The following is a 113,141-nucleotide window of genomic DNA, read 5'->3' as shown; positions in this document are numbered from 1 at the left end:
GCCGACGATGCCGAGGTGGCCGCGGTGATCGCCCATGAGCTCGGGCACGTGGTCCAGCGCGATCACTTCGATGTGATCCGCAGGCAGCAGGTGCGCGAGGCCGGGAAGGACGTAGCGCTGTCGCAGGTCAGCGCGCCCGGCGCCGCGGCCCATGTGAAGGACTACGTCGACCGGCACGGTGCCGCGGTGCTGCTGACCGATCTCGACCGTGAGGCCGAGTATCGTGCCGACACGGCGGCCGGGGTCTATCTGCAACGCGCCGGTTTCGATCCGCTGGCGTTCTACTCGGTACTGCAGAAGATGGCTTCGTTCGGCAGCCGTCCGGCGCGCCTGGCCCAGCTTTACCGCACCCACCCGCCGCTCGACGAGCGCATGGACCGGCTGGACCGGGGTGCCGAACGCGGCGGCCGGCGCTGAGCGTCGGCAGGGGTCAGAGCAGGCGCAGCGTCAACGGGTAGCGATAGGCCTGCCCGTTCCATGCGCGGACGATCGCGATCACGCTGCAGACCAGCCACATGATCGCGATCGCGCAGTAGGCCAGCAGGAGCAGCAGTCCCGCGGGCAGGGTCACGATCGCACCCAGGCCCAGGGTCAGCACGGTGGCGCCGACCAGCACGATGCCGATCGCCGTGGCGACGCAGGCATAGATGAACATGCTCAGGTTGAAGTTCAGCGCTTCGCGGGCATGGGTGGCAACGAACTCCGACTCGCCGCGCTTGAACAGGTAGATCGCGCCCGCACCAAGCATGCCGGCCGCGCCTGCGATCCAGCCCGTGCACAGGGCCAGGACCAGCGCAGCCAGATGCGCCAATGCGGCCCACTGGCGCTCCGACGGCGTGCTGGTGACGAGAGGAAGTGGATTACCCATTGGTCCGGCTCCAGCCGGAAACAGTCCGGCCCGAGGCAATGATGGGGTCGCGGCGTGCGCAGGCAACCCAACTGATGGGCCAGGCCCGGCTGCGATGACGCCGCGGCTTCAGTCGCTGCCCGCGACCGTCATCCCGCCGACCAGGATCGAGCCGGTGCGGATGTGCGAGCGCGGATCGACGTCGCTGCCCACCGCTTCGATCGCCGTGAACATGTCGCGCAGGTTGCCGGCCACGGTGATGCCGTCGACCGGACGCACGATGGCTCCGTCCTCGACCAGGAAGCCTGACGCCCCGCGCGAATAGTCGCCGGTGATGGTGTTCACGCCCTGCCCCATCAGGCTGGTGACCACCAGGCCGCGGCCCATGCCGCGGACCAGCTCGTCGAAGCCGCCGGCGTTCGCCGCGACCTCGAGGTTGTGCACGCCGCCGGCGTTGGCGGTGGTCTCCAGGCCAAGCCGGCGCGCGGAGTAGCTGCCGAGCACGTAGCGCTGCAGCACGCCGGCGTCGACCAGGGCCGATTCACGCGTGGCCACGCCTTCGGCATCGAAAGAGGCGGAGCGCAGGCCGCGCGCCAGGAAGGGGCGCTCGCGGATCGCGAACCAGTCCGGGAACAGCTGCGTGCCGGCCGCATCGACCAGGAAGCTGGCACCGCGGTACAGCGCACCGCCGGACACCGCGCCCAGCAGGTGGCCGACCAGCGAACGTGCGACTTCGGCCGAAAACAGCACCGGGTAGCGGCCGGTGGGCAACGGCGCCGGGGCCAGGCGTGCGAGCGTGCGCTGCGCCGCTGCGCGGCCGATGGCGGCCGCGGGTTCGAGGTCGTCCGCGGCCAGGGCGTAGCTGTACCAGCCGTCGCGCTGCATGTCTTCACCGCGACCGGCGATCAAGGCGCAGGACACGCTGTGGTGGCTGCCGCGCTCGGCACCGATGAACCCGTGCGAGTTCGCGTACACGCTCAGCGAAGTACCGCTGCCGACGCCGGCGCCGTCGGAGTTGGTGATCCTGGCATCGGCGTCGCGACCGGCCTGCTCGGCCGCCAGCGCCAGCGCGACCGCGCCCTGCGCATCGATGTCCCACGGATGCCAGGCATCGAAGTCGCGCAAGTCGCGCGCCATCAGCGCAGCGTCGGCCAGGCCGGCGGCGGCGTCGTCTTCGGTGTGGCGCGCGATGGCACAGGCCTGTTCGACGGTCGCCGCCAGGCTCTCTTCGCGCAGGTCGGCGGTGCTGGCGCTGCCCTTGCGCTTGCCGAAGTACACGGTGACCGCGATGCCGCGGTCACGGGTGGATTCCACCGATTCCACTTCGCCCATGCGCACGTTGACGTTGAGGCCGCGGTCCTCGCTTGAAGAGACCTCGGCCTGGGTCGCTCCGGCATCGCGGCAGCGGTCGAGCAGCTGCCCGGCGATGGCCTCCAGCCGCGCCAGGCGCTCGCGGCTGTCGTCGTTCATGGGGCTGGCGTCGGTGATCGCGGTGGTCAATGCCTTATCCTTGGGTTTCTTGAAACGGTTCAACGGGCGGCTGGAACGACATGCGCGGCAAGGACGAAGACAGCGGCGAATTCCTCGGCCCCAGCCGCAGCGCGCAGCGCCGCGAGGCGCTGGACGTGCTGGAACTGGCCAAACAACTGGTCGACCTGGACCCGGGCAAGCTGGCGAAGCTGCCGCTGGGCGAGCACATGCTGCCGCATATCGCGCAGGCGCGGCGCATCAGCTCGCACATCGCGCGCAAGCGCGAGATCGCCTTCCTGGCCAAGCAACTGCGCCGCGAAGACGACGAGGCGCTGGACGCGCTGCATGACGCGCTCGACGTCGGCGGCGAGGCCGCGCGCCTGGATACCGCGCGCCTGCACCGCGCCGAGGAATGGCGCGAGCGGCTGCTTGGCGACGAAGGCGATGCCGCACTGGCGGCGCTCATCGACGAATTCCCCGGCGCCGACAGCCAGCGCCTGCGGCAACTGGTGCGCAACGCACTGGCCGAGCGCAAGGCGACCAAGCCGCCGCGCGCCTTCCGCGAGCTGTACCGCGAAATCCGCGCACTGCTAGACAGCCAGGCCGAAGCCGCTGGCGCGGACGACGCCGACGCCACCGCCACCGACTGACCCATTGGCGTGGCGGGCATCAGGCCCTGGTGCCGCCGACGGTGATGCCGTCGATCAGCAACGAGGGCTGGCCGACGCCGACCGGAACGCTCTGGCCGTCCTTGCCGCAGATGCCGACGCCGTCGTCAAGCGCCATGTCGTGGCCGACCATGCGCACCTTCTGCATTGTCTCCGGCCCGCTGCCGATCAGCGTCGCGCCCTTCACCGGCGCCGTCACCCTGCCGTCCTCGATCAGATAGGCCTCGGTGGCCGAGAACACGTATTTGCCGCTGGTGATGTCGACCTGGCCACCGCCGAAATTGACCGCGTACAGGCCCTTCTTCACCGAGCGGATCATGTCGGCCGGATCATCCTTCCCCGCCAGCATGTAGGTATTGGTCATGCGCGGCATCACCAGGTGCGCGAAGGATTCGCGGCGGCCGTTTCCGGTCGGCGCCACGCCCATCAGCCGCGCGTTGAGCGTGTCCTGCATGTAGCCGACCAGCACGCCGTCCTCGATCAGGGTCGTGCACTGCGTGGGCGTGCCTTCGTCATCGACGTTGAGCGATCCACGGCGCTTGTCGAGCGTCCCGTCGTCGACGATGGTCACGCCCGGTGCCGCCACGCGCTGGCCCATGCGCCCGGCATAGGTGCTGGTTCCCTTGCGGTTGAAGTCGCCTTCCAGGCCATGGCCGACGGCTTCGTGCAGCAGCACGCCGGGCCAGCCCGAACCGAGCACCACCGGCATCACGCCTGCGGGCGCGTCGATCGCCTCCAGGTTCACCAGCGCCTGGCGCAGCGCCTCGCGCGCGAACTTCTCCGGCTGCCCGTCGCCCAGCAGCTCGGCGTAGGAATAGCGCCCGCCGTAGCCGGCGTAGCCGCTTTCGCGGCGGCCACCCTGCTCCACGATCACCTGCACGTTGAGCCGCACGAGTGGCCGCACGTCGCCAGCCATCACGCCGTCCGAGCGCGCCACGAAAATGGTGTCCACGCCGCCCGACAGGCTCACCATCACCTGCTTCACCCGCGGGTCGGCGGCGCGCAGCAGGCGGTCGACCCGGCGCAGGGCCTCGACCTTGGCGTCATTGGCCATGCCGTCGACAGGGTCCTCGGGCGCATACAGCGCACGCGCGCCGGCCGGAACCAGTGCCTGCACGCGCTGCTCGGCGCCGCTGTGGGCAATCGCCCGCGCCGAGCCCGCCGCCGACAGCAGCGATTCGGCGTTGATGTCGTCGGCATAGGCGAAGCCGGTCTTCTCGCCGCTGATCGCGCGCACGCCCACGCCCTGTTCGATCGAATGCGCACCGTCCTTGACGATGCCGTCCTCGACCGTCCAGCTCTCGCGTCGCGCGTGCTGGAAATAGATGTCGCCGAAATCTATGCCCGGGCCCAGAAGGGTTCCGAAGGCGCGGTCCAGGCCGCCGCCGTCGAGGCCCGCGGGCAGCAGCAGGCGTGATTCGGCAATCGCTAGGGCTTGGCTCATGGTCGGGTCCGGCTCGGGGTCACGGGAAGTCATCACATAGACGTGCGGGCGCTGGCCCGCGGATCAAGGCCGCGGGTCATCGGCCGGCCCGGGCGCAGGCTCCGGCCCGGGCGCAGGCTCCGGCCCGGGCACGGGTGCATCCTCCGCTGGCGCCGGCATCTCCCGGCCCTCGACCACGACCTTCGGATCCTTCCAGGGCCCGGTGACGTGGTATCGGCGCGCGCCCATGCGGCCAAGCGGCTTTTCGAGCACGACGTTGGCCACGGCACCCACCGCGGCACCGACCGGGCCGGCGGTGATCGCGCCGACCGCGGTGAGCAGGCTGCCGGTGCGCGGGAACACGTCGATCACCTGGTCATAGGCCTGCGCGCGCAGGTCGGCGCTGCCGCCGATGCGGATCTCGGCGGCAGGCCCCTCGATCACCAGCTCGTCGCCGCGCGCCATTCCATCGGCGAACTCGACGCCGCCGCCGATGCGGTTGAAGGCGAAGCCGCGCGAGAAGAAGTCGCGGAAATCAAGCATCAGCCGCCGCGGCAACTCGGCAACGCTCAGCAGGCCCAGGACCCTGCCCGCACCGGGTTCGACCTCCACCAGGCGTCCATCCTTGATCGTGAGCGCAAGACGGCCTTCGAGCCCGCCTATCCTGAAGCCCGCCGGCGAACCGGACCAGGAACCCTCGAAGCGCGCCGTGCCGTTGCCGCCGTCCATGCGCCCGGCCAAGCCGAAGCCGTCAAGCAGGGCGCCGAAATCGCCGCTGTCCACGGCCACCTGCACCCGGGTCCACGCCTGGGCGCCGCGGCCGGTCCAGGCGCCTTCGATATCGATCGATTGTTCTGGTGCACGCAGCTGCAGCGACTCGACCTGCAGGCCGTTGGCGATCGGGCGCGTGCGCAGGTCCAGCTTGCCGAGCGATGCCTTCGCAACCCGCAGTTCGTCGATCACAAGCGCCAGTGGCGGGATGGTTGCAGGGTCGATGTCGGCATCTGCAGCAAGCGCGCCATCGGGATCCGCCGCGCCTGACCGCCGGTCGCGGGGCCCGGCGGTGCCTGCAGTCCGCTCCGCTCCGTCGGCGCTGCGCCAGTACAGCCGCTGCAGATGGCCCGACAGCACCGCGCCCTCGGCATGCGGGATGCGCAGGCTGCCGGCCAGTGCCTCGCCATCGAACCGGACCGCGGTGGCCCCGCGCTCCGGCCGCGCCACCACGCGGGTCTCCGGAAAGCTCGCGCCCAGCAGCTGCAGCCTGCCGGCGACCAGGTCGATCCCGCGCAGCGCGAGGCCATCGGTGCCGCCCTGGCCGCCGCCGCTGAACATCCCCGCCCATTCCATCGCATCAAGCATCGGCGTGCGGCCCTCGATCCGGATGCCCGAATCGGGCGGCGCCGCGTCGACGCGATCGCGGCCAAGCACCGCAAGTACGCCCGTGCGCCCGGCGCGGCTGCGCGCGCGCAGTGCGACACGGTCACCCAGCACTACGTCGATGTCGTCCTCGCCCATCGGCAGGGTCAGCTCGATGCGCGTGGCCAGCGGCCGGGTGGCCGGCTTGTCCAGCGGCCGGGGCAGCGTGAGCCGCGTCCCCACCAGGTCCGAGCGCAGCTGCAGCCTGCCGCCGGCGCCATCGCTGCCGGCGTCCCCGGGCAGGCCCAGGGCCACCGTCCACGAAGAGCGTCCGTCCATGTGCGCGCCCAGCCACGCCAGCTCCGGCGCGCGCGCGGCGAGTTCGGACGACGCCACGCTCGCCTCAAGCTCGGCCTCGAAGGCCATTGCATGGTCGCACACATGCGGCTGGCCCGCACGCAGCGACAGGCGGCCCGGCTGGCCCTCGCGACGCACCCGGAGGCCATCGGCAGCGAAGCCCGACTCATCGTAGCGGGCCTCGCCGTGGACATCGTCGAAGGCGATTTCCCATCGCGTTTCCGCGAGCTTCGCGCCGGCCAGTGCCACCCGGCCGGACACCTGCAATCCGTCCCCACCGTCGCCATCACCCAGTGGAAGCGTCATGGCGTAGGTGGCGCTCAGCGGCCCCGAAACATCAAGCGCGTCCAGCAGCTCCTCGCGCCCCTCGCGGAGCGGGCTGGCACGGAGCAGCGCCAGAACGGGTGCCGCGTCCGACGCGAATTCGGCCGACAGCCGCAGCGGCGCCTGTCCGAAATCGGCGATGCCGGCGCGCAGCGATTCCATGGGCACGCCCCCAAGCTCCGCGCTGCCTTCGAGCGTGAAGCCATTGGCGATGAAGTCCACGCGCCCCGCGAGCGCCTCCGCGGCTGGCCAGTCGGGATCGAAGCGGACCACGGCGTCCTCGAGCCTGCCCGATGCGTGGAACAGCCCGCGCCCGGCCAAGCCGTCCGCGGAGTCGAATGGCCAGTCATCAAGGTCGCCCGACACCACTGCGCGACCATCGAGCACGCGGCCGTCGACCAGGGCGGAGTCCAGCCAGTCCACCGCCGCCGCGGGCATGATGTGGCGGACCCAGAAGCGCTTGGCCACCGGTACGCGTGCAGCGTCGATGTCGGCGGCCAGGTCGATGCGCGGCCGGGTTCCATCACCTTCGAACGCCAGGCCTCCGCGGACGTCGGCGCCATAGCCCTGACCATCGATCCGCAGCGCGGCGGTGTGCACCTGCCACCCACCGTCGGCAGCCCAGGCCGCCACCTCGCCGCGCAGCCGGATCGCATGCGGCGGCGGACCAAAGCCCATCGGCCAGTCGACATGCACCGTCGCCTCCGGATCGGAAGTGAAGACCAGCCCGGCGGCATCGCCGCGGACGCTGCCGGCCAGCCCGGACACGCCGGGTGCGCCGCCGCGTGGCAGGAACCCGACCCCCTCGATGCGCGCGCTTGCGCGCAGCGCGCCGCCCGCCTCGCCGGCCACGTCCACCTCATGCAGGACGCCTGCCGGCCGCGCCTCGCGCAGCCAGTCCACGAGCGGGGACGGCATCGACGGCAGCAGCGGCGCCAACGACAGCAATGCCCCGGCATCGACGCGATCGGCGACCAGCGCGCGGCGCGCGCCGCCCGCCAGCAGCAGCCCGTCGAGCGTTTGCTCCTGCCCGCCTTTGCCCAGGCGCAGCCGCGGCGCATCGAGGCGCCAGCCGCCGTCCAGCGCGGTCCAGCGCGCGTCGATATCGAGCGGCCCGATGCCCACCTCGCGCCGCGGGTCGCCGGCATCGCCGCCACCATCCAGGCGCAGCCCCTCGAGCCCTGCGCGCAGCGTCAACGACTCCACGCGATAGCCGCGCAGGCGCGCCCAAGCCTGGATCCGGCCCGAGCCCGACACCGGACCAATGCCGCCGGCGCGCAGTTCCGACCATGCCGACAGGTCCGCACGGCGCAGCGCCATCCAGGCGCGTGCATCGCCGCTGTCGCGATCAAGCTCGGCGGTGATGTCCAGGGGCGATACCCCCGGGCGCATCCAGGCGCGCGCCGCAGCGCGCACACGGTTGCCGTCCACGCGCAGGCGCAGGTCGACCTCGCCCAGGCGCGATGCAATCCCCAGGCCCGGCGCCGACACCTCCAGCACCCCGTCCACCACCTGCAGTTCGCCCAGGCCTTCCAGGGCGGCAAACGGATCGCCGTCGGACTGCGCTTCGCCGGGCAGCCCACGCACCTGCCAGCGACCGTCGTCGCTGCGTTCCAGCCTGAGCTCGAGCCCGCGCAGGCGCAGCTCGGTGAACGAACGCCCGGGCAGCAGGCCGGCGTACTGCGCCACCAGCACTTCGGCCTCGCCGACCGGGATCGCGTCGGGCCCCTCGCCGATGCGCAGTCCGTCCAGGCGCAGCAGCGGGCCGCGCCGCGTCCACGCCGTCTCCAGGCCGTCGAATGACACCGGCCGCCCGGCACGCTTGCCAAGCCACTCCGCGATCCGGTCGGGATGGCGTTCGGCCAGCGGCAGCAGCTGGCTGGTGAGGCCGGCGCCCAGCGCCATCAGCACCAGGCCGACGGCGGACACATACCAGGCGCCGCGCCGCGCGCGACGCAGGCCGCGGCGGAGCCGGCCGGGCATCAGCGGCCTGCGCGCCGTGCGCGGGGCTCAGAGCAGCACGACATCGAACTGCTCCTGCAGGTACTGCTCGTCGGCCTGGAAGCGGATGCTCTTGCCGAGGAACTCCTCGAGCTCGGCCACCGCGGCCGACTCCTCTTCGGTGATCCGCACCACCACCTTGGGCGAGGCGATCACCAGCAGGCGCTCGGCGTCGAACTGGCGCACCGCGCGCACGATCTCGCGGAACACCTCGTAGGTGACCGTTTCCGCGGTTTTGAGCATCCCGCGGCCGCCGCACTCGTGGCAGGTCTCGCTGAGCTGGCGCTCCAGGCTTTCGACCGTGCGCTTGCGCGTCATTTCCACCAGGCCCAGCGGCGAAAAGTCGTAGACCGTGGTCCTGGCATGATCCGGCGCCAGCGACTTCTCCAGCGTGCGCAGCACCTGGCGGCGATGCTCGGGATCGGTCATGTCGATGAAGTCGATGATGATGATGCCGCCCAGGTTGCGCAGCCTGAGCTGGCGCGCCACCGCCTGCGCGGCCTCCAGGTTGGTGCGGTACACCGTCTCCTCGAGGTTGCGTTGGCCCAGGAACGAACCGGTGTTGACGTCCACCGTGGTCATCGCCTCGGTCTGGTCGATCACCAGGTAGCCACCGGACTTCAGCGGCACTTCGTTTTCCAGCGCGCGGCCGATCTCGTCTTCCACCCCGTACAGGTCGAACACCGGGCGGGCGCCGCTGTAATGCTCGATCTTCTCGGCCAGCTCCGGCATGTACTGCGCGGCGAAGGCCTTCAGCCGGTCGCAGGTCTCGCGCGAATCCACCTTCACCTTTTCCACGTCGCGGCGCATCAGGTCGCGCACCGCGCGCATCGGCAAGGTCAGGTCCTCGTAGACGCAGGCACCCACGCGGGCCCCGGCGACGCCGCGCTCGACCAGCGCCCAGGCACGCGCCAGGTAGGCGATGTCTTCGGCCAGCGCTTCGGCCGGCTGGCCTTCCGCGTTCGTGCGCACGATGTAGCCGTGGCCGTTCACGAGTGCGCGTTCACCGACCAGTGACTTCAAGCGCGCGCGTTCGGCTTCATCCTCGATCCGCGCCGAGACGCCGATCACCCGCGACTGCGGCAGCAACACCAGGTAGCGCGAAGGAATGCTGATCTGTGTGGTCAGGCGCGCACCCTTGCCGCCGATCGGATCCTTCACCACCTGCACCACGACTTCCTGGCCGTCGCGAAGCAGCTCGCTGATCGGCGGGGTGGCCTGCGGCGCCGGCTGCGCGGGACCCGGGCCGGGTTCTTCCACGGTGAGGCCCTCGGCGCGGCCGGGCCGCAGCACGTCGTTGGCATGCAGGAAGGCCGCGCGCTCCAGGCCGACGTCGACGAACGCCGCCTGCATGCCCGGCATCACCCGCTGCACGCGGCCCTTGTAGATGTTGCCGACCACCCCGCGGCTCCAGCCGCGCTCGATGTGCAGCTCCTGGAGCATTCCGTTCTCGACCACCGCCACTCGGGTCTCGCGCGGGGTCACGTTGACCAGGATCTCCTCGCTCATGTGCCGCCATCCGCGCGCGGCGTGCACGCGTGGATGCCGAATTCGCGCAGCAGCGCGGCGGTCTCGTGCAAGGGCAGGCCCATCACCCCGGAATAGCTGCCGGCCAGGCGGCTGACGAAGCGCTCGGCGCCGCCCTGGATGGCATAGGCACCGGCGCGGCCCATGGGCTCGCCGCTGGCGACGTAGTCGGCAATGTCATCGTCTGACAGCGGCGCGAAGGCGACCTCGCTGGCCACCATCACCCGTGCCTCGCGCCCGGCGGACACCACCGACACTGCAGTCAGCACCCGGTGCGTGCGGTCCGACAGGCGGCGCAGCATGGCCTCGGCCGTGGCTGCATCGGCAGGCTTGCCGAACACCTCGTCGTCGAGCACCACTTCGGTATCCGAGCCCAGCACCACCGCGCCAGGAACCGCGACCACGCGCAGCAGCCCGGCGCCGGCCTTGTCGCGGGCAACGCGCGCGACATAGCCTTCCGCCGATTCGCCGGGCGCACGCTCCTCCGGCACGTCGACGTCGAGCACGCCGAAGTCGAGTCCCAGGCGCGCCAGCAGTTCGCGTCGGCGGGGTGATTTGGAGGCAAGGTGGAGCATCCCGGAAGGATACCGTGCCGGGGATGCGGCCAGCCGGCGCGCCGCGGCCGCAACCCCGTTCCGGCTCACGACCCGTTCACTCCCACGCCTCGACCCTGTTTCCATCGCTTCCGGAGATCCACATGAGCCCAGCCATCCTGCGTACGGCATCCGCCGCCGCCCTTGCCACCGCCCTTGCCTTCGGGAGCCTTGCCATGACCGCGTCCGCGCAAGCCACCTACGCCGGAGCCAGCAGCGACGGCACCCTGCTCTCGGTTTCGGCCCGCGGCGAATCCAGCCGCGCGCCCGACATCGCCACTGCCTCGGCCGGCGTGGTCACCCAGGCCGCCGACGCCAATACGGCGATGCGCGAGAACGCCGCGCAGATGTCGCGGGTGATGGCTGCGATCCGCGCCGCGGGCGTGGCCGAAAAGGACATCCAGACCTCCGGCATCAACATCCATCCGAGCTACCGGCACGTCGAGAACGAAGAGCCGCGGATCTCCGGTTACAACGCCAGCAACACGGTGAACTTGACGGTGCGCGACATCGCCAAGCTTGGCGAAGTGCTTGATGCCCTGGTGGCCAGCGGCGCCAACAACGTCAACGGCCCCAGCTTCGGCATCGACCAGCCAGAGGTGGTCTACGACGAGGCGCGGCGCAAGGCGCTCGAACTCGCCCGCGCCCGTGCCGACATGTATGCCAAGGCGCTGGACCTGCGCGTGCGCCGCATCGTGAGCATCAGCGAAGGCGGCAGCATCCCGCAGCCGCGGCCGATGTATGCCATGCGCGCGAGGGTGGCCATGGACGCGGAGTCGACCCCGGTGGCGACGGGCGAGAACACCCTGGGAGTCAATCTGGAGGTAGTGTTCGAACTGGGGCGCTGACAACCCCGCGGCCGCCGGCCGCGCGTTGGCCCCCGTGCAACCGGCACCGTGCCGGTACAACGAGGAGGTGGTCCATGGTCCTGCAGCCCGAAGTCCGCAGTCCGTCGTCCGTCCCGCATGCGCGCCACGAGCCGCATGCCGCCAGCCGGCCCGATCCGGTGCGCATCGCCGGGGTGTCCGGCACGCTGCTGCTCAACGGTGCGCTGCTGTTGTTGATGCTGGTCCCGCTGTCCCGGCCCACCTCCGAACCCGCGGCGCCGCGCGGCCTCGAGACCGAGTGGTTCGAGGCCAGGCCGGTGCCGCCGCCCCCACCGCCGGAGATCGTGCCGGTGGAGCGTCCGGTCGTCCCATCCACGCCGACCGCTCCCGCGCAACGCGTGGTCGCGCCCGACCCGGCCCCGGTCGCGCCCCCGCTGGTCGATGGCGGAACCATCGCCGCCGATCCGGCCCCGCCGCTGGAGCACGGCGGTGCCGACATCGCACCGCCGGCGTCCGGCCCGCTGACCGGCATGCGCCTGGCCTATGCCGAGGCCAGCGCACCGCCCTACCCGCGCGAGGCGCTGCGCGCGGGGCTGCAGGGCACGGTGATGCTGCAGGTCCTGGTGGACATCGATGGCCGGCCGCTGCGGGTCGCAGTGCAGCAAGGCAGCGGCCATCGCCAGCTGGACGAGGCCGCGCGCCGCCACGTGCAGCGGCATTGGCGCTTCCAGCCGGCGATGCGCGACGGCCACGCAGTACAGGCGATCGGCCTGGTCCCCATCGACTTCAGGCTCGACCGCGGCTGAGCGCGACCCGGGCCTAGGCCCGGTGGTAGGGATGGTTGGCGAGCAGCGCCGCGGCGCGGTACAGCTGCTCGGCCAGCACCAGCCGCACCAGCATGTGCGGCAGGGTCAGCGGGCCCAGCGACCAGGATTCGTCGGCGCGGGCCAACACGTCGTCGGCGTGGCCTTCGGGCCCGCCGACCAGGAACGCGAGGTCGCGGCCCTGCCCGCGCCAGTGTTCCAGTCGCGTCGAAAGCGCTTCCGAATCCCAGGCGCGGCCGCGGCCATCCAGCGCGACCACGTGCACGTCACGCGGCAGCGCCGCCAGCACGCGCTGGCCTTCATCATGGGTGGCGCGCACGGCGTCGCGGCCCCTGCCGCGCAGGCCGGGGGCGACTTCCACGAGCTCAAGCGGCAGCCAGTGCGACAGCCGCTTGCGATATTCGGCGAAACCTTCCGCGACCCAGCCCGGCGGGCGTTCGCCCACGGCGACCAGGCGCGCCTTCACCGGCCTCAGCCGTCGTCGCGGCCGGGGTTGCGGCCCTGGCCGCGGAGATGGTCGAACTCGTCGCCATCATCGCCGCCACCCGGCGGCTCGTCGCCAACCGTCCACAGCCGCTCCAGCGCATAGAACTCGCGCACCCGCGGCAGCATGATGTGCGCCACGACGTCGCCGAGGTCGACCAGCACCCATTCGGCTTCGCGCTCGCCCTCCACGCCCAGCGGCTGGCAGCCGAGGCGCTTGGCGAACTTCACCACTTCATCTGCGATCGATTTCACATGGCGGGTCGACGTGCCGGAGGCGACCACCATGTAGTCGCACACGCTGGTCTTGCCGCGCACGTCGATCTCGGTGACATCCACCGCCTTCAGTTCGGCAACGGCCTCCAGGACCGTGGACAGCAGGACATCCACGGACGGCGGCGGGCTGGGGAGGCTGGTCTTGATGACTTGCGCTTGGCTGGACAAGGGACGGTGGCTCGTTGGCGGGGACGTGGATTATAGCGAAGGAGGCGTCGCGGCCCCGTATCCATACAGGCGGTGTTCGCGGATGAATCCGGCCACCGCCGGCGGCAACATAGGCTCCCAGTCCCCGTCATCGTCGATCAGCCGCCGCACGCCGGTCGAGGACTCGGGGCGCAGGCGGGGCAGTTCAAGCGTCGCGAAGCCACCCGCGGGGGATCGCGCCAGCGCCGCGACGGGCCTGCGCCGGAAGCCCAGCTGGCGCTCAACCGCAGGCGCGCGCGCGGCGATCTCGTCTTCGCCCAGCGGCGAGCCGGCGCGCGCGACCGCCAGCACGTGGCCGTGGGCGAAGATTTCCCGCCAGCGGTGCCAGCGGTCAAGCTGCAGCAGGGAGTCGCCACCCACCACCCAGGCGATCGGGCGATGCGGGCCCTGCTCCGCCCGCAGCAGGCGCAGGGTGTCGACGGTGTACGACGGGCCCTCGCGGTCAAGCTCGCGCCCATCCACGCGCAGCGCAGGCTTGCCGGCGATGGCCAGTTCGAGCATCCGCACGCGCTGGGCGGCCGTGGCGTGGGTCGCGTCCTTGTGCGGCGGATCAGCGGCCGGCACCAGCGCGACCTCGGCCCCGAGACCGTCACGCACCGCAAGCGCCACTGCGATATGGCCGAGATGGACCGGGTCGAAGCTGCCGCCGTAGCAGGCCAGCAGGTTCATGCCACCAGCAGCGGAACCGCGCGCGGATCGGCGACCGCAAGCAGCAGCCGTTCCAGCATCAGCCACTCGTCGCCGTCGCCGCGGCCCTTGGCGACCCGGTCCACTTCGCCCGCCATCGCGACGAAGCGCTCCCAGCGCGCGGCCGGGTGGCGATCCAGGGCGCGGCGGTAGGCGGCCTCCTTTGAATCCCAGATACGCTGGGCCTTGAACTCGGACCCCAGGTTGCCGCCGCGCGCCTTGACCCGCGCAAGCGCCGCCGCACGCTGCAGCTCCATCACCACCATGCCCATCAGCGCAGGCACGGCGGCGCCCTCGGCGCGCAGCCCGGCCAGCATGCGCAGCACGTGCACGCCCTCGCCGTTGAGCGCGGAATCGACCAGCCGGAACACGTCGTAGCGCGCGGCGTCGGCCACCAGGGCCTGCATCCGCGCCGCGTCCAGGGTGTCGTCGCCGGCAACCAGGGCCAGCTTGTCGATTTCCTGGGCGGCCGCAAGCAGGTTGCCTTCCACGCGTTCCAGCAGCAGTTGCACCGCTCCACGGTCGGCGCGCACGCCCTGACGGCGCAGGCGCGCTTCAAGCCAGCCCTGCAGTTCATGCGGCTTCACCGGCCAGGCCACCGCGACCGCGCCGGCCGCGGCGATCGCCTGGCTCCACTTGCCCCCGTGCTTGCCGCTCCACTCACCGCCGGTGACGAGCATGCAGGTGTCGGGCGGCGGCGCGGCGCAGTAGCCGGCGATCACGTCCGCGCCGCGCTTGCCCGGCTTCGCCGTCGGCAGGCGGACCTCGATCAGTCGACGCGACGAAAACAGGCTGGGCGCACGCAGGCTGGCCTCGAGACCGTCCCAGTCGATGTCGCGCGTCTCGACCTCGAACACTTCGCGCTCGGCATAGCCCTGCGCGCGAGCCTCGGCGCGGATCGCGTCGGCACACTCCAGCACGCGCAAGGGTTCTGCGCCGGCAACCAGGTACACGGGTGCCAATGGGCCGCGGGAAAGGCCACCGGCCAGCTGTTCGGGACTCAGGTCACGAGCCATTGCCGGGCGTGGCCGCTCAGCCGCCGGCCGGCGGCACCGGCATCGGCACCTGGTCCTGCTGCTGCGCGCGGTTCACCGCATCGATCCGGCGCAGCACGGCGGCCGCCATCTCGCGCTCCATCTCGCGCGACAGCATCTCGCGCTCGCTTTCCGAGCCCGAGGAATTCGCCGGAAGGGACACGTAGTCCCGCGACAGCTCGATCACCTGCTCCGGCACCAGTTCCTCACCGTCGCCATCCAGCAGACTGAACACGGCCGCATAGCGCAGGGTGAACTCTTGGGCGCGGCCGAACTGGTCGACGCTGATCGCCTGCGACTCCCAGCGCTCGGAATGGATCTGAAGCCGTGCAATACCCTCGCCCGCGCGCTCGGAGACATCGAAGCCGGCGCGCTCGAGCGTGCGCGTGAGCGACTGCCGCAGGGGGCTGTAGGGGTTGCGCGCCGTCACCTGCACGCCAGTGAGCTCCGGCGGCAACTGCAGCGGTTCGCGGAGATGGAAGCCGCAGGCCGGCAGCAGCAGGACCAGGGCGACGGCAAGCAACGTGCGGAGTCGTTTCATAGTGCCGCAGTGTGAACGACGCGGCGTCTGCTTATCAACAATCCCGGCGCCCCGGGCAGCCAGGCGTGCCACGGCGCGGCCGCCGGCATCGCTGATGGTCAACGGCCCGGGCAAGCCCATGGAGAGCTGGCGCCGGGCCACCACCCACGTGGGCGAAGCCGACACCGGCGCATGGGCGAGCGACGGGCTGACCGCCACCCTGGTGTCGAACGCGGGCAAGCCGCTGGCCCGGCGCACCTTGACCAGCGCGCCCTGCGACGGCGACTGAACTCAGCCGGCGACGATGTTCACGATCTTGCCCGGCACCACGATCACCTTGCGCACGGTGAGGCCCTCGAGCACCTTCACCACGCCCGGCTCGGCCAGTGCACGGGCCTCGATGGCATCGCGCGCGGCATCGGCGGCGACCTCGATCGTGCCGCGCAGCTTGCCGTTGACCTGCACCGCCAGCGTCATCGCGTCGCGCGCCAGTGCCTCCGGGTCGACGACCGGGAACGGGACAGCGTCAACCACCTGCTCGGCGTGGCCCAGCAGCTGCCACAGCGCGTGGCAGGTGTGTGGCGTCACCGGGTTCAGCATCAGCACCATCGCTTCAAGCACTTCGTGGCGAACAGCGCGGCCCGCCTCGCTGGCGTCGTTGAACTTCACCAGGTGGTTCAGCATTTCCATCAGCGCCGCGATGGCGGTGTTGAAGCTGTGGCGGCGGCCATAGTCGTCGCCCACCTTCTGGATGGTCTCGTGCAGGTGGCGGCGGAGGGTTTTCTGTTCGGAGGTGAGGTCGCCCGCGGACAGGGAAAGGGGGGGCGCGGCCGCGAGCGTTGCCGCATGCTCCTGGACCAGGCGCCAGACGCGCCGCAGGAAGCGCGACATGCCTTCGACGCCGGCCTCGTTCCACTCCAGCGACAGCGTCGGCGGCGAGGCGAACATCGAGAACAGGCGCACGGTGTCGGCACCGTATTTGTCGACCATCGACTGCGGGTCGACACCGTTGTTCTTCGACTTCGACATCTTCTCGATGCCGCCCACGCGCACCGGCTGGCCGTCAGCGGCGAGATGCGCGCCGCTGATGCGACCGCGCTCGTCGCGCTCGACGTCGACATCGGCGGGGTTGAACCACTCCCTGGCGCCGTTGGCGTCCTCGCGGTAGTAGGTGTCGGCCACCACCATGCCCTGGGTGAGCAGGTTCACCGCCGGTTCGTCGCTGTCCACCAGGCCCTGGTCGCGCAGCAGCTTGTGGTAGAAGCGGAAATACAGCAGGTGCAGGATCGCGTGCTCGACGCCGCCGATGTACTGGTCGACCGGCGTCCAGTACTTCGCGCGCGCGTCGACCATGTCGGCCGCGCCCGGTGATGTGTAGCGTGCGTAGTACCAGCTCGACTCCATGAAGGTGTCGAAGGTGTCGGTCTCGCGCTCGGCCTTGCCGCCGCACTCCGGGCACGTCGTTTTGCGCCACTCGGGATCGGCCTTGATCGGCGACTGCACGGTCCCGGATGCAAAGGCGTCCTCGACGTCTTCCGGCAGGATCACCGGCAGCTGGTCGTCGGGCACGGGCACCGCGCCACAGCCGTCGCAGTACACCACAGGGATCGGGCAGCCCCAGTATCGCTGGCGGCTCACGCCCCAGTCGCGCAGGCGGAAATTGACCCGGCGCCGGCCGTTGCCGTCGGCGTCGAAACGCGCGGCCAGCGCATCGAAGGCGGCGTCGAAATCCATGCCGCTGTACTCGCCCGAGGCAACCAGGATGCCGCGATCGGTGTACGCGCCCCCGCTGCGGATCGATTCGAAATAGTCGCGGACCACGGCTACCGCCGCCGAGGTGTCGTAGGCGTCGACCGTTCCGCCGGCCAGCGCCGCCTGGAAGGGATCGACATCGTGCGCGACGTCGCTGCTGACCTCGCGCAGCGCGTCGGCCACGCCCGGCGGCACGACCACCGGCCGCACCGGCAGCCCATGGATCTTGGCGAACTCCCAGTCGCGCTGGTCGTGCGCGGGCACCGCCATGACCGCGCCGGTGCCGTAGCCCATCAGCACGAAGTTGGCGACGTAGACCGGCACGTCCTCGCCGGTGAGCGGATGGATCGCCCACTGGCCGGTCGCCATGCCGCGCTTGTCCTGGGTCTCGACCTCGGCCTCGGAGACGCCGCCCTTGCGCAGCTCGTCGATGAAGGCCGCGAGCTCCGCGTTTTTGTCCGCCGCCTTGAGCGCCAGCGGATGTTCGGCCGCGATGCTGATGAAGGTCACGCCCATCAGCGTGTCCGGGCGCGTGGTGTAGACGGTCAGCGGCTCGTCTTCGCCATCGACCCTGAACTGGATTTCCAGGCCCTCGCTGCGGCCGATCCAGTTGCGCTGCATGGTCCTGACCGAGTCCGGCCAGCCGTCGAGCGTGTCCAGCCCGTCCAGCAGCTCCTGGGCATAGTCGGTGATGCGCAGGAACCACTGCGGGATCTCGCGCTTTTCCACCAGCGCGCCGGAGCGCCAGCCGCGGCCGTCGATCACCTGCTCGTTGGCAAGCACGGTCTGGTCGATCGGATCCCAGTTCACCACCGCATTGCGGCGGTAGGCGAGGCCCTTTTTCATCAGTCGGGTAAACATGCGCTGTTCGTGGACGTAGTAGTCCGGGCTGCAGGTGGCGAACTCGCGCGACCAGTCGATCGCGTAGCCCAGCATCTTCAGCTGCCCGCGCATGTGGTCGATGTTGGCGTAGGTCCACTTCGCCGGTGCGGTGCGGTTCCTGATCGCGGCGTTTTCAGCCGGCAGGCCGAAGGCGTCCCAGCCCATCGGCTGCAGCACGTTGAAGCCGCCCATGCGCTTGTGGCGGCTGATGACGTCGCTGATGGTGTAGTTGCGGACGTGCCCCATGTGCAGCGCGCCGGACGGGTACGGCAGCATCGCCAGGCAGAAATACTTCGGCCGGCCCGGGTCCTCGGTTGCTTCGAACGCGCGCGTACGCTCCCAGAAGCCCTGGGCCGCGCGTTCGACGTCGGCGGGACGGTAGGAGGTCGGGTCGGTCGCAGCGGGAGTTTCGGACACGTCGGGCGCCAGCAAAACAGGGCCGTCAAGCCTACCGCAGTGGACGATGCCACCGCCATGCGCCGCCGGATCCGGCAAGGCCGACGCAGGCGATCCATGCGAACCAGCAGGCGAACGCCGCGCGCTGCGCCAAGGGCGCCGGCACCAGGTCGGCGGCAAGCCACGCCAGGCTGAAAACGAGGGCGCCCGCGATGAAATGGCCGGCGGCCGCACGCCATCTGCACATCCGCAACGCCGCCATGGACAGCGCCGTCGCCGCCGCCGCGAATGCGATGCCCCACAGTCCCCAGGCCACGCCGTGCAGGCGGCCCCGGCCGGCATCGGGCGCGGAGCCATCAAGCGGCAACAGGCCCTGTGCCGCGAACGCCAGCGCTGCGAACAGCGCCATTGTCCAGCCCAGGCGCGCAGACAGCGGTGCCGAAGGCGGCAGCCCGCCGCGACGATGCAGGGCGACGAACGCCGCCAGCAACCCGGGAAACAGGAATCCAAGCAGGTTGAACGCGGTCGCACGCGGAACGCCGGCAGCTCCCAGCAGTGCCACCGGATAGTGCAGTTGCCCGTAGCCGGTGAGCGCGGCACCGAAGCCCGCGAGCGCCAGCGCGAAGCAGATGCCCGCGGCAAAGCCCGCCGCACATCGCGCCCTGGTCCCCGGTGCCCGGGATGCTTCCACTGCTTCGATCATGCGCACGCGGGCTCCTGGCAAGGCCCGGCATCCTCGCCTCCCGGGCTTGCAATCGGCAAGCGCTGGCACAATCTCCGGTTCATCGCATACCGGATCGCGCAATGTCCCCCGAACACGCCAAACCCCACGTCCTCGATGTCACCACCGACAACTTCGAAGCCGAAGTCCTCGATCGTTCGCTGCAGACGCCGGTCCTGATCGACTTCTGGGCGGAATGGTGTGGGCCGTGCAAGACCCTCGGTCCGGTGCTGGAAAAGCTCGCCGCCGACTACAACGGTGCCTTCCTGCTGGCCAAGGTCGACGTCGAGAGCGAGCAGCAGCTTGCCGGCGCGTTCCAGATCCGCTCGATCCCGACCATCATCCTGGTCAAGGACGGGCAGCCGGTCGACGGCTTCCCCGGCGCGCTGCCCGAAGGCGAGCTGCGCGAGTTCCTCGCCCGCCACGGCATCGTGCCCGCCGACGCCCCGGCGGATGCCGATGCCGCGGCCGATGCGGAACCCGTCGCGCCCGTCGACCCGCAGGCGGAAGTCCAGCGCCTGCGTCGCGAAGTCGAGGCCGCGCCGGACAATGACGGCCTCAAGCTCGACCTGGCCGTCGCCCTGCTTGCCACCGGCGCCACCGCCGAGGCCGGCCCGCTGCTCGACGGGCTGCCGGCCAACCTCGCCACCGACGACCGTGCCCTGCGCGCGCGTGCCGCGCTGGGCTTCGCCGCCCTGCTCCGCGACGCACCCCAGGCAGCCGTGCTCGAGGCCGCGCTCGCCGCCGATCCCGCGGACCTGCGCGCGCGCCACCTCCTTGGTGCCCATCACATGGTCGCCGGCCGCCACGATGCCGCGCTGGAGGAATTCATGGCCATGCTGCGCCACGACCGCGACTTCGACGACGGCCTGCCGCGCAAGGCGCTGATCGAAGCCTTCCGGGTGATCGACGACCCCGGGCTGGTCTCGCGCTACCGCAGGCAGATGTCGGCACTGCTGCTGTCCTGAGCGTGCGCGCATCGACCCTGCGCCGCGGCATGAACGCGTGGCCACCGTTCCTGTTCGCCGGCATCCGCATCACCGCGATCAGCGACGATTTCCGCCACGCCCACGTGGAGCTGCGCCAGCGCTGGTACAACCGCAACTACGTCGGCACCCACTTCGGCGGCAGCCTGTTCGCGATGACCGATCCGTTCTGGATGCTGCTGACCATGCGTTCGCTGGGGCGTGACTATTACGTCTGGGACCAGGCCGCCGAGATCCGCTTCCTCAAGCCCGGCCGCGGCACCGTGCATGCCGGCTTCGATCTCGGCGATGAGGTGCTCGACGCGATGCGCACCGCCACCGCGACCGGAGCCAAGTACCTGCACTGGTTCGACACCCAAGTGCGCGACGCGGACGGAGATGTCGTCGCCGCGGTGCGCAAGCAGGTCTACGTCCGCCGCAAGCCGGCCAGCCAACCCTCCGACGCAGGCCCGTGACCGGCGTCGCACCGGCGTTCATCACATCCCGACGCGGGGGCGCTATCCTCGTCCACGCCTGAAGGGGGCCGGGACATGCACGACAGGACACGCAGCGCGGACACGCCGTTGCCCGACATTGCCGGCTACCGGATCAACCGGGTAGTCGGCGCCGGCGGCATGTCGACGATCTATGTTGGCGAGCAACTTTCGCTCAACCGCGAGGTGGCGATCAAGGTGATGCTGCCCGAAGCGCTCGGCGATGAAGTCAGCCGGCGCCGCTTCGAGAACGAAGCCCGCACCATCGCCCGCCTCGACCATCCCAACATCGTCGGCATCCACGACGTCGGCCGCACCCGCGACGGGCTGCCTTATTACTCCATGCCCTACCTGGCCCGCGGCCACCTGGGCCAGCGCGACCTGCGCGGCGACGAAGCCGCGACGCGCGAGATCCTGCGCAGCCTGCTGTCGGCGCTGCAGTACGCGCACTCGCGCGGCATCGTGCACCGCGACGTCAAGGCCGAGAACGTTCTCTTCGACGACACCGGCCGGCCCCTCCTGGCCGACTTCGGCATCGCCCTGCGGCGCGGCTACGGCTCGCGCGTGACCACCGCCGGCCTGGCCGTGGGCAGCACCGCCTACATGCCGCCCGAACAGGCGCGCGGCGAAGGCGTGGATGCCCGCGCCGACCTCTACAGCGTCGGCGTGCTGGCCTGGGAGATGCTGCTCGGGGCCCTGCCCTACAACGCCGCCGACGCGCTGTCGATGGCGGTGATGCACGTGCAGGATCCGATCCCGCGCCTGCCGCGCGGATTGCGCCATTGGCAACCGTTCATCGACCGCGCGCTGGCCAAGTCGGCGGGACACCGGTTCTCCGACGCGGCACAGATGCTGGCCGCGCTGGATCGCGTTCCAGCCGCGGAGCGACGCGGTGCAGGCGGCCTGCTTCGCGATCTCGGCGCCCGGCTCGGCGCCCTGCCCGCCCGCGCATGGGCGGCTGCCGGCCTGCTGGCCGTGGGCAGCCTCGGCGCCGGGCTGTACTTCGAGCATCGCAGCGACTCGCCCGGCTTCTATCGCGCCAACGCGACCGGCGATGCCGCCACCGCCGGCAATCCGGTGCCGGCCCGCCGCCCGGCAACGCTGCTGGGCAATCCCGACGATGCACTCCTGCGCGCCGCACCCGCGTCCGAAGCCGAGCGCTTCCTGGTCCTTGCCGAGCGGCAGCTGCGCGCCGGCAAGCTGACGTCGCCCGCGGGCGACAACGCCTACACCAGCCTGCTCGATGCCTGGCAGGCCGACCCCAACCACCTCCGCCTGGCGCCGGCGATCGACGCCATGATCACCACCCTGGGCGAAAGGGCCGCACGCGACTTCGCATCAGGCCGCACCGACCCGGCCCGCACCAGCATCATGCAGGCGAGCCAGCTGGCGTCGCGGACCGCGCGCGCGGACGGTCCGGCCTTGCGCAAGGCCAAACAGGGCATGGACAAGGTGGTCGCTGCGCGGGTGGAGCACGCCGCGGCCGATTTCGATCGGGCCGCCGGCCTCGACGCGGTCGAAGCCGCGCGCCGCATGGGCCTGGAAGCCCCGGCGCTCGCTGCGCTGGAGAAGCGCGCACGAGCCATTCCCATCCCGGGCGAACGCCTGGGCGGGCCCGGTATCGACATGGTCCTGGTGCAACAGGGTGGCATCCGCGTGGGCGCGATGCGCCGCCTGGTCAGCCGCGATGAGTACGCGGCCTTCGCCGACGCAACGCGTCGAGAGCCCGCGCGCTGTCGCGAGCGGGCATCGCTTTTGCGCATGCTTGCGCCGCGCAACTGGCGCTCGCCCGGGTTCGACCAGCGCGGAGCCGACCCCGTGGTCTGCGTGTCGTGGGACGACGCCAGCGCCTATGCGGCGTGGCTCGGCAAGCGCGATGGCCTGGCGTATCGCCTGGCCACCGCATCGGAATGGAGCCGCCTGCCGACAACCGCTGGCGACCGCCGCATCTCGGAATGGAACATCGACTGCAGCGGCAGCTGCGCGCAGCGCGTGGTCAGCGGTGCCGGCTGGCGCAACGAAGGCGCCGCCGGCCCCGAGGCCCACGAAGCCGAGCGTGGCTTCGACGACCTCGGCTTCCGCCTGGTCCGCGACCTCGGCGGCGGTTAGCGCGCTCAGGCGCTGGAGCCGCTCCTGCTGCCGCCGTGGCCACGCCCGCCGCGTCCGCGGGTGCCCGGTGCCTTCGGCCCGGCGTGGGCATGCGCCATCGCCGGCTGCGCCTTGCCATGGCCACCCTGGCGGTAGCCGGGCTTGGCGCCCGGGGCCCGCGGGGGACGCTGGCCGCCGGGACGCGGCGCGCCCTGGCGCTGGCCGCGACCACCCTGAGGCGGCATCGGCGCATCCAGCCGGATCGGCCGGCTCGGCTCATAGCCGGGCACCACGTCCATCTGGATCTCGGCCTTGAGCATCTTCTGGATCTGGTTCAGCAGCCCGCCCTCCTCCGGCGACACCAGCGACAGCGCCTCGCCGGTCGCGCCGGCACGGCCGGTGCGGCCGATGCGGTGCACGTAGTCCTCGGCCACCATCGGCAGGTCGTGGTTGATCACCAGCGGCAGGTTGGGGATGTCCAGGCCGCGCGCGGCGACGTCGGTCGCGACCAGGATCCGGGCACGCCCGGCCTTGAACGCGTCCAGCGCCTTCTGCCGCTGCGCCTGGCTCTTGTTGCCGTGGATCGCGACGGCCGGCAGGCCGGCGGTCTCGAGCTGCTCGGCCAGGCGGTTGCAGCCGTGCTTGGTCTTGCCGAACACCAGCACCCGATCGGTGTGGCGGGCGGCGAGGATGTCGATCAGCAGGTCGCGCTTGCTCCCGGAATCGACCGGGTGCGCGCGATGCACGATGGTGTCGGCGATGCTGGTGCGGTTCGCCACTTCGACCTGCTTGGGCGACTGCATGTAGTCCAGCGCAAGCGCCTTGATGCGCGGCTCGAAGGTGGCCGAGAACAGCAGCGTCTGCCGCTGCTTGGGCACCCGCCCGATGATCCGCTTGATCGACGGCAGGAAGCCCATGTCGAGCATGCGGTCGGCCTCGTCAAGCACCAGCACCTCGACTGCGTCGAGCTTGGCGTGGCCATTCTCCATATGGTCGAGCAGGCGCCCCGGGCAGGCGACGAGGATGTCGACGCCGCGGCGCAGGTTGTCGATCTGCGGCTGCATGCCGGCACCGCCGAAGATGGTGGTGACGTTCAGGCGCAGGTGGCGGCCGTAGTCCTTGATGCTTTCGGCGACCTGCACCGCGAGCTCGCGGGTCGGCACCAGGATCAGCGCGCGCGGCTTGCGCGGGCCCTTGGGCGGGGTTTCCTTCGCCAGCCGCTGCAGCATCGGCAGGCCGAACGCGGCGGTCTTGCCGGTGCCGGTCTGGGCGGCGCCGAGCACGTCATGCCCGGCCAGCACGAGCGGGATGGCCTGCTCCTGGATCGGGGTGGGAATGGTGTAGCCGCTCGTATCGAGCGCGCGCAGCAGCGCGGACGAGAGCCCGAGGGTCTCGAAGGTCCGGGTATCGGACATGGATTTGAACTCCTGGTTCGCAGCTTGCCCGGCGCTTTCCGTGAACCGCGCGGCGGACAATAATTTTGACGGCCACCGGAGATGTCCGGGGCCGTGTCTGCGCGACGAGAGACGTGCGGGAGTTAAAGGGCCGGGCCGCCTGGGGCGACCGCGGCTGGGCAATGACCGGATAACGGACTGCCGTGCGCCAACCCCGCCATCATACGGCAGAAAGATGAATGTGGGAGGAGCATGATCGATGGCGGCAGCCATGCCCGCTATGACCCGCCATGACCTTCTGCACCCCCGACAACGGGAGTGCAGGCGTAAATTCAGGGGCCGGCCCGCTCGCGTGGCCGATCCATCCCATCACCCATGCCCACCAGGGCGGAGTTCGCCGTGAGCCATTTTTCCAAGTCCGCACCCAAGTTCCTGCTGTTGTCGCTGGCCGTTGCCACCGCGGTGGCCGGTTGCCAGCGCGACGCCGCGACCGAAACCGCGGCCGTCGACGCCCCGCCCGCCGCCACCGCCGCGTTCACCCTCGACGAATCCACGCTTCCCGGCGTCAACAGCTTCATGGCCAGCGACTTCGACCCCAATGGCAACGCCTGCACCGATTTCGGCGCGTACGTGAACGGTACGTGGCTCGCGGCCAACCCGGTCCCCGGCGACCGCACTTCATGGGGTGCCTTCGAGATGCTCGACGAGCGCTCGCAGGCGATCCAGCGCCAGCTGGCCGACCAGGCCGCGGCGGTTGAAGGCGCGACCGGCGTCAACAAGATCGTCGGCGACATCTGGTCGACCGGCCTCGACGCGGAGGCAATCAACGCCCAGGGCATCGCGCCGCTGGAATCCGAGCTTGCCGCCATCGCCGCGCTCGACGCCCCGGCGGCGATCGCCGACTACCTGCGCAGCAGCGCGGCCAAGGGCCAGTTCACCATCTTCGGTTTCGGCCCCGAGGCCGACTTCATGGATTCGTCCATGAACATCGCCTACGCCTTCCCGGGCGGCCTCGGGCTGCCCGACAAGACCTACTACTTCGACGCTGACAAGAAGGACAAGCTCGAGGCCTACCAGGCGCACGTCGCCAAGGTCCTGGAGCTCTCCGGCGTGCCCGCCGCCGAGGCCACGAGCCAGGCCGCGGACGTGGTCGCGTTCGAAACCCGCCTGGCCAAGGTGTCGAAGTCGAGCGAAGAGATGTCGCGCGATGTCGGCCTGTTCTACAACCCGGTCAGCCCGGCCGACGCCGACGCGCTCGCACCGGACTTCGCCTGGACCACGTTCTTCGAATCCCAGGGCCTGGAGATCCCGGAGAAGTTCTCGCTCGCGATCCCTGAGTTCCACTCCGAGGTCAGCAGCATGATCGCCGACGTCGACCCCGCGACCTGGCAGTCCTACCTGCGCTTCCATACCGTCGACGGCGCCTCGCCCTACCTCGCCGACGCTTTCGCCGAAGAGAACTTCAATTTCTACTCCGCCACCATGCGCGGGCAGAAGGAAATGAAGGAGCGCGGCAAGCGCGTGCTCGACACCATCGGCCAGCAGACAGGCGAGGCCCTGGGCCAGATGTACGTCGACGTCGCGTTCTCGCCTGAAGCCAAGGAGCGGATGGAATCCCTGGTCACCAACCTGAGCGAGGCGCTGAAGCTGCGCATCGAGAACCTCGACTGGATGTCCGACGAGACCAAGGCCAAGGCCATGGAGAAGTGGGCCAGCTTCACGCCCAAGATCGGCTACCCGGACAAGTGGCGCGACTGGTCGGGCCTGGAGACCTCGCGCGACAGCTACATCGGCAACGTGCTGGCCGCCAACGAGTTCAACTACAAGTGGATGCTGGGCAAGATCGGCAAGCCGGTCGACAAGACCGAATGGGCGATGCCGCCGCAGATGGTCAACGCCTACTACAACCCGCTGGCCAACGAGATCGTGTTCCCGGCCGCGATCCTGCAGCCGCCGTTCTTCGACGCCGAGGCCGACGATCCGCTCAACTACGGCGGCATCGGCGCGGTGATCGGGCATGAAATGACCCACGGCTACGACGACCAGGGCAGCCGCTTCGATGCCAGCGGCAAGTTCCAGAACTGGTGGACCGAGGCCGATGCCAAGGGCTTCCTGGGACGCACCGACAAGCTGATCGCCCAGTTCAACGACTACGAGGCCGCGCCCGGCCTGCACGTCAACGGCAAGCTGACGCTCGGCGAGAACATCGCCGACCTCGGCGGCCTGGCCACGGCCTACGACGCGATGAAGAAGGCCACCGCCGGCAGCGAGGACCCGATGATCGAGGGCCTGTCCCGCGACCAGCGCTTCTTCGCCAACTGGGCCACGGTGTGGCGCCGCAATTTCACCGACGAGGAGTTGAAGGTGCGCATCGCCACCGACCCGCACGCCCCGGCGAACTTCCGCGCGATCGGCGCGCCCTCGAACCTGCCGGCCTTCGCCGCTGCGTTCCAGTGCACCCCCGGCAGCGCCATGGTCCGCGAAGGCGAGTCCCAGGTCGTGATCTGGTAACGCAGCACACGCACTGCGAAAAAGGCCCGGCCCATGCCGGGCCTTTTTTTGTGGCGCTGATCCCGATTGCGTGGGGCTTGCGGTTGATTTCGGACAGGCCGGGGGAGCACACCCCCTGTGTGCGGGACGGGCAGCGCGGACCCCCGTCGCGGTTCGCCGCCCCGATTCCTGTTCGCGGCCGGGGTGGCTGTCTTTACGCGCGCGCCCACTTGCTAGACTGCCTCCGCCCTTTCGCCGGATCCAACGATGCCCAAGTACGCCCCGCTCGCCTTCGCGCTCACCGCCAGCCTCGTCATCGGCCTGGTGTCCCCGGATGCCGAAGCACAGCGCCGCGCCTCGCGCGCACCCGCAGGCCCCACCGCCTGCGGCGACTTCGACGCCTTCGCCAACCAGGCCTGGCTGGCCGCCAACCCGGTCCAGGACGCCGGCGCGGTATCCGCGCTGGGCCAACTGCAGGCGCGCGTGCTCGAGCAGCAACGCGAACTGCTGTCCACGGCGATGAACGCCCCGCAGGGCCCCGTGCAGACGCTGCTCGGCGACTTCTGGGCCAGCGGCCTTGACCAGGCCGCGGTCGAGGCCGACGGCGCCCGGCCCATCGCGCCCCTGCTCGACCGCATCAACGGAATCAAGCGCGCGAAGGACATCCCGCCGGCGATCGCCGCACTGCACCAGGTCGGGATCCCGGTGGTGTTCAACTTCAGCGCCGACCTCGACCTGGCCGACCTCGACCGCCACATCGGCTACTTCGCCCAGGGCGGAACGGGCCTGCCCGACCCCGCGTACTACACCCGCGAGGACGCGGATTCCCGCGCCGTGCTGGGCCTGTACAACAGCTACGTGCAGAAGATCCTGGCGCTGACCGGCACCGCCGAGGCCGACCTCGCGGCCGAGGCGCAGGCGGTCATCGACATCGAGACGCGCATCGCGCGCGCATCGCTGCCGGTGGCCTCGCTGCGCGACCCGCGCAGGAACTACGCGCTGGTGCCCACCGAAGGCCTGGACAAGGCGTACAAGCGCCTGCAGCTGTCCGAGTTCCTGGCCGCCCAGGGCGTCGCCGACGACAGCGTCTCGATCGCCAACCCCGAACTGTTCACCGCCCTCGACGGCATCGTCGGCAGCCTCAAGCCGGCGCAGTGGAAGACCTACCTGCGCTTCCACGTGGGCGACGCGATGGCGCCCTACCTGTCCAAGGGCTTCCGCGACGCCTCCTTCGACTTCCGCGGCCGCGTGCTGCGCGGCGAGGCCGCGCAGCCGTCGCGCGAACAGCTGGTCCTGCAGGCGATCAACCACGCCGCCGGGCAGATGCTCGCGCGCGAGTACGTCGCCCGCTACCTGCCGCCGGCCAGCCGCAGCCGCGCCGAAGCGGTGGCCGGGGACGTCCGCGACGCCCTCATGCGCGCGGTCGAACGCGCGCCGTGGATGGACGATGCCACCCGCGCCGAGGCGGTCGCCAAGGTCAAGGGCCTGGGCATCGAGATCGGCGCGCCGGTGCGCAACATCGACTACACCGTGCAGCCCATGGGCCGCGGCAGCTTCGGCGGCAACATGCTGATCGCCTCCACCTGGCACCACCGCGAGGAGATGCGGCGCATCGGCCGCGGCAATGCCCAGCGCCGTTGGCCGGTGCTGCCTCAGGAGCCGGCGCTGGCCTACGACGCCGCCCACAACCGCCTGCTGGTGTCGGCCGCGATGCTGCAGCCCCCGGTGCTGGACATGTCGCTGGACGGCGCCGCGCATTACGGCGCGTTCGGGGCCCTGGTCGCGCACGAACTCGGCCACGCCGTGGACGGCAAGGGCCGGCACGTCGATTCCCGCGGCGAGATCCGCGACTGGTGGACGCCGGGAACGGCGACGGCCTGGACCGACCGCCTCAACGCGCTCGCGGCGCAGTACGGGAACTACGACTATCCGGGGCTGTCCGGGCGCAAGCTCGACGGCACCAGGACCGCCGACGAGAACGCCGCCGACGTCGCCGCGGTCGAGATCGCCTGGGACGCCTTCAGCCACGCCATGCCCGAGGCCGGCGAGGACGGGAAGAAGGCCTTCTCCAACGCATGGGCCGGTGTGTGGAGCGAGCAGGTGTCACCCGCGGTCGCCGAGCAGCGCGCCGGCACCGCCGTGCAGGCGCCCGGCAAGTGGCGCATCAACGGCCCCCTGTCCAATCTGCCCGCGTTCGCCACGACCTGGGGCTGCAAGGCAGGCAACGCCATGGTCCGCAAAGAGGAAGACCGCGTCGGCGTCTGGCGCTGACGCCGGCCTGCCTCACGGCGCGCCGCGGCCCATGGGCGCGGCGCGGAGGTGGCTCAGAAACGCCGCGCCGGGGGCCTGCGGCGCGAGCCGCGGCCGAAGGGCGGCTGGCCGCGCCAGTAGCGGATCAGCAGCCAGCCGAACAGCATGCCGCCCAGGTGTGCGAAGTGGGCCACGTTCGGCTGCCGGCCGGTGATGCCCATCACCAGCGTGATCACGCCGAAGACGATGGCGAGCGTGCGCGCCTTCATCGGGATCGGCGGGATCAGCAGCATCACCCGCTGGTGCGGGAACAGCATGCCGTAGGCCAGGAGCAGGCCGAACACGCCGCCCGAGGCACCCAGCGTCGGGTAGGGCTGGCCGCCCTGGGCCAGCGTCCAGCTCACGATGCCGAGCTGGCACAGCCCCGCGCCGACCACGCAGACCAGGAAATAGGTGAGGAAGCGCCTGGGGCCCCAAGTGTATTCAAGCTGCGCCCCGAACATCACCAGCGCCAGCATGTTGAACAGCAGGTGCGCCAGGTCGCCGTGCAGGAAGCCGTAAGTGACCAGCTGCCACGGCCAGAAGCCCGGCACGCCGGCCATCCTCATGAACGCGTCCACCCCGGGCGGCCACAGCATCAGCGACGCGAAGGCCGCGCTTCCGAGCAGGCTCTGGAGCAGGAAGACGCCGGCGTTGGCGATCAGCAGGCCCTTGGTGACGGGCGGCAGGTTGGTGAGCATTCGGGGTCCTTGCGCGTGCACCGGCAATGATAGCGTTTACATCGCGCGGCCCGGCCGCCGGAAGCCGCTAGCCCGGCCCCCAGACCTGCGCGTCCAGCGAAGTCGCCCTGCGCGCGGACGCGCAGGCGCGCCCGGCGGTGACCGCCACGCCTTCGGCCCGCAGGCGCCGCACCTGCTCGTCCCACGCCGCCGAGCCCTGCGGGAACGCGATCCGCCCGTCGCTGCGCAGCACCCTGTGCCACGGCAGCGCGGGATCGTCGCTGCCGGCAAGGAGCTTCGCCACCCAGCGCGCACGCCCGGGAAGCCCTGCGCGGCGCGCGACCTCGCCGTAGCCGGCGACCTCGCCGCGCGGGATCGCGCGGACGGCGGCGAGGATGCGTTGGGCGGGGTCCGGAAGCGCCATTGCGCTAGGATAGCCATCCCGTCCGCCCCCGCGGGAGCCCGCATGCAGAACTTCGATCAGGTCCGCCGCCAGCTGGCAGTGGACGGCTTCCGGACCACCGTCGACGAAGCCTTCGTGATCGGCGTCGAACTCAGCCTCGACGATGGCCGCCGCCACCAGGCGATCTTCCTTTCCGAACTCCACGACGACGACCGGCGCTGCTACCTGCGCGTGAGCACGGCGGTGGCGCCGATCACCGGCGTCGACGCGCGGCGCGCGCTCGCGTTCAACTGGGACAGCCGCGTGGGCTACCTCGCCATCGGCAAGCTCGACGACGTGCCCTACCTTCAGCTGTGCGAGAACCGCCCCTACGAGGGCCTGGACGCGGCCGAACTCGGCCGGCTGGTGCTGGAGATCGGCGGCATGGGCGACCGCCTGGAACGCCTGCTCAGCGCCGACGGCGACCTGCTCTGAGCCCGGCTCACAGCCAGCCCAGCCAACCGAGCAGCCGATAGAGCCCGTAGGCGATGCCGCCCGACATCGGGATCGTCAGGATCCAGGCGCCGATCATCTTCTCGACCACGGTCCACTTGATGGCATTGAGCCGCTTGGCCGTGCCCACGCCCATGATCGCGGTCGAGATGTTGTGCGTCGTGGACACCGGGATGCCCAGCGACGAGGCCGCCAGGATTACCGACGCCGCGCTGGTTTCCGCCGCGAAGCCGTGGATCGGATGCAGCTTGACCAGCTTGTGGCCCAGGGTCTTGATGATCCGCCAGCCGCCGGCGGCGGTGCCCGCGGCCATCACCAGCGCGCAGGTGAACTTGATCCAGAGGTCGATGTCGCCCTCGGCCAGCGCGCCTTCGGACGGATGCAGGAAGGCCAGCCAGCCCGGAAGCGCGTCGAGCGTGCCCGCCGACTGCGCGCTCACCAGCGCCAGGGCAATGATGCCCATGGTCTTCTGCGCATCGTTCATGCCGTGGGCGAAGCCCATGCCGGCGGCGCTGACGATCTGCGCCTTGCCGAAGAAACCGTTCACCCAGCGCGGCCGCGCGATGCGCGCCAGCCAGCCGCCGCTGCGCGCCATCATCGAGATCACGAAAAACAGCACGCCCATCATCAGGAAGCCGGCGGCGAAGCCCAGCACCGGCGAACTGACCATCGGCACGACCACCTTCCACAGCACGCCGGCGCTCTGCCAGGCGGGCTCCGCGGGCTGCGACCAGATGATCGCGTCCCAGTTGTTGGACGTGGCCGCGAGCGCCGCGCCGATCAGGCCACCGATCAGGGCGTGCGAGGACGATGACGGCAACCCGAACCACCAGGTGATCAGGTTCCAGGTGATGCCGCCCAGCAGCGCGCACAGGATCAGCTGCGAGCCCACCTCGACCACGCCGGCGTCGATCAGCCCCGAGGCGATCGTCTTCGCCACCGCGGTGCCGGCCAGCGCACCGATCAGGTTCATGCTTGCCGCCAGGCCCACCGCCTGCATCGGCGTCAGGACCTTGGTCGCGACCACGGTGGCGATGGAGTTCGCCGTGTCGTGGAACCCGTTGATGTATTCGAACGCGAGCGCGACCAGGATGACGATCAGCACCAGGGTGAGCATGGGCTGGCCTCAGCTGTTCTTGAGCACGATTTCGTAGGCCACCACGCCCGCCTCGCGGCAGCGGTCGATGGCCTTCTCGAGGATCTCGAAGAACTCCTTGAGCAGGAACATCTGCTGGGCGTCGAGCCGGCCGGAATAGAGGTCGCGGTAAAGCTCGAGCATCAGCCGGTCGGCCTCGTTCTCGAGCGCGCGCAGTTCGTCGTTGAGCGCCTTCATCGGCTCGAGCTTCAGCTGGCGCAGCTGCTTCACCATCTTCAGCACCACGCCGGCGGCCTGCTCCAGCATCGCCGCGCGCGGCGCGAAATCGATGTGCCCCAAGTGTTGCGTGGCCAGCGCGTAGCGGTCGGCGAACTTCTCGATCTGCTTGGGGATCTTGTAAAGCGCCGAGCCCAGGGCCTCGATGTCCTCGCGCTCGATCGGGGTGATGAAGCTGTCCACCAGCGCCTGGCTGATCTTGTTGGATGCCTCGCGCTCGCGCAGGCGGGCCAGCTTGAAGGCGTCCAGCGCCGGTTGGCGGTCGGCCTCGCGCAGCATCTGGTGGAGCGCCACGGCGGCGTCCTGTGCGGCCTGGGCGGCCTCCTCGAGCAGCGTGTAGAACTGCTTGCCTTGGCCGAACATGGTCTGCAGGGAAAACATGGGCGCGTCGCCTCGTCGGGAATGCGGGGTCCGCGCGTGGCCGGCGGACGCGGAATTATGACCGCATCGTGACAATCCGCCCACCCCGGATGCTCCAGTCGCCCGCGGGCTGCCTGCTATGATCGCCCCGCGCCGCCCGGCGCACCCTGTTTCACGGACCACCATGGACGACGACCCTAGATCACCGCAGCGCTGCCCGCGCCCCTGCCCCGCCGCGCTGCCAAGCCCCCGCACCGCCGATCGCCACCGCCCCGGAACCGCGGGGGTGGCGCAATGATCGAGCTGCTCATCGTCGCCGCGCTGATCGTGCTCAACGGCTTCTTCGCGATGTCGGAGATGGCGCTGGTGACCGCGCGGACGTCCCGCCTGCGCCAGCTGGCCGAGACCAGCCGCGGTGCGCGCGCCGCCCTGAAACTGGCCGAGCACCCGGACAACCTGCTCTCCACCGTGCAGATCGGCATCACCCTGATCGGCGTGCTCACCGGTCTCTTCGGCGGCGAGGCCATCGGCCTGCAGGTCGCCGACTGGGTCCGCGGCCTGGTGCCTTCGGCAGCCGAGTACGCGCGCCCGATCGGCATCAGCACCGCGGTCGGCATGATCACCGCCGGTACCGTGATCTTCGGCGAGCTGATCCCCAAGCGCCTGGCCCTGACCAATGCCGAGACCATCGCCAGCGCGGTGGCGCTGCCGCTGGAAGCGCTGGCCACCGTCGCCAAGCCCGTGGTGTTCGCCCTGGGTTCGATCAACCGCGCCGTGCTGCGCCTGCTCGGCATCAAGGACGACGAGCGCAACGCGATCTCCGAAGAGGAAATCCGGATGCTGGTCAGCGAAGGCCACGCCCAGGGCGTGATCGATGCCGACGAGCGCAACATGATGAACCGGGTACTGCACCTGGGCGACCGCGACGCGCACAGCCTGATGACGCCGCGCACGCGCATCGCCTGGCTCGACGTCTCGGAGAGCTTCGAGGACAACCTCGCGACCATGCGCGAAACGCCGTTCTCGCGCTATCCCGTGTACCTGGGCAGCGACGACCAAGTGGCCGGGATCCTCGAAGTCAAATCGCTGATCGACCGCTTCCAGGAGGGCGAGTTCGACCTGTTCGAGCAGCTGCGCGAGCCGCTGTTCGTGTCGGAATCAACGCCGGCGATGAAGCTGATCGAGATCCTGCGCGAAGAGCAGCAATCGCTGGCCCTGGTGGTCGACGAATACGGCGACGTCACCGGCATCATCAGCGTCAACGACGTGCTCGAGGCGGTCATCGGCCGCACCTCCAGCGGCGAAGGCGCGGATTCGCATCCACTGGTGGTGGCGCGCGAGGACGGCTCGCTGCTGGTCGACGGCGCGCTGGGCGCCGATTCGCTGCGCGAACTGTTCGATGGCAAGCCCCTGCCCCACGCCGACGAGCACGACTACAACACCGCCGCCGGCATGACCATCGCCCATTTCGGACGCATTCCCAGCGCAGGCGAGCACTTCGAATGGGCCGGCTGGCGCATCGAGGTGGTCGACCTGGACGGCCCGCGCATCGACAAGCTGCTGCTCCAGCGGGTCGCGGGCAACCCGCCGGGCGATGGCTGAGCCGGATCCGCCGCGTGCCACCGCGCGCGCGGTGCTGGCGGCCCTGGCCGCCGGCCCCGCCGACGACGTGGTCACCCTGCGCTCGGTGACCGAAGGCCTGGGCGGCAGCCTGTTCGGCATGCTGCTGTTCATCGCCACCCTGCCCGCCTTCCTGCCGATCCCCGGCGTCGCCGGTGCGCTCAGCGGCCCGCTGGTGAGCGTGATCGGGCTGCAGCTTCTGGTGTGCATGCGCCGTCCCTGGCTGCCGCGCATGATCGCCGAGCGCGGCCCGAAGCGCGGCACGCTTGCGCGCTTCGAGCATCGCGTCTCGCCGTGGCTGAGGCGGCTGGAGCGCGTCATCCGCCCGCGCCTGCCCGGGATGATCGACCATCCCGCGGCGAACATGGTCACCGGCCTGCTGCTGCTCCTGCTCGGAGTGCTGCTGGCGCTGCCGATCCCGTTCACCAACTATGTGTTCGGCGTACTTCTCTTGGCCTATGCGCTGGCCCTGCTCGAACGCGACGGCGCACTGATGCTGGTCGCCTGGGGCGCGGGCCTTGCCGCGGTGACGTTCTTCGGGATCACCGGCGGCACGCTTGCGGCACTGGCCACCGAATGGGTCGACCGCCTGCTCTAGCGCGACCTGCGGGCACGCGCTCCGCCTGGCTCAGGACAACAGGCCGCGGAAGTCGTGCACGTTCATCGGATAGCCAAGCCAATAGCCCTGCGCAAGGTCGCAGCCGCGTTCGCGAAGCACTTCGTACTGGCCTTCCTTCTCCACGCCCTCGGCGACCACGGTAATGCCGAGCGAATGCGCCATGGCGATGATCGCCGTGGTCAGCGCCAGGTCGTCCGGATCGCGGAGCACGTCGGCGATGAAGCTGCGGTCGATCTTGACGCCGTCCACCGGCACCCGGCGCAGGTGGCTCAGCCCCGAGAAGCCGGTGCCGAAGTCGTCCAGCCAGACCTTGACCCCGGCATCGCGCAGGCGCGCAAGCAGGCTGCTGACGCGCAGTTCGTCGCCGATCACCGCGGTCTCGGTCAGCTCCACGTGCAGGCCGTCGGCCGGCAGCCCGGTCTCGGCCAGCGTCTGCTCCACCTGGGCCGCGAGGTCGCCGTTGCGCAGCTGTCGCGGCGAAACGTTCACCGAGACGAACAGGCCCGAGTCCGGGAAGTCGCGGCGCCATTGCATCGCGTCCCTGCAGGCCATGCGCAGCACCTGCGGGCCGATGGTTTCGATCAGGCCGCTCTGTTCGGCAACGTCTATGAACACCGAAGGCGCGATCGTGCCGCTCTCGGGATGGTGCCAGCGCAGCAGCGCCTCGGCGCCGACCAGGCGCCGGTCCTCCAGCCGGTAGACCGGCTGGTACGCCAGGCTGAGTTCGCCGCGCTCCCAGGCCCCGCGCAGGTCCTGCTCCATGCTCACCCGGCGCTCCACGGCCTGGTCCATGGCACGGCTGTAGAAGCGGTGGCAGTTCTTGCCCGCGACCTTGGCCTGGTACATGGCGATGTCGCCATTCTTCATCAGCATGGTCGCGCCGGCGGCATCGTCCGGGAACAGGGTGATCCCGATCGAGGTGCCGAGGAACACCTGGCGCCCGCCGACCACGATAGGCCGGCTGAGCTCCGCCACCAGGGTATCGGCCAGGCGACTCGCTTTTTCGCGCATGCCCGCGGCATCGCTGCCCGCGGACTCGACCAGGATCACGAACTCGTCGCCGCCAAAGCGCGCCAGCACCGCGCCGTCGCCGCCCAGGCGGTCGACCGTCTCGCGGATGCGGTTGGCGAACTGCACCAGCACTTCATCGCCGGCGTCGTGGCCAAGGGTGTCGTTGATGCGCTTGAAGTCGTCGATGTCGGCGAACAGCAGCGCCAGCTGGTGGCCGGCTCCGTGCAGTTCCATCAACCGGCGGTCCAGCGACTCGCGGAAGGCAAGCCGGTTGGCGAGGCCGGTGAGCGCATCGGTGTACGCCATGCGCCGCATGTCGCGGTCGTGGCGGGCGATGCTTTCGCGCATGTGGCCGAAGGCCCGAACCAGGTCACCGACCTCGTCCGCACGCTTGCTGTCGGGCAGCTCGGCGACGAAATTCCCGCCTTCGATCTCACGCGCGGCGTCCGCCAGCTGCCGCACCGGGCGGACCAGCGTGCGTTGGACCAGGGCACCCAGGCCCACGGCCAGCAGTACCAGCCCGGCCATGAGGGCCGCGATCCAGCCGGCATGGCGCTGGCCGATGACGGCCAGTCGCTCGGCCATGCCGGTGACGGCGCGCTGCTCGTCGGCCTTCACCGACGCCAGCGAGTAGCCCACCCGCAGGCCGCCCAGGCGGACATCGCCGATATACAGCGGGACCGCGACATCGAGCACCGTGTCGCTGGCCTGGATATGCGGTGCGCGCGCGGTCACCGCCTCGAACGCCATGGCGTCATCCATCACCTGCCCGTAGCTGCGGATGTCGCGCGAGCCATCGTGGACGACCGTACCGTCGTTGTCGTAGACCACGGCATAGGCGACATCGGGCTGCTTGAGCACGGCCCGCAGCAGCACTCCGATCTCGTCCAGGTCGAAGTAGTAAAGCGGATTGACCAGCCCGGTGGCGAGCTCGACCCCGACCGCCTCGGAGCGCTCCGCCAGGCGGTCGAAGGCCAGCGCATGCATGGACTCCTTGCCCAGCTGCAGCACTTCGTTGCGCATCACGTCCTGGCGGTGCAGCAGCATCGCGACCACGGCAAGCACAACCAGCAGCGCCATCACCAGGGCGGCCAGGAAGCGTGCGTACAGCCCGCTTGCGGGCTTCATTCAAGCACCTCGGCGACGCGGGCGACGCCAGCCCGGAGCGCGTCCAGCGACCGGCGCGTCTGTCCGTCGACCGGCATGAAGCGCGTGGTGCCGAAGAAGCGTTGCAGGGCTTCGCTTGCGGCGGGGTCGTTGGCGGCGCCGGCCAGCACTTCGCGCAGGCGTCCGGCGACCGCCGGATCGAGGTCTCCGCGCACCACCTCCAGCGCCCGCGGGTAGTCCTTGCTGGCGTGGAAGCCCACCAGGTCGCGGCGGTAGCTTTCGGGCATGTTCTGGAAATCGACGTTGCTGAAGGCGCCCGCATCCACCAGGCCCTTGTGCACCCAGCTCGAGATGTTGAACTCGGAGCGCGCGAACAGGTAGCCCACGGAACCCTCTGCCGCACGGTCGAACGGCGACAGCAGGATCTCCATCGGCATGCCGAGCGCGATCACCTCCATCGCCGGCACGTAGTAGGCACTGGTGGAGCTCGGGTTCTGGAATGCGAGGCTGCGCCCGTGCAGGTCGCCGAGGCTTTCGATCCCGCTGTCGCGGCGGGCGAAGAAGACCGTGTGGTAGGCGCCGATACCGCCGCGCTCGGTCAACAGGATCGCCTTCGCGCCGGCGCGCGCTTCGAGCGCCATCGCCCCGGCCGAGGTCTCGGTGACCCAGTCGACGCGGCCCCGGCGCAGGTAGCTTTCCATCTGCCTGGCATCGCGCGCCATGAGTATCCGACCCTCGCGGATACCGACATCGCCCATCCTCTCCACGACGTAGTCGAGCATCGGCTTGAGCTGGTCATAGTGCGCGGCCGGGTCGTCGCTGATGCGCCCAAGCACGAGCACACCGGGTTCGGTGGCGGCAACGGGAGCACACAGCGCGAGCGATGCGGCCAGCGCGGCCAACAGCTGGCGAAGGCGGCGGGACATCGCGATTCGGGTAGGACCCCGCTTGCAGAAGATGCCGCAGCGTAGCGGAAAACATGATCGCCGGCACACTTTCACGCGTCCCCGCCGCCTGCTCCGCCCGCCAGCCGCGCCATGCGCTGGGCATCGGCAAGTACTCCACGCAGCAGGCGCAGCTCGCGTTCGTCCATGTCGCAGCGCAGGAAGATCCGCCGCAGCTTGCGTAGCGCCGAGTGCGGCGCGCGGCCCTTGTGGAAGTCGATCGCATCAAGCGTATCGCCAAGCTGGCCGAAGAAGCCTTCGAGCTGGGCATGGCTGGCCGGGGGATCGCGCCTGGCACCGTCGCCCTCGCCGTCCACGCCGGACGGCGAACCGCGCTCCAGGGCTGCCACCCGCAGTTCGTAGGCCAGGACTTGCACGGCCGCGGCCAGGTTCAGCGAGCTGTAGTCCGGGTTGGCGGGGATATGCACCGCGGCGTGGCACAGCTGCAGCTCGTCGTTGTCCAGGCCGGTGCGCTCGCGGCCGAACACCAGCGCCACGTTCGCCCCACGATCCGTGGCCTCGAGCAGGCGCGCGGCCCCGGCACGCGGCGCGAGCTCTTCAAGCTGGATGCGGCGACTGCGCGCGGTACACCCCAGCACCAGGCTGCAGTCGGCCACGGCCTCGGCCAGACTGCCGACGATGGGCGCAGCGTCAAGCACATCGTCGGCACCGGCGGCCATGGCCACCGCGTCGGCATGCGGATAGCGCTCCGGCGCAACCAGGACAAGCCGCTGCAGCCCCATGGTCTTGATGGCGCGGGCGGCCGAACCGATGTTGCCCGGATGCTGGGTGCCGACCAGGACGATGCGGATCCCGCCGGTCGGCTGCGTGGTGTTCGCGATGTGCGCGGTGTTCATGGGCGCAAATGGTAAACTGTGCGACGGCCTCGAGCCGACTGTTCTTTCCCCCTGCCGCCCACACCAACGCCGGAGTCCGCCTGCGATGCTACAACCTGCCGTCAACATCATGGTCAAGGCGGCCCGCGCCGGTGGCAACATCCTCCTGCGGCACATGCACAAGCTCGATGCGATCAACGTCGTCGAGAAGGACCGCATGGATTACGCCAGCGAGGTCGACCGCCTGACCGAGATCGCCGTGGTCAAGGAGCTGCGCCGCGCCTATCCCGAATACGCCGTGCTTGGCGAGGAAGGCGGCGAGCAGAAGGGCAGCCAGGGCGCCAGCCGCTACACCTGGGTGATCGATCCGCTGGATGGAACCAGCAACTACCTGCGCGGCTTCCCGCACTGGTGCGTCTCGATCGCGCTGTGCGAAGGCCCCGAGCCGCTGCATGGGGTGATCTTCGATCCGCTGCGCAACGAACTCTTCACCGCCAGCCGCGGCGGCGGTGCGCAGCTCAATGAAAAGCGCATCCGGGTGGCCGACCGCAAGGACCTCCCCGGCAGCCTCATCACCACCGGTTTCCATCCGCGCGAGCGTTCGCGCACGGCGGCGCAGTTCGACTGCATGCGCCAGGTGCTGTCGGTGGCGGAAGACGTGCGCCGCACGGGTTCGGCCGCGCTCGACCTGGCCTACGTGGCCGCAGGTCGCACTGACGGCTATTTCGAAGCCGGCGTGCAAGCCTGGGACATCGCCGCGGGCGTCCTGCTGGTGCGCGAGGCCGGCGGCAAGGTCACCGACTACAAGGGTGCCGCGATGGGTCCGTTGCACATCGCGATGAACAGCCGCCAGGTAGTGGCCGGCAACATCCGCGTGGCCGAAGCCCTGCAAAAAACCGTCGTCGCCTCGGGCTACGCCGCGGCGTTCTGATCGCCGCGCCAGCGGCCCCGGCTTTGCCCTGAGCAGCTACAGCTGCGACCCGCCTCGCCTCACCCTGTAGGAGCAGCCAGAGCTGCTCCTACAGGTGTCTGGTTGTTGCTGAGCGGGCGCGGCACGCCGGCATCAGGGCCGGCGCGCGAGCTCCGCGTCGTCGCGCGCCTTGGGCAGCAGGTCCTGCTTGGTGACCTTGAGGAAGCCCATGCTCAGCAGCGGACAGGCGACCAGGATCGACGACAGGGTCCCGATCACGATGCCGAACATCATCGCCAGCGACATGCCTTCCAGCGAACCGCCGCCGTAGAGGAACAGCGCCAGCACGGTAAGGAAGGCCACCACCGAGGTGATGATCGTGCGCGACAGCGTCTGGTTGATCGACGCGTTCAGCACCTCCATCGGCGGCGCGCGCATGCTGCGGAAGTTCTCGCGCACGCGGTCGAAGACCACGATTGTGTCGTTGATCGAGAAGCCCATCACCGACAGCAGGCCGGCGAGCACGGTCAGGTCGAATTCCTGGCCGCTGATCGCGAACCAGCCTGCCACGATCAGCACGTCGTTGAGGGTGGTGACGATGGCCGCGACCGCGAACTTCCACTCGAAGCGGAAGCCGATGTAGATCAGGAAGCCGACAACCACGAACAGGATCGCGTACAGGCCGTTCCAGGCCAGGTCGCGACCCACCTGCGGACCGACGAAGGCGCTGCTCTGGATGGTTGCGGGATTGCCGCCGGCCGACGCCGCTTCCAGCACTTCATCCGCGGTGCGCGCCGTACCGTCTGCGCTGTTCTCGCCATCCCGCGGCTGCAGCCGCACCAGCAGGTCGCTGCCGCTGCCGAAGGTCTGCACCTGGGCACCGGCGTAGCCGGCATCGGCCAGGCGCTCGCGCACGCCGTCGACATCGGCCGGCTGTTCGAAGCGCAGCTCGACCACCGTGCCGCCGGTGAAGTCGAGCGCGTAGTTGAAGCCCTTGCCGGCGATCGCAGCGATCGTGGCGACGGTGAGCAGCGCGAACACCGCCACCGACACCCAGCGCAGGCGCATGAAGTTGATATTGGGGGTGGCCGGGATCAGGCGCAGGGGAAAAATGTTCATGTGTGGTATGCCCGCGTCAGATGGCCAGGGACTTGAGCTTGCGCTTGCCGCCATAGACCAGGGTGGCGACGCCGCGCGAGACGGTCACCGCGGTGAACACCGAGGTCATGATGCCAATCACCATCGTCACCGCGAAGCCCTTGAGCGGGCCGGTGCCGAAGGCGAACAGCGCGACGCCGGCGAGCAGCGCAGTCATGTTGGAGTCGAAGATCGTGCCGGAAGCCTTGTCGTAGCCGTTGGCAATGGCCCCTCGTGGAGGCATTCCCGCCCGAAGCTCCTCGCGTATGCGTTCGTTGATCAGCACGTTGGCGTCCACCGACATGCCGATCGACAGCGCCAGGCCGGCGAACCCGGGCAGCGACATGGTAGCGCCGAAGACGCTCATCACCGCGACCACCATCAGCAGGTTGAGCAGCAGCGCGATGCAGGTGAACAGGCCGAACATCCGGTAGTAGATGCCGAAGAACAGCAGCGTGAACACGAAGGCGTACAGCACTGCCTGGGTGCCACGTTCGACGTTCTCCTTGCCCAGGCTCGGGCCGACGATGCGTTCCTCGATGAAGTCCATGGGCGCCGCCAGCGAGCCGGAGCGCAGCAGGCGCGCCAGGCCGTCGGCCTCGGCCTTCTCCAGGCCCGTGGTCTGGAACTGCTTGCCAAACACACCGTTGATGTTGGCGACCGAGATCACTTCCTCGTTGACGCGGAAGCTGCGCACCTCTTCACCGGCGGCGTTGGTGGTGACCTGCGGGACGCGCTCGATGTAGACCACGGCCATGGGCTTGCCCACGCTGACCGAGGTGAAGTCGAACATGCGCTGGCCGCCGAGGTTGTTGAGCGTCACGCTCACGGCCGGCATCCCGTTCTCGTCCAGCGTGGACTGGGCCATGACCATCTGCTCGCCCGATGCGATCACGCGCTTGGACAGCAGCACCGGCATCGGCTTGCCATCCATTCCGGTCTCGCGGCGGTAATACACGCGGGCTTCGGGCGGAACGTTGCCGCTGGCCACTGCGTCATACGGGTCACCGTCGATCACCGCGCGGTACTCGAGCGTGGCCGTGGCGCCGATCATGCGCTTGGCCTCGGCCGTGTCCTGCACGCCAGGCAGCTGCACGACCACGCGGTCGTTGCCCTGGCGGGTGATCACCGGCTCGCCGACGCCGACTTCGTCGACGCGGTTGCGCAGCGTGGTGATGTTCTGGTCGATGGCGTCGGCCGAGATCTGGTTGAGTTCGGTTTCCGGCACGCGGATGGTGATGCGGCTGCCCACGGCCTGGCGCAGCAGGGTCGGCTGGGCAGTGGCAAGCAGCGTCATCGCCCGGTCGGCATCTGCCGCATCGGCAAGCTGGGCCACGGTCGTGCCGGTGGCGTTGCGCTCCACCGAGTCGTAGCGGATACGGTTGTCGCGCAGGATCGCGCGGACTTCGTCGGCGTAGGCGTCAAGGCGCTTGTCCAGCGCCGCCTTCTGGTCGACCTGGAGCACGAAGTGCACGCCGCCCTGCAGGTCGAGGCCGAGCAGCATCGGCTTTGCGCCGAACCACGACAGCCAGTCGGGCACGGTGTCGGCAAGGTTGAGCGCGACCACGTAGTCGTCGCCCAGTTCCGGGCGCAGCGCGTCCGCGGCGCGCGTCTGGTCGTCGAGATCGAGCAGCCGGACCAGGCGCTCGCCCTCTTCCGGGGTGTCGATCGACTTCACGGTGACGCCGGCGCCAGCCAGCGCCGCCTCGATCTTTCCGTCCAGTTCGACGCCGGCGGCGGCGCCGCGGTTGGACGTGATCTGCACGGACGGGTCCTGCGGGTAGATGTTGGGCAGCGCATACAGCGCGCTCAGCAGCACCACCAACAGGATGACAATGTACTTCCAGCGGGGAAATTCGAGCATGGTCGGTTCTTGCGCGAGGTCGTCCCGCGGGCGGGAGTGACGGATTCGATTGCAGGCGCCGGTCGCGGCACGGCGCAGGCGCCGGCCGCGGTGCTTCCGGCGGGTGTCAGATGGACTTCAGCGAGCCCTTGGGCAGCACGTTGCCGATGGCGGTCTTCTGCACGCGGATTTCGACCTTGTCGGCGATCTCCACGTTGACGAAGCTGTCGCCCACGCGGCGCACCACGCCGGCGATGCCGCCGCCGATCAGCACTTCGTCGCCCACGGCCAGCTTCTCGACCATGGCGCGGTGCTCCTTCTGCCGCTTCATCTGCGGGCGGATCATCAGGAAGTACATGATCGCGAACAGCACGACCATCATGATCGGGAACTGCCAGGGGTTGGGCGCGGCGGGTGCTGCGGCCTGGGCATAGGCGGGGGCGATCAGGAAGTCGAGCAGGTTCATTCAGGGCGGTCCGTTCAGAAATCAGCTGGCAAGTATGCCACGGCAGCGTGGCGGGGCGGCCCCACCCCTCCCTGCAGGAGCAGCTATAGCTGCGACAGGAGTGTGGTCGCAGCTATAGCTGCTCCTGCGGGTGGATAACGGGATTCGAGGGGATCGGGGTTCGGGTTGCGGTTCTGGTTGCGGTCCGGCTGCGGCTCAGGGCGTCCGTGCTGCAAGGAAAGACCGCCGGAAGGCATCGAAGGTTCCCGAGGCGATTGCGTCGCGCATGCCAGCCATCAGCTTCTGGTAGTACCAGAGGTTGTGCAGGGTGCCCAGGATCGGGCCCAGCATCTCGTTGCATCGGTCCAGGTGGCGCAGGTAGGCGCGGGTGTAGCCGCCGCTGCAGGCCGGGCAGCCGCAGCCCTCCTCGATCGGCCTGGTATCGCGCTCGTATCGCGAATTGCGGATGCGCACCGTTCCGGTGGAGGTGAAGTAGTGCCCGTTGCGCGCGTTCCGCGTTGGCATCACGCAGTCGAACATGTCCACGCCGCGGGCGACGCCGTCGACCAGGTCCTCGGGCCGGCCCACGCCCATGAGGTAGCGCGGACGGTCATCGGGCAGCTGCGGGCAGGTGTGCTCGAGCATGGCGTTGCGTTCGGCCTCGGTCTCGCCCACGGCCAGGCCGCCGATGGCGTAGCCGTCGAAGCCGATGTCCTTCAACCCCGCCGCCGAGCGCGTGCGCAGGTCCTGGTGCACCCCGCCCTGGACGATGCCGAACAGCGCCGCATCGTTGCCCTCGTGCGCGCGCTTCGAGCGCTCGGCCCAGCGCAGCGACAGCTCCATCGAGCGCTCGATCACGCGCGGGTCCACCGGCTTGCCGTCGATCTGCACCGGCGGGCACTCGTCGAAGATCATCACGATGTCCGAGCCCAGCACCTTCTGGATGTGCATCGACTCCTCGGGCCCGAGGAACACCTTCGAGCCGTCGGTCGGCGCCGAGAAGGTCACGCCCTGCTCGGTGATCTTGCGGCGATGCGCCAGCGAGAACACCTGGAAGCCGCCGGAGTCGGTGAGGATCGGCCCGTCCCAGCGCGCGAAACCGTGCAGGCCGCCATGCGCTTCGATCACCTCCAGCCCGGGCCGCAGGAACAGGTGGAAGGTGTTGCCGAGGATGATCTCCGCGCCAAGGTCGCGCACCTGCCCCGGCAGCATGCCCTTGACCGTGCCGTAGGTGCCCACCGGCATGAAGGCCGGCGTCTCCACGGTGCCGCGGGGAAACGTCAGTCGCCCGCGGCGCGCGGCGCCGTCGCTGGCAAGCAGGTCGAACTTCATGCGGGACATCGAATACCAGGCTCCAATCGGGCCGCCCATTGTCGCGGAACCCGCCCGCCACTTGTAGGACCGGCCCGCCACTTGTAGGGGCGCCGCCCCCACTTGTAGGGGCGGCTATAGCCGCGACCGGAAAGGCCTTTGCCACGGATTTACGCGGAAACGGCCGGATTTACACGGATAGAGCAGGAAGTGCCGAAAAAGAAGGAAGAGCTTTTTGCCACGGATTTGCGCGGATGAACGCGGATAGAGCAGAAGCGGTGGAAGGGGCGATGCAATCAGTCGACCGGGCTCGCCATGCATACCTCAGCACCTCAAATTCCTGCTTTGGCTTGATCCGCGTTCATCCGCGCAAATCCGTGGCTAAAGAATGCTTTTCCAGCTCTTTTCGCTCTTTTCGCTCTATCCGCGTAAATCCGCGGCGTAATCCGCGTAAATCCGTGGCAAAAGCTCCTGCTCTCCTCAGTCGAAGGCGACCATCCCGTCCTCCGCAAGCCGCAGGCGCACCGGGTCGCCGGCGGCCAGGCCCAGCACGCCGGAGACATCGTCCAGGTCGACCTCGACCATCGTGCCGCCCGACAGGCGCAGGCTGGCCACGTGCCCCGGCCCGCGGAAGGCCAGCGCCACAAGCTCCGCGCGCACGGCGCCCTCGGGATCGGGCTGCAACGCGTGCGGCCGCAGCAGCACCTCGCCGCCGCGCGCCAGGCCGAGCGCCGCCGCCGGCACCAGCGCGCCGCGGCCGATGAAGCCGGCGACGAAGCGGTCCAGCGGCCGCCGGTACAGGGCCTCGGCGCTGTCCCACTGCATGATCCGGCCGCGGTCCATGACCCCGATGTGGTCGGCCATGGCGAAGGCCTCGGCCTGGTCGTGGGTCACCATCAGCACCGTGGCGCCCGACGCCTTGAGCAGCTCGCGCAGCTCGATCGCGAGCTGCTGGCGGGTGTCGGTGTCGAGGTTGGAGAACGGCTCGTCGAGCAGCAGCAGCGCAGGGCCGGGCGCCAGCGCGCGGGCCAGGGCGACGCGCTGCTGCTGGCCACCGGAGAGTTCATGCGGATAGGCGCCGCCGCGGTCCGACAGGCCGACCAGGGCCAGCATCTCCGCCACCCGCGCGCGCCGCTCTTCGCGCGCCTGGCCGCGCAGGCCGAAGGCGACGTTGGCGTCCACGTCCAGGTGCGGAAACAGCGCGTAGTCCTGGAACATCATGCCCACGCTGCGCTTCTCGGGCGGCAGCGAGACGCCCGCCGAGGCGACCCGCACGCCGTCCACGTCGATGCTGCCGCCCTGCACCGGCTCGAAGCCGGCGATCGCGCGCAGCACCGTGGTCTTGCCGCAGCCCGACGCGCCCAGCAGGCAGCCGATGTCGCCGGGAGCCAGCGACATCGACAGCTCGTCGACCACCACCCGCGCGGCGGCGCCCGCCACCGGATAGCCGACGCGGATGCCCGCGATCTGCAGCAGCGCATCGCTCACGACATCTTCTCCCGTCCATAGCGCACGCCGGTGCGCGCCAGCAGCACCACCGGCAGCAGGCCGACGGCGACGATCAGCAGCGCCGCCACCGCGCCTTCCTCATAGGTCCCGCGCGAGGCCTCGGCATACAGCCAGGTCGCCAGGGTCTCGAAATTCAGCGGGCGCAGCAAAAGCGTCGCCGGCAGCTCCTTCATCGCGTCCACGAACACCAGCAGCGCGGCCGCGGCCAGCGCCGGGCGCAGCAGCGGCAGGTGGATCCGGCGCAGCGTCGCGCCCGGCGCGTGGCCGAGGCTGGCCGCGGCCTGGTCCAGGCTGGGCGGGATGCGTGCCAGCCCCGCTTCCACGCCACCGGCGGAAATCGCCAGGAAGCGCGCCATGTAGGCCAGCACCAATGCTGCAGCGGAGCCCATCAGCAACATGCGCGGCTCCATGCCGAAGGCGCCGAGCAGCACGTTGGCGCCGTTGTCGAACCAGGCCAGCGGCAGCAGCAGGCCGATGGCCAGCACGGTCCCCGGCACGGCATAGCCGAGGCTGCCGCTGCGCAGGGCCAGCAGCGCGCCGGTGGTACGCCGCCGCCCCTGCGCCAGGCGCATCGACCAGCCCAGCACCAGGCCGGCGGCCAGGGTGACCACGGTCGCCGCCAGCGCCACGCCCACGGTATTGCGGACGCTCGCCATGAGTTGCGGCGAAATCCCGTGCTGGCCGATGCGTTCGACCGCCTCCCAGGCCAGGTAGCCCGCCGGCAGCACGAAGCCGACCAGCACCGGGAACACACCGAGCGCGATCGCCAGCGCCGCAGCGCCGCCGCGCAGTGGCTGCGGACGCATCGGCCGCGGCCGGTCGCCCACCGCGTAGCGCTGGCGGCGGCGCGCATGGCGCTCCAGCGCCAGCAGCGCGATCACGATCGCCAGCATCGCCAGCGCGATCTGCGCCGCGCCCGGCAGGTCGCTGCGCGTGACCCAGGTGGTGTAGACGGCCACCGTCATGGTCTGCACGCCGAGGAATTCGGAGGCACCGATGTCGTTGAGGACTTCCATCAGCGCAAGCGCGGTGCCGATCGCGATCGCCGGCCGCGCCAGCGGCAGGGCCACGCGCCGGAACACCTGCATGGGCGTGGCGCCGAGCACGCGCGCGGCGTCCATCAGGCCCGCGGCCTGGGTCATGAACATCGCGCGCGTGGTCAGGTAGACGTAGGGATAGAGCACGAAGCCCAGCAGCACGATGCAGCCAGCCAGGCCGCGGATGTCGGGCAGGCGGAAATCGCGCGGGCTGTCGTAGCCGAGGATGTCGCGCACCAGGCCCTGCACCGGACCGAGCGGGTGCAGCAGGTCCAGGTAGGCGAAGGCGACGATATAGGTCGGCACCGCCAGCGGCAGCAGCAGTGCCCAGGCCAGCGTGCGCCGGCCCGGGAACTCGTAGGCCGTGACCAGCCAGGCGGCGCCGGTGCCGATCGCCACCACCAGCGCGCCGACGCCGGCCAGCAGCGCCAGGGTATTGCGCGCGGCGACCGGCAGCACATAGCGGGCGACGTGGCTCCAGAGCCCGTCCTGTCCACCCTGCAGCGCGGTCCAGGCCAGGGCCAGCAGCGGCGCGACCACGACCGCGGCGATCGCGACCGCGGCCCACTGCCACGGCCCTTCGGGCAGCCGCCTGCGCAGGCCGCGACCGGCCGGCCCGCGGGCCGGCGGATGCAGCGCATCCGCGGATGCTCCAGCCGCTGCCATTCCGCTCCGCCCTGGCGTCAGCGCGTCAGTTGTCGAAGCCGACCTTGTCGACCAGCGCGCTCGCCTCGCGGCGGTTTGCGACCACCTCGGTCAGCGGCAGCGGGTCGACGGTGAGCTCGCCGAAGCTTGCGACCACCGGGTCGAGTTCGACCCCGGCCTTCACCGGGTACTCGTAGTTGGCGCGGGCGTACAGGCTCTGCGCCTCGTCGGAGACCAGGTACTCCATCAGCGCCACGGCGTTGTCGCGGTTGGGCGAATGCGCCGCCAGCGCGGCGCCGCTGATGTTGACGTGGGTGCCGCCGCCGTCGACGTTGAAGGTCGGGCGGATGACCTTGATCGCCTCGCCCCACTGGTGCTGCTCGGAGCCCGGCTCGGCGTTCTTCATGCGGCCGACGTAATAGGCATTGGCGATGCCGATGTCGCAGATGCCGGCGAGGATGTCGCGGGCCACGTCGCGGTCGCCGCCGGCGGCCTTGCGCGCAAGGTTGTCCTTGACACCACCGAGCCAGGCTTCGGTGGCCTCGGCGCCGTGGTGGGCGATCATCGCCGCGAACAGGCTGGTGTTGTACGGGTGCTGGCCGGAGCGGATGCAGACCTTGCCCTTCCACTGCGGATCGGACAGGTCCTCGTAATGGAACGATTCAAGCTCCAGGTCCTTGTGCGCGTACAGCACGCGGTCGCGCAGCGACATCGCGAACCACTGGTCGTCGGCGCCGCGCAGATGGGCCGGGATCGCGGCTTCAAGCACGTCGGACTGCAGCGGCTGGGTGTGGCCGGCTTCGACCAGGTCGAGCATGTTGCCGGTATCGACCACCATCAGCACGTCGGCGGTGGAGCGCTCGCCTTCGGCGCCCAGGCGCTCGGACAGGCCGTCCTTGAGCAGCACGGTGTTGACCTTGATGCCGGAGCTGGCGGTGAAGGCATCAAGCAGCGGCTGGATCAGGCCGGGCTCGCGGGTGGTGTAGAGGTTGACCTCGCCGGCGTCCGAGGGCGCGGCGGTGGCGGGCGTGTCGCTCGCCGCCTGTTCGCCAGCCGTCGTCGCAGGCGCCGGATCGGCACCGCAGGCGGCGAGCAGCAGCGCCGTGCAGGCGACGGCAAGGGCGGCGCGGGGCGCGCGGAAGCGGATGTTCACGGGCATCTCCTGGTCATTGGATCGGGCCGGACGGGCCGGCGCAAATGAGAATGATACTCGACACGGCGAATTCTCACCCGTTACGGAACAGCAACATTGCGTCCCCGTAGGAGAAGAACCGGTAGCGCTCGCGCACCGCGTGCGCATAGGCCGCCAGCACGCGCTCGCGCCCGGCAAACGCCGACACCAGCATCAGCAGGGTCGATTCGGGCAGGTGGAAATTGGTGAGCAGGATGTCGGCCGACGTGATGCGATAGCCCGGCACGATGAAGATCGCGGTCTCGCCCACGAAGGGATGCATCTCGCCCTCGACGGTCGCCGACTCCATCGCGCGCACCACCGTGGTGCCGACCGCGACCACCCTGCCCCCGGCCGCGCGCGTGCGCCGCACCTGCTCCACCAGGCCCGCGCCGACGTTGATCCACTCGCTGTGCATGCGGTGCTCGCGCACGTCGTCCACGCGCATCGGCTGGAAGGTGCCGGCGCCGACGTGCAGCGTGACGTGGCCGCTGTCGATTCCGCGTGCGCGCAGTGCATCAAGCAGCGCCTGGTCGAAGTGCAGGCCGGCGGTCGGCGCCGCCACCGCCCCCGACGCGCGCGCGAACACGGTCTGGTAGCGCTCGGCGTCGTCGGCACCCGGCTCGCGCTGGATATAGGGCGGCAGCGGCATCCGCCCCGCCCTGGCCAGCCAGGGCTCCAGCCCGCCCTGGACATGGAAGCGCAGATGGTGGAAGCCGCCGTCGCGGGCCACGACCTCGGCCACCCCGCCGCCGTCGAGTTCGATCAGGTTGCCGGGCTTGGGCGTCTTGCTCGCCCCCACCTGGGCGCGGGCCTCGTTGCCCGGCAGCAGGCGCTCGATCAGGATCTCCACGCGCCCGCCGCTGCCCTGCTTGTTGCCGAACAGCCGCGCCGGAATCACCCGGGTGTCGTTGAACACCAGCAGGTCGCCGGGGCGCAGGAAACCGGGCAGTTCATGCACGTGGCGATCGTCCAGGCCGGCGTCGCCGGGGGGCACCACCAGCATGCGGCTGGCGGAACGCTCGGCCAGGGGCGCCTGCGCAATCAGGGATTGCGGCAGGTCGAAGTTGAAATCGGACTTCTTCACGCGGAGGCCTCAGCGTTGGAACTTGGTCGACAGCAGCAGGGTCGAGGTGGTGCGCTCGACGCCGTCCAGCGCGCCGATGACATCGGTGAGCTCGTCCATGTCGCCGATGGTCTGCACCACCGCCATCGCCACCAGGTCCCAGGCGCCGTTGACCGAATGCAACGCGCGCACCCCGGGCATCAGCCGCAGGGCCTCCACCACGCCGGGTGCCTGCTTGGGGAACACGGTGATCATGATCACCGCGCGGACGCGCTCGCGCTCGTGGTCGTCGCTGATGCGCACCGTATAGCCGGCGATCACGCCCATGCGCTCCAGGCGCTCGATCCGGCTTTGCACCGTGGTCCGCGACAGTTGCAGGCGGCGGGCGATGGCCGCGGTCGGCGCGCGGGCATCCTCGCGCAGCAGCGAGAGCAGGGCTTCGTCGGCGGGACTGAGCTTCATGCCGGGATTCTATCGTCGATTCGACGAAAACAGCAGCATTTGCGCGCAGATCGTACCTACCAAGCGACGAACGCATGTCGATAATAGAAGCATCGCCCGCCAAACCGGCCGGCAGACGCACAGGAGATATCGCCATGACCGACCACGTGACCGCAGCCCTCGCCCCGCTCCGCGCCCGCAAGGGCCAGCGCCGCAGCCCCGGCCTGGACGACGCCACCGTCGCGCGCTTCGCCGCCGGGCATCCGGACCTGGTCGCCGCGATCGACGCCGCCGCGGCCGAATTCGCGCGCATCGAGTCCGAAGCCGCCGACCTCCTCGACCTCGACGAGGACGCGCAGGTCCAGGCCGTGCAGGCCGGCTACGTCAACTTCTATCCGCAGGACGGCGTGAACCCCTACGTTGCGCTCACCGCGCGCGGCCCCTGGATCGTGACCCTGAAGGGCGCGGTGCTGTACGACACCGGCGGCTACGGCATGCTCGGCTTCGGCCACGCGCCGCAGCCGGTGATCGACGCCATGGCCAAGCCGCAGGCGCTGGCCAACGTCATGACCCCCAACCTGTCGCAGCTGCGGCTGGATCGCGCGCTGCGCAAGGAGATCGGGCAGACGCGCGGAGAGTTCCCGTACGCCGCCATCATGTGCCTCAATTCCGGCTCCGAGTCGGTGTCGCTGGCGGCGCGCATCGCCGACACCAACGCCAAGACGATGACCGACGCCGGCGCCCGCCACGCCGGCCGCGCGATCAAGCGCCTGGTGGTCAAGGGCGCCTTCCACGGCCGCACCGAGGCCCCGGCGCTGTACTCCGATTCCACCCGCAAGGCCTACCAGGGCGCGCTGGCCAGCTACCGCAACGAGGACAGCGTGATCGTGGTGGCTCCGTACGATATGGACGCGCTGAAGCAGGCCTTCGCCGACGCCGACGCCAAGGGCTGGTTCATCGAGGCGATGTTCCTGGAGCCGGTGATGGGCGAAGGCGACCCGGGCCGCAGCGTGCCGGTCGATTACTACGCCGCCGCGCGCGAGCTCACGAAGGCGCACGGTTCGCTGCTGCTGGTCGACTCCATCCAGGCCGGCCTGCGCGCCACCGGTGCGCTGTCGATCGTCGACTACCCCGGCTTCGAGGGCCAGGAGGCGCCGGACATGGAGACCTATTCCAAGGCGCTCAACGCGGGCCAGTTCCCGCTCTCGGTGCTTGCGGTGAACGCGCGCGCCGCGGGCATCTACAAGCGCGGCACCTACGGCAACACGATGACCGCCAATCCGCGCGCGGCCGATGTCGGCGTGGCGGTGCTGGGCATGGTGACGCCGGAGGTGCGCGCCAACATCCGCACGCGCGGCACGCAGGCGCTGGAGAAGCTCGAGGCGCTGAAGGCGGAGCTGGGCGGGCTGATCACCAAGGTCCAGGGCACGGGGTTGCTGTTCTCCTGCGAGCTGGCGTCGGGCTTCAAGGGTTACGGTGCGGGCTCCACCGAGGAGTGGCTGCGCGAGAACGGTCTGGGGGTGATCCATGGCGGCGAGAATTCGCTGCGCTTCACTCCGCGCTTCGAGATGGGCGAAGACGAGCTGGACCTCGTGGTGTCGATGGTGAAGCGCGCGCTGCAGGAAGGCCCGCGGGTCAAAGCCACGGCCTGAGGCCGCTCACTCCGGGCCGCCGCGAGTGGCGGCCCGGATGTCGCAGCTTCCAGGGGCGAGGCCTTAGTGGGAGCAGCTATAGCTGCGATCCGGAGCTCGGTCACCGGAATAGCGCCGCCTTGCGTCTTCCAGGATCACGCGCGCCTCCGCGGCATCGCCCCAGCCTTCCAGGCTGACGACGTCGCCGGCCTCTGGCGCGGGCAACTGCTTGTAGACACGGAAGAAGGCTTCGATGCGCTCGCGATCGGAGACCGGAAGGTCGGCGAGGTCGCGGATGTCGGCATAGGCCGGATCGACATCATCGGCCGGCACGCCAACCAGCTTGTGGTCCATTGCGCCGCCGTCGACCATCCGCAGCACCGCCACCGGCCGGAAGCGCAGCAGCACGCCGGGTGGCAGCGGAGCGCGGGTAAGAACGAGGGCGTCGAGCGGATCGCCGTCGCCTGCGAGCGTGGAAGGCAGCGCGCCGTAGTTGGCCGGATAAACGACCGGCATCACGAGGAAGCGGTCGACGAAGACCAGGCCGCCGGAAGCGGTCTCGAACTTGGTGGCGCTGCCAGCCGGAATCTCGACCAGGAGGACGGCTTCGCCACTTCCAGGCGCCGGCTGGGCGACCGAGAGGGGATCGCGGGCCGCGGGCGCTTGCGGGGCGCCCTCGGAATGGCCGGGCAACGGGCCCGACTGCACGCCCAAGGCGAGTGTTGGCATGGCCACGGCGCAAAGCGCAATCGTTGGCACCGCCGCGGCGCAGAGCGCCAGGATCGCCGCGGCTCGCCGCACGAACTGTCCGGCGCGCGCCGTCACGTCGCTACTCCCAGCAGCGATCACGACGTCCCTTGAGGGTCGCCTCGCGCGCGCAATCACGCTGATCGATCCGGCCCTCGCGATGCTCGATCAAGCTGCGTCCGGACTCGCGGTCGCCAAGCAGCGAGAAGGCGTCGTACAGGCGGCCGGTGGCGGTGCGCGCTTCATAGCGCAGGGTGTCGCCATCGATGCGCACCACCTGGAACAGCTGGGTGTCCTCGGCCACCGGATCCATGGTTTCGCGCGCCTCCGGCGACAGCCGGTACTGCTTTGCACCGACCACGCTGACCACGTACTGGGGCGTGCCCTGCCCTTCGACCAGGCCGCCGCGACGGCCGTAGACATGGTCGTGGCCCTGCAGCACCAGGTCGACGCGATGGCGCTCCAGCACCGGCAGGATGTGCTCGCGCAGCAGGACGTTGTCGCGATCCTGGCGCGGCGAGAACATCGGCTGGTGGATGGCGACGATCGACCATGCCTGCGTGCTGTCGCGCAGCACGCCGTCAAGCCAGGCGGCCTGCGCTTCGGCGGTACCCAGGTCCAGCGCCGAAGTGCCATCGAGCACCACGAAGCGTGCGTCGTGCATGTCGAACCAGTAGGTCGTGGCCGCAGCACCCGGCGCGCCGTTGTCCGGCAGGTCGTAGACGTGCGGCCAGTGGTGGCCGAGTACGCGCCGCTCCTGCGGGGTGTCTTCGAACTCTTCGAAATACTCGTGGTTGCCGGTCACCGGCGCGACCAGCATGGTCGATGCCACCGGCGCGACCGCGTCGAACCACTCGCCCCATTCGTTGTCGTCTTCGCCGTCGCCGCCGCTGACCTGGTCGCCGGTGAACAGCGCAAGGCGTGCGTCCGGCGCATGGCGCAGGGCTTCCAGGACCACGCGCGTGGAATGGCTCGCGTTCTTGTTCTGGGTGTCGCCGAAATAGAGGAACTCAAGCGCGCTGACCGGCGCCGCCGCGGTGCGCATCTGCCGCCAGGGGCTCCACCAGCCCTTGGCACCCTGCACGCGGAAGGCGTAGAGCGTATCGGGCTGAAGACCGGTGACTTCGACCTGGTGCTGGTGCGACAGGCGCTGTTCGATGTCGAGCGCGCGCGTGGCGGCGGGCAGACGCCTGGCCTCGCCCATGTCCGGCGTGTCGCCGGCGACAGCGAGCTCGAGCAGGGGCGCGTCCACGCCCGCCGCGGTGCGCCACGACACCTGGAATCCACGCGAAGGATCCGCTGCCGGCGAGGCCACGATCCGGTCGGGGCGGGCCGCGGGCGCGTAGCGGGCGTCGCCCGCCGGCACCAAGGTGTTGGGCTCGAGCGTGCGCGCGCCGTCGGCCACGTCGCGCGCGATCGCAGCGGCGGGCAATGCCAGCGGTAGCGCGACCAGCGCCGACAGCAACAGCGCGCGCAGGCCGTCCGTCATCGCCACTGACGACCTGGCGGAGCTCCGTGATGAAGTCGCGACGCGCGCCGCCATCAGCGCGCGCACGCAGGCAGTGCCAGCGCCGAAGCGATGTCGCTCCAGCTGATCGCCACCGCGCCCTGGTCGTCATGCACCGCGTACAGCACGCCATCGGGGAATTGCGCGGTCGGCACGTCGTGCAGCCAGATGCCGTCGGTATTGGCCACCGTCGGGCCAGCGACGGCGCCGGCGTGCGCCAGCGAATCGCGTTCGAACAGATGGAACGCGGTGCGGCCCTTGCCCTGCTCGGTGGTGATCCACCAGCCGCCGCCATCGGCACAGGTCTTGAGCATGATGCCCTCGGCCTGGGCCTGCAGGAATTCGCCGCCGATGGTGCGGCCGCTGAAGCTGCCGGCCAGGTCGTAGACCTTGAATTCGTTGGCGTAGGTCTCGTCCTCCTCGGCCACCAGCAGGCGGTCGTTGGCGGGGTCACCCCACAGCGATTCGACCACGCGCAGGGCACCGTCGGGCGTGGTGTCGCCGAAGGCCGCGATGTGACTCGCGCGGTAGCCGCCGCCATCAGCCGCGGCTGCGAACGCGAAGCGGTGGACGCGCCGATCGAGCTCGGCCAGCGGCGGCAGGATGTCCTCGCCCTCGGCGTCTTCCCCGGCCATGTAGGCGTCGGTGACGTAGACCTCGTAGCCACCGTCCACCTGGTTCACCCACAGGCCGTAGGGCAGCTGCAGCACGTCGGCGCCGAACTCGGCGACGGTCTCCATGCCGGGCAGGCGCAGCACCTGCACGCGGTGGTTGTCGCGTTCGACCACGAAGGCCAGGTCGTCGGCCACGGCGATGCCGTTGGGGCGGTCGAACTGCCCCGCGCCCGCGCCGCGCTCGCCAACGTGGCGTACCAGCGCACCGGTGGCGCCGTCATACACCACCAGCCGGTGGGTGGACTTGGCGGTGGCGAGCAGCAGCACCTGGCCATCGGGCCCGGTCCAGCTCGCGACCGAATCGATGTTGTCCTCCGGCGTCATCGGCGTGGCGAAGGCTTCGGGCACGGCCGCCGCTTCGGTCACGCCATCGGTGCGCGCGGCCTCGCGGGCGCGGTCGGCGCGGTCCTCCACGTCCTCGGCCGGGGTGCCTGTGCCCGCGGCATCGGCCGGCTCCTGTCCGGCACCGCAGGCAGCGAGCGAAAGCGCCAGGGTGCCGGCGGCCAGTACGCGCCAGCCGGCGCGGCGGTTGGTGACGTCATGCATTGCGTGCATCCTCAGAAGTTGACCTTGACGCCAAGCGTGTAGCTGCGTCCGTAAAGCTCGTTCTGCAGCGTGAAGTCGCTCGAGCCCTGGTAGAGCTCCAGCGGTTCGTCAAGCAGGTTGGACGCCTCGAAGTACAGGCCCCAGTTGTCCGCGACCTTGTAGTCCAGGCTGAAGTCGAGCTGGGTGTTGGGCGCGACCCAGAGATCGTAGCGGGCGTCGTCACCGATTTCGTCCAGGTATTCGCTGCGGTGCACCGCTGCCAGTCGCGTGCTGATGCGCTCGTTCTCCCAGCCGATGTGGGCGCTGTACAGGCGCTCTGACGACAGCGGCAGCGCGTACTTTTCGGTGCCGGCGACGAATTCGGTGTCAAGCCACGTACCGCTCAGGCCGACCAGCAGGCCACTCCAGGCACCCGGCAGGAAGTCGAGCTTCTGCTGCCAGTTGAGTTCGACGCCGAACACCTCGGCATCCTCGCCGTTGATCGGGGTGGTGACGTCGAAGCCCGGGAACGCGGGGTCGCTGTCGGTCCAAGTCTCGACGATGTAGCCGTCGATCGACTTGTGGAAGATGCCCGCGGAGAAGATGCCCGATTCACCGATGTAGCGCTCGAACGACAGGTCGAAGTTCAGCGACTCGTATGGATCGAGCTGCGGATTGCCCAGGCTGACCTCTTCGTCGTCGCGGTTGATGCTTGCGCGCGGCGAGATGTCACCGAAGGTCGGGCGGGCGACGGTCTTGGTGACCGCGCCGCGCAGCACCCAGTCGTTGCCGGTGTCGTAGCGCAGGTGCAGGCCCGGCAGCACGCTGGTGTAGGAACTCGAGGCCGAGGTCGGGCTGGCGGTGAGTTCGCCGTCTTCGTCCAGGTCGACCATCCAGCCAGTGGCGTCGAACTCGGTGCGCTCAACGCGCGCACCGGCGATCACCCGCAGGTTGCCGAAGTCCATCGTGCCCATCAGGTAGGCGGCGAGCACGTCTTCGCTCGCGGTGTAGTCCTCGACCAGCGAGATCATGGTGTTCGCGCCCACGTCGCCGGGGCGCGCGGAGAACGCGCCGCGGTTGTCGCGCAGGAAGCGGCGCATGGCGCCCGAGGACAGGCCGTCGCCCATGTCACCGTGGCGGTAGCCGGGCGAGCCCGTGGTCCAGCCGCCCAGGTCGATATCCGGCCCGATGCGGTATTCGGCCTCGTCGACGTTGACGTCACGATCGCGCCAGCGTCCCAGGAAGCCGCTCTTGAGCGTCACCGCCTCGCCGGTCCAGGTGAAGTCGAACTTCGCGCTCAGCGACTCGTCGTCCACCTGCTTGGGCGCCACCACCAGACGGTCCAGGCCGTAGTTGGCGTTGCGCAGCCATGCATCGCCACCGGCCGGGTCGATGACGTCGAACGACGGCAGCCGGCCCGGGCCTACGCGGACAGACATGTCGTCCTCGCCCAGGTACTCGAAGCGCATCTCGACCTCGTCGTCCACGCGCTCGCGGGCCTTGGTATAGCCGAGCTGGTAGTCGAACTGCGCGTTGCCGCGGCGGTTCATGCCGCCCACGCTGGTGGTGAAGGTGTCTTCTTCCTTGGTGCGGTAGCGCAGGCGGCGGCCGAAGTCGTCGGCGGAAATGCCCTCCACCGTCCAGCTTTCGCCGTCGTAACCGGCAATGTCGCCCTCGCCCACCGGGATGATGTGGTTCTGGCGGGTCTCGGCATCGGTGAAGTCGGTATACAGCGTGCGCAGGTAGTACTGGTTGTCATGGTCCGGGCGCCAGTCCAGGTTGAGGTTCACGCCGGTGCGCTCGCGGTTGATCGTGTACTTGCGCTGCTGGATCTCGACCGGGGTCAGGCGGTCGCCGGTGACGTCCTCGAACTGGTCGTCGTATTCGACCTCGATGTTGTCACTCTCGTAATCGCGGTCCTGCCAGCTCAGGCCGAAGGCCACACCGAAGGTGTCGTTGTAGACGTCGCTGAAATTGAACGCAGCCTTGGGGCTGGTCTCGCCGCTGAGGTTCTGGTGGCTGGCCTCGGCCTTCAGGCGCATGTCGCGACCGTTGCGGTCGAAGGCCGACGCCGACTCGACCAGGATCATGCCGCCCAGCGAATCGCCCGGCATGTCCGGGGTCGGGGCCTTGACCACGGTCAGGCGCTCGGTCGAGTCCGAGGGGATCACGTCCAGCGGCGCGGCGCGGCTGCTGTCCTCTGGCGTACCCATGCCGATGCCGTCCACCATCACCGAGTTCTGCGCCGCATCCAGGCCGCGGATCACCACGTAGCGGCCCTCGCCCTGGTCGCGGGTGACGCTGATGCCGGGCAGGCGCGACAGCGACTCGCCGACGTTCTGGTCCGGGTACTGGCCCATGGAGTCGGCGGACACCGTGTCCTGGATGGCGTCCGACGCACGCTTGAAGTCGATGGCACGCATCTGCGACTCGAACTGGCCGCGGACCTCGATGGCTTCAAAGTTCACTGCATCAAGCGCGGCCGCGGTGGGGCTTTCGGCGGGCGCCGGGGCGGATGGTGCCTCCTGGCCCATGGCTGCGCCGGAGGCGCTCAGGGCCAGGGTGGTGGCGATGGCAAGGTGCAGCGGATGGCGCTTGGTCACGGCGGGAAGACTCAAGGTGTGATCGATGGGTGCACACGGTATTACCGGCTTGTTTCAATCCGGTTACCGCAGTCACATGCCCGCCACGCGCTAGACTCTTCCCCATGAAAATCGTCGAAGTCCGCCACCCGCTGGTCCAGCACAAACTCGGCCTGATGCGCCGTGCCGACAACAGCACCAAGACCTTCCGCGAGCTCACCGGCGAGGTCGCCGCGCTGCTGACCTACGAGGCCACGGCCGACCTCGAATGCGAAGACGCCGAGGTCGAGGGCTGGGCCGGGCCGGTGCGCGTACGCCGCATCAAGGGCCGCAAGGTCACCCTGGTGCCGATCCTGCGCGCGGGCCTTGGCATGCTGCACGGCGTGCTGGAGCTGATCCCGGCCGCCAAGGTCGGCGTGGTCGGCATCAAGCGCGACGAAAGCACGCTGGACGCCGTGCCCTATTACGAGAACCTGGTCGGCGACATGGCCGACCGCACCGCACTGGTGCTCGATCCGATGCTCGCCACCGGCGGCACCCTCATCGCCACCGTCGACATGCTCAAGGCCGCCGGCTGCACGCGCATCAAGGGCCTGTTCCTGGTGGCCGCGCCCGAAGGCCTGCGCGCACTCGAAGCCCGCCATCCGGACGTCGAGGTCTATACCGCCTCCGTCGACGAACGCCTCAACGATCTCGGCTACATCCTCCCCGGCCTCGGCGACGCTGGCGACAAGATCTTCGGCACCCGCGCCTGATTCCAGCCGTCGGCACGTCCGGCACTGCCGGCCGCGGGTGTCCGCACCGCGCTGTTCCCCGCGTTGCCCTGCGGTGTGGCCACTCCATCGCTGACGTCGAACGTTCCGCCGATTGGCGGCGGGCCCGCACCAGGGCCCGCGCAGATGGCTGGGACCTGGCTGTTCGGCCGCTACCGGCTGGAACCCGCGCTCAGGCGCCTGCACGCCGACGGCCGCACGCGCGAGCTCGATGCCCGTGCGCTGGTGGTGCTGGAATGCCTGCTGCGCCACGCGGAGCGCGTGGTGCCGCGCGCGACGCTGACCGCGGAGGCATGGCCGGACGCGGATGCGGTACTCGACAGCGCGGTCTCGAAAGTGATGCGGCGGCTGCGCACCGCGCTGGGTGACAGCTCGGGGCACGTGCTGCAGACGATCTACGGCGAGGGCTATCGCCTGGCACTTCCGGCCGTGCAGCTGGGTCCGGCCCCTCCCCGGCCGCCGGAGCCTGCCTCCCGGCGAACGCCCCCGGCACACGCCAGGGCCGCAGCCAGTCCGGCGGAGCCACCATCCGCGCCGGGGCCGCCCACGGCTACGGGGCGCGCGCGCGACGCATGGCGGGTCTGGCTGCCCTGGCTCATTGCCGCGACCACGACCCTGGTCGCCCTGCGCCTCGCCTGGCTGCTGCTGCGACGGGGCGGCGGCGGCTGAAGCTCAGCCCGCGGCGCCGAGGCTCCTCGCCTGCAGTCGCGCGATCTGATGCGCGCCGACAAAGCGCCCGCGCTCATCGCGTCCAAGCTGAGCCATCGCATGGGTCGGATCATGGGTAAAGAACAGGTGCACGTTGCGCGCCAGCTTGTCTTCCAGGAAGGCCTGCTTTTCGTCGATCAGGGTCTCCGCACAGCGGTCGTAACCCATGGTGATCGGCACGTGCACCCAGGGCATCCCGGGCACCAGGTCGGCGCAGAACACCACGCCGCCGTGGTGGCCGTCATCGCGCAACTCGGGGCCCAGCACCTCGGCCAGCATCATTCCCGGGGTATGGCCGTGGCTCCAGTGGAAGCGCACCGCGTCGCCCAGCGCCGGCGTGCGATCGCCGTCGACCAGCTCCACGCGGCCGCTTGCCTCAAGCAGCGGCAGCAGTCCAGGGATGTAGCTGGCGCGGTCGCGCGGATGCGGATCATGTGCGCGCTGCCACTGCTCGCGGCCGATGACGAAGGTGGCGTTGGGGAACAGCAGCTCCGGCTCCGCGCCTTCCTTCCAGGCCGACAGCAGGCCGCCGGCATGGTCGAAGTGCAGGTGGCTGAGCACCACCACGTCGATGTCCTCATGGCTGAAGCCCGCCTCGCGCAGGGAGTCCAGCAGCACGTGGCCCTCGCCGCCGATGCCGTAGCGCTCGCGCAGCTTCGGCTCGAAGAAGGCGCCGATGCCGGTCTCGAACAGCACCGTGCGGCCGTTGAGCGGCGTCGCGAGCAGCGCGCGCGTGGCCAGCGGGATGCGATTGGCGTCGTCCGGCGTCATCCACTTCGACCACATCGCCCGCGGCGCGTTGCCGAACATGGAACCACCGTCCAGGCGCTGGGTATTGCCTTCGATCGACCAGAGTTTCACGTCAGGACTCCTTGTGCGGCTGCGACCCGGCCAGCCGCGACGCAACCCGGCTCTTTTGTAGGAGCAGCTAGCTGCTCCTACTGCGGGGGTGCTTCGTTGGGCTGGACCTGGGCTTTGCCTACGGGGTTGCGGGGGTCGGTGCCGGCTTCGAGGCGGTTGTTGGCGATGTCCCAGGCCACGGTCTGGAAGTTGCCCCAGACGTCGCTGGAGCGGCGGCCGTCGGTCGCTTCGTCCTCGGGGCGCTGGACCACGTGGCCCATGGCGCGCAGGGCCTGCGCGGTGGCGGCGTCGAAGGTGCCGCCCTCGGCCTGGATCGCGTCGGGCATCCACTGGTGGTGGTAGCGCGGCAGCGCGGCGACGTCGGCCGCCGACAGGCCCGCGTCATAGCCCAGCACCCCCAGCAGCACCATGGTGATGATGCGGCTGCCGCCGGGCGTGCCGAGCACGGCGACCTTGTCGTCGGAGACCATGAAGGTCGGCGTCATCGAGCTCAGCATGCGCTTGCCCGGCTCCGGCGCGTTGGCGTCGTAGCCCATCACGCCGAAGGCGTTGGGCGTGCCCGGCTTGAGCGCGAAGTCGTCCATCTCGTTGTTGAGCAGCACGCCGGTTCCCGGCGCCACCAGGCCCGAGCCGTACAGCAGGTTCACGGTCTGCGTGGCGCCGACCCGGTTGCCCTCGGCGTCGATGATCGAGAAATGCGTGGTTTCGTCATCCTCGAGCGGCGTCGGCGCGCCGGACAGCAGCTCGCTGGGCGTGGCCTTGCCGGGATGGATCGTGGAGCGGAGGCCGGCGGCGTAGTCGGCGCTGGTGAGCAGGCGCTGCGGCACTTCCACGAAGTCCGGGTCGCCGAGGTAGAAAGTGCGGTCGCGGTAGGCGCGGCGCATCGACTCCACCACCAGGTGGGTACGCTCGGATTCCGGCAGCGCGTCCAGGTCATACGGCGCCAGGATCTGCAGCATCTGCGCCAGTGCGATCCCGCCCGACGACGGCGGCGGCGCGGTCACGATGTCCCAGTCGTGGTAGCGGAAGCGGACCGGGTCACGTTCAAGCACGCGATACGCGGCAAGCTCGTCGGCGGTCCAGGCGCCGCCTTCGGCGTTGACGCCCGCCACCAGCTTCGCGCCCACGTCGCCGCGGTAGAAGCCGTCGAAGCCCTTTTCGGCCAGCAGTTCAAGCGTCCGCGCCAGGTCTGGCTGGCGGAAGACGTCGCCCTCCGCGATCGGGCGGCCGGCAGCCAGGTAGACCTCGCGCGTGCCGGGATAACGCTCCATCACCGCGCTGCGCGCCGCATAGCCGCGGGCCATGCGCGCGTATACCGGGAAACCCTCGCGCGCGATGCGGATCGCCGGCGCCAACGTGCGCGAAAGCGGCAGCCTGCCGTAGTTCCGCTGCAGGTGCACGAAGGCGGCCGGTAGGCCGGGGATGCCGGCCGACCAGGCGCCGTTGGTGGCCCGGTCGCGGTCGAAGCCGCCCTCGGCATCGAGATAGCGCTCGGGCGTCGCCGCCGCCGGCGACGTCTCGCGCGCATCAAGGAACACATCGCGGCCGGCCGCGGCATCGTGCAGCAGGAAGAAGCCGCCGCCGCCGATGCCCGAGCTGATCGGCTCGACCACCGAAAGCACCGCGGACACCGCGATCGCGGCGTCGAAGGCGTTGCCGCCGTCGGCCAGCACCGCCATCCCGGCGTCGGTGGCCAGCGCGTGCGCGGACGCGATCGCGGCCCCTGGCGGATGCGCGGCCGGAGCCGTGGATGCGGGAGCGGTCGCGGCCGACGAGTCGCCGCCGGCCAGTGCAACGGCCGGCGCCAGCGCGAACGCAAGCAACAGCGCCGCGTGACGCAGCAATGTGGTGGTGTTCATGCGGCCTGCTCCTTCAGCCGCATCAGTTTCGCAAGCAGCTGGTCGTGGGATTCGGGGATGTCGGGGTCCGGATCGATGCATTCGACCGGGCACACCACCACGCACTGCGCTTCATCGAAATGCCCCACGCACTCGGTGCAGCGCGCGGGGTCGATCACATAGATGGTTTCGCCCTGCGAAATCGCGTCGTTCGGGCAGGCCGGTTCGCAGACGTCGCAGTTGATGCAGAGCTCGTTGATGCGCAGTGCCATCGGGCCATTGTAGACCCTGCACGCGCGGTCCGCCGCCGGGCCTGGACGGCCGGCGGCGGCAGCGCGGCGACGCCTTACCTGGCTTCGACGAACACGAATTCCACGCCCGAGTGAGCCACAGCCGTGGCCACGCGGTCGCGGTCGGCGGCGGCGCCGATGAACACCACGCGCACGCCCTTCATGGTGTCGGGCGAGACGTCCGCGAACGCCTGCACGATGATGTCGGCCATCTTCGACGAGTCCGAGGACGCGTAGGCAAGCATGTTGCCGCGCACGATGCCGCGCGCCACGTCCGAGCTGGCCTTCTCCTGCAACCGGCCGTAGGAACCCGCGTCGGCATCTTCATCACCGGTGCTCGCAGGCAGGTAGTACACATAGGGCTGGTTGGCGATGCCGTCCATGTTCCGGGTCACCACGTCGGACACGTAGTCGCGCCAGGCGCTGTCGTCGGCGGTGGCGGGGGCGGTCAGCGGCGCTGCCACGGTCGCGACCACGGCCTCTTCCTTTTTGCAGGCGGCAAGCAGCGGCAGGGCAAGGCAGGCGGTCAGCACGAGTCGGGTGATGGTCTTCATTTCTGTGTCCCCAGGTATTCGGTGATGGTGGTTGTGATCAGTCTAGCTCGCGTCGCCATTCGGCCTGCAGCGCTTGGGCCACCGCCGCGGGTACGAATCCCGAGATATCGCCGCCAAGGCGGGAGATCTCCCGCACCAGCGAGGAGGAAATGAAGCCGTACTGCTCCGCCGGCGTCAGGAACAGCGTCTCCACCTCGGGTATCAGGTGGCGGTTCATGCTCGCAAGCTGGAATTCGTACTCGAAGTCCGACACCGCGCGCAGGCCGCGCAGCAGCACGCCGCCGCCGACTTCGGCCACGAAATGGGCGAGCAGCGAATTGAAGCCCATGACTTCGACGTTGCGGTGCGAGGCCAGCGCCCCGCGTGCAAGCTCGACCCGCAGGTCGAGCGACAGCGCCGGGCCCTTGGCCGGGCTTTCGGCAACGCCCACGATCAGCCTCTCGAACAGCGGCGCGGCGCGGTCGACCAGGTCCACGTGGCCGTTGGTGATCGGATCGAACGTGCCTGGATAGACCGCGATCCTGTTTCTGGCTGTGCTCATGCCGTGGCTGTGCCGTGGTTGGGATGCTGGGGCCAGCCGGAGTGTATCAGCGCCACGCAGTGCCGGTTCAGCCCGTGGCCCCGCGGCGGAAAAGTGCGTGGCGGGCGTCGCGGGTCCCGGATTCACGGTGCAGGCGCCAGCCCGCTCCCGGCGCGACCTGCATGCCTGGCGGCGACTCCAGGTAGAGCCACGCATCGGGGGCCAGCCACGGCTCCAGGCCTGCCATCACTCCATCCCACGGACCATCGGCGAATGGCGGGTCGATGAACACCAGGTCGAAGCGGCCGTGCAGCGGCGCGCGCAGCAGCTCCAGCGCATCGGCCCGCAGCACCGTCGCGGCCCCGCCCGTGCCGAGGCGCGCACAGGTTTCGCGCAGCGACTCCGCCAGCGCCGGGTCACGCTCGACCAGCAATGCCTCGCCCGCGCCACGCGACAGCGCCTCAAGTCCCAAGGCACCGCTGCCGGCGAACAGGTCCAGCACGCGCACGCCGGCGAGCATCGGCTGCAGCCAGTTGAACAGGGTCTCCCGGGCGCGGTCGGACGTCGGCCGGAGCCCAGGCGCGGACGCCACCGGCAGCTTCGATCCACGCCAGCGGCCGCCGATGATGCGCACGCTGCCGGAGGGCGCGGCGCGCCTGGGAGTTCGGGAGGCCGGTGATATCATGACGCGGCATTGTCCGCGCTTGCGCGTCGACGCGCACCCTCCCCCTTTCTTGCCTGGTCCGATTCGCGATGGTCAGCTTCTTCCGCCGCTGGAAACCCGACGCCGACAAGGCCAAGCAGGGGAAAGACGACGGCGCTGCGTCAAGCGCATCAAGCGCCGCCGCAGAGGCCATCGAAGCCGCGAGGGCCATGGGCGCCGCCGCCGACCCGGCCCCGGTGCCGCCGCCGCCGATGTCGCAGCCCCTCCCGCCGACTCCAATGCCGGACCCCGCCCCCACCACCCCCCTTGTGGGAGCCGCTATGGCGGCGAATGCCCCTCCGGCCCTCGTGGAACCCTCCTCCGGAACCGATACCTCGTCGACCACGCAGGAAAAGCCCGCCGCCGCCCCCGGAAAAACCGGCTGGCGCGAGCGCCTCAGCGGCAGCGGCATCGCCCGTGGCCTCGGCGGCCTGTTCGCGCGCAACCCGCGCCTGGACGACGACCTCCTCGACGAAATCGAAACCGCGCTGATCACCGCCGATGTCGGCGTCGCCGCGACCACCGGCCTGGTCGAATCCCTGCGCAAGCGCATGAAGGCACGCGAGTTCGCGGACGTCCCTGCGCTGCGCACCGCCCTGCGCGCCGACCTCATCGCACTCCTCGAGCCGGTCGCGCGTCCCCTGGTCATCGACCCCGCCAACAGGCCCTTCGTGATCCTGACCGTCGGCGTCAACGGCGTTGGCAAGACCACCACCATCGGCAAGCTCGCCAAGCGCTTCAAGGACGAGGGCCGCGGGGTGATGCTGGCCGCCGGCGACACCTTCCGCGCCGCCGCCGTGGCCCAGCTCCAGGCCTGGGGCGAACGCAACGGCGTGACCGTGATCGCCCAGGGCCAGGACGCCGATGCCGCCTCGGTGGCCTTCGACGCCCTGCAGGCCGCGCGCGCGCGCGGCACCGACATCCTGATCGCCGACACCGCCGGCCGCCTGCATACGCAGCAGGGCCTGATGGCCGAACTGTCGAAGATCAAGCGCGTGCTGGGCAAGCCCGACGGCGGCGCACCGCATGAAGTGCTGATGGTGATCGACGGCACCACCGGCCAGAACGCGATCAGCCAGCTGCGTCACTTCCATGCCGCCGCCGGGGTCACCGGCCTGGTGGTGACCAAGCTCGACGGCACTGCCAAGGGCGGCGTGTTGTTCGCACTGGCGCGCGAGTTCAACATCCCGATCCGCTTCGCCGGCATCGGCGAGCGCCCCGAAGACCTGCGCGTGTTCGACGCCGAGGCTTTCGTCGACGCCTTGCTGCCGGAGGCGCTGGGGGCGTGAGGCTGCGTCGCGGGCTCGCGCTCGCCGCAGGCATCGCCGGGATCGCGCTGCTGCTCGTCGTACTGGCGGCGGCGCTTGTGATGCAGCCGCAGCGCCTGGCACGCCTGGTACTCGGCGGCGTGGGCGACGGCCTTGGCCTGGACATCAGCTTCGAAGGCGAAGCGCGCTACCGCCTGCGCGGCACGCCGATGCTGGAAGTACACGGTGTCGTGGTTCGCCAGCCCGGCGACGCCGAACCGCTGCTGCGTGCGTCGCGCGTCCTTGTCGCGCTGCCGTGGTCAACCGTGCGCACGCGCGGCGCGCCGCTGGCGCTTGAGCGCATCGAACTCGACGCTCCCGTCCTCGACCTGCCACGACTGCAGGCGTGGCTGGCCTCGCGCCCGCCGGGCGAAGGTGGCCTGCCTTCGCTGTCCGATGGCGTGACCGTGCGCGACGGCCGCGTGTTCGCCGACGGCTGGGAACTGCAGGGCCTGCAGCTGCGACTGCCCGGCTTCCGCGCCGATGCGCCGCTGGCCGCCCACGCCCGCGGCAGCCTCGCCATCGCGTCGCCCGCGCGGATCCACTTCAACCTGCACCTGGCCGCAAGCAAACCCGCGAACGGCGTCGGCATCGGCGTGCGCGGACGGGTGCGCGTGGAGCACGCGGACTGGTCGCTGCCCGCATTCGTCACCGCCTCCGGGCCGCTGCGGATCACGGACGGTCGCGTGCACGTCACGCCCCTGCGCCTTGGCGCCCACGCGGAATTCCGCGGCGACGGCGAACCGTTTGTCTTCGCCCTTGGCGCACACGGCCCCCTGCGCCTGCGCAACGGCAGCTGGACACTGGTTCCACTCGGCGTTGCCCTGCGTGGCGATGGCGTCGTGCCAACCTTCCATGCCCACGGCCGCGCCGCCCTCGGGCGGGCACTGCTGCTGGAACTCGAGGGTGCGATGGCCGAGTGGCCCGAAGCATGGCCGGCGTTGCCGGCGCCGCTGGGCACGTCGACCTCGCCGCTCGCCTTCTCGCTCGACTACGCCGGCGCGATGGACCTGGCCGATCCAGCCAACCTGCGACTTTCGCGCGACGAGGCACGCGCCGAAATAGACGCGCGCACGTTCGACGTCCTCGAGTGGATGGATGCCGCGGCTGCCGGATCCCCGCTGCCACCGCTCCGTGCGCGCGCCAGCGCGCCGCGGATCGAGGTCCCCGGCGGCACGCTGCATGGCGTTGAAATCAGCATCGATCCGGGTGACGCGCAATGAACGCGCATGCCGGGACCGATGCCTGCGACGCCTTCGCCGCGCCCCTGCTTGACTGGTTCGATGTCCACGGGCGCCATGACCTGCCCTGGCAGCATCCGCGCACGCCCTACCGCGTCTGGCTGTCGGAGATCATGCTGCAGCAGACCCAGGTGCGCGTGGTGCTGCCGTATTTCGAACGCTTCATCGCCGCACTGCCGACGGTGTCGGCACTCGCCGCCGCGCCGCGCGACGACGTCCTCGCCCTCTGGTCGGGGCTCGGCTACTACGCACGCGCCCGCAATCTGCATGACGCCGCACGCAGCTGTGCGGAACAGCACGGCGGCGAACTGCCTCGCAGCTTCGACGCCCTGCTCGCCCTGCCGGGCATCGGCCGCAGCACCGCGGGCGCCATCCTCGCCCAGGCCTGGGGCGACCGTTTCGCCATCCTCGACGGCAACGTAAAGCGCGTCCTTGCCCGCTACCACGGTGTCGACGGCTGGCCGGGCCTGACCGCCATCGAAAGGCGACTTTGGCAGCTGGCGCAGGAGCACCTGCCCGACACCCGCCTGGCCGATTACACCCAGGCCCAGATGGATCTGGGCGCCACGCTCTGCACCCGCCACTCCCCGGCATGCGGCGCCTGCCCGCTGCACCCCGGATGCACGGCTCACGCGCAGGGGCGCAGCGACGAACTGCCCACGCCGAAGCCCGGCAAGCCCTTGCCCACCCGCGAGGCCCTGCTGCTGCTCGTGCGCGACGCCGAAGGTCGCATCCTGCTCCAGCGCCGCCCCCCCGCCGGCGTCTGGGCGCAGCTGTGGTCGCTTCCCGAAGCCACGGACGAAGCCGGCGCGCACGACTGGCTGCGGGCGAATTTCGACGGCGACCACGGCCGCGGCGAAACCCTGGCCACGATCGCGCACGCCTTCAGCCACTACCGCTTCAACATGCATCCCCGCCGCTGGTCCGCGGTCGCCCCTTCAAGCCGGGTGCGCGACAATGACGACCTGCGCTGGGTGTCCCGCGACGCACTTGCCGGGCTCGGTATCCCGGCACCGGTCAGGACGCTGCTCCAGGCGCAGTTCGCCCCCGACCAGGAGAATCAACCGTGAGCCGCACCGTTTACTGCGAATACGAGAAGCGCGAGGTCCAGGGCCTGGCCTTCGTGCCATGGCCGGGCGAACTCGGCAAGCGTGTGTTCGCCGGCATCGGCCAGACCGCCTGGGCGGCCTGGCTTGCGCACCAGACGATGCTGATCAACGAGAACCGCCTGTCGCCGATGGATCCCGAGCACCGCGCGTTCCTCGAGCGCGAGATGGAAAAGTTCCTGTTCGGCGGCGGCGCCGACAAGCCGGCCGGCTACGTTCCCGAAGGCGCGGCCTGAGCCTCGTCCCGCGCGGCCTTTTCGGCAGCCTTGATCCGTGCCGTATCAAGCGGGCGGATCCGGGTGATCCGGCACGGCATCTGCATCGAGGACCGGTTGTGCACGATCACTTTGTCGAAGCCCGCGTAGACGCGCCCGGTCTGGTTGGTGAGGCTGATGGCCGGGGTGTACTCGATGTCGAGGCATGGGCCGCTGAAACCGAGTAGCCAGGCTTCCTTCGGCCGGGTCCACACGGCGATATTGTGTTCGTCCAAGGGCGTCCAGCCGCTGATGCGGCCGAGGTAGGTGAAGCTTTTCACCGGTTCCCCGGCGGCGGCTTCGTAGCTGGCAAGCTTTTCAGCGTCGCTCATTCCCGAGCCGGTGGCGCAGCCACCCAGTGCCAGCAGCCCGCCCAGCACGGCGGCTGCCGCGAAGATCCTGCCTTGCATGATGTCCTCCTGCCGCCGCGCGGCATGTTTTTACCGCTCCGATCATGAACCCTGCCGGATGCCGCCACCGCCACGATCGCAAGCAGCGTTCAGCCCCGATACGGTCTTGCCTCACCTGCAGCCGCTGCCGTATCATTCCGGGCTCGCCAGTGGCCGGGTAGCTCAGTTGGTAGAGCAGGGGATTGAAAATCCCCGTGTCGGGGGTTCGATTCCCTCCCCGGCCACCATTGCGAATCGAAGGGCTTGCAGCAGTGCAGGCCCTTTTTCTTTATCCGACGGCCGGATCGTTTGCCGTTGGTTTGCCGTTCGCAGGTTCCATCCTGCCTCTACGCGGCCATCGGTGCGGCATCGTTCGACTGCGCCAGCACCGCGGCAATCCCGGACCGGAGCGGATCATGAGAGCTCTTTCTTTTCTTGCTGCATTGCTGGCCACGGCCTGCGGTGCGGCGAAGGCGCCGGCGTCCCTGCATGAGCAGCAGATACCCGCGGCGATGTTTGTCGTGCCCTCGCAGGTCGAAGGCGAGTACAGCTACGCATGGATTTCCCGGGCACGCGACAACGAGGAGGTTGTTCCCAAGGGACGCTTGCGTGCCTACGTGGACGGGCAACCCATCGGTGACATCGAGGTCGCGGGACACATTCCCAACGACAACACCGCTGGATGTACCGAACCTCCTCGACTCACGCTCACTGGCGACCTCGCCGGGATCGGAGAGCACGGTGCCGTGCTTGCCAATATCGACGTCAATGCCAACTCGCGCCTCCTCCCGCGCACCGTTTCGGACCAAGTACTTACCGCGCTGCGGCAGGCATTGGCGGACAGTCCTGGCGCGGGAGCCCAGTCCCGCCACCGCCTTGCCCGCATGATGGCGCACGGCGAAGGCGTGCATGTCTTCGCCGATGACACCGGGCGCGAGATCGCGTTGCTGGCGTCATCGTCAACCGATACTTCGGGCGAATTGCTCAGCAGCCTGCTTGCCGTTGTAGGGCGTGAGCGAGAAGCGCCCTGGCAGACACGGCTGCTCGACTTCCAGACCGCATGCGCCGATTGCGACAGCATGCCTACCCACTACACGTTTCGCGCCGCCGGGGATTTTAACGGGGATGGCACGCCGGAGTTCCTGCTGGAAGGCATCGCCTACGAGCAGTGGAACTATGTCCTGGTCGAGCAGGCGAGCGGCCGCTGGACCATCAGGTCGATTGGTGGAGGCGGTGGCTGCTGACTGAACCGGATGGCCTGCGCGACGACACGGGGGTAAAACACAGGCCTTTTTCCTGCTTCATTGCAGCCGGTCGACGATCTCGGTGGCGTGGTTCTCCAGCAGCCCGGCCGATGTCAGCCATGCCGAGGCGTTGAAGGTTTCAACGTCGAAATGGCCCACGACGCGCCCGTCCGGCGCCAGCAGGCGAACCGTGCTGGCGACCTTGTCGCGCCCCGCCATGATGCCGGCCCAGAGCCGCGCGCCGTCCGAACGGAGGCGGAAGTGCGTCAGGGTCACCTCGACCCGCACGGCGTCGCCACCGTCGGCGAACAGGCCGCGTTCCCTGAGCTTCTGCCCCAGGTGCCGCTCAAGCGTCCCCAGGCCCTCGGCGTCCGCGTCGCCGTTGTTCTTGATTTCGAACGAGTACTTCTGGTTGTCGGCGGCGGTGTAGGGCTGGTGCACGACGCTGGTCGTCGAGCAGCCGGCCAGCAGGGCGCCAAGGAGGATCGCGTGGAATGCCTTCATGGATGACTCCGGACCGGCTTCGGGCCACGATATCCCCCGCCGGACCGACGCCGCAATGAGGGCCGACCCGGGGGTCCGCCACCCGCGCTAATCTGTGCCGATGCCGCCCCCCGTCCTCGACCCCCGCGAAGCCGCACTGCGCCGGCGCAAGGCCATCGCACTGGGCCTGCTGGTGTTCGCCGGGCTCGCGCTTGCGGTGGTCTCGGTGCTGGAACGCACGCATCCGCACTGGGCCTTCGGCTTCATGGCCGCGGTGTTCGAGGCGGCGCTGGTGGGCGGGCTGGCCGATTGGTTCGCGGTGGTCGCGCTGTTCCGCCATCCGCTGGGCATGGGCTGGATCCCGCACACCGCGATCATCCCTTCGAAGAAGGACGCGCTGGGCGCCAGCCTTGCAGACTTCATCAGCGACAACTTCCTCGGCACCCGCCAGGTGGCGGACAAGCTGCAGACGATGGACCTCGCGGGCTCCATCGCGACCAAGCTCGCGGACTCCGCGTTCTCGCAGACCATGGGGCGTGCGGTGGCCAACGCCCTGCCCCGGATCCTCGATGCCCTCGACAGCGAAGAACTGCACCGCTTCCTGCACCGCATCGCAGAAGCCCGCCTGCGCCAGGTCGACCTGTCGGGCGTGGTCGCGGTGGTGCTTCGCCAGCTGACCGACGAGGGGCGCCATCAGGCGCTGGTCGATGCGGGCCTCGCGTATGCGGGCGAAGTGCTGGCCGCGCCCGGCACCCACGAGCGCATTTCCGAAATGGCCTCGCGCGAGCTGTGGAACGTGCTGCGCTACCTGAAGCTGGAGGGCGTGGTGGCCGACAAGGTCGCCGACAAGCTGGTCGCCGGCATGAGCGGGATGCTCAACGACATGGCCACCGATCGCGACCATGAAATGCGCCAGCGCATCGGCGTCGAATTCGAGCGCCTGATCCTGCGCCTGGAAGACGACCCGGGCCTGCAGGAGCGCGTGAACCGGTTCCGCGACCAGCTGATCCAGGACTCCGACCTCTCACGCTACCTGCGCAGCCTGTGGCAGGACCTGGGCACCTGGATCCGCGAAGACGTGCAGCGCGAGGATTCGGCCATCGCGGCGCGCACCGCCAGCGTTGGCGCCGAGATCGGCGCCCGGCTGGCGGCCGACGACGACATGCGGGCGTGGATCAACGGCGGCATCGTCGACCTGATCCTGCCCGAGGTGGAGCGCTATCGCGAAGGCATCCGCGGGTTCATCGTCGAACGCGTGCGCCAGTGGAGCGCTGACGAACTCACTCGCGAACTGGAGCTTGCCGTCGGCTCGGACCTGCAGTTCATCCGCTACAACGGCACTGCGGTGGGCGCGCTGATTGGCGGCATCCTGTACGTCCTGGTCCACGGCATCCAACGGCTGGTCTGAGTCCGCGGCACGGGGCCGGGCGTCGACCGGCGGGTTCAACCGCGCGGCCCGCCCATCACCGGCAGGATCGCGCCGTTCACGTACGAGGACATCACCGGCGAGGCCAGGAACACATAGGCCGGCGACAGCTCTTCCGGCTGCGCGGGGCGTCCCATGTCGCTGTCCTTGCCGAAGTCGGCGACGTCCGGCGCCGCCTTGTCGGCGGGATTGAGCGGCGTCCACACCGCCCCCGGGGCCACGCAGTTCACGCGGATGCCGCGGCCGAGCAGATTGCTGGCAAGCGACTCTTCGCCGGCGCCTTTTTCTTCGCGCGCTTCGCGGCCTGGTCCGCCTGTTGCTGGATGTCGCGCTGGCGTTCAACGGTGCGCTCCGCGCCGCCGCCCTTCGCGGCGTTCTTTGCCGTCTTCTTCGCTGCTTTCTTCGTCGCCATCGAATCCTCCGCCGGACTGGCTCTTCGCTGGCGACGCTAGCGCCGCCGTCGTTGCCACAACGTCATCGTCGCGTGCAGGTCACGTCATGCGCTCTTCGCGGTCTTCTTCGCGGCTTTCTTCGTCGTCTTTTTTGCGGTCTTCGCCGAGGATTTCTTCGCAGCCTTGGCCGATGGCCTGGCATCCCCCTTGCCGGCCGCCTTCTTCGCCGCCTTCGCAGCCTTCTTGGCCGGCGTCCGCCGCTTGCTGCCGATGCTCTTCTCCAGCAGCGCCATGAAGTCGACCACGTTGGTGGTCGCGTCCTCCGGGACGTCGCGCTCTTCGTCGTCGGGCTTCGACACCACGCCCTGCGACTTCATCCGGTCGCGGATGACCTTTTCCAGGCGCTCGCGGAACTCGTCCTTGTAGCCGGACGGATCCCACTCGCCGCTCATCGACTCGATGAGCTGCTTGGCCATTTCCCGCTCCTTCTCGCTGATCCGGTAATCACCGGTGGTGCCTTCCGGCAGCCTGTGATCCGCGGGATCCACGATCTCCTGCGGATAGCGCAGCAGCATCAGGATCAGGGCATCGCCCTGCGGCAGTACCGCGCACAGGTATTCGCGGGTGCGCACCACCACCCGCGCGATCCCGGCCTTGCCGGTGTCGCGCAGGGTTTCGCGCAGCAGCACGTAGCCCTTCTCGGCCTTTTTCGCGGGTACCAGGATGTAGGGCTTCTCGAAGAACGCCGGCGGGATCTCCGAGGCGTCGATGAAGCTCTCCACCTCCACCGTCTCGTGGCTCTCCGAGGCCGCCGAGCGGATGTCGTCCTTCTCCAGCACCACGTAGCTGCCCTTGTCGTATTCGAAGGCCTTGACCACGTCTTTCCAGGGCACCTCTTCGCCGGTGTCGGCGTTCACCCGTTCGTAGCGCACAGGCCGGTTGTCGCGCGAATCCAGCATGCGGAAGCTGAGGTCCACGCGCCGCTCGCCGGACATCAGCGACACCGGCACGTTCAGCAGGCCAAAGCTCAGGGTGCCGGTCCAGATCGGTCGCGCCATGGTGGCCTCGCAGCAGTGAGGGCGGGTGGTCGACGTTAGGCGTGGCGCGGTGAGACAGCGGTGAAGCCCGACCGTCTTCACGCCTGCCCAACCCGGGGATTGCTGTGCTGCCGCCACGCCCCCACCCCCGAAGGAGTCCCCCATGATCTTCAAAGCCATCCGACTCGCCATGCTCGCCGGCGCCGGCGTCGCGGCTTGGAAAGCGTTCAACAATCGCCCGACCGGCAAGCGTGCATCGGGCTCATTCTTCGAGCAGGCGCTGCAAAGCGGCACCGGTGAGGTTGAGGCCGCCCGTTCCGCGCAGCTGCGCGGCGCATCGGCGGAGCTGCGACGCTTCGCACAGGAGCTGGAGCACGACCACGGCGAGCTCAACCGGCGCCTGGCCGAAGCCGGTGGCTTCGACGTCCCCGAACCCGACGACCAGCAGCGCAAGACCCTGCGTGCACTCGACGGCCACCAGGGAGCGGCCTATGACCGCGCCTGGCTGCGCCACATGGCGCGCAGCCACGCCAGCGCGATCCGCCTGTACCAGCGCACGGCCGACGCCGGTGGCCCGGGTGCCAGCCTGGCATCGGAAGCGCTGTCCACGCTGCGCGACCATGCCCGCACGGTGGAAGAGCTGCGGCACGCTTGGCCCCGGACCGGGGAACGGCGCGTTCCGCGAGCAACGGCCTGAACCCGCGGGGGCCTTGCCACATCCCGGGTGCAATATCGTATACTTCGCGCCCTGTTCGGGGCGGTTAGCTCAGCGGTAGAGCATTGCCTTCACACGGCAAGGGTCGCAGGTTCGATCCCTGCACCGCCCACCAGATCGGTAGTCGAAAAGCCCCTGTTTTCAGGGGCTTTTTGTTGCCTTCCCGAACGGTGGAACCGGGACGATGGCCAACTGGATGACCGCCGTCATCCTCCCACCGCCGGCCTTGGCGCTCTCCGGCCCGGGTCGCCAGCGTCGCGGCCGTCGATGGCATCGATCATCTCCACGCCGGCCTGCTACAGCCGCTACGGATCGCCGGCGAGAAGTATCTGATCAACCTGTCCTTGCAGGTGTAAATGGGTCAGGCTCATTTACAGGCAAATGAGCCTGATCCCTTTACCGGGAAGCGGAGGCCACGTGGCGATACTTACGATCGCGATCGCAATACACGAGCATGTGCAGGCGCTGGACGTCGCCGGGCCGGTCGACGTGTTTGCCGAGGCAAACGGCCATGTTCAGGCCGGGGATCATTACAGGACAGTCCTGGTTGCAGCGGATCGCAAGCCGCTGCGGACATCCGGCGGCATGCTGGTGGTGGCCGACATGACGTTCGAGGAGGCGCGACGCGACTTCGACATCATCCTGGTGGCTGGCGGGCCGGAGCTGCCGGACGCGGCGCCCGATGCCGAACTTCTGGAGTGGGTGGGGGAAGCGCCGCGCAGGTCGATGACCTACGGTTCGATCTGCACGGGCGCGTTCGTGCTCGGCCATGCCGGCCTGCTCGATGGCCGGAGGGTCACGACCCACTGGCAGAGTGCCGCCCAGCTGGCACGCATGTTCCCCGAAGCGAAAGTCGAAGCCGATTCGATTTATGTCCGCGACGGCCGACTCATCACGTCTGCCGGCGTCACGGCCGGGATCGACCTTGCCTTGGCGCTGGTCGGTCAGCGTCATGGGCCGGAGGTGGCCGTGGCCGTCGCCAAGCGGCTCGTCGTGGTGGCGCAGCGCCAGGGCGGCCAATCCCAGTTCAGCCCCTATCTCACGCCTCCCGTCGACCCCACGTCATCAGTGGCGCTCGTCCAGCAACACGTCGCGGCGCATCCCGCCCAGCGGCACGCGCTCAAGTCGCTTGCAGGCGTGGCAGACATGAGTCCGCGCAACCTGATCCGCCATTTCGTCCAGGAAACCGGAATCACCCCGCACGAGTTCGTCCTGCGGGCACGGATCGACGCGGCCCGCAAGGTCCTGGAAAGCAGCGACCTGCCATTGAAGACCGTGGCATACGACTGCGGTTTCGGGACCGCGGACCGCATGCGGATCGTCTTCAGGGAACGCCTCGGCGTGACTCCCGCGCAATACCGCGCCCGGTTCCGGCACCAGGAAACATCCCCGGCGTCATGAAATCGCGCTGTTCTGTCACGATCCGGCGCAAGCGTTCGATTGTGGCCAGGAGGGCAACTGCCGAAACTTGAGGGCAGTATTTCCTGGAGTGGATTCCCATGACCGAGACCATCGCAGGCATCCGGGTGCCCGACAGCCCGCTGGTGCGCGCCGCCACGCAGCTTGTGCGCGACACCGAAGACGACCTGCTCTACAACCACAGCCGGCGCGTGTTCTTCTGGGGGGCGCTTTCCGGCAACCGGCGCGGCCTCGCATACGATCCGGAATTGCTCTACCTGGGTGCCATGTTCCACGACATGGGCCTGACGGAGCGGTACTCGAGCGCCGACTTGCGCTTCGAGGTCGACGGCGCCAACGCAGCGCGCGACTTCATGAACGGCTATGACGTGCCCGAGCGCGACGTCGAGGACGTCTGGACGGCCATCGCACTGCATACGACGCCCGGCATCCCCGCGCACATGCGGCCGACCGTGGCCTTGGTGACCGCTGGCGTCGAGATGGACGTGCTCGGCATCGCCTACGACGAGTTCAGCCAGGAGCAGCGCCACGAGGTCTGTGCCTGTCATCCCCGCGAGGCGAACTTCAAGGAAGGCATCATCGACCACTTCGCCGATGGCATCAGGAAGAAGCCGGACACCGCGTTCGGCAACGTGAAGGCGGACGTGCTGGCGCTGAAGGTGCCGGGATACCGGCGGACCGACTTCTGTTCCATCATCCTCGGTTCCGCCTGGCCGAATTGATCCACGGTCCCGCGTCACGAGGGAACACGTGAGGCCGATCGTATTCCTGGGCCTGAGCCTCACCGGACCGGACGCGCGCGCTGTCCTGGATGCGGAGTACCGCGCCCCCATCGTCCGCGGCGACCTGGATGCCATCGCTGCACCGGCACAGGTCGTGATCGTCGATGGCCTGCTTGATCCTGACCTGCGGCTGGACCCCGAAGAAGCCGCCCGGGCGCTCGCTCGCGGCCTCGACCTCCACGGGGCCGCGAGCATGGGCGCAGTGTTGGCGGCGCGGCTGGAACCCCTGGGCATGAAAGGTGCAGGGCAGGTGTTCCAGATACTGCGGACGCTGGATGGCGACCGGGGGGATCTGGTCCAGGCACTGTTTGCGCGCGACGGGTTGGAGTTCAGGCCGCTCACTGTGCCGCTGATCAACGTGGTAGCCGGCCTCTGGTCGAGTGGATTGGGAGCCGGAGAACTTGCTGGGCTCGTCCGCGTGCTCCGCGCCATTGCGCTGGATGCGCGGACCTGGGAAAACATTGAGGCCGCCGTTGCCGGCGCGGGTTTCCGCCTGCCACCTGCGATCCGCCTGATGGACGCCAAGCGTGAGGACGCGCTCTGCCTGCTTCGGCAACTCAGGTAGCCGAGGAAGGCCTGCGACTCAGGCGCGTGCCAGGCGCGCCACGGACTCGGCAACCGGCGCCTCGCCTTCGGTCAGCTCGATGATGATGCGGCTCACCGCCGGGTGTTCGATGATTTCCAGCAGCGTCGCGGCCACATCATCGCGTGACACGTCGCCGTAGGGAATGGCCAGGCCCGTGTGCACCTTGCCGGTACCGGGCGCGTCCCGCAGCGTGCCGGGGCGCAGGATCACCCAGTCCAGGTCGGACTCGGCCAGATGCACATCGGCGAGTTTCTTCACCGCCATGTAGTGCTCGAACGTCTCCGACACCTGCTTGCCGCGGGAGGCCTCGGGGAAGGCCGAGACCAGCAGGAAGCGCTGGATGCCCGCCTGCCGCGCCGCCGCGACCGCCAGCTCCAGCCCGCGGCCGTCGATGGCGTCGATCATCTCCGCTCCGCCCTTGCCGCCGGCGCCGGCCGAGAACACGACCACGTCGCTGCCGGCCATGCACTGCGCCAGTCCGTCCGCGTCGAGTTCCAGCAGGTTGCCCTGGACCGGGACGGCGCCCAGGGCCTCGAGTTCGTCGGCCTGCTCCGGCTTGCGGTACAGCGAGCGCGGTTCATGGCCGCGCGCCGCGAGCTGTTGCGCGAGGCGGCGCGCAACCTTGCCCGAGCCGCCGATGATGAAGACCTTGCGCATGATGGGTTCCTCTTCGATGTGATGTTTCGCCGCAGTTGCCACGAGTTGCCGCGTCGATAACAGACATGCGCGCCAAATCCCGATAATCAAGCCAGATAGGCGTTACCTCTTCAGAAGGTATCGGACTCGCCGAGCAGATCGCCACCGAGGCCGGCTTCGGCACGGGTCGGAAGCCGACATCTGCCCTTGTTACCTGCCTTCGGCGACGTGTCCGCTATCGGGCGCCTACGCCTCAGTCTGCTCTGCCATCTCCAAGGCATCCTCGACCTCAATGCCGAAGTAGCGGAGCGTGCTTTCGAGCTTGGTATGACCGAGCAGGATCTGGACGGCGCGGATGTTCTTGGTCCGACGGTAGATCAACGAGGCCTTCGTTCGGCGCATGCCGTGAGTTCCGTACGCGTGTCGGTCGAGTCCAACAGACGTGACCCAAGACGAGACGATCCGGGCGGACTCCCTAAGTGGAGACTCGGTTCTTCTGGCCATCTCTCACCGTCGCCGCGCGTAGTCGACCGTCTCCGCAGCGCCCGACTCCACCTGCGCGAGCGCCTTCTCCAGCGTCGCCTTGCGCGCCGCATCATCCGCCTGAGCGATCAGCAGGCGCAGGCTCGCGACATGCGCCGTCTTCTTTGCTTCGCCCGCCGGCACCTCCACATCGGGCTTGACCCCCACGTGCTCCCAGTTCGTCTTCGTGACCGGGTTGATCGCACGCCCGTTCGGGATGAACGCCACGAGGTCGTGGCCAATCGCATAGAGCTCCCCCGGGTTCGCGCCTCCGCCTGTCGTCTCGCCCACCAGCGTGCCGCGCTTCTGCGTCTGGAAGTTGTACGCCGCCTCCTCGCCGCCGGAGAACGTGCGTCCTGATGTCAGCACGTACACGGGCTTCGAGTAGCGCGGCGCCGCGGTTGGGTCGGTCCAGTACTGGCGGGTCGTATCGTCCGCGCGCTTGTAGATGTCATTGAGGTGGCGCACGTCGGTGACCGCGAAGAAGTGACTCATCAGTTGCGCGACTCCCGCCGGGTCGCCGCCGCCGTTGCGGCGCAGGTCCAGGATCAGCGCGTCGGTTCCCGATAGCAGCGTCATGGCCGCGGCGAAGCCGTCGGCGGCGAACTCCGCCGGCCAGAAGCCGCGCAGGTCGAGATAGCCCACGTTGCCGGACATGCGCTCCACGCTCTCGATGCCGTACCCGTTGCGCGCCGCCTCCTCGCGGGCGTCCGCGACGTCCTGCGCGCCGGGGATCTGGCGCGGGCCGGCGGGACGCTCGCGAAAGTCCGGCCGCACGCGCACGCCGAAGTGGCCATCACGTCCGAACTCGCGCAAGTCCTTCGACAGCAGCGTGGCGAGCGCCGCGTTGTCCTTCGCGTCGGCATACGCACCGGCCCGGGCGCGCTCGCGCAGCGTAGCAACAAGCGTGTTGGCGACATCGGGGAAGACATAGTTCGCCTGCAGTTTCGAGGCGAGCGTGGTGACGACGGCCTGCCGCTCGGCGGCGGCGATCGGAGTCGTGGGGGTTTGCTGCGCGCCGGCAGGAAGGGCCAGAGTCAGGATGAGGGTGAAAGCGAGGGTATTGAGGCGCATTTGGACATCCATTCGGTCAGGGCGGCATCGCCGCGGGCGGTCTACTAATCAGCTAGTAAGCGGGGGCAAAAAAACTCAGCTGGATACGCCTTCGAAGTTGATCGTGTCGATCGACCATTCGCCCCGGTCCAGTCGCGCATCCACGAGCACGTCCATCCGCCCCTTGGGGCCGCTGAGGCGCATGCGCACGTCGGCGGCGTCATCGGGCCGCGTGCCGCCGCCGATGTCGATGCGTCCGCCCACGTCGTTCGATGCGAGCACGACGGGGCTGCCGAGCTTCGCGACCACGGTGCGATCAGTCGCGGTGAGCTGCAGCAGGCGCTGGAACATCGCGTCATCGGTGATCGGAGGCGGCGCGGGCGGGGCCGGTGGAGCAGGCGGCGCCGGTGGAGCAGGCGGCGCATCAAGCGAGGGCGGGGCTGGCGGTGCAGGCGGCGGGGGCGGCACGCTCAGTCGCGCGACTTCCGCGACCCAGCGGCGCACGCCGCCGTCGATCGGCCGCACATTCCCATCCACCGTGTAGGTCTCGACCAGACGCCCCTGTGCATCGATGCTGCTGCGGTACACGCGCTTGCCAGCCACGCCGACATCCACGATCTCGCGGGAATCGCCCGTGCGGAGCACGCCGTCGGTGGTCGACGTGATGCGGATGCCCGGTCGCCCCTGGCCGGAGATGCCGATCTGTGAGACGAGCAGGGCCCCCGCCGCGATCAGGACGACGAGGCCGGTACGTGCGCCCCAACGGCCGCGCGTGGGCGGATCGGAAAGCAGGCGGGCGATGCGTTTCATGAGTGAGCCTCCGTGGGCTGCAAGAACCAGGTGCGGGGATGCGGGCCGGCGACGCTCGAGCTGCTCGAGTGCCTCGGCCAGAGCAATGGCGTCCCCGCAGGCCGCCACCGCCAGATCGTCACAGGCGTGCTCCCGCTCAGCGCGGATGCGCCGGCCCAGCCACCACGCCGCCGGGTGGAAGAACAGCAGCGCTTCGACCACGCACTGCAGCCCGTTCCACAGCCAGTCCATCCGCGCGACATGCGCCAGTTCGTGCGCCAGCAGCGCTTCGACCTGCTCGCGCGGCAGCTGCGTGAGCAGTGACACTGGCAGCCAGATCACCGGCCGGAACAGCCGTGCGGTGAACGGGCCCACGACGTCCGCTGACAGGTGCACCACCACCGTGCGCCCGATACCGAGCGCGCGTCGCATCGCGTTCACGCGCTGCTGCCACTCGGCCGGCAGCCGCTCGCATGGGCGCTCCTCCAGCGAACGCACCATGCGCAGCCCGCCGAAGCGGCGCAGCAACATCACGCCGACGCCCGCCAGCCAGAACAGCGTCACCAGCGCCGCCACGTGGCTCGACTGCTGCACGAAGCCGCCGACCGCATCGGCCTGCGGCGCGCTGATCACCGGCAGCCAGCCCGTGTTGATCCGCGCCGCGGGGAGCGTCCAGAAGCACAGCAGCGTGCTCGCCGGTGCCGCCACCATCGCCAGCAGGAAGCCCATCGCCACCGTGTGCCGCAGCGCCGCGCTCGAACGCGACAGCGCCGCCAGCGCCAGCCACGCCGCGCCGGCCAGCAGCGTGCATTGCCACAGCGAATGCAGCAGCGCCGAGGCCAGCGCCGGTGCGAATCCCACCTGCAGCGCGGCGAGCGCGTCCATCAACCTTTCCGCCGCGCCTTCGCCTGCGCGATGAGCTTCGCCATCTGGTCGAGCTCCTCGGGCGTGGCGGTGTCGTCGTCGATCGCGCGCTGCACCAGCGTCAGCGCCGAGCCCGCGAACGCGCGGCGCATCAGGTCCTGAAGCAGGTTGGTCTGCACCACCGGCTCGGGCAGAACCGCGAGGTATGTATGGCTGCGCTCGGATTCGTCGCGGTGCACCAAGCCCTTGTCGGCCATGATCGTGAGCATCTTCAGTACCGTGGTGTAGGCCGTGTCCTTGCCCTTGGACAGCTCGGTATGCACGTCGCGGACGGTCATAGGCTCGCGGCGTGACCACAGCACGCGCAGGATCGCCAGTTCGCCTTCGGTGGGATTGGGAGTTGCCATCTGGGTGCGCTCGGTAAGTACGCCCCCATTAGTACTACATCTTTCGTAGCTGTCAACAGGCCATTGCCAAGCCGACTTTCAGAGTCCTTCGAGCGTGCAGTAGAAGAGAGCGGGAGCTTGTGCGACGGCGCGCCTGAGTCAGAATCCTGTTCGCATGAAAATGCGTGCGTCTAGTTCCTCACAGAAGGACCCTCACCACCCCCGGTGCCCGCCCCAGTCGGGCTACATTTGGCCGCGGGCGAAGCGTCTCCCCTGACATTGGCTCTGGCACTCGCGCTGCTTGCGGCGGTGGTCCAGGCTGCCTCCAGTTCGCCATTCGCCGACGTTGCGAGGCAGCGCGTGCTGGTACCGGCCGGAATGCAAGACAGCGTCATCCGCCCGCAGGCAGCCGCACCGCTCGCACCCCGGCCGGCACCCGTGCCGCTCGCTGATGAGCATCTTGAACTCGTTGGCGAACACCGGCACCCGGACTTCGGCCCGCTTGTCATCGCGCGCGCCCCTGGCGGCAACTCGCTGATGCTGACTTTGCCGGAAAAGCCGACTTACTGGTCATTTCACCTGACGCCCATCTCCAACGGCGGCCTGCACTGGCGCGCGTTCAACCGCGTGCTTCGCAGCAACGAGGCGGGCGGGCTGGCCGAGTAGCACCGCCCTGCCCGCTCCCTCCCGAGTTGCATATCGACGCTCTCTGCTCGACTTTCCGACTCGACGATAGTGCTCTGCGTCATTTTCCGTTTTTCAGCGACGTCCGCCTCCCGCCAGAAGCGGTCATTGACCCCGCGCCCTCCATCCACGCGCCGGGGGTTCAGCCGCTTTTGCCGTGCGGGCGTGGCACTGCGCCGGGTGCGCGGCTCAGCCCAGGAATTGCAGGAGCGCGGCGTTGAAGTTCCTCGGATGATCTGCCGCACTGGGAGGGAACGGTTGCCAAAGCGGTGGTGTGCTCGACAAAAGCCTCGAAACACCTAAACTTCAATAACTGAAGTTACTAGGTATCGGCAAAGTGAAAGTGAAATCCTTCGCGGGAATGCGGTGCTCCATCGCGGGCGCGCTTGAGCTGATCGGGGATCGCTGGACGCTGCTGCTGATCCGCGACCTGTCGCTCGGACTTCGCCGCCATGACGAGCTACGCGAGAGCACGGGCATTCCCACCGCCACGCTGGCGGCGCGCCTCAAGCATCTGACGCAGCACGGCATCGTCGAACCGTCGCAGTACCAGGAGCGACCACCACGCGTCGAATACCAGCTGACGGCCAAGGGCCGCGATCTGTGGAAGGTCAGCATCGCCTTGCGCGAATGGGGTGATTGCTGGAATGCGAGCGGGTTTGACGCGCCGACCGTGGAGACGATCGATCGCGAAACCGGGCGACCGCTCGTCCTGGCGCTGGTCGATCCCGAGACCGGCATTGCGGTCCCTCGCGACCGCGCCCAGCTTCGCCCCGGCCCCGGTGCCGACGACCGCGTTCGCCACCTTCTCGCCAATCTCGCCACAGGAGCAGCCCAATGACCCAATCGATTGAACTCTTCTACGATTTCCGCAGCCCGTATAGCTACCTTGCCTTTACGCAGCTACACGAGATGGGCGTCGACATCGCACTCAGGCCGATGATGGTCCTGAAGCTGATGGAGGCGGTCGGCAACGTGCCGACCACGCTCACCTGCGCAGCCAAGGGGCGCTACGCCCGCGCCGACCTGGTGCGCTGGGCGCAGCGCTACGGTATCGCGTTGAATCCATCCGACATGCGCGCGAACGATGGTGATGCCTGTTCGCGTGCGGTGCTGGCGGCGGAGTCGCCGACGGAGGCAATCGAGGTAACGCTGGCGCTGTACCGCGCGTGCTGGAGCGAGGGCAAGACACTCGCCGCGAAGGACGACATCCTCGCCGTCATCGCCGCGACCGGGATTGACGCCGAAACGATCGCCAAACGGATCGACGCGCCCGAAACGATTGCGCAACTGGACGCCAACACCCGCGAAGCCGCCGAACGCGGCGTGTTCGGTTCGCCGACCGTGTTCGTCGCCGACGCGATGTTCTTCGGCAACGACCGTCTCGACTTTGTGCGCGAACACATCGCGCTCCTGGAGGAATCAGCATGACCAGCAAGACCACCAAACCGCTCGCCCTCGTGACCGGGGTCGGCCCCGGCACCGGCGCTGCCCTGGTGCGGCGCTTCGCCGAGGGCGGCTACCGCGTGGCGATGCTGGCGCGCGACGCCGATCGCCTCGCGGCGCTGGAACGCGAGATACCCGACACCATCGCCGTGCCGTGCGACGTGACCGACGTGGCCGCGCTCGAACATGCCATCGCCCGCGTCGGCATGCCGAAGGTGCTCGTCCACAACGCCGTGGGCGGCGCGTTCGGCACGTTCATGGAGATCGAGGCGGAGACGCTGCAGAAGAACTTCGACATCAACACGATGGCGCTGTTCAACCTCGCGCGGCTGACCGCCCCGGCGATGGTGGCGGCTGGCGAGGGCGCGCTGATCGTGACCGGCAACACCTCCGCCCAGCGCGGCAAGGCGGGTTTTGCCGGGTTCGCGCCGACCAAGGCGGCACAGCGGATCCTGGCTGAATCACTGGCCCGCGACCTGGGGCCGAAGGGCGTGCACGTGGCCTATCTGATCATCGATGCGGTGATCGACGTGCCGTGGCAGCGCGAACGGTTGCCCGAGGCGGCGGACGATTTCTTCATCTCCCCCGCCTCGATCGCGGGCGAGGTCTTTCACCTGGCGCACCAGCCGCGCGACGCCTGGTCGTTCCTCGCCGAGGTCCGCCCCTTCCACGAGCCATGGTGAGCGCCGTGGATATGTGGGGAGGCGGCACGCTCAACGGCCTCGAGCAGCTTCGCGCCCTGATGGCGGCGGGGCCTGGGCAGCCGCCGATGGGCGAAACGCTCGGCTTCACCTTGGTCGAGGTCGATCACGGTCATGCCGTGTTCGAAGGCGCGCCCGACCGCACCGTCTACAACCCGCTTGGCTCGGTGCACGGCGGCTACGCCGCGACACTGCTCGACAGCGCCTGCGGCATTGCCGTCCACAGCCAGCTCGACGCCGGGCGCGGGCACACCACGCTCGAACTGAAGGTGTCGTATCTGCGACCGCTGACGGACAACAGTGGGACGGTGCGCGCCGTCGGTCGCGTTATCTCGATGGGGCGACGCGTCGCGTTCGCCGAGGCGACGCTGCATGACGGTGACGGCCGCTTGTGCGCGACGGCCACGTCGACGCTGCTGGTATTCGACATTGAACAACCCCAATGAGGCAGCAGATATGGACAAGGCGATGAGTGGATTGGAACTGCCATCACGGACGACGTGTTGAAGGTGACCTGGCCTTCGACCCAACTGCCGCGAGAGCACGCTGCGGTTCACGGCTTCGTCCTCAACCACAAGGATGTGCCGGTCAGCGCCCGGGTCGTTCCTCATGCCCCCCTCCCCGGACGCAGCGGAATCCATATTGCTGCTTTGCAGCAGGCTACCGCCAGGGCGCGACGGGACCTCTGCCCTGCGTCACAGACCGGACAGCGTCCCAGAGGAGCAGGCGGCAAACGCCAGCCGGATCAGGGGCAAGCGCCGATTCGCTCGAAAGCGAGGTCCTCGTAGTCGTAGCTGAAATCCGCCTCCGGATCGACCTTGGCCATGGCCAGGTGTGGCGGCCCACCGCCAACGCCGCCCCGGAATTCCAGCCAGGCATCGGCATCGGGCCCGAGCGTGTCGAAGTCGACCAGCAGGCGCTCCCCTGCCCGCAGCACCGGGCCTGCCAGCCGCGGCGACTTCAGCGACTCGAAGCGCACGCCTTCGCCGGCCACGCACACCGACGCCTCGCCGAACCAGGGATCGCGGTAGCGGCCAAGCCAGTGCGCCCGTTCGCCCGTGCGAACGGGCTGGCGAACGGCAGGCTGCGGCGGCGCATCGTCCGCGCGACCGGTGGCCGCCGCGGAACGCCCGGCGGCAAGCAGTCGCGCGTAATGATCCACCAGGCCCGCACCGGAGGCCCCGGGGAGCACCGGCCCGCAGTCCGACGCCGCGCAGGTGAAGTGCTTCGACAGCGCCTGCTCCAGCACCGTCCGCGCCTCGCCCGCGTCGCTGTTGATCAGGATCACGAATCCGACGCCAAGCTCGGGCAGCAGGGTGACCGCGGAATACATGCCCGACAGCGTGCCGGTATGCGCGACCTTCTGGGTACCGTCGACGTCGCTCAGGCGCCAGCCGTGGCCGTAGGCCGAATAGTGGCTGCGGTTCCAGTCGCGCATCCGCTGCGTCAGCGGCATGGACATGTGCGCCGTCCAGGCGGCCTTGCGCTGTCTTGCTGACAGCCACGGGCCGTGGCCGTGCCCGCGCCCGGCGCCGGCGCCGGCACCCGCGGTGCTGCCCGCCCCGTCCGTCGTGTCCGGATCCAGCCAGGCGCGCGTCCAGCGCAGCATGTCGTCCAGCCCGCAGCGCACGCCGCCGGCGGCCGCCATCGGCATGTCCGCGACCACGTCGCCATCGGGCCGCGCCACCCACGCGCCATCGCGCCACCCGTGCGGCGCGGCGATGCTGCCGGCCTCGTCCACGCGCCATTCGCCGACCTTGCAGCCGTCCATGCCCAGCGGCTCGAACACCTCGCGCCGCATCAGCACCTCGTAGGGCGCGCCGCCCGCCGCCGCGGCCACTTCACCGGCCACGATGTACAGCGTGTTGTCGTAGGCATAGCGCGAACGGAAGCTCCATCGCGGCTTGAGGTGGGCAAGCCCGGCGATGACTTCGTCGCGGGTAAAGGAATTGGGTTCGGGCCACAGCATCAGGTCGCCCGCACCCGGGCCAAGGCCGCTGTTATGGACCAGCAGGTCGCGCACCTGGATCTCGCGCGTCACCCAGTCCTCGTGCATCCGGAAGCCGGGAAGGTGCTTCACCACCGGATCGTCCCAGGCCAACTTTCCGGCATCGACCAGCCGCGCCAGCAGGGCCGCGGTCATGGCCTTGGTGTTGGAGGCGACCTTGAACAGGGTGTCGCCGGCAATGGCTTCGTCGCGGCCCGCTACGGTCTTGCCACGGAACTCGAGCTGCGGCTCCGCACCGTCCACGAGCACGCCCACGGCGATCCCGGGCAGGTCGTAGCGGGCCACGACGTCGTCGACCGCTGCCGTGATCAAGCCCGGTGGCACGTCGGTAGCAGGCACTGGGGCCGGCGCAACAAAAAAAGCGGCCGTGAGTACGGCCGCGACAGGGACTGACATTCGATTGGACAACATCACTACCCACTCCTGCTGGAACCGCCGCCGGCGCGTGCCGGCGGCGGTCCATCACCCATGGCCGGATCGCGCCGTCAGAAGTTCCAGGTCACCACCAACTGCGCGTAGCGCGGCGACTGCCAGCGCGTGCCGGTGCCGAACGTCGAACGGCGCTCGCCGGGCTGGCCTTCATAGCGCCCACGCACGTTGATCACTTCCTGGTCGTTGAGGAGGTTGTAGACCGACAGGCGTGCCTTGAGGTCGACATTGTCCACGGGCAGCGTCCACAACAGCGTCGCACCGACGTTGTAGGTCCAGGGCATCCGGCCGAAGGCGCCACGCCCGGAACGTTCGTAGACGCGATCCTGCCACGGGTCACCCGAGTCGCAGTTGGCAACGCATAGCCAGCCGGTGCCGCCACCGCTGCCTTCACTGGTGGGACTTGCGACCGTGCCGCTCTCGCCCGGCCAGGACACGCCGAACGCGCTGATCGGGCCACCCGAGAGAGCGCTCACGGTGCCGCCGATCGACCACATCTCGTTGATTTTGTAGTTGCCGCGGATCTTGATCTGGTGGCGATGGTCGTTGAACAGGTCGCCATACCGGTCGTTGTTCGCCGGGTGGTCCCAGTGCTGGACCATGCCGGTATCGCCGTAGTTGGTGTCGGAGTTGACCGGGCCCTCGTGGTTGCCCTCCAGGCGCGACCACAGGTAGGAGGCGTTGAATGCCCACTTGTCGTCCCAGGCACGGTCGATCTGGAACTCCACCGCCTTGTAAGTCCGCTTCGGATCCGAATACCCGATGATCTCGTCGCTGCCGGCCTTCATGTACCCCTCTTTCGAGGTATCGATGGTGACCCAGCCATCCTGCGCACAGCCCATGTCGGTCGTTCCCCAGAGGGTCAGCGACTCACCCGGGTTGGCGATCGGCCAGAGGTTGCTGTGGCGCTGTCCGCACAGCGCGTTGATACGGACGTCGTCCATCGCGTTGGGCATGCGCCGGTAGGTCGCGTTGACGCCCCACGACCAGGCCTGGTTGATCATCGTCTGGAAGCCAAGGATGGCCTCGTCCTGGTACACCGCGTCCAGGCCACGGTCCACCGGCTCGTTGGACAGGTTGTAGCTGTCGTCCACCGGCCCGATCTGGTCGCCGAGGATGGGCGCCATGTAGGGCGCGCCGCTGACGGGATTGACCGAAGGCTGCCAGCCGTTGAGCACGTAATAGGTGTATTCGTCGGTCAGGCCACCAGCGAAGTTATAGCTGATGATGCTGGTCACCGGCATGTAGTAACGGCCGAGGTTGCCGAACAGCTTCGTGCTGCCGTCGCCCTTCATGTCCCACGAAAAGCCGAAGCGCGGCGACACCAGGTTGTCGAGCTTGATGTAGCTGTTCCCGCCCGCGTCGAAGTTCTCGAAGTTGTCCACGCGCAAGCCGAGGTTGAGCAGCAGGTTCTGCGCCACGCTCCATTCGTCTTCGATGTAGAACGCGCTGGTGTCGATGTCGAACACGCCGCCATCCGAACGCCGCCGCGCCATCATGAAGACATCGACCCCCGCCGGCAGCACGGCACCGTTGCCGAGCACGTCGCCGGGAGTGCCGCCGTACGCCGTGAACAGCTGCCCGGTCGGGCCGGGATAGCGCGTGGTGCGGTCGGTGGTCATCAGCTCGTGGTCCCAACCGAAGCGCAGCATGTGATCGCCCAGGACCCACTCGAAATCAAGGCGCTTCACCCGACGCTCGTCCTCGTGCGCGATCACCGAGCCACCCGGATGGCAGCCCAGCGTCGGCTCGCCCATCGCCCTGTAGACATCGCCATAGGAATCGTTGTTGTAGGACACCAGGTCGCAGAGCGGATCCGCCGGCGAGCGGTTGAAGCTGCTGCTCTTGTTGACGCCGTACATGCCCTTGGCCGTGAAATTCTCGCCGAAGCGCCCGGTATAGGTCAGCGAGCCACTGGTGCCTCCGCTGGAGGCCGAGGAGCGGCTGGGCGCATCGGGAGCGATGGTTCCGGTGTCGAAGTCGTATGGACGCACGGCGGTGTCGGAATCACCTTCGTCGGAGAACGCCAGCAGCTCCAGCAGATGGTTGTCGGAGATGTTCCAGTCCAGCTTGGTGCCCCAGAAGCCGTTGCCGCCGTCGTTGGTGGTCCAGTTGCTGCCACTGGAATTGGTGAACCCGGAGTTGCTTTCGCGCTGCTCGTACATGGCGAACAGGAACAGTTTGTCGCGCACCAGCGGTCCCGACGCCCAGACGTTGGCCTTGCTGAAGCTGCTGCGATCGTGGCTGCCGCGGACGTTGACGCTGCCATCGTCGTAGTAGCGGTCATCGGCCTCGGTCTGCCAGGCACTCGGTTCGAACGTGAGCTCGATCCCGCCCTCGAACTCATTGCCGCCCGAGCGGGTCACGGCGTTGATGACGCCACCCGTGCTGCGGCCGAACTCCGCGGAGTAGCCGCCGGTCTTGACCTGGAATTCCCTGAAGAACGCGAAGGGCGCCGTCGAGAAGCTGTGGCGCTTGTAGAAGTCGGTGACGTTCAACCCGTTGATGAAGACCGAGTTCTCGGCGATCGACGAGCCGCCGAACGAAATGCCGCCAAGCGACGAGTTGCCACCGACTACGCCGGGTGCAAGCTGCGCGACGGATGCCAGGCTCTGCGCCACGGGCAGGCGCGAAATCTCCTCGCGGGTCACGTTGGTGGCCGATTCGGTGGAGCGTACGTCCACGCGATTGACCACGCGCGAACCGACCACCGTCACCGCGGCCAGGTTGGCCACGCCTCCCTCGGTACCGACGTTGACGGTCGTGGTGCCGCCCAGCGGGACGCTGACCTTGATCGGGTCGCCCATCGGCTGGCCGCCACGCACGACCTGCAGGTCATAGTCGCCAACCTGCAGCTGGCCAAGCCGGTAGTTTCCGTCCGAGCCCACGGTCACGCTGCGGGCAACCCCGGTGTTGGCATTGGTGATGGTGATCTGGTCACCGGCGTTGGCATAACCGGCGACCGAACCCGTGGCGCTCTGGGCTATGACGACGGGCGCCATGGTGGACAGGCACGCCCCGAGCGCGATGCAGAGTGCGGCTCTGCGAAACTTGGTATGGCTGCGCTTCATTGTGATACTCCCCGGAACAGATATTGGCTACGTATGGTTTGGCTCAGGTGTTCTCGTCCATGACCGGTGGCAGCAGCTGCCACTCGAAGTCATAACTCCATTGATCGAAGTACAGGTTCCCCCCGTCCCATTCGGCTTCTCCGCGCTGCAGGTCGACCGTTTCCGAACGCGGATGTTGCTTGGCAGGCACGAACTCGCGCGAGTAATCGTCATTGAACGCGATGCGATACGCGTCCAGGCCGCCGAGATAGAAGTCGGCGAGTCCGGCATCGGCGCCCGGCAGGCGGCCGAAGGTGACGTCCATCGGCACCCAGCCGTACGGGGCCAGGTACATCCAGCCCCAGTCGTGCATGTTGTTGTAGCTGTCGTCGGAGAAGATCCAGCCCGACTGCCAGCGCGCGGGAATGCCGTTCATGCGCAGCAGGGTGATCAGCAGCAGGGTTTGCTGACCGCAGTCGGCGTGGCCCTGTTCCAGCGCGTGCTGGCCGATGTTGGTGATCGTGGAATATTCGCGGGCGCCGGCCCAGGGGATCGAATCGACCGCTGCGAACAGCTTCTGCGCGATGCGGTACGGGTTGGTCTCGTCACCCACCACCTGCGCGGACTTCAGCCGCATGGCGTCGCTGAAAAGCACGTGCGGCGCGCGTTCGGCGACAAAGGGCGCGAGCTCCGGCGTGATCTCCGCGGGCACCACCTTGTCCGGATCTATATCGACGTACTGCGCGTGGATGGTGAGCTCGTAGCTGACCGAGAACCTGGTCGGTTCGCCGGCAACCGCCGGCGCTTCCATGTAAACGGTGCGCTGCAGCGTCGGCTCCGGCGACAGCCTGTGGCTGGCCGGCGTGGTTGAAACCAGTTCGATCCCCTCCTGCTGCCCGGGGATCGCGCGCGGGTACGGCAGCCAGGCGCGCACGGTCTCGCCGACGGGCACGGCATCGGGCTTGACCGTCAGCGACTGGGTCACGCGCACCCGGCGCGCTGCGACCGAGCTGTCGCCTGTGGCCAGCGCGGCATCGCGCACTTCGGCATGGTGCGGGTGCGCGGTTTCCAATGGACTGTCGTAGAACTTCGGCGGCGTGGCGCGGCGCTGGCGCGCCTCTTCGCTCAGGCGGTAAAGATTGGACGGTCCGCGGCTGAACCAGCGGCGCTGGCCGTCGATCACGCGTGCCTCGACCAGCCCCGCTGCATCCCAGCGCGTGAATTCTTCATCGCTCATGTCGGGGATGTCGCGGCGCAGGCGCGCCTTCGCGGCGGCCTCGTCCAGGCTGAAGTCCATCAGGATGCGGCGCATGCGTTCGCGCTGGAATTCAAGCGCGGTGCGCTGGTCCTGGTCGATCGATGCATCCGCAAGCGCGGCGCTGATCGCGGTCTCCGCGCCGGCGAAATCGCCGGCGTCCACCAGGGTCACAATGGCCGCTGGCGCTGCAAGGCGCGCGCCGATGTCGGCCTGCGGGTCAGTCGACTCCATCGCCAAAGGCGCCGCTCTTGTAGGAGCAGCTATAGCTGCGACCCCGTCGAAGCCCGGAATGGCTCCGGTCGGGGCGGTTGTCGCAGCTATAGCTGCTCCTACGAAAGCCACGGTTACGGCCACGGCGGTGGTGCTGGCCAGGCTGCGGGCCAGGGATGCGCGTTGCGTCGGGGGATTCAACCTGCATGCCGCCTGCACTGAACGCCTCTCCTCGTCCATTCGGGGTACTGCCTTGGCTGTGTAACATGGCCGTCACAGGTCGTCAATAATTTATTCTTTCTAATTGATTTCTTCGAATGATGTATTCCATGATGGATCTTCGAACCGGTTCGCCGGGAAGGGGATGATCATGCGCATCACGGCACTGCTCCTGGGCCTGCTGCTCGCCATGCCAGCCACGCTGGCCGCGCGCGAGCCGTTGCAAACGCCCGCTCACACACCTTCGCCTCCACTCGCGGTGCCCGGCCTGGCCGAGGCGCACCTGTCGCCCGGGCACTGGATTTCCGCACTCGCGCAGCCGGACCGGGTGATCCTGACGCCAACGCAGATTGCGGCGCAGAACGCACGCATGCAGGCCGAAGACGCGTCGATCCACGACATCGAGGCGCTGCCTGCACAACTTGACGGCAAGCAGGTACGCGGCTGGATCGAAGCCCTGTCCGTGCTTCCGGAGCGCACGCTCTACGACGTGCACGGCCAAGTCGTCGTGCGCGGCGACCTCGAACGCATCCAGGCCAACCTGGCGCTGGACGCGGTGCCGGCCAGCCAGGCCACGCGCCACGGCATGGTGGTGCGCCGCGCCGACCTGCGCGCCTTCCCCACCCGCATGCGCGTGTTCAGCAGCGCCGGCGACAGCGACATCGACCGCTTCCAGGAAAGCGCGCTGTTCCCCGGCGATCCGGTGGCCATCGTCCACCAGAGCCGCGACGGCGACTGGTACTTCGTGGCCAGCCAGCGCTATGCCGCGTGGATCGAGAAGCAGTACGTGGCCGAAGGCGACAAGGCGGCGATCCACGCCTGGGGTCGGCGCGCGCCGTTCCTGGTGGTGACCGGCGCCACCGCGCGCACCGCGTACACCCCGGAAAACCCGGACGTCTCCGACGTGCAGCTTGAAATGGGCGTGCGCGTGCCGGTGCTGGCCGACTGGTCCGGCTCCGACGAGGTCAACGGCCAGCTTCCTGCCGCGGCGCACGTGGTCGAACTGCCGGTGCGCGGCGAAGACGGCGCGCTGTCGTTCGAACCGGCGCTGCTGCCGCGCTCGAATGATGTCGCCGGCGACTACCTGCCGCTGACCGAAGCCAACCTCATCCGCCAGTCCTTCAAGTTCCTTGGCGAGCGCTACGGCTGGGGGCATTCGTACAACACCCGCGACTGCAGCGGCTTCGCGTCGGAGATCTATCGCAGCTTCGGCGTGCTCATTCCGCGCAACACCAGCGCGCAGGCCGTGAGCCCCGCGCTCAACCGCCTGCCCTTCACCGCCGAAGACAACCACGAGGCCCGCGTCGAAGCACTGCGCGACGCGCGCCCCGGCGACCTGGTCTACATCCCCGGCCACGTGATGATGGTGATCGGCCACGTCGACGGCGCGCCCTTCGTCATCCACGACACCAGCGGCATGAGCTGGCTGCCCGAGGGCGGCACGGAGCTCACCCGCCTGCACCTCAACGGCGTGGTGGTGACGCCGGTCCTGCCGATGATGTCCAACGCGACCACGCCCACGGTCGACCGCATCACCAGCATCCAGCGCATCAGGCCCTGACGGGAACCACGCACACATGAAGATCACCGACATCCGGCTCGCAATGCTGCGGGTTCCGCTGAAGACTCCGTTCAAGACCGCGCTGCGCACCGTCGACACGGTCGAAGACATCGTGGTCATGATCCACACCGACGACGGCCGCATCGGCTACGGCGAGGCCGCGCCCACCGCGGTGATCACCGGCGATACGCACGGCTCCATCATCGCGGCGATCAACATGGTCATCGGCCCGCGCCTGATTGGCCGCGACGTCGCCGACTTGAACCGCAACGTGCAGCTGGTGCAGACCGCCATGGAGCGCAACACCAGCGCCAAGGCCGCGGTCGAGATCGCGCTGTACGACCTCTGGGCGCAGCTGTACGGCGCCCCGCTCTACCGCATGCTCGGCGGCGGCGGCGATCCGGTGGTCACCACCGACCTCACCATCAGCGTCGACTACATCGACAAGATGGTCGCCGACTCGCTGGCCGCTGTGGAGCGCGGCTTCGAGTCGCTGAAGATCAAGGTCGGCAAGGACATCGGCCTGGACATCGAACGGGTCAAGGCGATCCACGCCGCGGTCGACGGCCGCGCCCTGCTGCGCCTTGACGCCAACCAGGGCTGGACGCCAAAGCAGGCGGTGTTCGCGATCCACGCGCTGGAAGACGCCGGCATCCACCTGGAGCTTCTGGAGCAGCCGGTGCCCGCGCGCGACATCGAGGGCCTGAAATACGTCACCGAGCGTGTGCATACGCCGGTGATGGCCGATGAAAGCGTGTTCGGCCCGTCCGAGGTGATCGACCTGATCCAGCGCCGCGCCGCCGACATCATCAACATCAAGTTGATGAAGACCGGCGGCATCTCGAACGCCATACGCATCGCCGACATTGCAGAAGTGCACGGCGTGGAGTGCATGATCGGCTGCATGATCGAGTCCGCGATCAGCGTCGCAGCCGCGGTGCACCTGGCGGTGGCCAAGGCCGGCGCGATCACCAAAGTCGACCTCGACGGGCCTTCGCTGTGCACCTTCGATCCGGTCGAGGGCGGCGTCGAGTTCAACGAGTCCGAGATCGCCATCAGCGACGCGCCGGGCCTCGGCATCCGCTCGGTGCGCGGCCTCGAACCGCTTGCGGCAGCCTGAGCGCGGCATGGCGCCACTGGCGAAGATCCGCGGCGAGCGCGACCGGATGTCGGCGATCGAGCGCCGCATCGCCGACTACATGCTCGACAACGCCCACCTGCTGCGCGACTACTCCTCGCAGCAGCTGGCCAACGCGCTGGGCATCAGCCAGTCCAGCGTGGTGAAGTTCAGCCAGAAGCTCGGTTTCAAGGGCTATCCCGACCTCAAGTTCTCGATCGGCGAATCACTGGCGCGGCGCGAATCAGCCAATGGCCGTGATGACGTGGCCGAAGCGGCCGAACGCAACGACGACCCCGGCGCACTGCTCGCCGAGTCGCTGTGGCGTGCCAAGGCCGAAGCGGTGAACGTCACCCGCGCGCTCAACGCGCATGCCGACGTGGCCGCGGTCGCCGAGGCCATCCGCGGTGCCGGCAAGGTCTATGCGATCGGCATCGGCAGTGACGGTCTCTACTCGCGCGCGATCGCGATCAAGCTGGCGCTGATCGGGTGTACCGCCATCCATTTGTTCGATCCGTCGCTGATGGCCATGGGGACTTCGTCCGCCGCGCCCGGCGACGTCCTGCTGGTGCTCTGCGAACACGGCCAGGAAGCCGCCCTGTGCCACACCGCGCGCCTGTTCCGGAAGCGCGGCGGCAAGGTCGTCACCATCACCCGCCACACCGCGAATGCGCTGCGCGCGCACGCCGACATCGCCCTGCTGGTCAGCGCCCATGACCCCAGGCCACAGGTCGAACTGCTGCTCTACCAGGCCGCGCTGCAGCACCTGCTCGACCTCGTGTTCCTGCTGCTGTGCGAAGACGAAGCCCACCTGCGCATGCTGGTGGAAAACGCGGCGCCGATCGAGTGATGATGTGGGGATGAAGAACGAACAGATGCAGCCAGTGTTGGAGCAGCCGCTTTTGTTGGAGCAGCTACAGCTGCGAATGCGGTTGGCACCCGCATGGCTGGCGGGGATCGCAGCTATAGCGGCGAATGGCACATCATGGGGCCGAAATTGATGAGGGTGCCGCGGGTCTCCCACGCTGCGCGCGTGCTGCTCGCCCTCGGGCTCGGCGCCGTCGTCGGCCTGTCCCTTTCATACAGCGACCCGGCACTCGGCGCCGGCATCGCCGACCTCGTGCAGCCCATCGGCCGGCTCTGGCTCAACGCGCTGCAGATGACCGTGGTGCCGCTGGTGGCGGCGCTGGTGGTCCTTGGCGTCAACGCCGCCGCCGATGCGGCTGCCTCCGGCCGCACCGCGCGCCGGGCAATGGCGGTGTTCGCCGTGCTGCTGATCGCATCCGGCACCTATACCGCCTTCATGGCGCCGGGCCTGCTGTCGCTGGTGCCGCGCGACCAGGCGCTGGTCGACGGCTTCCGCCTCGCCATCGGCGCCGACGACACCGCGATCGGCCGCGCGCCCGCCTTCGGCGAATGGATCACCACGGTCATCCCCAGTAACGCGCTGGCGGCGGCCGCGGCCAACGCCATGCTGCCACTGGTGGTGTTCTCGCTGTTCTTCGGCTTCGCCGCCTCGCGCATCGATCCCGAGCGTCGCGCACGCCTGCTGGAACTGGTGCAGTCGATCGCCGACACCATGATCCAGGTCGTGCGCTGGGTGCTGTGGGCGGCGCCGATCGGCGTGTTCGCCCTGGTGCTGGCGGTCTGCGCCCGCGTTGGACTCGCGGTGCTGGGCGCGCTGGGCTGGTACGTGCTGCTGCTGTGCGTGCTGTACATCAGCGTGACCGTGCTGCTGTACGGCGTGGCGCGCATGGCCGCCAACGAGCCCGTGCGGCGCTTCATGGTCGGCATCTTCCCGGCGCAGGTGATCGCCGGCAGCACCCAGTCGTCGCTGGCATCGCTGCCGGCGATGATCGACTGCGCGCGCACCCGCCTTGGCTATCCCCTGCACGTCACCGCGCTGGTGCTGCCGATGGCGGTCTCGCTGTTCCGCATCACCAGCCCCGTGCAGTACATCGGCGTGGTCACCTTCATCGCCTGGATGTACGGCATCGAACTCGGCGGCGTGCAGGTGGTCACCGCCATCGCGCTCTCGGCGCTGATCAGCATGGGCTCGGTGGGCCTGCCCGGCCAGGTCAGCTTCATGACCAACAACCTGCCCGTGACCCAGGCCATGGGCCTGCCGGTGGAGCCACTGGGCCTGCTGCTAGCCGTGGACAACATCCCCGACATGTTCTCGACCGTGGGCAACGTCAGCGCCGACATGACCGCCACCGCCATCGTGAACCGGATGGACGGCGGGGAACTCTCCCAGTAGGAGCGGCTATAGCCGCGACACGCCAACTACAGAAGAGCCCCTAGAGCCCCGATCGAAGCCGAAACAACCGAAGCGATCGAGGCTACCGGAGCGACCGGAGCAGCATTCGCAGCTATAGCTGCTCCTACAAAAGCTTGCCTAATGCGACTTCGATGCGCGCATTTCGAGGACGCGCGGCGGCGGCGCGAAGGTGTCGGGGCGCGCGGTCTGCCAGAAGGTCTTGAACACGGCGTGCCGCTCGGGCACGCCGGACAGCAGCTCGCCGGGCTGCAGGAACTGGTAGATGTTGGCCAGCGAGCCCACGTGCATCGACGAGATCCGACGCACGATGTGCTCCGGGCCCAGCTCGGCCGGTGACGAGAGCCCGGCCGCGCACAGCAGGTCGCGCACCGCCAGCAGCGTATTCCGATGGAAGTGGGCCACGCGCTCGGCCTTGCCCTGCACGTCCAGGTGCGACCAGCGCCTCGGATCCTGGGTCGCGATGCCCGTGGGGCAGAGATCGTTGTGGCAGCTGCGCGCCTGGATGCAGCCCAGCGAGAACATGAAGGCCCGGCCCGCATTGCACCAGTCCGCGCCCATCGCCAGCGTGCGCGCGATGTCGAAGGCCGAGGTGATCTTGCCGGCCGCCGCGATGCGCACGCGATCGCGCAGGTCCACGCCCACCAGGGTGTTGTGCACCAGCATCAGCGCCTCGTGCATGGGCACGCCGATGTGGTTCATGAACTCCACCGGCGACGCGCCGGTCCCGCCCTCGGCGCCGTCCACCACGATGAAGTCCGGCAGGATCCCGGTCTCGTGCATGGCCTTGGCCACGCCGAACCATTCCCACGGATGCCCGATCGCCAGCTTGAAGCCCACCGGCTTGCCCCCGCCCAGCTCGCGCAGTTCGGCCACGAACTCCAGGAGCCCGACCGGCGAACCGAAGGCCGAGTGCTGCGCCGGCGACACGCAGTCAACGCCCACCGGCACCCCGCGCGTGAGCGCGATCTCCGGCGACACCTTGACCCCCGGCAGCATCCCGCCGTGGCCCGGCTTCGCGCCCTGCGACAGCTTGATCTCGATCATCTTGACCTGCGGATCCGCCGCGTTGGCCGCGAAGCGCTCCGGATCGAAGCGCCCCTCCTCATCGCGACAGCCGAAGTAACCCGACCCGATCTCCCACACCAGATCGCCACCGTACTCGCGGTGATAGGGCGAAATCGAGCCCTCCCCCGTGTCGTGATAGAAGCCGCCGTGCTTCGCACCCAGGTTGAGCGCCCGGATGGCATTGGCCGACAGCGAGCCGAAGCTCATCGCCGAAATATTGAACAGACTCGTCTCGTAGGGCATCGGACAGCCCTCGCCCACCCGCACGCGGAAATCATGATCAGCCAGATGCGTCGGCACCAGCGAATGGTTGATCCACTCGTAGTCCTGCCCGTAGACATCGTGGATCGTGCCGAAGGGCACCGTGTCCTGCACCTGCTTAGCGCGCTGGTAGACCAGCGCCCGCTGCTCGCGCGAGAACGGCACCTCCTCAGTGTCGCGCTCGATGAAGTATTGCCGGATCTCCGGCCCCACCGACTCCAGCCCGTAGCGGAAGTGCGCCAACACCGGATACAGCTGGCGCAGCGTGCTGGTGCGCTGCATCACGTCGGCCAGCCCGAGCAGCGAAAGCGCTCCGGCCACGGCCACAAGCCACCACCAGTTGGGCGACCAGGTGACGGCAAGGATGATCCCGGCGATGGCGAGGGCGATGCAGGCGAACCAGGCGGTGTAGCGGTAGGTCATTGGCGACAACGGATGCGCGCCGGCGCGGCGCGGGCCAATCATCACATAGAGCGGTTCACGGGCGTGGCGCGGCCAAAGACGGAAATCGAACGGTGTGCCCGGGGTGGGAATCGAACCCACATGGTCTTTCGACCGGAAGATTTTAAGTCTCCTGCGTTTACCTGGTTTCGCCACCCGGGCAGTGGCGGCCGCAGTGATCGCGGCACGCAAACCGTCAAACGCAGGAAGGCCGCGTGAGCGGCCTTCGATGATGGTGCCCGGGGTGGGACTCGAACCCACAATGGCCGCAAGGCCCGGGGATTTTAAGTCCCCTGCGTCTACCGATTCCACCACCCGGGCAGGTGTGGGGGCCAGTGTGCCCCCGAAGTCAGGCGGCGTCGCGTAAGCGCCGCTTGCGTTCGCGGGCGGCGGCACGCGCTTCGGCCTCGGACAAGCCGTCGTCGCCGCGGCGGGCCCCGGCCCCCGGGACAGGTCCCGAGATCCGCGGCGCCGGCAGCGGTCCGAACACCGGCAACCGGCGGATCGCGCCGAAGAAGCGCAGGGTCCGGGCGCGGTTGCTGCTCAGCGCATACCAGCCCAGGGTCAGGACGAGGAAGCCGGCCAGGATCACGGGGTTGGGCACGTCCAGGCGCATCATCTGGCCCGCTACCAGGCCGGTGGCCAGGCTGAACGCCGCCAGGGCCACGGCCGCCTGGCTGGGGCCGAAGCCTGCGTCCTGCATGAAGTGGTGGATATGGTCGCGACCGGCCGAGAACGGCGAGCGCCCTTCGCGGGTCCGGCGCACGGTCAGCACCAGGCAGTCCATCACCGGGATCGGGATCAGCCACAGCGCCAGCACCGGGTTCACGGGGTGGCCGGTGTTCTGGGTCAGGCGGAACACCACCCACGCCACCACCAGTCCAAGCCAGGCGCTGCCGGCGTTGCCCATGAAGGTCTTGGCCCGCGGCTGCCAGGGAAAGCGCATGTTGTAGACCAGGAACGCGAACACCACGCCGGCGATCACCAGTGCGATTTGCGCCAGCGACGGGTTGCCCGCGTACATCGCCGCGGCGGCCAGCATGATCAGGCAGACCGCGACCAGTGAACCGGCCAAGCCGTCGGCGCCGTCGACCATGTTGATCGCGTTGATGATGCCCACCGTGGCAAACACGGTGAAGGGCACCGAAAGCCATCCGAGCTGGTCCATGCCGAGGAAGCCGCCGACGTTCTCCACCCGCACGCCGGCACCGTAGATCATGATCAGCGCGGCCACCACCTGGGCCAGCACGCGCCAGTACCAGCGCAGGTCGCGGCGGTCGTCGTACAGCCCCACGCCCACCATCAGCACCGAGGCGGCGAAGAACGAGAGCGTGGTCGCGGGGGCGTATCCGGGCAGGAACAGCAGCATCACCACCAGGCAGCCGACCGCCATCGCCAGGCCGCCGATGATCGGCGTGGGGTGCGCGTGGTCCTTGCGGCCCAGCGGGAAGTCGAGCAGGTTCAATCGCGACGCCAGCGGGTGCAGGAGCTTGAGGACACCCCAGGAGATCGCCGCGGCAAGCAGTGCATAGCCCAGTCCGATCTCGAACACCCAATTCATCCCTGACTCCATAGATTGATCGCCCCTATCACGCGCATGCAGCGCGCCGGGCCAGTCGGCCGCAAGAAGCGGGCCAACTGCTCCAGCCAGCGCCAACGGGAAGGCGCACGAAGCCGGGAAACGTGCCGAACATGCCATCCCCGTAATGCACGGGACGTGAGAAAGCGCGGCAAGCGCTTCATCTTACAATCCTGCTGCGTCGCAGCAAAGCCGGCCGCCGCGAATGGGCACCCAGTGCCGCCAGGGGCGCCCACGGGGCAAAAATCGGCAGCGTTCGAGATCGCGGGAGGCGTCAGGCCCGGTATCCGGGCCCTGCAGCGGGCCCGCGCCGAAAGCGCTCAGTAATACTCGCGATACCAGCGCACGAAGTTGGCCACGCCCTCTTCCACGCTGACCGCGGGGCGATAGCCCACGCCATCCACCAGGGCCGACACGTCGGCCTCGGTGTCCGGCACGTCGCCGGCCTGCAGCGGCAGCATCTCCATCACCGCCTTCTTGCCCAGGCACTCTTCCAGCACTTCGATGTAGCGCAGGAGTTCCACCGGCTGTTCGTTGCCGATGTTGTAGATCCGGTACGGCGCCACGCCGCTGGTGCCCGGATCGGGCGCCTTGCCGTTCCATGCCGGATCGGCCGCGGCCGGGCGGTCCAGCACGCGCACCACGCCTTCCACGATGTCGTCGACATAGGTGAAGCTGCGGCGGTGGTGGCCGTGGTTGAAGACCTTGATCGGCTCGCCGGCCAGGATCGCCTTGGTGAACAGGAACAGCGCCATGTCCGGCCGGCCCCACGGGCCGTACACGGTGAAGAAGCGCAGCCCCGTGCAGGGCACGCCGTACAGGTGCGCATACGAATGCGCCATCGACTCGTTGGCCTTCTTCGTGGCCGCGTACAGCGTCAGCGGGTGCTCGGTACCCTGGTGCTCGTTGAAGGGCATGTCCAGGTTGGCGCCATAGACCGAACTGGTGGACGCGAACACCAGGTGCTCCACCCCGTGGTGCCGGCAGCCTTCAAGGATGTGCAGGGTGCCGGTGACGTTGCTCGACACATACACGTGCGGGTTTTCCGCCGCGTAGCGCACGCCCGCCTGCGCCGCCAGGTGCACCACCCGGTCGGGCTTGTGCCGGGCGAAGGTGTCTTCCACCGCCGCGCGGTCGGCCAGGTCGGCCTGTACGTGGGTATAGCGCGGGTGGTCCATGAAGCGCGCCAGCCGCGCCTGCTTCAGGGTGACGTCGTAGTAGTCGTTGAGGTTGTCGTAGCCGATGACCTCGTCGCCGCGCGCCAGCAGCACCTGGGCGACATGGCTGCCGATGAAGCCGGCAGTGCCGGTGACGAGGACTTTCATGCCGAATACCCGGGGACGGAAAGCCGAAATGATACCCGCGCACGCCATCGCCCACATCGCCCGCCGGCTCCATCCGGATTGGAAGGCAGCGCGCATTCACCGCATCCTGAACCTTCCAGCCGCACCATTCGCGGCATCACTCAATTGATGGAGCAATCTCATGGCAAATGGACAAGGGTCTGTCGGCAACGTCATCGCGGCGATCTGCAGCCTCATCGTGCCGGGCCTCGGCCAACTGGTGCAGGGCCGCGTGCTGTCGGCGATCGTCTGGTTCATCGCCGGCTGCATTGCCGGGGCCATCACGTGGCTGCTGACCTTCAGCCTGTTTCCGTTCGGCTGGTTCGTGGTCAGCCTGTTCTCCTGCATCAGCGCCGCGCTGTACCGCCGGCCGGCATGAGCCTGGTCGACTACCGCCGCAAGCGCAGCTTCGACAAGACCCGCGAACCCGAACCCGGGAAGCCGCTGCCGCGCGGCAAGCGGGCGATCTTCGTGGTGCAGCTGCACCATGCCAGCCGGCGTCACTACGACTTCCGGCTGCAGGTCGGCGATGCGCTGAAAAGCTGGGCCGTTCCCAAGGGCCCCAGCTACGACCCCGCGGTCAAGCGCATGGCGGTGGAGGTGGAAGACCATCCAGTGGACTACGCCGGTTTCGAGGGCGAGATCCCCAAGGGCGAATACGGCGGCGGCCACGTCGCCCGCTTCGACCATGGCGTCTGGTCCACCGAGGGCGATCCCGAAGCCCAGCTCGCCAAGGGCCACCTGCGCTTCGAACTCTTCGGCGACAAGCTCAAGGGCGGCTGGCACCTGGTGCGCTCCGGCAAGCCCGCGCGCCAGCCGCAGTGGCTGCTGTTCAAGGACAAGGACGCTTGGGCCGGCGAGCTTGAAGCCGACGACCTGCTGGCCGATGTCACCGCCGCGCCGGCGGCTGACATCAAGCGCGCCGGCGCCGGCAAGCCCGCGAAGAAGAAGCTCGCCGCCGTGCCCGCGGCGCGCAAGGGCCGCCGCAAGGACTGGGCGAAGAAGGCGCTCGCTCTGACCGGTGCAAGGCGCGGCAAGGCACCCGACGCGCCGTTCGAACCGCAGCTCGCGAAGCTGCACGAATCACCGCCCGAGGGCGAGCAGTGGATCCACGAGATCAAGTGGGACGGCTACCGGATCCTGGCCACGATCGCCGGCGGTGACGTGCGCCTGTGGTCGCGCAATGCGCTGGAGTGGACGCAGAAGCTGCCCGAGATCCGCGCGGCCATCGAATCGCTGCGGCTCGAGTCCGGCGCGCTCGATGGCGAACTCATCGCCGGCGGCGGCACCAAGGACGACTTCAACCTGCTGCAGGCCACGCTGTCCGGCGAGCGCCAGGGCAGCCTCGCCTATGCCCTCTTCGACCTGCTGCACCTGGACGGCGTGGATGTCTCCGCGGCACCACTGCTCGAGCGCAAGACGTTGCTGAAAGAGCTGCTGCAGGGCGCCACCGGCCACCTCGCCTACAGCTCGCACACCGTGGGCGACGGCGAGCGCGCGTTTGAGCTCGCCGGCAACAACGATTTCGAAGGCATCATCTCCAAGCGCGCCGACCGGCCGCATCACCCCGGGCGCAGCGACGAATGGCGCAAGACCAAGCGCCTGGAAAGCGACGAGTTCGCCGTGGTCGGCTACACCCAGCCCAAGGGCAGCCGCACCGGCTTCGGCTCGCTGCTGCTGGCCAGGCCCGATGCCGAGCACGGCTGGCTGTACGTGGGCCGCGTCGGCAGCGGCTTCAACGACGCCCTGATGGCCGACGTGACCGCAAAGCTGCCCAAGCGCGGCAGCAAGGAACCGACCGCCCACGTCGGCACCACCGACACCGACCTGCGCAGCGCCACCTGGTTCGCCCCCCGCTTCGTGGTGGAAGTCTTCTACCGCGGCATCGGCCGCCAAAGGCTGCTGCGCCAACCCTCACTCAAGGCGGTACGCATGGACAAGGACATCGAAGACCTGGCCGGCAGCGACCGTGGAAAGGCAGCCAAAACCACGAAAGCCGCAAAAGCCGCCAAGAAGGCCAAACCCTCCCCTGTGGGAGCGGCTACAGCCGCGATCCCGGCGTCCCGCAGCCCCCCCAACCTCTCCAGCCCCACCAAGATCATCTACTCCGACATCCGCGCCACCAAACAGGATGTCTGGGATTACTACACCGCCGTGATGGACCACATCCTCCCCGAAGTCGCCGGCCGCCCGGTCTCCGTGATCCGCTGCCCCTCCGGCACCGACAAGACCTGCTTCTTCCAGAAGCACCTCACCGCCGGCCTCGAACTCGTCTCCACCCAGCGCCTGAAGGAAGAAAGCGGCAACAACGCCGACTACCTGGTCATCGAAGACGCCGCCGGCCTGCTCGAGCTCGTGCAGTTCAACGCGATCGAATTCCACCCCTGGGGCGCCTTCGCAGACAACCCCGACACCGCCGACCGCGTCGTGTTCGACCTCGACCCCGGGCCTGGCGTGTCATTCCCGGAGATCAAATCCGCCGCCACCCAGATCCGCAAGCTGCTGCAGCAGATGGATCTCGAGTCCTTCCTGCGCGTGTCCGGCGGCAAGGGCCTGCACGTGGTGGTGCCGCTGAATCCCGGCTGCGACTGGGACCTGACCAAGCGCTTCGCCCAAGGCTTCGCGCAGGCGCTGGCGCAGAGCGAACCCGACCGCTTCGTCGCCACCGCCACCAAGAGCAAGCGCAACAAGCGCATCTTCGTCGACTACCTGCGCAACGGCCGCGGCGCGACCGCCGTGGCCTCCTACTCCCTCCGCGCCCGCCCGCGCGCGCCGGTGGCGATGCCGATCATGTGGAGCGCACTCGGCAAGCTCGAGCGTCCGGATGCCTTCACCATCCGCGACGTGCCCGCGATGCTGAAGCTCCGGCGCAAGGACCCGTGGGCCGGGATCGACGCGATCAAGCAGAACCTCGCGCGCTGGAGCGAAAGCGCAGAGTGACGAGGAAGTTGCTTCTGTGGGAGCGGCTATAGCCGCGATTTTCAGCAGCATCGCGGCTATAGCCGCTCCCACAAGGGCGATGCACAGGATCCGGTCGCGCAGGAACTACGCGATCCGTCGCGCCGAGACGTGCAGGTTGCCGGGGACATGGAAGCGCCACGGGAGTTCAACGGCGCGGCTGATCCCCACGCGCGGCCCGGTGGCCGGCTTCAACGGCGGCGGGGTGCCGTCGTCCACGATCGCCACGCCCTGCGCGCCCGTGACCAGGTCGGCGCCGTCGTGCTCGCGGGTCAGGCCCATGGCTTGGGAGAGCTTGCCCGGCCCGCTGGCCAGGTCGCGATCACGGCGCGCCGCCGGGCGCAGCACGCGCATCGCATCCAGCCCGCGCAGCGGCTCCATGCCCCGCAGCAGCACGCCCCAGCCCACGCCCGGCTCGCCGCAGACCGCGTTCGAACCCCAGTGCATGCCGTAGGTGAAGTAGACATACAGATGCCCCGGCTCGCCAAACATCGTCGCATTGCGCGCCGTCTGCCCGCGGAACGAATGCGCCGCCGCGTCCTCGCTGCCGGCGTAGGCCTCCACCTCCACGATGCGCCCCGCACGCCCGTCGGCCCGCACCAGGATCTTGTTCAGCAGCTCCGGCGCCACCAGCGCCGGATGCCGCCGATAGAAGTCCCGCGCGAGTGTCTTCCAGGAGTCGTCCACCGACCCATTGTGCCAAGGACCCACCCCTGTCGCAGCCTTCCCTGTGGGAGCAGCTATAGCTGCGATCCAGCGTGCAGACACGACCTGGTCAGCAGATGCGGGCCAATCAGCAGATGCCGGGCGACGTTGGTCGCAGCTGTAGCTGCTCCTACAAATGCGGTCATGGCGGATCGAACAGGCCGCCTTGGGCGGGCGGGTAGATCAGCAGGTCGCCGCTGGGGCGGGCGTCGGGGTGCATCGGGTGCGGCTGCACATGCTTCGCGTCCATGATGTGCAGCACCTCGGTCCCGCGATGCGTCAGCACATCCGACACCAGCCGCCGGTGGCAGCGCCACCACACCGCTTCGGCACACATCAGCGCGGTGGGCGTGCGCGCCGCAAGGTCCAGCGCCAGCGCCAGGCCTTCGGCGAACTCCGCGCTGGCCAGGTGATCGGCATAGCCCTGGAACGACGCGTTGCGCCACGCACCGTTGGGCGAACCGGGCTGGACCTTGCGCCGGCCACCCAGCTGCGGAACCCACTGGTATTGCAATCCGGCGGCCGGCAGGGCTTTGGCCATCTCCTCGCTGGCAAACCACGGATAGCGGCGGGAGCCGGGGAAGCGGCGCACGTCGGCAATCGCGCCGATGCCCTGGGCCGCGAGCATGGCCAGGTAGTCCTCCCACGTGCGAGTGGAGTGACCCGCGGTCCAGACCGTGGGGCCAGGACCAGCGTCGGGATCTGTCATTGGCCGAATGGCATGTTGCATCGGGCCATTACACAAAACGCCGCGTCGGCATCGTGTGTGCCGCCCCCACGCGCCCGGCCAGCGGGCACAGCCCGACCCCGGCCCACTATCATGGCCAGGCATCCACACCGGGCGAGACGACATGGCAAAGGCGAATCCACTGCAGGAACAGTTGCTGAAGGCAGGCCTGGTCAAAAAATCCAAGGTGGCCGAAGTGGCGCGCGAGCAGCACGTGGCCCGCCACACCAGGGCCGCAGCGGCGGCCGCGCCCAGTGACGCCGCGCTGGACGCCGAACGCACCCGTGCCGAAAAGGCCGACCGCGACCGCGCCCTTGCCGCCGAGCGCAAAGCCCAGGCCCGCACCGCCGAGCTGCGCGCCCAGGCCCGGCAGATCATCGAAGACAAGAAACTGCCGCGCGCCGGCGACAGCGAATACCGCTTCAACGCCGACGGTGCCATCCGCACCCTGCTGATCAACGACGAACAGCGCCGCCTGCTGGCCTCCGGCGCACTGGTGATCGCCCGCCTGGGCGAGCGCCATGAACTCCTGCCGCGCGCCGCGGCCGACAAGGTCCGCGAACGCGACCCCGGCGCGATCGTGCTCGACCACGGCCAGGCCGCCGACGCCGAGCCCGCCGCCTCAAGCTCCGAGGACGACGCCTACTACGCGCAGTTCCAAGTGCCCGACGATTTGGTCTGGTGATGCGCGCGTAATGGGGAGACCAAGCGATCAAATACGAACCATTGCACCGCTCTGAAGCAGATAAGGCCCATATACGAAACTTTGACCTGGACAAATTGAAGGTTCAATATACGAGCCATTATTCCTGAGCGAGCAAGTGACGGTCTATATATGAGCTCACTCGAACAAGCGGCGACCAACGTCGAAGCGTCCCTCCGCGCCTTCGGGGCGCGCGTGGCGCAACTGCGCCTGAGCCGGAATATGACCCAGGCCAGCCTGTCGCGGGAGTCCGGCGCGTCCGTCAGCAGCATCAAGCGGCTGGAGGCCGGGGGAAACACCTCGCTGGACACACTGCTGCGCGTGCTCGGGGCCCTGGGCCTGGGCGACCGCCTGCTCGACGCCCTGCCCGACCCCGGCGTCCGCCCCATCGAACGCGTCAAACTCGGCGGCCGCGAACGCCGCCGTGCCAGCGGGACGCCGGACACCCCCAAGGCAACCGATTGGGCCTGGGGCGAGGACGCCGAATCTTGAGCGACGCCACCGTCCGCCTCTGGGGCCGCGACATCGGTGCCGTGAGCTGGCTGGCCGATCGCGCAATCGCGGTCTTCCAGTACATGCCTGACTTCGCCGCCAGCGGCATCCAGCTGGCGCCGGTCATGATGCCTGCCGGCCGGGCCCCCTTCGAGTTTCCCGGCCTGCCAAAGGACGCCTTCAAGGGCCTGCCCGGCATGCTCGCCGACTCCCTGCCCGACAAGTTCGGCAATGCGCTGATCGATGCCTGGCTGGTCGCACAGGGTCGCCCGGCCGAGAGTTTCAACCCGGTCGAACGCCTGTGCTACATCGGCACCCGCGGCATGGGCGCACTGGAATTCCACCCCAGCCTGTCAGGCAGCCCGCGGCAATCACGCAGGGTCGAGATCGACGCCCTGACCCGCTTGGCCAACGATGTCCTCAACCAGCGCGAACAGCTGGCCGGCGTGCTGATGGGCGAAGACGACCGCCGCGAACTCGAGGACATCCTGCGCGTGGGCACCTCCGCCGGCGGCGCGCGCGCGAAGGCGGTGCTGGCATGGAACCCGGAGACCGGCGAGTTCCGCTCCGGCCAGGTGAAAGCCGGCGAAGGCTTCAGCGCCTGGCTGATGAAGTTCGACGGCATCTCGAACAACCGCGACAAGGAACTGGCCGACCCACAGGGCTTCGGCCTGATCGAGTACGGCTTCCACCTGCTCGCGGTCGCCGCCGGCATCGACATGAGCGAATGCCGTATCCATCGCGAAGGCGGGCGCGCGCACTTCATGACCCGCCGCTTCGACCGCGGCGCCGATGGCAGCAAGCTGCACATGCAGTCGCTCGCCGCCCTGCGCCACTTCGACTTCAACGCCGCCGGCGCCTATTCCTACGAACAGGCCGTGGAAACCATCCGCCAGCTTGGCCTCCCCGCGCTGGATATCGAACAGCAGTTCCGCCGCGCGGTGCTGAACGTGCTGATCCGCAACCAGGACGACCACGTCAAGAACATCGCATTCCTGATGAACCGCCAAGGCGAGTGGCGCCTGTCGCCGGCGTTCGATGTGAGCTATGCGTACAACCCGACCGGCAGCTGGACGCACCAGCATCAGATGAGCCTCAACGGCAAGCGTGATCATTTCAAAGCCGCGGACCTGATCGAGTTCGGGGCGTTCTGCGGCATGAAGTCCGCGAAGGCGCGCGAGCTTGTAGCCGAGGTTCGCACGCAGGTCGAAGACTGGATGAACTTCGCCGACCAGGCCGGCGTGCCGGAAAGCCGCGCCGCAAAGATCCAGCAAGCAATGCGCCCCCCCCTCCTGTAGGAGCAGCTATAGCTGCTCCTACAAAAGCCTTCCTGTCCATAACGAAACAGGCCGGGGATGTCCCCGGCCTGCCTTTTCACCCTGATCCGCGAAGATCAGAAGTCGAAGCGCACCTGCACCTGCGCCAGGTCCACGTCGGCGTCGTCCATCTCGAAGCGGCTGTACTCGCCGCGCAGCGCGAAGGTGTCGGTGAAGCGGTACTGCAGGCCCAGGCCGTAGGTCGGGTCGGTGCCGTCGTCGCTCGCACGGCCGATGCCCGGGGCCCTGAGGTCGGCGTCCCAGCTGTGGAAGCCGCCCTTGGCGTAGCCCGAGAACTTCTCGGTGAACGGCAGCGTGCCCACCGCCACCAGCGAGACCGTGTCGGCCTCCAGCGATGCAACGCCGCTGATGTCGATGTCACCGAAGTCGGTATAGCCCAGCTCGACGCCCCAGTTCGGATGCATCTGGTAGCCGCCGAAGGCCTGGAATCCGGTCTCCTCCTCGTCCAGCCAGCCCTCGTCGATCATCGACTGGCCGACGCCGGCGCCGGCATACCAGCCCACGGGCTCCGCCGCGTGCGCGGCACCAAAGGAGGCCGCACCCAGGGCGGCGGCAAGGACGGTACCGGCAAAGATCTTCGTGGTGTTCATGGTGGAACTCCTGCGTTGTTGACTGATGCCTACAACATGGAGACCACCAAACTGGAACAAAGTGGCATTTCAGCCACTAATCGTTCCATAAATAGCCTTTCTTTTGTGGGAGCGGCTATAGCCGCGATCGTCATGGCGGGGAGCATTCGCAGCTATAGCTGCTCCCACAGAAGCCGCTCCCTCCTGGTCCGCTCGATGAAGGCCTCGACCGGCGGACTCGCTACACGGTTCCCGCCTCAGCGAGCCCCTCCCACCCTCACGCCATCAAGATCCCGCTGATCTCCTCCACCTTCTCCTGCAGCAACGCCGCATCCCCCCGGGTCTCGATGTTCAACCGGATCAGCGGCTCGGTGTTCGAACTGCGCAGGTTGAAGCGCCACGCGCCAAAGTCCGCCGACAGCCCGTCGGTGTCGTCCAGCTCCGGCTGCAGCGCACTGAAATGCGCCAGCACCGCCGCGATCGATGCCGGTGCATCCGCCACGGTGAAGTTGATCTCGCCGCTGCACGGGAACTTCGCCATCCGGTCTTCCACCAGCTCCGCCAGCGACAGTCCGCTGGTCGACACCAGGGCCGCGATCAGCAGCCACGGGATCATCCCGGAGTCGGCGTAGGCGAACTCGCGGAAGTAGTGGTGCGCGCTCATCTCGCCGCCGTAGATCGCGTCTTCGGCGCGCATCTTCTCCTTGATAAAGGCGTGGCCGCTCTTGCACAGCACAGGCGTGCCGCCGGCCTCGTGCACCATCTCCACCGTGTTCCACAGCAGCCGCGGGTCGTGCACCACCTTGCCACCCGGGTGGCGCGCCAGCAGCGCCTTGGCCAGCAGCCCGACCAGGTAATAGCCCTCGATGAAGCGGCCGCCGCCGTCGAAGAAGAAGCAGCGGTCGAAGTCGCCGTCCCAGGCGATGCCGAAGTCGGCGCCGTGTTGCTTCACCGCATCCGCGGTGGTGGCGCGCGCGTCGGGCAGCAGCGGGTTGGGGATGCCGTTCGGAAAGTTGCCATCCGGCTCGTGCTGCACGCGCACGAACTCGAACGGCAGGTGCGGCGCCAGCAGGTCGATGATCATGCCGGCGCCGCCGTTGCCGGGGTTGCTGACGATCTTCAACGGCTTGAGTTCGATACCCGCGACGTAGCCGAGCAGGTGCTCGATGTAGGCCGACTTGTCGGTCATCGCGCGGCTGCCGCCCGTGCCCTGCCCCGGCGTGAAGTCATCCGACAGCGCGCGGTCGCGGATGGTGAACAGCCCGGTGTCGGCGCTGATCGGCCGCGCGTTCTCGCGCACCAGCTTCAGGCCGTTGTAGTCCATCGGGTTATGACTCGCCGTCACCATCACGCCACCGGCCGCACCGAGGTGATCGGTCTGGAAGTAGACCTCTTCGGTGCCGCAGAGGCCGATGTCGATGACCTCACGGCCGGCTTCGCGCAGGCCCTGCGCCAGCGCGGCCTGCAGCGAAGGGCTGCTCAGGCGGATGTCGTGTCCGATAACGACCGCACCGGGGCCGAGCAGCTCAGAGGTAGCGGCGCCGATGCGCGCCGCCAGGGTTTCGTTGAGTTCACCGGGCACGCGCCCGCGGATGTCGTAGGCCTTGAATGCTTTCGATGACACGGGTGTGCTCCAGCGGTGCGGGGACCCGGATCATACCGGTGGTCCCCGAAGCCCACGGCTCCTTGCGCATGTCACGCTCGAACTGACCGCCCTACGCCGCGGTCAACTGCTCCCGCGGCTGCCGCGGCCTCCGCGTACGGTGCTGCTCACGACCGTGATGCCAACGCCAACCAGTAGCCCGGCCATGCCGCCCGCAAGATTCAACAGGACGTCATCGACCCGCGGTTCCCTGCCAGGCGCCAAGCCTTGCGCCAGCTCCGCCGCAACCGCAAGAAATACTATCAACCCCCAAGCCCTCCAACCGCGGAGATCCGGGCGGCACAGCCACACCAGCAACCCCAACCACACAAAAATCACGAAGTGCGTCCAGTCGGACACATCCCATGGTGTGCCGGCAGCCACCCGGCGCAACGCGCCGACTCCTTCCTTCCCGATGAGCCCGGTAATCTGCTCGCCCGGCAGGAACAACAGCGCCGAGACCGCCATCGCGGAACCGAACAAGACCCAGCGCGAGGCAGGGCCGCTACGCCAGGCCAGCAGCAACCCGACAGCCAGAGCCATCGCGCCAAGCAACAGATCCGACGCGCCCATCAGCCGTTCCAGCCGCCGGGATCAGACCCGCTGCACATAGACCTTCGAGCGCTCGCCGCCATGGACTTCCACCTCACCGGCCACATCCGCGCCCATGCGCTGGTAAAACCGATGCGCTGGTGCCAGCGCTTCGCCTACGGTGATGCGGAACGCATCTACTCCGCGGTGTCTAAAATCCTCTATCAACCGGCTATACAGACGGTCGGCAATGGCCTTCCCGCGCCACTCGGGAGCCACCGCAATGCTGAGCAACTCGGCCTCCGGCAGGCCTTCGGGCACCACGCCAGCGCTTGAGTACCGCATGATCTCCAAGATGCGTCGCACCTTGGCCGGGCGGACCAGCGCCGGGGCGATCGCCAAGGCAAGCCGCACGGGGCTACGCAGCATCCGCTTGTAGATCGCGCCCATCCCGGTGCCGCCGGTGATGAACCCCTGCACCTGGCCTCCATCCTCCTCGACAAGCAGCGTGGTTTCCGCGGCGCGGTCGATGGACTCATACATCAACGCCAGAAACCCCTCCCCCAGGGTGGCGAGGAACCCCTGATCCAGGCAGCGCACATGCAGCCGCGCGACCTGGCGATAGCGCTCCGCCGGGGTCATTGCGGGGTCGGGGTTGCGGTGCCTTGGGCACCGCCGGCAGCCACGAGCTCCGGCGGCGGCACGGGCAGGCCGCGAAACACGCGCCACGTGACGTCGGACCCGGGTACAAGCACCACCCACGCCGTTACCGCGATACAGCGCAGGTACGTCCAAAGGCTGCGATTGGCCACGTACCACTCTTCCAGCGCGCCCTTGTACGGCATGATCACGTCGTCATAAAAGCGCTCGGGTTCGGCGCTGGCGTGCATCAGCTCTTCCTCGTCACGGAAGACGATGGAGCCGATGCCGGACAGTCCCGGGCGCACCTTCACGATCTCGGCTTGCGAGTGCGCCGGAAAGGCGTCGAAGCAGCGCTGCGTCTGCGGCCGCGGGCCGATGATGCTCATATCACCCTTGAAGATGTTCAAAAGCTGCGGCAGCTCGTTGATCTTGGTCTTGCGCAGCCAGCGGCCCAGCGGCAGGACCCGCGGGTCATGCTTGACGGTCACAGTCCCGGTGCCAACGTTCGGGCTGTTCTTGAGCATGGTGGCGAACTTGTACAGGCCGAACATGCGACCACCGCGGCCGATGCGCCGCTGCACGTAGAACACTTCGCCCTCGCCGCTCAGGCGCAATGCGATGGCGATGGGCACCAGCAGGGGCGAGAGCACCAGCAGGGCCAAGCCGGAAAATACAATGTCGAGCAATCGCTGCATGTCACATCCTGTTGTCGAGATATTTGCCCGTTTCCTTGTGGGCAAAGTCCGGAATCATGTGGTTGAAGAGATCGACGATCTCGGGCTTGTCCCAGGTCTTGCCCCCGCGGATCGCTTCGATCGTTGTCAGGAAATACCCCAGCCGCTCGTCGTCGAACTCCGGCTCGTTGAGGATCACGCCGATGTTTGCGAAGCGCTCCATGTCCAGCGTCTCGGCATCGGTGAAGAACTCCTCGAAGTCCTTCTCCCCGGTGGTGTCGCTGGCAAAGAAGTACACCGGCCACTTCTTGGCGGCGATCAGCTCGTCCGCACGGTCGCGGGCCTCGTCTTCGCTGCCGCACTCGTGGGGCTCGAAGCCCAGCGATTCCAGGTACCGCACCGCGATGTCGGAGAAGCGTGTCAGGTCCAGCTCTTCGCTCAGCTTGGGGAAAAAGATGTCCCGGTTCCCGCCCAGCAGGCACGAGCTCAGGCACAGCTCACCCGACTCCTGCGGCGTCACAAAGTAGCGCCGCACGTCATTGGGCGCCGAAATCGGCTGCCGCTTCGCAAAGCGCTGGTTGAACCCGTGCAGCAGCGAACCATCGGAGAACGCCACGTTCGCAAACCGCGCCGTGGAGATCGGCAGCTCCAGGCTGGCGCGCATCAGGAACATCTCCATGATCCGCTTGCTGGCGCCCATCATGTTTACCGGGTTGGCGGCCTTGTCGGTGGACACGCAGAAGTACTTGCGCGCCCCGCCCGCCTGCGCCTGGGCGATGGTGCTGATGGTGTTGAGCACGTTCACCTCGATCAGCCGCATCAGGGTAAACGGGTCCTTCTCGCTGCGCACGTGCTTGAGCGCGGAGAGGTTGAGCACGTAGTCGTAGCCCTGTCCGGCCGCCATGAGCGCGGCGAACTCACGGCTGCCGCAGTCGATGGCGAAGGTGCGGAAATCGCCATCGATGTAGCCCAGCGTGCTGCGGATGTCGCGCACCAGCTCGACCATGTTGTTTTCGCTGATGTCGACCACGTGCAGTGCACGCGGCTTGCGTTTGAAGATCTCGCGCGTGACCGCCTGGCCGATGGAGCCGGCGCCGCCGATCACCAGGAAGCGGCTGGACTGCACCAGGCCGGAAAGCTCGGCCTCGTGGCGCTGGATGTCCGTGTCGAAGAGCGGCGCGGTGCGGCCGATCAGGTCAAGAATGTTCAAGCACGCAACCTCGGGAATTCGCTTTCAGGAACGCTGGACGGCAGATTCACCACCCGCGCCTCCAGCCAACGGGAGTTCTCCAGCCCGTCGTGCTGGCAGTGCTGGAACATGGGCAGGCGCGACATCAGCCGCCAGACCGGGCGGGTCATCACGTCGCGGCTGTTGGTGTACTGCAGGAAGGCGTCGCGCTCCTCTTCCGATCCCAGCACGATGGCGTTCAACCAGTAGTTGGCGGTGGTGCCCGGCAGCGGGTCGACGAAGCGAATATCGGTATCGGCAAAGAACTCGCGGTAGCGCTGCGCCACCTCGCGCTTGATCTCCAGCATCTTCGGCAGCAGTTCCATCTGCGCGCAACCCAGGGCCGCGTTGAGATTGGGCAGCCGGTAGTTGTAGCCGATCTCGTCGTGCACGAACTCGTAGGGGTGCGGGACCTTGGCTGTGGTGGTGAGGTGCTTGGCGCGCTTCGCCAACGCCTCATCGTTGGTGATGATCATGCCGCCGCCGCCGGTGGTGATCACCTTGTTGCCGTTGAAACTGAGCGTGGCCAGGCGGCCGAAGGTGCCGGTGTGGCGCCCGCCGACCCAGCTGCCCAGTGACTCGGCCGCGTCCTCGACCACGCTGATGCCGTACTCGTCGCAGACCGCCACGATCTCTTCGATGCGCAGTGGGATGCCGAAGGTGTGCATTGGCACACATGCAGAGATGCGGCGGCCGGTGCCGCGGTTCCAGGCCTGGCCGTTGCGCAGTTCGGCGTGCTCAGACAGCCAGCGGCGCAGCGCCTCGGGGCTCAGACCCAGGGTGTCGCAATCCACGTCGACAAAGACGGGATGGGCGCCGGCGTAGCTCAGCGCGTTGCAGGTGGCGATGAAAGTCAGGGCTTGGGTGATGACTTCGTCGTCG

The 113,141-nt window shown here is 68.9% G+C and carries 103 protein-coding genes, 4 tRNA genes and 4 pseudogenes (2 of these 111 only partly in view); 43 read left to right on the top strand and 68 right to left on the bottom strand.

The window, feature by feature from the left end; all coding sequences use genetic code 11:
- Positions 1-417 carry the 3' portion of a M48 family metalloprotease gene (locus tag ACW7GZ_RS12090; protein WP_457002418.1) on the top strand. 915 nt of this gene lie to the left of the window's left edge, so the window shows 417 of its 1,332 coding nt (coding positions 916-1,332); its start codon lies beyond the left edge, outside the window; the stop codon is at positions 415-417.
- Positions 418-430: 13 nt separating this feature from the next.
- On the opposite strand, the gene ACW7GZ_RS12085 is transcribed toward ACW7GZ_RS12090, so the two are convergent.
- Both ACW7GZ_RS12085 and pmbA read right to left on the bottom strand, forming a co-directional pair.
- On the bottom strand, positions 431-868 hold the full coding sequence (locus ACW7GZ_RS12085; protein ID WP_457002417.1) for a DUF4870 domain-containing protein: 438 nt from the start codon (positions 866-868) through the stop codon (positions 431-433).
- A 108-nt stretch (positions 869-976) separates the two neighbouring features.
- Positions 977-2,317 (bottom strand): metalloprotease PmbA, encoded by a 1,341-nt coding sequence (gene pmbA / locus ACW7GZ_RS12080; protein WP_457002885.1) that lies wholly within the window; start codon positions 2,315-2,317, stop codon positions 977-979.
- Between the two features lie 80 nt (positions 2,318-2,397).
- On the opposite strand from pmbA, the gene yjgA reads away from it, so the two are divergent.
- The gene (gene yjgA / locus ACW7GZ_RS12075; protein ID WP_457009417.1) at positions 2,398-2,967 is read left to right on the top strand and encodes a ribosome biogenesis factor YjgA; all 570 of its coding nucleotides are present in this window, start codon (positions 2,398-2,400) and stop codon (positions 2,965-2,967) included.
- Between the two features lie 19 nt (positions 2,968-2,986).
- Here the strand turns inward: yjgA and tldD are convergent, their stop codons facing one another.
- From tldD to ACW7GZ_RS12055, 4 genes are all read right to left on the bottom strand, one after another.
- Entirely contained in the window at positions 2,987-4,429 is a 1,443-nt protein-coding gene (gene tldD / locus ACW7GZ_RS12070; RefSeq protein WP_457002413.1) for a metalloprotease TldD, read from the bottom strand.
- Between the two features lie 63 nt (positions 4,430-4,492).
- Entirely contained in the window at positions 4,493-8,428 is a 3,936-nt protein-coding gene (locus tag ACW7GZ_RS12065; protein WP_457009415.1) for a YhdP family protein, read from the bottom strand.
- Positions 8,429-8,455: 27 nt separating this feature from the next.
- Entirely contained in the window at positions 8,456-9,955 is a 1,500-nt protein-coding gene (gene rng / locus ACW7GZ_RS12060) for a ribonuclease G (protein WP_457002409.1), read from the bottom strand.
- Positions 9,952-10,548 carry a Maf family protein gene (locus ACW7GZ_RS12055; protein WP_457009413.1) on the bottom strand — a complete coding sequence of 199 codons (597 nt, stop codon included), beginning with the start codon at positions 10,546-10,548 and terminating at the stop codon, positions 9,952-9,954. The genes rng and ACW7GZ_RS12055 overlap by 4 nt, the downstream gene beginning before the upstream one ends.
- A gap of 122 nt (positions 10,549-10,670) precedes the next feature.
- Between ACW7GZ_RS12055 and ACW7GZ_RS12050 the strand changes: the two genes are divergently transcribed.
- Together ACW7GZ_RS12050 and ACW7GZ_RS12045 are read left to right on the top strand one after the other, a co-directional pair.
- Positions 10,671-11,414: an SIMPL domain-containing protein gene (locus tag ACW7GZ_RS12050; protein WP_457009411.1), complete on the top strand. Its 744-nt coding sequence runs from the start codon at positions 10,671-10,673 to the stop codon at positions 11,412-11,414.
- Between the two features lie 74 nt (positions 11,415-11,488).
- The gene (locus tag ACW7GZ_RS12045) at positions 11,489-12,199 is read left to right on the top strand and encodes an energy transducer TonB (RefSeq protein ID WP_457009409.1); all 711 of its coding nucleotides are present in this window, start codon (positions 11,489-11,491) and stop codon (positions 12,197-12,199) included.
- A gap of 13 nt (positions 12,200-12,212) precedes the next feature.
- Here ACW7GZ_RS12045 and rlmH read toward each other — a convergent pair whose 3' ends face one another.
- Genes rlmH through ACW7GZ_RS12020 form a run of 5 tightly spaced genes read right to left on the bottom strand, consistent with a single transcriptional unit; the run spans position 12,213 to position 15,445 of the window.
- Complete coding sequence (gene rlmH / locus ACW7GZ_RS12040; protein ID WP_457002403.1) at positions 12,213-12,683, bottom strand: 23S rRNA (pseudouridine(1915)-N(3))-methyltransferase RlmH; 471 nt, start codon at positions 12,681-12,683, stop codon at positions 12,213-12,215.
- 5 nt (positions 12,684-12,688) lie between these two features.
- Positions 12,689-13,144, bottom strand: a complete 456-nt coding sequence (gene rsfS, locus ACW7GZ_RS12035; RefSeq protein ID WP_457002401.1) for a ribosome silencing factor — start codon at positions 13,142-13,144, stop codon at positions 12,689-12,691.
- A gap of 30 nt (positions 13,145-13,174) precedes the next feature.
- Positions 13,175-13,852 carry a nicotinate-nucleotide adenylyltransferase gene (gene nadD / locus ACW7GZ_RS12030; protein WP_457009407.1) on the bottom strand — a complete coding sequence of 226 codons (678 nt, stop codon included), beginning with the start codon at positions 13,850-13,852 and terminating at the stop codon, positions 13,175-13,177.
- Positions 13,849-14,886 (bottom strand): DNA polymerase III subunit delta, encoded by a 1,038-nt coding sequence (gene holA, locus ACW7GZ_RS12025; RefSeq protein WP_457002397.1) that lies wholly within the window; start codon positions 14,884-14,886, stop codon positions 13,849-13,851. Before holA ends, nadD begins: the two co-directional genes overlap by 4 nt.
- A gap of 16 nt (positions 14,887-14,902) precedes the next feature.
- The gene (locus tag ACW7GZ_RS12020) at positions 14,903-15,445 is read right to left on the bottom strand and encodes an LPS-assembly lipoprotein LptE (RefSeq protein ID WP_457002395.1); all 543 of its coding nucleotides are present in this window, start codon (positions 15,443-15,445) and stop codon (positions 14,903-14,905) included.
- 94 nt (positions 15,446-15,539) lie between these two features.
- Between ACW7GZ_RS12020 and ACW7GZ_RS12015 the strand changes: the two genes are divergently transcribed.
- Positions 15,540-15,713: a hypothetical protein gene (locus tag ACW7GZ_RS12015; RefSeq protein ID WP_457002393.1), complete on the top strand. Its 174-nt coding sequence runs from the start codon at positions 15,540-15,542 to the stop codon at positions 15,711-15,713.
- 2 nt (positions 15,714-15,715) lie between these two features.
- On the opposite strand, the gene leuS is transcribed toward ACW7GZ_RS12015, so the two are convergent.
- Positions 15,716-18,475, bottom strand: a complete 2,760-nt coding sequence (gene leuS, locus ACW7GZ_RS12010; RefSeq protein WP_457002391.1) for a leucine--tRNA ligase — start codon at positions 18,473-18,475, stop codon at positions 15,716-15,718.
- A 31-nt stretch (positions 18,476-18,506) separates the two neighbouring features.
- Positions 18,507-19,157: a DUF998 domain-containing protein gene (locus tag ACW7GZ_RS12005; protein WP_457002389.1), complete on the bottom strand. Its 651-nt coding sequence runs from the start codon at positions 19,155-19,157 to the stop codon at positions 18,507-18,509.
- Positions 19,158-19,258: 101 nt separating this feature from the next.
- On the opposite strand from ACW7GZ_RS12005, the gene trxA reads away from it, so the two are divergent.
- The 3 genes from trxA to ACW7GZ_RS11990 all read left to right on the top strand — a co-directional run bounded on the left by trxA (position 19,259) and on the right by ACW7GZ_RS11990 (position 22,743).
- On the top strand, positions 19,259-20,143 hold the full coding sequence (gene trxA, locus ACW7GZ_RS12000; protein WP_457009405.1) for a thioredoxin: 885 nt from the start codon (positions 19,259-19,261) through the stop codon (positions 20,141-20,143).
- A 2-nt stretch (positions 20,144-20,145) separates the two neighbouring features.
- Positions 20,146-20,616: a DUF4442 domain-containing protein gene (locus tag ACW7GZ_RS11995; RefSeq protein ID WP_457002386.1), complete on the top strand. Its 471-nt coding sequence runs from the start codon at positions 20,146-20,148 to the stop codon at positions 20,614-20,616.
- A 75-nt stretch (positions 20,617-20,691) separates the two neighbouring features.
- Positions 20,692-22,743 carry a bifunctional serine/threonine-protein kinase/formylglycine-generating enzyme family protein gene (locus ACW7GZ_RS11990; protein ID WP_457002385.1) on the top strand — a complete coding sequence of 684 codons (2,052 nt, stop codon included), beginning with the start codon at positions 20,692-20,694 and terminating at the stop codon, positions 22,741-22,743.
- Here ACW7GZ_RS11990 and ACW7GZ_RS11985 read toward each other — a convergent pair.
- Positions 22,700-24,137: pseudogene (locus ACW7GZ_RS11985) on the bottom strand (DEAD/DEAH box helicase); the annotation flags it as partial. The gene ACW7GZ_RS11990 and the pseudogene ACW7GZ_RS11985 overlap by 44 nt on opposite strands.
- Before the next feature lie 411 nt (positions 24,138-24,548).
- Between ACW7GZ_RS11985 and ACW7GZ_RS11980 the strand changes: the two are divergent.
- Together ACW7GZ_RS11980 and ACW7GZ_RS11975 are read left to right on the top strand one after the other, a co-directional pair.
- Positions 24,549-26,627: a M13 family metallopeptidase gene (locus ACW7GZ_RS11980; protein ID WP_457002883.1), complete on the top strand. Its 2,079-nt coding sequence runs from the start codon at positions 24,549-24,551 to the stop codon at positions 26,625-26,627.
- Positions 26,628-26,873: 246 nt separating this feature from the next.
- Positions 26,874-28,877 carry a M13 family metallopeptidase gene (locus tag ACW7GZ_RS11975; protein ID WP_457002381.1) on the top strand — a complete coding sequence of 668 codons (2,004 nt, stop codon included), beginning with the start codon at positions 26,874-26,876 and terminating at the stop codon, positions 28,875-28,877.
- Positions 28,878-28,930: 53 nt separating this feature from the next.
- On the opposite strand, the gene ACW7GZ_RS11970 is transcribed toward ACW7GZ_RS11975, so the two are convergent.
- Positions 28,931-29,596, bottom strand: a complete 666-nt coding sequence (locus tag ACW7GZ_RS11970) for a rhomboid family intramembrane serine protease (RefSeq protein WP_457002379.1) — start codon at positions 29,594-29,596, stop codon at positions 28,931-28,933.
- A gap of 67 nt (positions 29,597-29,663) precedes the next feature.
- A complete protein-coding gene (locus ACW7GZ_RS11965) occupies positions 29,664-29,999 on the bottom strand; it encodes an MGMT family protein (RefSeq protein WP_457002377.1) in 336 nt (111 codons plus the stop codon).
- A gap of 42 nt (positions 30,000-30,041) precedes the next feature.
- Between ACW7GZ_RS11965 and ACW7GZ_RS11960 the strand changes: the two genes are divergently transcribed.
- Positions 30,042-30,452: a hypothetical protein gene (locus ACW7GZ_RS11960; RefSeq protein WP_457002375.1), complete on the top strand. Its 411-nt coding sequence runs from the start codon at positions 30,042-30,044 to the stop codon at positions 30,450-30,452.
- Positions 30,453-30,459: 7 nt separating this feature from the next.
- On the opposite strand, the gene ACW7GZ_RS11955 is transcribed toward ACW7GZ_RS11960, so the two are convergent.
- Positions 30,460-31,587 carry an anion permease gene (locus ACW7GZ_RS11955; RefSeq protein WP_457009404.1) on the bottom strand — a complete coding sequence of 376 codons (1,128 nt, stop codon included), beginning with the start codon at positions 31,585-31,587 and terminating at the stop codon, positions 30,460-30,462.
- 9 nt (positions 31,588-31,596) lie between these two features.
- A complete protein-coding gene (locus ACW7GZ_RS11950) occupies positions 31,597-32,223 on the bottom strand; it encodes a DUF47 domain-containing protein (protein ID WP_457009402.1) in 627 nt (208 codons plus the stop codon).
- 273 nt (positions 32,224-32,496) lie between these two features.
- Here ACW7GZ_RS11950 and ACW7GZ_RS11945 point away from each other — a divergent pair, with 273 nt between their 5' ends.
- The gene (locus ACW7GZ_RS11945; RefSeq protein ID WP_457002370.1) at positions 32,497-33,804 is read left to right on the top strand and encodes a hemolysin family protein; all 1,308 of its coding nucleotides are present in this window, start codon (positions 32,497-32,499) and stop codon (positions 33,802-33,804) included.
- The gene (locus ACW7GZ_RS11940; protein WP_457002368.1) at positions 33,797-34,420 is read left to right on the top strand and encodes an exopolysaccharide biosynthesis protein; all 624 of its coding nucleotides are present in this window, start codon (positions 33,797-33,799) and stop codon (positions 34,418-34,420) included. The genes ACW7GZ_RS11945 and ACW7GZ_RS11940 overlap by 8 nt, the downstream gene beginning before the upstream one ends.
- A 30-nt stretch (positions 34,421-34,450) precedes the next feature.
- On the opposite strand, the pseudogene ACW7GZ_RS11935 reads toward ACW7GZ_RS11940, so the two are convergent.
- The 4 genes and pseudogenes from ACW7GZ_RS11935 to ACW7GZ_RS11920 form a co-directional block, all read right to left on the bottom strand.
- Positions 34,451-35,191, bottom strand: a pseudogene (locus ACW7GZ_RS11935) (putative bifunctional diguanylate cyclase/phosphodiesterase); the annotation flags it as partial.
- 75 nt (positions 35,192-35,266) lie between these two features.
- A pseudogene (locus tag ACW7GZ_RS11930) lies at positions 35,267-35,980 on the bottom strand (diguanylate cyclase domain-containing protein); the annotation flags it as partial.
- 596 nt (positions 35,981-36,576) lie between these two features.
- Positions 36,577-37,485 carry a phosphate/phosphite/phosphonate ABC transporter substrate-binding protein gene (locus ACW7GZ_RS11925; protein ID WP_457002366.1) on the bottom strand — a complete coding sequence of 303 codons (909 nt, stop codon included), beginning with the start codon at positions 37,483-37,485 and terminating at the stop codon, positions 36,577-36,579.
- A gap of 71 nt (positions 37,486-37,556) precedes the next feature.
- Entirely contained in the window at positions 37,557-38,360 is an 804-nt protein-coding gene (locus tag ACW7GZ_RS11920; protein ID WP_457009400.1) for an RNA methyltransferase, read from the bottom strand.
- Between the two features lie 85 nt (positions 38,361-38,445).
- Between ACW7GZ_RS11920 and ACW7GZ_RS11915 the strand changes: the two genes are divergently transcribed.
- The gene (locus ACW7GZ_RS11915) at positions 38,446-39,270 is read left to right on the top strand and encodes an inositol monophosphatase family protein (protein ID WP_457009398.1); all 825 of its coding nucleotides are present in this window, start codon (positions 38,446-38,448) and stop codon (positions 39,268-39,270) included.
- Between the two features lie 132 nt (positions 39,271-39,402).
- Here ACW7GZ_RS11915 and secF read toward each other — a convergent pair whose 3' ends face one another.
- From secF to ACW7GZ_RS11870, 9 genes are all read right to left on the bottom strand, one after another.
- Entirely contained in the window at positions 39,403-40,368 is a 966-nt protein-coding gene (gene secF / locus ACW7GZ_RS11910; protein WP_457002360.1) for a protein translocase subunit SecF, read from the bottom strand.
- A gap of 16 nt (positions 40,369-40,384) precedes the next feature.
- Entirely contained in the window at positions 40,385-42,250 is a 1,866-nt protein-coding gene (gene secD / locus ACW7GZ_RS11905; protein ID WP_457009396.1) for a protein translocase subunit SecD, read from the bottom strand.
- A gap of 106 nt (positions 42,251-42,356) precedes the next feature.
- Positions 42,357-42,695: a preprotein translocase subunit YajC gene (yajC, locus tag ACW7GZ_RS11900; protein ID WP_343255374.1), complete on the bottom strand. Its 339-nt coding sequence runs from the start codon at positions 42,693-42,695 to the stop codon at positions 42,357-42,359.
- 195 nt (positions 42,696-42,890) lie between these two features.
- The gene (gene tgt, locus ACW7GZ_RS11895) at positions 42,891-44,015 is read right to left on the bottom strand and encodes a tRNA guanosine(34) transglycosylase Tgt (protein ID WP_457002356.1); all 1,125 of its coding nucleotides are present in this window, start codon (positions 44,013-44,015) and stop codon (positions 42,891-42,893) included.
- A gap of 450 nt (positions 44,016-44,465) precedes the next feature.
- On the bottom strand, positions 44,466-45,473 hold the full coding sequence (locus tag ACW7GZ_RS11890; protein WP_457002355.1) for an ABC transporter ATP-binding protein: 1,008 nt from the start codon (positions 45,471-45,473) through the stop codon (positions 44,466-44,468).
- Positions 45,470-47,197, bottom strand: coding sequence for an ABC transporter permease (locus tag ACW7GZ_RS11885; RefSeq protein ID WP_457002353.1), 1,728 nt, complete (start codon positions 47,195-47,197; stop codon positions 45,470-45,472). The genes ACW7GZ_RS11890 and ACW7GZ_RS11885 overlap by 4 nt, the downstream gene beginning before the upstream one ends.
- 25 nt (positions 47,198-47,222) lie before the next feature.
- A complete protein-coding gene (locus tag ACW7GZ_RS11880; protein ID WP_457009394.1) occupies positions 47,223-48,329 on the bottom strand; it encodes a Fe(3+) ABC transporter substrate-binding protein in 1,107 nt (368 codons plus the stop codon).
- 73 nt (positions 48,330-48,402) lie between these two features.
- A complete protein-coding gene (gene queA / locus ACW7GZ_RS11875; protein WP_457009392.1) occupies positions 48,403-49,434 on the bottom strand; it encodes a tRNA preQ1(34) S-adenosylmethionine ribosyltransferase-isomerase QueA in 1,032 nt (343 codons plus the stop codon).
- A gap of 9 nt (positions 49,435-49,443) precedes the next feature.
- On the bottom strand, positions 49,444-49,875 hold the full coding sequence (locus ACW7GZ_RS11870; RefSeq protein ID WP_457002347.1) for an Lrp/AsnC family transcriptional regulator: 432 nt from the start codon (positions 49,873-49,875) through the stop codon (positions 49,444-49,446).
- 134 nt (positions 49,876-50,009) lie between these two features.
- On the opposite strand from ACW7GZ_RS11870, the gene ACW7GZ_RS11865 reads away from it, so the two are divergent.
- Complete coding sequence (locus tag ACW7GZ_RS11865) at positions 50,010-51,506, top strand: aminotransferase class III-fold pyridoxal phosphate-dependent enzyme (RefSeq protein WP_457002345.1); 1,497 nt, start codon at positions 50,010-50,012, stop codon at positions 51,504-51,506.
- Positions 51,507-51,569: 63 nt separating this feature from the next.
- Here ACW7GZ_RS11865 and ACW7GZ_RS11860 read toward each other — a convergent pair whose 3' ends face one another.
- Genes ACW7GZ_RS11860 through ACW7GZ_RS11845 form a run of 4 tightly spaced genes read right to left on the bottom strand, consistent with a single transcriptional unit; the run spans position 51,570 to position 57,541 of the window.
- A complete protein-coding gene (locus tag ACW7GZ_RS11860) occupies positions 51,570-52,310 on the bottom strand; it encodes an inorganic diphosphatase (RefSeq protein WP_457009390.1) in 741 nt (246 codons plus the stop codon).
- Positions 52,311-52,314: 4 nt separating this feature from the next.
- Positions 52,315-53,721: a metallophosphoesterase gene (locus ACW7GZ_RS11855; RefSeq protein ID WP_457009388.1), complete on the bottom strand. Its 1,407-nt coding sequence runs from the start codon at positions 53,719-53,721 to the stop codon at positions 52,315-52,317.
- Between the two features lie 53 nt (positions 53,722-53,774).
- Complete coding sequence (locus ACW7GZ_RS11850; protein WP_457009386.1) at positions 53,775-54,959, bottom strand: phytase; 1,185 nt, start codon at positions 54,957-54,959, stop codon at positions 53,775-53,777.
- A gap of 11 nt (positions 54,960-54,970) precedes the next feature.
- Positions 54,971-57,541: a TonB-dependent receptor gene (locus ACW7GZ_RS11845; RefSeq protein ID WP_457009624.1), complete on the bottom strand. Its 2,571-nt coding sequence runs from the start codon at positions 57,539-57,541 to the stop codon at positions 54,971-54,973.
- Positions 57,542-57,645: 104 nt separating this feature from the next.
- On the opposite strand from ACW7GZ_RS11845, the gene upp reads away from it, so the two are divergent.
- Complete coding sequence (gene upp, locus ACW7GZ_RS11840; protein ID WP_457002340.1) at positions 57,646-58,275, top strand: uracil phosphoribosyltransferase; 630 nt, start codon at positions 57,646-57,648, stop codon at positions 58,273-58,275.
- A gap of 144 nt (positions 58,276-58,419) precedes the next feature.
- Positions 58,420-58,962, top strand: coding sequence for a winged helix-turn-helix domain-containing protein (locus tag ACW7GZ_RS11835; protein ID WP_457009384.1), 543 nt, complete (start codon positions 58,420-58,422; stop codon positions 58,960-58,962).
- A 3-nt stretch (positions 58,963-58,965) separates the two neighbouring features.
- Here the strand turns inward: ACW7GZ_RS11835 and ACW7GZ_RS11830 are convergent, their stop codons facing one another.
- From ACW7GZ_RS11830 to rsmD, 6 genes are all read right to left on the bottom strand, one after another.
- Complete coding sequence (locus ACW7GZ_RS11830) at positions 58,966-59,862, bottom strand: MBL fold metallo-hydrolase (RefSeq protein WP_457009382.1); 897 nt, start codon at positions 59,860-59,862, stop codon at positions 58,966-58,968.
- A gap of 77 nt (positions 59,863-59,939) precedes the next feature.
- Positions 59,940-61,721, bottom strand: coding sequence for a gamma-glutamyltransferase (gene ggt, locus ACW7GZ_RS11825; RefSeq protein WP_457009380.1), 1,782 nt, complete (start codon positions 61,719-61,721; stop codon positions 59,940-59,942).
- Entirely contained in the window at positions 61,718-61,972 is a 255-nt protein-coding gene (locus tag ACW7GZ_RS11820) for a YfhL family 4Fe-4S dicluster ferredoxin (protein ID WP_343255359.1), read from the bottom strand. The genes ggt and ACW7GZ_RS11820 overlap by 4 nt, the downstream gene beginning before the upstream one ends.
- A 74-nt stretch (positions 61,973-62,046) precedes the next feature.
- Positions 62,047-62,544, bottom strand: a complete 498-nt coding sequence (locus tag ACW7GZ_RS11815; RefSeq protein ID WP_457002332.1) for a hypothetical protein — start codon at positions 62,542-62,544, stop codon at positions 62,047-62,049.
- 37 nt (positions 62,545-62,581) lie between these two features.
- Entirely contained in the window at positions 62,582-63,085 is a 504-nt protein-coding gene (coaD, locus tag ACW7GZ_RS11810) for a pantetheine-phosphate adenylyltransferase (RefSeq protein WP_457002330.1), read from the bottom strand.
- Between the two features lie 67 nt (positions 63,086-63,152).
- Positions 63,153-63,749: a 16S rRNA (guanine(966)-N(2))-methyltransferase RsmD gene (gene rsmD, locus ACW7GZ_RS11805; RefSeq protein WP_457009378.1), complete on the bottom strand. Its 597-nt coding sequence runs from the start codon at positions 63,747-63,749 to the stop codon at positions 63,153-63,155.
- 68 nt (positions 63,750-63,817) lie between these two features.
- Here rsmD and ftsY point away from each other — a divergent pair, with 68 nt between their 5' ends.
- Genes ftsY through ACW7GZ_RS11785 form a run of 4 tightly spaced genes read left to right on the top strand, consistent with a single transcriptional unit; the run spans position 63,818 to position 67,657 of the window.
- Positions 63,818-65,056: a signal recognition particle-docking protein FtsY gene (gene ftsY / locus ACW7GZ_RS11800; RefSeq protein ID WP_457009376.1), complete on the top strand. Its 1,239-nt coding sequence runs from the start codon at positions 63,818-63,820 to the stop codon at positions 65,054-65,056.
- Positions 65,053-66,297, top strand: a complete 1,245-nt coding sequence (locus tag ACW7GZ_RS11795) for a hypothetical protein (protein WP_457009374.1) — start codon at positions 65,053-65,055, stop codon at positions 66,295-66,297. Before ftsY ends, ACW7GZ_RS11795 begins: the two co-directional genes overlap by 4 nt.
- The gene (mutY, locus tag ACW7GZ_RS11790; RefSeq protein WP_457002325.1) at positions 66,294-67,385 is read left to right on the top strand and encodes an A/G-specific adenine glycosylase; all 1,092 of its coding nucleotides are present in this window, start codon (positions 66,294-66,296) and stop codon (positions 67,383-67,385) included. Before ACW7GZ_RS11795 ends, mutY begins: the two co-directional genes overlap by 4 nt.
- Positions 67,382-67,657: an oxidative damage protection protein gene (locus ACW7GZ_RS11785; protein WP_457009372.1), complete on the top strand. Its 276-nt coding sequence runs from the start codon at positions 67,382-67,384 to the stop codon at positions 67,655-67,657. Before mutY ends, ACW7GZ_RS11785 begins: the two co-directional genes overlap by 4 nt.
- Here the strand turns inward: ACW7GZ_RS11785 and ACW7GZ_RS11780 are convergent.
- The gene (locus ACW7GZ_RS11780) at positions 67,633-68,085 is read right to left on the bottom strand and encodes a DUF6491 family protein (protein ID WP_457002321.1); all 453 of its coding nucleotides are present in this window, start codon (positions 68,083-68,085) and stop codon (positions 67,633-67,635) included. The genes ACW7GZ_RS11785 and ACW7GZ_RS11780 overlap by 25 nt on opposite strands.
- Positions 68,086-68,236: 151 nt before the next feature.
- On the opposite strand from ACW7GZ_RS11780, the gene ACW7GZ_RS11775 reads away from it, so the two are divergent.
- Together ACW7GZ_RS11775 and ACW7GZ_RS11770 are read left to right on the top strand one after the other, a co-directional pair.
- A tRNA-Phe gene (locus ACW7GZ_RS11775) sits at positions 68,237-68,312 on the top strand.
- A gap of 24 nt (positions 68,313-68,336) precedes the next feature.
- A complete protein-coding gene (locus ACW7GZ_RS11770) occupies positions 68,337-69,308 on the top strand; it encodes a hypothetical protein (RefSeq protein ID WP_457002319.1) in 972 nt (323 codons plus the stop codon).
- 57 nt (positions 69,309-69,365) lie between these two features.
- Here the strand turns inward: ACW7GZ_RS11770 and ACW7GZ_RS11765 are convergent, their stop codons facing one another.
- Positions 69,366-69,812 carry a DUF4410 domain-containing protein gene (locus ACW7GZ_RS11765; protein WP_457002317.1) on the bottom strand — a complete coding sequence of 149 codons (447 nt, stop codon included), beginning with the start codon at positions 69,810-69,812 and terminating at the stop codon, positions 69,366-69,368.
- A 100-nt stretch (positions 69,813-69,912) separates the two neighbouring features.
- On the opposite strand from ACW7GZ_RS11765, the gene ACW7GZ_RS11760 reads away from it, so the two are divergent.
- The gene (locus ACW7GZ_RS11760; protein ID WP_457002315.1) at positions 69,913-71,199 is read left to right on the top strand and encodes a DUF445 domain-containing protein; all 1,287 of its coding nucleotides are present in this window, start codon (positions 69,913-69,915) and stop codon (positions 71,197-71,199) included.
- A 35-nt stretch (positions 71,200-71,234) separates the two neighbouring features.
- Here ACW7GZ_RS11760 and ACW7GZ_RS11755 read toward each other — a convergent pair.
- The 3 genes and pseudogenes from ACW7GZ_RS11755 to ku all read right to left on the bottom strand — a co-directional run.
- Positions 71,235-71,486, bottom strand: a pseudogene (locus ACW7GZ_RS11755) (SDR family oxidoreductase); the annotation flags it as partial.
- Positions 71,444-71,629, bottom strand: a complete 186-nt coding sequence (locus ACW7GZ_RS11750) for a hypothetical protein (protein ID WP_457002313.1) — start codon at positions 71,627-71,629, stop codon at positions 71,444-71,446. The gene ACW7GZ_RS11750 and the pseudogene ACW7GZ_RS11755, both read right to left, overlap by 43 nt.
- An 84-nt stretch (positions 71,630-71,713) precedes the next feature.
- Positions 71,714-72,667 (bottom strand): non-homologous end joining protein Ku, encoded by a 954-nt coding sequence (gene ku / locus ACW7GZ_RS11745; protein WP_457002311.1) that lies wholly within the window; start codon positions 72,665-72,667, stop codon positions 71,714-71,716.
- Positions 72,668-72,809: 142 nt separating this feature from the next.
- On the opposite strand from ku, the gene ACW7GZ_RS11740 reads away from it, so the two are divergent.
- From ACW7GZ_RS11740 to ACW7GZ_RS11720, 5 genes are all read left to right on the top strand, one after another.
- Entirely contained in the window at positions 72,810-73,343 is a 534-nt protein-coding gene (locus ACW7GZ_RS11740) for a DUF4142 domain-containing protein (RefSeq protein WP_457002309.1), read from the top strand.
- Between the two features lie 58 nt (positions 73,344-73,401).
- A tRNA-Val gene (locus ACW7GZ_RS11735) sits at positions 73,402-73,476 on the top strand.
- A gap of 266 nt (positions 73,477-73,742) precedes the next feature.
- Positions 73,743-74,762, top strand: a complete 1,020-nt coding sequence (locus ACW7GZ_RS11730) for a GlxA family transcriptional regulator (RefSeq protein ID WP_457009370.1) — start codon at positions 73,743-73,745, stop codon at positions 74,760-74,762.
- A gap of 98 nt (positions 74,763-74,860) precedes the next feature.
- Positions 74,861-75,502, top strand: coding sequence for an HD domain-containing protein (locus ACW7GZ_RS11725; protein WP_457009368.1), 642 nt, complete (start codon positions 74,861-74,863; stop codon positions 75,500-75,502).
- Positions 75,503-75,530: 28 nt separating this feature from the next.
- Positions 75,531-76,127: a TfuA-like protein gene (locus ACW7GZ_RS11720; RefSeq protein ID WP_457009367.1), complete on the top strand. Its 597-nt coding sequence runs from the start codon at positions 75,531-75,533 to the stop codon at positions 76,125-76,127.
- A gap of 18 nt (positions 76,128-76,145) precedes the next feature.
- On the opposite strand, the gene ACW7GZ_RS11715 is transcribed toward ACW7GZ_RS11720, so the two are convergent.
- From ACW7GZ_RS11715 to ACW7GZ_RS11695, 5 genes are all read right to left on the bottom strand, one after another.
- Complete coding sequence (locus ACW7GZ_RS11715) at positions 76,146-76,805, bottom strand: NAD(P)-binding oxidoreductase (RefSeq protein ID WP_457009365.1); 660 nt, start codon at positions 76,803-76,805, stop codon at positions 76,146-76,148.
- Between the two features lie 225 nt (positions 76,806-77,030).
- Complete coding sequence (locus ACW7GZ_RS11710) at positions 77,031-77,288, bottom strand: tyrosine-type recombinase/integrase (protein WP_457002299.1); 258 nt, start codon at positions 77,286-77,288, stop codon at positions 77,031-77,033.
- Positions 77,289-77,291: 3 nt separating this feature from the next.
- Positions 77,292-78,380: a S41 family peptidase gene (locus tag ACW7GZ_RS11705; RefSeq protein WP_457009363.1), complete on the bottom strand. Its 1,089-nt coding sequence runs from the start codon at positions 78,378-78,380 to the stop codon at positions 77,292-77,294.
- Between the two features lie 75 nt (positions 78,381-78,455).
- Positions 78,456-80,033: a M56 family metallopeptidase gene (locus ACW7GZ_RS11700; RefSeq protein WP_457009361.1), complete on the bottom strand. Its 1,578-nt coding sequence runs from the start codon at positions 80,031-80,033 to the stop codon at positions 78,456-78,458.
- Positions 80,033-80,419 (bottom strand): BlaI/MecI/CopY family transcriptional regulator, encoded by a 387-nt coding sequence (locus ACW7GZ_RS11695; protein WP_457002293.1) that lies wholly within the window; start codon positions 80,417-80,419, stop codon positions 80,033-80,035. The genes ACW7GZ_RS11700 and ACW7GZ_RS11695 overlap by 1 nt, the downstream gene beginning before the upstream one ends.
- Positions 80,420-80,647: 228 nt before the next feature.
- On the opposite strand from ACW7GZ_RS11695, the gene ACW7GZ_RS11690 reads away from it, so the two are divergent.
- The 5 genes from ACW7GZ_RS11690 (at position 80,648) to ACW7GZ_RS11670 (ending at position 83,675) form a co-directional block, all read left to right on the top strand.
- Complete coding sequence (locus ACW7GZ_RS11690; RefSeq protein ID WP_457009359.1) at positions 80,648-81,064, top strand: hypothetical protein; 417 nt, start codon at positions 80,648-80,650, stop codon at positions 81,062-81,064.
- Positions 81,065-81,419: 355 nt separating this feature from the next.
- Positions 81,420-81,923, top strand: a complete 504-nt coding sequence (locus tag ACW7GZ_RS11685) for a winged helix-turn-helix transcriptional regulator (RefSeq protein ID WP_457009357.1) — start codon at positions 81,420-81,422, stop codon at positions 81,921-81,923.
- Positions 81,920-82,513: a DsbA family protein gene (locus ACW7GZ_RS11680; protein ID WP_457009355.1), complete on the top strand. Its 594-nt coding sequence runs from the start codon at positions 81,920-81,922 to the stop codon at positions 82,511-82,513. The genes ACW7GZ_RS11685 and ACW7GZ_RS11680 overlap by 4 nt, the downstream gene beginning before the upstream one ends.
- Positions 82,510-83,211: an SDR family NAD(P)-dependent oxidoreductase gene (locus tag ACW7GZ_RS11675; protein ID WP_457009354.1), complete on the top strand. Its 702-nt coding sequence runs from the start codon at positions 82,510-82,512 to the stop codon at positions 83,209-83,211. Before ACW7GZ_RS11680 ends, ACW7GZ_RS11675 begins: the two co-directional genes overlap by 4 nt.
- Positions 83,208-83,675, top strand: coding sequence for a PaaI family thioesterase (locus ACW7GZ_RS11670; protein ID WP_457002285.1), 468 nt, complete (start codon positions 83,208-83,210; stop codon positions 83,673-83,675). Before ACW7GZ_RS11675 ends, ACW7GZ_RS11670 begins: the two co-directional genes overlap by 4 nt.
- A 299-nt stretch (positions 83,676-83,974) precedes the next feature.
- Here ACW7GZ_RS11670 and ACW7GZ_RS11665 read toward each other — a convergent pair whose 3' ends face one another.
- The 3 genes from ACW7GZ_RS11665 to ACW7GZ_RS11655 form a co-directional block, all read right to left on the bottom strand.
- A complete protein-coding gene (locus tag ACW7GZ_RS11665) occupies positions 83,975-85,549 on the bottom strand; it encodes a serine hydrolase (RefSeq protein WP_457009352.1) in 1,575 nt (524 codons plus the stop codon).
- Positions 85,550-85,722: 173 nt separating this feature from the next.
- Entirely contained in the window at positions 85,723-88,668 is a 2,946-nt protein-coding gene (locus ACW7GZ_RS11660) for a TonB-dependent receptor (RefSeq protein ID WP_457009351.1), read from the bottom strand.
- A 112-nt stretch (positions 88,669-88,780) separates the two neighbouring features.
- The gene (locus ACW7GZ_RS11655) at positions 88,781-90,205 is read right to left on the bottom strand and encodes a transglutaminase domain-containing protein (RefSeq protein WP_457009349.1); all 1,425 of its coding nucleotides are present in this window, start codon (positions 90,203-90,205) and stop codon (positions 88,781-88,783) included.
- 349 nt (positions 90,206-90,554) lie between these two features.
- On the opposite strand from ACW7GZ_RS11655, the gene ACW7GZ_RS11650 reads away from it, so the two are divergent.
- The 4 genes from ACW7GZ_RS11650 (at position 90,555) to ACW7GZ_RS11635 (ending at position 95,341) form a co-directional block, all read left to right on the top strand.
- A complete protein-coding gene (locus tag ACW7GZ_RS11650) occupies positions 90,555-91,964 on the top strand; it encodes a C40 family peptidase (RefSeq protein ID WP_457009347.1) in 1,410 nt (469 codons plus the stop codon).
- Positions 91,965-91,980: 16 nt separating this feature from the next.
- Positions 91,981-93,084: a dipeptide epimerase gene (locus tag ACW7GZ_RS11645; protein WP_457002276.1), complete on the top strand. Its 1,104-nt coding sequence runs from the start codon at positions 91,981-91,983 to the stop codon at positions 93,082-93,084.
- 7 nt (positions 93,085-93,091) lie between these two features.
- A complete protein-coding gene (locus ACW7GZ_RS11640) occupies positions 93,092-93,931 on the top strand; it encodes a MurR/RpiR family transcriptional regulator (protein WP_457009345.1) in 840 nt (279 codons plus the stop codon).
- Between the two features lie 135 nt (positions 93,932-94,066).
- The gene (locus ACW7GZ_RS11635) at positions 94,067-95,341 is read left to right on the top strand and encodes a dicarboxylate/amino acid:cation symporter (protein WP_457009343.1); all 1,275 of its coding nucleotides are present in this window, start codon (positions 94,067-94,069) and stop codon (positions 95,339-95,341) included.
- 138 nt (positions 95,342-95,479) lie between these two features.
- Here the strand turns inward: ACW7GZ_RS11635 and ACW7GZ_RS11630 are convergent, their stop codons facing one another.
- The 5 genes from ACW7GZ_RS11630 to ACW7GZ_RS11610 all read right to left on the bottom strand — a co-directional run bounded on the left by ACW7GZ_RS11630 (position 95,480) and on the right by ACW7GZ_RS11610 (position 100,033).
- Entirely contained in the window at positions 95,480-97,111 is a 1,632-nt protein-coding gene (locus tag ACW7GZ_RS11630) for an FMN-binding glutamate synthase family protein (RefSeq protein WP_457009341.1), read from the bottom strand.
- Between the two features lie 95 nt (positions 97,112-97,206).
- Positions 97,207-97,291, bottom strand: a tRNA-Leu gene (locus ACW7GZ_RS11625).
- 71 nt (positions 97,292-97,362) lie between these two features.
- A tRNA-Leu gene (locus ACW7GZ_RS11620) sits at positions 97,363-97,450 on the bottom strand.
- A 28-nt stretch (positions 97,451-97,478) separates the two neighbouring features.
- Positions 97,479-98,690, bottom strand: coding sequence for an MraY family glycosyltransferase (locus tag ACW7GZ_RS11615; protein ID WP_457009339.1), 1,212 nt, complete (start codon positions 98,688-98,690; stop codon positions 97,479-97,481).
- A 338-nt stretch (positions 98,691-99,028) separates the two neighbouring features.
- Positions 99,029-100,033, bottom strand: coding sequence for an NAD-dependent epimerase (locus tag ACW7GZ_RS11610; protein WP_457002266.1), 1,005 nt, complete (start codon positions 100,031-100,033; stop codon positions 99,029-99,031).
- Positions 100,034-100,193: 160 nt separating this feature from the next.
- On the opposite strand from ACW7GZ_RS11610, the gene ACW7GZ_RS11605 reads away from it, so the two are divergent.
- Together ACW7GZ_RS11605 and ligD are read left to right on the top strand one after the other, a co-directional pair.
- The gene (locus ACW7GZ_RS11605) at positions 100,194-100,430 is read left to right on the top strand and encodes a hypothetical protein (RefSeq protein ID WP_457002264.1); all 237 of its coding nucleotides are present in this window, start codon (positions 100,194-100,196) and stop codon (positions 100,428-100,430) included.
- Positions 100,427-102,991, top strand: a complete 2,565-nt coding sequence (gene ligD / locus ACW7GZ_RS11600; RefSeq protein ID WP_457009337.1) for a DNA ligase D — start codon at positions 100,427-100,429, stop codon at positions 102,989-102,991. The genes ACW7GZ_RS11605 and ligD overlap by 4 nt, the downstream gene beginning before the upstream one ends.
- 105 nt (positions 102,992-103,096) lie before the next feature.
- Here the strand turns inward: ligD and ACW7GZ_RS11595 are convergent, their stop codons facing one another.
- Together ACW7GZ_RS11595 and ACW7GZ_RS11590 are read right to left on the bottom strand one after the other, a co-directional pair.
- Entirely contained in the window at positions 103,097-103,696 is a 600-nt protein-coding gene (locus tag ACW7GZ_RS11595) for a DNA-3-methyladenine glycosylase (RefSeq protein WP_457002260.1), read from the bottom strand.
- A 160-nt stretch (positions 103,697-103,856) separates the two neighbouring features.
- Positions 103,857-104,444: a DUF488 domain-containing protein gene (locus tag ACW7GZ_RS11590; RefSeq protein WP_457009335.1), complete on the bottom strand. Its 588-nt coding sequence runs from the start codon at positions 104,442-104,444 to the stop codon at positions 103,857-103,859.
- A gap of 121 nt (positions 104,445-104,565) precedes the next feature.
- Here ACW7GZ_RS11590 and ACW7GZ_RS11585 point away from each other — a divergent pair, with 121 nt between their 5' ends.
- From ACW7GZ_RS11585 to ACW7GZ_RS11575, 3 genes are all read left to right on the top strand, one after another.
- Positions 104,566-105,126, top strand: a complete 561-nt coding sequence (locus ACW7GZ_RS11585) for a DUF2058 domain-containing protein (protein ID WP_457009333.1) — start codon at positions 104,566-104,568, stop codon at positions 105,124-105,126.
- Positions 105,127-105,276: 150 nt separating this feature from the next.
- Positions 105,277-105,636, top strand: coding sequence for a helix-turn-helix domain-containing protein (locus ACW7GZ_RS11580; protein ID WP_457009331.1), 360 nt, complete (start codon positions 105,277-105,279; stop codon positions 105,634-105,636).
- Complete coding sequence (locus tag ACW7GZ_RS11575) at positions 105,633-106,934, top strand: type II toxin-antitoxin system HipA family toxin (RefSeq protein WP_457009329.1); 1,302 nt, start codon at positions 105,633-105,635, stop codon at positions 106,932-106,934. Before ACW7GZ_RS11580 ends, ACW7GZ_RS11575 begins: the two co-directional genes overlap by 4 nt.
- Positions 106,935-107,029: 95 nt before the next feature.
- On the opposite strand, the gene ACW7GZ_RS11570 is transcribed toward ACW7GZ_RS11575, so the two are convergent.
- The 7 genes from ACW7GZ_RS11570 to ACW7GZ_RS11540 form a co-directional block, all read right to left on the bottom strand.
- Positions 107,030-107,563: an outer membrane beta-barrel protein gene (locus ACW7GZ_RS11570; protein ID WP_457009327.1), complete on the bottom strand. Its 534-nt coding sequence runs from the start codon at positions 107,561-107,563 to the stop codon at positions 107,030-107,032.
- Positions 107,564-107,819: 256 nt separating this feature from the next.
- Positions 107,820-109,166, bottom strand: coding sequence for a phosphomannomutase (locus ACW7GZ_RS11565; RefSeq protein WP_457009325.1), 1,347 nt, complete (start codon positions 109,164-109,166; stop codon positions 107,820-107,822).
- A 102-nt stretch (positions 109,167-109,268) separates the two neighbouring features.
- Complete coding sequence (locus ACW7GZ_RS11560; protein ID WP_457009323.1) at positions 109,269-109,757, bottom strand: VanZ family protein; 489 nt, start codon at positions 109,755-109,757, stop codon at positions 109,269-109,271.
- A gap of 21 nt (positions 109,758-109,778) precedes the next feature.
- A complete protein-coding gene (locus ACW7GZ_RS11555; RefSeq protein WP_457009321.1) occupies positions 109,779-110,357 on the bottom strand; it encodes a GNAT family N-acetyltransferase in 579 nt (192 codons plus the stop codon).
- Entirely contained in the window at positions 110,354-111,052 is a 699-nt protein-coding gene (locus ACW7GZ_RS11550) for a sugar transferase (protein WP_457009319.1), read from the bottom strand. Before ACW7GZ_RS11550 ends, ACW7GZ_RS11555 begins: the two co-directional genes overlap by 4 nt.
- A 1-nt stretch (position 111,053) precedes the next feature.
- Positions 111,054-112,241, bottom strand: coding sequence for a UDP-N-acetylglucosamine 4,6-dehydratase (locus ACW7GZ_RS11545; RefSeq protein ID WP_457009318.1), 1,188 nt, complete (start codon positions 112,239-112,241; stop codon positions 111,054-111,056).
- A protein-coding gene (locus ACW7GZ_RS11540; protein ID WP_457009316.1) for a LegC family aminotransferase crosses the window boundary here: on the bottom strand, positions 112,238-113,141 show its 3' portion. It continues 254 nt past the right edge of the window; only the last 904 of its 1,158 coding nucleotides appear in the window; its start codon lies off the right edge, out of view; the stop codon is at positions 112,238-112,240. Before ACW7GZ_RS11540 ends, ACW7GZ_RS11545 begins: the two co-directional genes overlap by 4 nt.

The organism is Luteimonas sp. A537, from assembly GCF_054052065.1.
This window is presented reverse-complemented; position numbering and strand designations above follow the sequence as displayed.

Coding starts and splice junctions, on each gene's coding strand:
- ACW7GZ_RS11705 (WP_457009363.1), bottom strand. CDS start 78,380: ATGCGCCTCAATACCCTCGCTTTCACCCTCATCCTGACTCTGGCCCTT.
- ACW7GZ_RS11615 (WP_457009339.1), bottom strand. CDS start 98,690: ATGAATTGGGTGTTCGAGATCGGACTGGGCTATGCACTGCTTGCCGCG.
- ACW7GZ_RS11975 (WP_457002381.1), top strand. CDS start 26,874: ATGCCCAAGTACGCCCCGCTCGCCTTCGCGCTCACCGCCAGCCTCGTC.
- ACW7GZ_RS12055 (WP_457009413.1), bottom strand. CDS start 10,548: ATGCTCCACCTTGCCTCCAAATCACCCCGCCGACGCGAACTGCTGGCG.
- pmbA (WP_457002885.1), bottom strand. CDS start 2,317: ATGAACGACGACAGCCGCGAGCGCCTGGCGCGGCTGGAGGCCATCGCC.
- ACW7GZ_RS11580 (WP_457009331.1), top strand. CDS start 105,277: ATGAGCTCACTCGAACAAGCGGCGACCAACGTCGAAGCGTCCCTCCGC.
- ACW7GZ_RS11955 (WP_457009404.1), bottom strand. CDS start 31,587: ATGCTCACCCTGGTGCTGATCGTCATCCTGGTCGCGCTCGCGTTCGAA.
- ACW7GZ_RS11885 (WP_457002353.1), bottom strand. CDS start 47,197: ATGGCAGCGGCTGGAGCATCCGCGGATGCGCTGCATCCGCCGGCCCGC.
- rng (WP_457002409.1), bottom strand. CDS start 9,955: ATGAGCGAGGAGATCCTGGTCAACGTGACCCCGCGCGAGACCCGAGTG.
- ACW7GZ_RS11650 (WP_457009347.1), top strand. CDS start 90,555: ATGCGCATCACGGCACTGCTCCTGGGCCTGCTGCTCGCCATGCCAGCC.
- ACW7GZ_RS11725 (WP_457009368.1), top strand. CDS start 74,861: ATGACCGAGACCATCGCAGGCATCCGGGTGCCCGACAGCCCGCTGGTG.
- ACW7GZ_RS11700 (WP_457009361.1), bottom strand. CDS start 80,033: ATGGACGCGCTCGCCGCGCTGCAGGTGGGATTCGCACCGGCGCTGGCC.
- ACW7GZ_RS11855 (WP_457009388.1), bottom strand. CDS start 53,721: ATGACGGACGGCCTGCGCGCGCTGTTGCTGTCGGCGCTGGTCGCGCTA.
- ACW7GZ_RS11660 (WP_457009351.1), bottom strand. CDS start 88,668: ATGGCGCCCGTCGTCATAGCCCAGAGCGCCACGGGTTCGGTCGCCGGT.
- ku (WP_457002311.1), bottom strand. CDS start 72,667: ATGGCGCGACCGATCTGGACCGGCACCCTGAGCTTTGGCCTGCTGAAC.
- ligD (WP_457009337.1), top strand. CDS start 100,427: ATGAGCCTGGTCGACTACCGCCGCAAGCGCAGCTTCGACAAGACCCGC.
- ggt (WP_457009380.1), bottom strand. CDS start 61,721: ATGAACACCACCACATTGCTGCGTCACGCGGCGCTGTTGCTTGCGTTC.
- holA (WP_457002397.1), bottom strand. CDS start 14,886: ATGGCTCGTGACCTGAGTCCCGAACAGCTGGCCGGTGGCCTTTCCCGC.
- ACW7GZ_RS12050 (WP_457009411.1), top strand. CDS start 10,671: ATGAGCCCAGCCATCCTGCGTACGGCATCCGCCGCCGCCCTTGCCACC.
- ACW7GZ_RS11835 (WP_457009384.1), top strand. CDS start 58,420: ATGGCTGGGACCTGGCTGTTCGGCCGCTACCGGCTGGAACCCGCGCTC.
- ACW7GZ_RS11655 (WP_457009349.1), bottom strand. CDS start 90,205: ATGGAGTCGACTGACCCGCAGGCCGACATCGGCGCGCGCCTTGCAGCG.
- coaD (WP_457002330.1), bottom strand. CDS start 63,085: ATGAGCACAGCCAGAAACAGGATCGCGGTCTATCCAGGCACGTTCGAT.
- ACW7GZ_RS12015 (WP_457002393.1), top strand. CDS start 15,540: ATGGTCAACGGCCCGGGCAAGCCCATGGAGAGCTGGCGCCGGGCCACC.
- ACW7GZ_RS11945 (WP_457002370.1), top strand. CDS start 32,497: ATGATCGAGCTGCTCATCGTCGCCGCGCTGATCGTGCTCAACGGCTTC.
- ACW7GZ_RS11640 (WP_457009345.1), top strand. CDS start 93,092: ATGGCGCCACTGGCGAAGATCCGCGGCGAGCGCGACCGGATGTCGGCG.
- ACW7GZ_RS11675 (WP_457009354.1), top strand. CDS start 82,510: ATGACCAGCAAGACCACCAAACCGCTCGCCCTCGTGACCGGGGTCGGC.
- trxA (WP_457009405.1), top strand. CDS start 19,259: ATGTCCCCCGAACACGCCAAACCCCACGTCCTCGATGTCACCACCGAC.
- ACW7GZ_RS11815 (WP_457002332.1), bottom strand. CDS start 62,544: ATGAAGACCATCACCCGACTCGTGCTGACCGCCTGCCTTGCCCTGCCG.
- ACW7GZ_RS11925 (WP_457002366.1), bottom strand. CDS start 37,485: ATGTCCCGCCGCCTTCGCCAGCTGTTGGCCGCGCTGGCCGCATCGCTC.
- ACW7GZ_RS11710 (WP_457002299.1), bottom strand. CDS start 77,288: ATGGCCAGAAGAACCGAGTCTCCACTTAGGGAGTCCGCCCGGATCGTC.
- secD (WP_457009396.1), bottom strand. CDS start 42,250: ATGCTCGAATTTCCCCGCTGGAAGTACATTGTCATCCTGTTGGTGGTG.
- ACW7GZ_RS11610 (WP_457002266.1), bottom strand. CDS start 100,033: ATGAAAGTCCTCGTCACCGGCACTGCCGGCTTCATCGGCAGCCATGTC.
- tgt (WP_457002356.1), bottom strand. CDS start 44,015: ATGTCCCGCATGAAGTTCGACCTGCTTGCCAGCGACGGCGCCGCGCGC.
- ACW7GZ_RS12020 (WP_457002395.1), bottom strand. CDS start 15,445: ATGAAACGACTCCGCACGTTGCTTGCCGTCGCCCTGGTCCTGCTGCTG.
- ACW7GZ_RS11920 (WP_457009400.1), bottom strand. CDS start 38,360: ATGAACACCGCGCACATCGCGAACACCACGCAGCCGACCGGCGGGATC.
- ACW7GZ_RS11550 (WP_457009319.1), bottom strand. CDS start 111,052: ATGCAGCGATTGCTCGACATTGTATTTTCCGGCTTGGCCCTGCTGGTG.
- ACW7GZ_RS12045 (WP_457009409.1), top strand. CDS start 11,489: ATGGTCCTGCAGCCCGAAGTCCGCAGTCCGTCGTCCGTCCCGCATGCG.
- ACW7GZ_RS12005 (WP_457002389.1), bottom strand. CDS start 19,157: ATGATCGAAGCAGTGGAAGCATCCCGGGCACCGGGGACCAGGGCGCGA.
- yajC (WP_343255374.1), bottom strand. CDS start 42,695: ATGAACCTGCTCGACTTCCTGATCGCCCCCGCCTATGCCCAGGCCGCA.
- ACW7GZ_RS11765 (WP_457002317.1), bottom strand. CDS start 69,812: ATGAAGGCATTCCACGCGATCCTCCTTGGCGCCCTGCTGGCCGGCTGC.
- ACW7GZ_RS12065 (WP_457009415.1), bottom strand. CDS start 8,428: ATGCCCGGCCGGCTCCGCCGCGGCCTGCGTCGCGCGCGGCGCGGCGCC.
- ACW7GZ_RS11645 (WP_457002276.1), top strand. CDS start 91,981: ATGAAGATCACCGACATCCGGCTCGCAATGCTGCGGGTTCCGCTGAAG.
- ACW7GZ_RS11950 (WP_457009402.1), bottom strand. CDS start 32,223: ATGTTTTCCCTGCAGACCATGTTCGGCCAAGGCAAGCAGTTCTACACG.
- ACW7GZ_RS11865 (WP_457002345.1), top strand. CDS start 50,010: ATGACCGACCACGTGACCGCAGCCCTCGCCCCGCTCCGCGCCCGCAAG.
- ACW7GZ_RS11605 (WP_457002264.1), top strand. CDS start 100,194: ATGGCAAATGGACAAGGGTCTGTCGGCAACGTCATCGCGGCGATCTGC.
- ACW7GZ_RS11570 (WP_457009327.1), bottom strand. CDS start 107,563: ATGAACACCACGAAGATCTTTGCCGGTACCGTCCTTGCCGCCGCCCTG.
- ACW7GZ_RS11740 (WP_457002309.1), top strand. CDS start 72,810: ATGATCTTCAAAGCCATCCGACTCGCCATGCTCGCCGGCGCCGGCGTC.
- ACW7GZ_RS11870 (WP_457002347.1), bottom strand. CDS start 49,875: ATGAAGCTCAGTCCCGCCGACGAAGCCCTGCTCTCGCTGCTGCGCGAG.
- ACW7GZ_RS11940 (WP_457002368.1), top strand. CDS start 33,797: ATGGCTGAGCCGGATCCGCCGCGTGCCACCGCGCGCGCGGTGCTGGCG.
- mutY (WP_457002325.1), top strand. CDS start 66,294: ATGAACGCGCATGCCGGGACCGATGCCTGCGACGCCTTCGCCGCGCCC.
- ACW7GZ_RS11750 (WP_457002313.1), bottom strand. CDS start 71,629: ATGGCGACGAAGAAAGCAGCGAAGAAGACGGCAAAGAACGCCGCGAAG.
- ACW7GZ_RS11630 (WP_457009341.1), bottom strand. CDS start 97,111: ATGACCTACCGCTACACCGCCTGGTTCGCCTGCATCGCCCTCGCCATC.
- ACW7GZ_RS12085 (WP_457002417.1), bottom strand. CDS start 868: ATGGGTAATCCACTTCCTCTCGTCACCAGCACGCCGTCGGAGCGCCAG.
- ACW7GZ_RS11820 (WP_343255359.1), bottom strand. CDS start 61,972: ATGGCACTGCGCATCAACGAGCTCTGCATCAACTGCGACGTCTGCGAA.
- ACW7GZ_RS11990 (WP_457002385.1), top strand. CDS start 20,692: ATGCACGACAGGACACGCAGCGCGGACACGCCGTTGCCCGACATTGCC.
- upp (WP_457002340.1), top strand. CDS start 57,646: ATGAAAATCGTCGAAGTCCGCCACCCGCTGGTCCAGCACAAACTCGGC.
- ACW7GZ_RS11680 (WP_457009355.1), top strand. CDS start 81,920: ATGACCCAATCGATTGAACTCTTCTACGATTTCCGCAGCCCGTATAGC.
- ACW7GZ_RS11730 (WP_457009370.1), top strand. CDS start 73,743: ATGAGCCTGATCCCTTTACCGGGAAGCGGAGGCCACGTGGCGATACTT.
- ACW7GZ_RS11915 (WP_457009398.1), top strand. CDS start 38,446: ATGCTACAACCTGCCGTCAACATCATGGTCAAGGCGGCCCGCGCCGGT.
- ACW7GZ_RS11970 (WP_457002379.1), bottom strand. CDS start 29,596: ATGCTCACCAACCTGCCGCCCGTCACCAAGGGCCTGCTGATCGCCAAC.
- ACW7GZ_RS11715 (WP_457009365.1), bottom strand. CDS start 76,805: ATGCGCAAGGTCTTCATCATCGGCGGCTCGGGCAAGGTTGCGCGCCGC.
- ACW7GZ_RS11635 (WP_457009343.1), top strand. CDS start 94,067: ATGGGGCCGAAATTGATGAGGGTGCCGCGGGTCTCCCACGCTGCGCGC.
- ACW7GZ_RS11590 (WP_457009335.1), bottom strand. CDS start 104,444: ATGCAACATGCCATTCGGCCAATGACAGATCCCGACGCTGGTCCTGGC.
- secF (WP_457002360.1), bottom strand. CDS start 40,368: ATGAACATTTTTCCCCTGCGCCTGATCCCGGCCACCCCCAATATCAAC.
- ACW7GZ_RS11585 (WP_457009333.1), top strand. CDS start 104,566: ATGGCAAAGGCGAATCCACTGCAGGAACAGTTGCTGAAGGCAGGCCTG.
- rsmD (WP_457009378.1), bottom strand. CDS start 63,749: ATGATATCACCGGCCTCCCGAACTCCCAGGCGCGCCGCGCCCTCCGGC.
- ACW7GZ_RS11780 (WP_457002321.1), bottom strand. CDS start 68,085: ATGCAAGGCAGGATCTTCGCGGCAGCCGCCGTGCTGGGCGGGCTGCTG.
- ACW7GZ_RS11555 (WP_457009321.1), bottom strand. CDS start 110,357: ATGACCCCGGCGGAGCGCTATCGCCAGGTCGCGCGGCTGCATGTGCGC.
- ACW7GZ_RS11850 (WP_457009386.1), bottom strand. CDS start 54,959: ATGCATGACGTCACCAACCGCCGCGCCGGCTGGCGCGTACTGGCCGCC.
- tldD (WP_457002413.1), bottom strand. CDS start 4,429: ATGAGCCAAGCCCTAGCGATTGCCGAATCACGCCTGCTGCTGCCCGCG.
- yjgA (WP_457009417.1), top strand. CDS start 2,398: ATGCGCGGCAAGGACGAAGACAGCGGCGAATTCCTCGGCCCCAGCCGC.
- ACW7GZ_RS11695 (WP_457002293.1), bottom strand. CDS start 80,419: ATGGCAACTCCCAATCCCACCGAAGGCGAACTGGCGATCCTGCGCGTG.
- ACW7GZ_RS11960 (WP_457002375.1), top strand. CDS start 30,042: ATGCAGAACTTCGATCAGGTCCGCCGCCAGCTGGCAGTGGACGGCTTC.
- ACW7GZ_RS11560 (WP_457009323.1), bottom strand. CDS start 109,757: ATGGGCGCGTCGGATCTGTTGCTTGGCGCGATGGCTCTGGCTGTCGGG.
- ftsY (WP_457009376.1), top strand. CDS start 63,818: ATGGTCAGCTTCTTCCGCCGCTGGAAACCCGACGCCGACAAGGCCAAG.
- ACW7GZ_RS11965 (WP_457002377.1), bottom strand. CDS start 29,999: ATGGCGCTTCCGGACCCCGCCCAACGCATCCTCGCCGCCGTCCGCGCG.
- ACW7GZ_RS11760 (WP_457002315.1), top strand. CDS start 69,913: ATGCCGCCCCCCGTCCTCGACCCCCGCGAAGCCGCACTGCGCCGGCGC.
- nadD (WP_457009407.1), bottom strand. CDS start 13,852: ATGAACCTGCTGGCCTGCTACGGCGGCAGCTTCGACCCGGTCCATCTC.